Here is a 112258-nt window from a genome sequence, read left to right on the forward strand (position 1 = left end):
GACCGCGGCCAGCACCTCGCGCTCCCGGGCGGTGAGCGGCTGCAGCGCCTCGGACGACGGCGGCGGCGGGGTGACCGCGGTGACGGCGGCGCGCACCACCCCGCGGGTGACGGCGGGGGAGAGCACCGCCTCGCCGGCGGCCGCTGTCCGCACCCCCCGGCGCAGCTCGTCGGGCTCGGCGTCCTTCAGCAGGAACCCGCTCGCCCCGGCGCGCAGGGCGGAGAGCACCAGCTCCTCGTCGTCGAAGGTGGTCAGCGCGACCACGGCGACCGCCTCCAGCGCCGGGTCGGCGACGATCCGCCGGGTCGCCTCGATGCCGTCGACCACCGGCATCCGCAGGTCCATCAGCACCACGTCGACGTCCCGGGCCACCCGCAGCCGGTCCAGCGCCGCCCGGCCGTCGCCGGCCTCACCGACCACCTCGACGTCCTCCGCGCGGTCGAGCACCGCGCGGATGCCGGCCCGCACCAGCGGCTGGTCGTCGACCACCAGCACCCGGATCACCCCGGTGCACCGACCCGGTCGGCGGCGACCGGCAGCACCGCGCGCACCACGAAGCCGCCGCCGTCCCGGTCGCCCGCCGACAGCCGGCCGCCCAGCAGCGCCACCCGCTCCTGCATGCCCTGCAGCCCGTGCCCGGGGGTGCCGGTGCCGGCGTCCCCGGTGCCGTCGTCGGTGACGGTGACCACGAGGTCGCCCGGCCCGTGCTCGAGGGTGACCGTCGCCGACCGGGCGTGCGCGTGCCGGAGCACGTTGGTCAGCGACTCCTGCACGAGCCGGTGCACGGTGGCGCTGACCGCGGAGGGCAGCGGACGCTCCGGGCCGCGCACCTCGAGCCGCACGTCGAGCCCGGTCGACGCCGTCGACGCCACCAGGTCCGCGACGTCACCCAGCCCGGCCGCCGGGTCGGTGCTCGTCCCGGCGTCGCCGCGGAGCAGGCCGACCGTGCCGCCGAGGTCGTGCAGCACCTGCCGGCTCACCGTCCGGATCGTGTCCAGCGAGCGGCGGGTCGCCGCCGGGTCGTCGTCCAGCGACTCGGCGGCGACCGCCGCGTGCAGCGTCACGACGGCGACCGCGTGGCCCAGCAGGTCGTGCACGTCCCGGGCGATCCGCACCCGCTCGTCGGCGACCCGGCGCTGGGCCTCGGCGTCCCGCTCCTGCGCGGCGAGCCGGAGCCGGGCGTCGAGCTCGGCCTGCCAGCCCCGGCGGGAGCGGACGGCGTCCCCGAGGGCCAGCACCGCGGCCAGCAGGGCCAGCGAGATCGCGCCGTCGTAGCCGAGGACCAGCCCGGCCTTCTCGTTCTGGTGGTCGCTCATCAGCCGGAACACGGTCGACAGGGCCAGCCCGGTGCCGCCGATCCACGCGCCCAGCCGCACCCGCCCGGCCTCTGCGACGGTGAAGAACGCCGGCGCCAGCGGGAGCACCAGGCCGACCGCTGAGTAGCCGGTCGAGTAGTAGCCGAAGAGCAGCGCGATGCACAGCAGCAGCACCGGCACCGGCGCCCGCCGCGCGAACAGCATCGGCAGCCCGACGACGGCGACGAGGGCGAAGCCGAGCAGGTCGTTGGAGCGGGCCTCGGGTTCCAGGTGGCCGGCCAGCGCGGCCCAGGCCGGCAGCACCGACGCGAGCACCAGCACGACGTCGACACGCCCCGGGCGCCAGGTCATGCCCGGAGGCTAGGGGAGTCCACGGGTGCTGCGCGTCCGCGCTGCGCCGTATCCCGCGCCTCCTGCTACGTCCCGGAGCGCAGCGAGGTCGGGTCCCGGAGCGGACGACGTCCGGCTGCGGCGTTCCTAGCGTCAGCCGCGTCCGTCCGGCCGTCGTCAGGAGATCGTCGTGCTCGAGTCCCTCGCCCGCTCCTGCGTCCGCTCGCGGCGCCTCGTCGTCGCGCTGTGGCTGGTCTCGGTCGTCGCGCTGTCGGTGCTCGCCGGCGCGTTCGCCGGCCCGACCAGCGACGACTTCACCCTGCCCGGTGCCGAGAGCACCCGGGCCGCCGACCTGCTCGCCGACGCCGGCTTCGAGGCCCGCTCCGGCTACCAGGCCCAGGTCGTGCTGCACCGCCCCGACGGCATCGACGACCCGGCCGTGCGGGCCGCCGCCGACGACCTGGCCGCCGACATCACCGACCGGGTGCCCGGCGCGGAGGTGGTGAGCCCGTTCGACCCGGCCGGCGCACGGCAGGTGTCGGCCGACGGCACCATCGGCTACCTGCAGGTCGACCTCCCGCAGCGCACGGTCGAGGAGCTGGCGGAGGTCGGCGACACGATGGCGGCGCTGCGTGCGGACGTCGACGTCCCCGGGCTGCAGGTCGAGGTCGGCGGGCTGGTGCTCGACGAGGACGCCGCCGGGGGACCGCCGGCCGAGGTGATCGGGGTGCTGGCGGCCGGGCTGATCCTGTTCGTGGCGTTCGGGTCGCTGCTGGCGATGGCCCTGCCGCTGGTGGTGGGCGTGCTCGGTGCGCTGTGCGGGGTGGCCGCGATCGAGCTGGCCGCGCACGTGATCGACGTGCCGAGCTTCGCCGGGGCGGCCGCCGGGATGATCGCGATCGGCGTCGGCATCGACTACTCGCTGCTGCTGGTGACCCGGTACCGCGAGGCGCTGCGCGACGGGCTGCCGGTGGTCGACGCGGTCGTGCTGGCCCAGCGCACCGCCGGCCGGTCGGTGCTGTTCGCCGGCACCACCGTCGTCATCGCCTCGCTCGGGCTGGTGTTCATGGGGCTGACGCTCATCACCGGCGTCGCCATCGGCATCGCGGCGGCGGTGCTGGTCACCATGCTGGCCGCGGTCACCCTGCTGCCCGCGCTGCTCGGGTTCGCCGGCCCGCGGCTGGCGCGGGTGCGCGGGCGGCGCGGCCGCACCGACGGGACGGCGGCGGCGCGCTGGGCGCGGGCGGTGCAGCGTCGTCCGGTCGTGTGGCTGCTGACGTCGCTGGCGGCGCTGGTCCTGCTCGCCGTCCCGGTCGCCGACCTGCGGCTGGGCTTCAGCGACGCGGGCACGCTGAGCACCGACGACACCGCCCGCCGGGCCTACGACCTGCTCGGCGAGGGGTTCGGGGCGGGCGTGAACGGCCCGATGGTGGTCGCCGTCTCCGGCGCCGACGCGGCTTCGGTGGCCACCGGCCTGGCCGATGCCGTGGGCGCCGACCCGGGGGTCGCCTCGGTCGGCGCGCCGGTGGTGTCCCCGGACGGCGGGACGGCGCTGCTGCAGGTGGTCCCGTCGTCGGCGCCGCGCGACGAGGCGACCGCCGACCTGGTGCACCGGCTGCGCGACGACGTCGTCCCGGGCGTGGCGGGGGACGCCGAGGTGGCGATCGGCGGTGCCCAGCCGGCGGCGATCGACTTCGCCGACCACACCGCCGACCGGCTGCCGTTGTTCCTGGCCGTCGTCCTGGGGCTGTCGTTCGTGCTGCTGGTGCTGGTGTTCCGTGGGCTGCTCGTCGCGCTCAAGGCGGTGGTGGTCAACCTGCTGTCGCTGGGCGCGGCGTTCGGCGCGGTGGTCGCGGTCTTCCAGTGGGGCTGGGGCGCGGAGCTGCTCGGCGTCGAGGGCGAGGCGCCGGTGGAGGCGTGGGTGCCGATGATGCTGATCGCCATCGTGTTCGGGCTGTCGATGGACTACGAGGTGTTCCTGCTGTCCCGGATCCGCGAGGAGTACGACCGCAGCGGCGACAACGCGGCCGCGGTGACCGTCGGCCTGTCCCGGACGGCGCGGGTGATCACCGCGGCGGCGGCGATCATGGTGTGCGTCTTCGGCAGCTTCGTGTTCGGGTCCGCGCGGGAGCTGCAGCTGTTCGGCTTCGGGCTGGCGGTGGCGGTGCTGATCGACGCGACGCTGGTCCGACTGGTGCTGGTGCCCGCCGCGATGGAGCTGCTCGGCGCGGCGAACTGGTGGCTGCCCCGCCGGCTGGACCGGGCGCTGCCGCACCTCACCGTGGAGATGCCGGTGGAGGAGCGCGCCCGCGAGGACGCGCTCGTCCGGTGACCCGCTCCGCCGTCCCCGGCCGTGGTCAGTCGACCGCGGTGGGGGACGGCGGTGCGCTGCCGCCCTGGGGTGCGGCGGCGGTCATCAGCCGGGCGATCTGCTCGCGGTCGGCGGCCGACGGCAGCCCCCACGACGGGTCGTAGTCGTAGACCTCGGACAGCGGCCGCGACGCGGTGCGGCCGGTGAGGATCTCCACCGCGGAGGTGTCGATGAGCCCGGGGTGCTCCACGCCGCAGGCCTCGGCGACCTTGCGCAGGTCGCGGCGCAGCGTCTGCACGTAGGTGGCGGCCCGCACCGACTTGAGCGCCGGGTCGAGTCCGTGGGCCAGCCAGGCGTTCTGCGTGGCGACGCCGGTGGGGCAGGTGTCGGTGTGGCACTTCTGCGCCTGGATGCAGCCGATGGCCAGCATGGCCTCGCGGGCGACGTTGACCATGTCGCAGCCGAGGGCGAAGGCGACGATCGCGTTGTCGGGCAGGCCCAGCTTGCCGCCGCCGATGAAGGTCACCTGCTCGTGCAGCCCGGCCCGGGCGAAGGTCGAGTAGACCCGGGCGAAGCCGAGCTGGAAGGGCAGCGAGACCGAGTCGGTGAAGATCAGCGGGGCGGCGCCGGTGCCGCCCTCGCCGCCGTCGATGGTCACGAAGTCGACGCCGCGGCCGGTGGTCGCCATCAGCTCGGTGAGCTCGTGCCAGAAGCCCATGTCGCCCACCGCGGACTTCAGGCCGACCGGCAGCCCGGTCTCGGCGGCCAGCAGCTCCACCCAGTCCAGCAGGCTGTCCGGGTCGGAGAACTCGGCGTGCCGGGACGGGCTGATGCAGTCCACGCCCGCGGGCACCCCGCGGGCGGCGGCGATCTCCGCCGACACCTTGGCCGCCGGCAGCACACCGCCGAGGCCGGGCTTGGCGCCCTGGCTGAGCTTCACCTCCAGCGCCCGGACGGGGGCGGAGGCGACGAGGTCCTTGAGCCGGGCCAGGTCGAAGCGGCCGTGCTCGTCGCGGCAGCCGAAGTACGCCGTCCCGAGCTGGAAGACCAGCTCACCGCCGTGCCGGTGGTGGGTGGACAGGCCGCCCTCGCCGGTGTTCTGCAGGCAGCCGGCCAGCGCCGCACCGCGGTTGAGCGCCTCGATCGCGTTGCCGGACAGCGAGCCGAAGCTCATCGCAGAGATGTTGACCGCGGACTCCGGGCGGAACGCGTGCGCCCGGCCGCGGGCGGCGCCGAGCACCTTGGCGCTGGGGAGCGGCGCGTCGTGACCGGCCTGTGCGGTGCTGGTCGGGACGGCGCGGCCGAAGGTGCGGTGGTTGATGACCGGGTAGCCGGCGGTGAACTCGAGGTCGTTGTCGGTGCCGAAGCCGAAGTAGTTGTTCTCCTTCTTGGCCGAGGCGTACACCCAGCGCCGCTGGTCGCGGGTGAACGGCCGCTCCTCGTTGTTCCCCGCGACCAGGTACTGCCGCAGCTCGGGGCCGACGGCCTCCAGCAGGTAACGGGCCCGGCCGAGCACCGGGAAGTTGCGGAGCAGGGTGTGCTCGCGCTGCAGGAGGTCGCGGGCCGCGACGCCGGCGAGGGCGGAGAGTCCGGCTGCCGCTGCGCGGGTGGCCCAGGTCATGGACCACCATGACACCCGCCCGGCCGGTGTGGGGCGTCGAGGACCCCGGGTGGGTGCGGCTGCACCCACCCGGGGTCCCGATCACCGGCGGACCGGCCTCACTCGTAGAACAGCACTGCCAGGTCGCCGCCGGAGCTGGAGACCTCGCCCTCCATGCTGAAGCGGAAGTCGCTCTTGTACGGCTCGACCTCCACCTCCCCGCGCCAGTCGGTGTCGGTCATCGTGCCGGTCAGCACGGCCCGGCCGCGCGTCTCGGTGACGATGGCCAGGACCCCGTCGTACTGGTCGTACTCGAGCGAGAACTCCGGCGCGGTCGGGATGGCGATGGAGACGTCGCTCAGCGTGCCGTTGTAGCGCGACCAGGTGCTGAGGAACGGGCAGTTGTCCAGCGGCACCGTGGTGCTGGCCGCGCACTCGGCCAGCCGCTCCTCGACCGCCGCCCGGGCGCCGTCCAGGGCCTCCGGCTTCACCCGCGGGTCCAGCGAGGGCCCGGCGGACGTGCCGGAGCCGAGCACGAACGACGACGGGTCCGACGTCAGGAACGGGTGGTCGGCGGCGTGCACGCGGTAGCCGCCGGGGAGCGCCAGGTACGACTCGCCCGCCAGGTCGGCACCGGCGATCTGGGCACCCAGGCCGCTGTCGGAGTACAGCTCCACGGCGGACAGGCTCTCGGCGACCTCCCACTGGTGGAGGAGGCCGAACCGGTCGTCACCGCGGACCAGCGAGATGGAGTCCTCCACCTCCTGGCCGTCGACCGACCAGGTGACCTGCACCGAGGCGGACCCGCCGTACTCGGACACCTCGCCCACCTCGACGTCGCCGATGGCGGTGAAGTCGTCGCTGCCGAGCACGTCGTCGCTCAGCAGCAGCTGGCCGTCGACCTCCGGTGCGTCGGCGAGCTGCGCGAGGACGGCGGCCACGTCGGCGTCCGCCACCGCGTCGAGGTACTCCTCGGCCGCGGCCTGCGGGGTGAGGACGAAGGCGTTGACGGCGGCGACGGCGGCGGCACCGAGCGCACCGACCACCAGCACCAGGCCGGCGACCAGCGCACCCAGCCGGACGGCGGCCGAGCGGGTGCCGGCCGGCGCCGGGGCGGTCCCGGCCAGGGCGGCAACCCACTCCGGCGCGATCGCCCGACCGCCCAGCAGCCGGGTGACCCGCACGGGCAGCGACAGCGCGAGAGTGGGGCCTGAGCGGAGCGCCCAGACCGCGGCGGCGGCCCAGGCCGCGCCCAGCAGCGGTGCCCACAGCAGCGAGGGCCCCGCCGAGGCCGACGCGGACGCCGACGCCGAGGCGCCGATCACCTCGGCCGACCCCTCCGCCGAGCCGGCGACCGAGACCCGCACGAGCAGCGCGGCAGCCAGCCCGGCGGCCGCCCCGATCACCGCGGCGGCCTGCAGCGCAGCGGTGCCCGGCACGTTGCCGTGGCCGCGCACGGACCGCCGTACGGCCGTGCCGAGCGCGACCAGGACCGGCACCAGCAGCGCCAGCAGCCAGACCTTGGAGTCGAACAGCGTGACCTGGCCGCTGCCGCTGCCGCCGGCTGCGTCGTCGAGGAACTCGAGCAGCTCCGCGTCGCCCCGGCTCTCGGCCGAGAAGCCCATCGGCACGCCGAGCGCACCGAGAGCCACGACGAGGACGGCGTTGACGCCCAGCACGGCGAGCCCGGCCAGCGCCTGCCAGCGGTCGCCGTCCAGGTCGTCGGTGAGGTAGGCGCGGTGCAGGAAGGCGAGCACGACCGCGACGGCTGCCGCGCCTCCCAGGCCGAGGGCGAACGTGCGCAGCGTCCCGAGCACCGGCCCGAGGGTGGCGGTCCGCTCGGCCGTGGCCGTGGTCGGCAGCAGCGTGACGCCCGGGGCGGTCCGGGCGCGGGCCGCCGCGGCGACCAGCGAGACCAGGACCGTCGCGCCGAGGAAGGCACCCAGCGCACCGGCACCGACCTCGGCGCCGGCCCCGTCGAACGCGTCGGCGAGGTCGACGCCGTAGACGCTGCCGCTGCGGGCAAGCGCGACGACGACGGCCAGGCCGACACCGGCGACCAGGCCGGTCAGCACCGAGCGCACCAGCAGCTGCTGGCGACCGGTGGACGCCGAGATGCCCTCGGCCGCCGCGCTGGCCCGGGCCACGAGGGCCAGCGTCACGACGGTGACCACCAGCGGGAGGACCCGGACGCCGACCGACATGCCCGCCTGGACGACGTCGGCGTCCAGCGACCCGTCGACGACGGCGCGGCCACCCAGGGACAGGGCGAGCAGCAGGACAGCCGTGCGCAGCCAGTCGGCCAGGGAACCGCCGTGCCCGTCGGGCGCGGCGAACAGCGCGACGACCGCGACGACGACGGTGAGCCCGCCGAGCACGGGCAGCAGCGAGCGGCCGACGACGCGGAGCGCGCCGTTGACGTCGTCACCGGTCAGGCCGAAGGGGAGCTGCTGCGGTGGGGTGGCTGCTGCGGCAGCCGGTGGTGCGGGTGGCACCGGGGGGAGCGTGCCCTGCGGGGACACCCCCTGGTCGGGGGCCCAGACCGGGCCTTCCTGCTGCTGTGTCACTTCGTCCTCCGTGGCGTGCCGTGCGCTCCTCCTGAGCTGCACGTGACAGGGAGGCACTCGGCGTTGCCGCGGGGACGGTGGAGATCAACTGAGTGGTCGCCCACCCGAAGGGGTGGGCCTGTGGCCCCACGACGTTTCCGTGTGGCGGCTTTCCACGCCGTGAGAACGGTCCTCCCGCCTGGTGGAGCGGGGTGGTCACATGAACCCGGTGCGGGAGTCCGTGCCGTCCCTCGCTCCCGTGGAGGTCCCGATGACCGAGCAGACCGTCGCGACGACGATCGACACCGCAGCCGTGGACGCCGCGCTGCAGCAGTTCCGCGAGGTGCTCGCCTCCGACGGCTACCTGCTGCGCTGGACCGCCGCCGCGGCCGACCAGGTGGTCGTGCACGTCGAGGCCGGCCCGGACGCCTGCGCCGAGTGCCTGGTGCCGCTGCCGGTGATGCAGGCGATCATGAACGACGCCCTCGAGTCGACCCCGTACTCCGTCGACCACGTCGTGCTGCCGAACGGGAAGTGACGGCCGCTCCTCAGCGGCAGGATGGCTGGGTGACGGTCGGCCCCGGAACGGACCCGGACGAGCCGCGCGCGGCCCGCTCGGTGATCGACCGCACCCTGGCCGTGATCGGCACCTTCTCCGGTGGCCGGGTGCGCCAGTCGCTGTCGGACATCGCCCGGCGGGCCGACCTCCCGGTGTCGACGGCCTACCGGATCGTCGGCCGGCTCACCGAGTGGGGCGCCATCGAGCGCGACGCCGACGGCCTGTACCGGATCGGGCTGCGGCTGTGGGAGGTCGCCTCGCTGGCACCGCGGGCGATGGGGCTGCAACGGCTGGCCCGCCCGTACCTGCAGGACCTCTACGAGACGACGCACGGCACGGTGCAGCTGGCTATCCGCGAGGGCAGCGAGCTGGTGACCATCGAGCGGCTGGAGCACCCGCGGCATGCGCGGGCCCGGCCCCGGGTGGGCGGGCGGTACACCCTGCACGCCACCGCCATCGGGCTGGTCCTGCTCGCCTACGCCCCGGACGAGGTGCTGGAGGAGCTGCTCGCCACCCCACTGCGCCGGTACACCCCGCGCACCTTCGTCGACCGGGCCGACCTGGTGCCGGCGCTGGCTGAGGTGCGGGACCGCGGGTACGCCGTGAGCGACCGGCAGGTGGACGACGAGTACGTCGGGGTGGCTGCGCCGGTCTTCGGCCCGGACCGGTCGGTGGTGGCCGCGGTGTCGCTGGTGCTCCGGCACTCCGAGGCCTCGGTGCCGGCGATGGTGCACCCGGCGCGGGTGACGGCGATGGCCGTCTCCCGGGCCGTGCAGCAGGCCGGCGACGCGGCAGGCTCCGCCTCCTGGTCCTGAGGGACCCGTCGGCCGAAGAGGTCCCGCCGACAGTCGAGCCCTGCCCACTCCTGTGGGCAGGGCTCGACTGTGCTGGAGACCCCCGTGGCGTGACTGACAGTGGCCGCCGGCCGGGTCGGGTCGAGCTGGGTTCGCCTGATCGGGTGAACCTGCCCGTCCGGAGATCACAGTCTGTCCACACGAGGCCCCCACGGAACCGGTTCGTGCCCTTACAGTCACTGGACTCACAACGACCATGGGCTGCTCAACGGGGGTGTCGTGCCGGCTGGGAGCACTGCTGTCGACGTCGTCGACGGCGAGGTGCGGGAGCTCATCCGCCGCCGGGGGCTCGATCCGTTCACCGACCCGGCGCCGGTGCGGCTGCTCGTGCGCGACGTGGTGGCCGACTACTCCGAGCGGTCGCTGTCCTCGGCGCTGCCGCCGATCGGTGACGCCGACGGTGTGGTCCGCGACGTGCTGGACCGGGTGGCCGGCTACGGGCCGCTGCAGCGCTGGCTCGACGACCCCGAGGTCGAAGAGATCTGGGTCAACGAGCCGGGCCGGGTGTTCATCGCCCGCCGCGGTCGCAGCGAGCTGACCACGACCATCCTCGGCGCAGGCCAGCTGGCCGACCTGGTCGAGCGGATGCTGCGGACGTCGGGTCGCCGGATCGACATGTCGACACCCTTCGTCGACGCGATGCTGCCCGACGGTTCACGGCTGCACGTGGTCATCCCCGACGTCACCCGCCGGCACATGGCGGTCAACATCCGGAAGTTCGTGCTCTCCGCGCACAGCCTCGACGAGCTGGTGGCGCTGGGCACGCTGACGGCCCAGGTGGCCCGCTTCCTGGAGGCGTCGGTCGCCGCCGGGCTCAACATCCTCGTCTCCGGCGGCACCCAGGCCGGCAAGACCACGCTGCTGAACTGCCTGTGCGCCGCCATCCCGGCCCGGGAGCGGGTCGTCACCTGCGAAGAGGTCTTCGAGCTGCGGGTCCCGCTGCCCGACGTGGTGGCGATGCAGACCCGCCAGCCCAACCTGGAGGGCGCTGGGGAGATCCCGCTGCGCCGGCTGGTGAAGGAGGCGCTGCGGATGCGGCCCTCCCGGCTGGTGGTGGGGGAGGTGCGCCAGGAGGAGTGCCTCGACCTGCTCATCGCGCTCAACTCCGGGTTGCCCGGCATGTGCACCCTGCACGCCAACAGCGCGCGGGAGGCCGTGGTCAAGATGTGCACCCTGCCGTTGCTGGCGGGGGAGAACATCGGGCACGCCTTCGTCGTCCCGACGGTCGCCTCGAGCGTCGACCTCGTCGTCCACGTCGGCACGGAGCCCAGCGGTCAGCGCCGGCTGCGCGAGGTGGTCGCGCTGCCCGGTCGGGCCGAGGGCAGCGTGGTCGAGACCGCCGACGTCTTCACCACCCGGGACGGGGCGCTGGTCCGGGCCGACGGCTACCCGCCGCACGCCGACAGGTACGCCGCCCACGGCTTCGACCTGGCGGCGCTCCTCGGGGACCGGTCGTGACCGTCTCGGGCGGCTTCCTCGGGCTGCTGCTGGGGACCGGTCTGCTGCTCGTCTGGCGCAGCGGTCCCCGGGCGCCGGTGCGCCGGGCCGTCGCGCGGCCCGGCGGCCGCCAGCAGCTGCTCGCGGCTGCTGGGCTGACCGGCATCAACGGCGCCCAGCTGCTCGCGCTGCAGGTCGGGCTGGGCCTGGCCGCGACGGTGCTGGTGCTGCTCACCACCCGGACGGTGACGATCAGCCTGGTCTTCGGAGTGTTCGGTGCCGCCGTGCCGTACCTGCTGGTGCGCCGGCTGGCGGCCAAGCGTCGGGCGGACCTCCGCGAAGTGTGGCCCGAGGTCGTCGACAACCTCGCCTCCGCCGTCCGCGCCGGTCTGTCGCTGCCCGAGGCGCTGTCCGCGCTGTCGGTCCGCGGGCCGGAGGTGCTCCGTCCGGCGTTCGCCCGGTTCGCCGCGGACCACCGCAGCAGCGGTCGGTTCAGTGACTCACTCGACCGGCTCAAGGACGACCTGGCCGATCCGGTGGGCGACCGCATCGTGGAGACCCTCCGGGTCGCCCGCGAGGTCGGCGGCAGCGACCTCGGTCGGGTGCTCCGCACGCTCGCGGCGTTCCTCCGCGAGGACGCCCGGGCGCGGGCCGAGCTGGAGACCCGCCAGGGCTGGGTCGTCCAGGCGGCCCGGCTGGCCGTCGGCGCGCCGTGGGTCGTGCTGCTCCTGCTCGCCACCCAGGAGCAGACGCTCACCGCCTACGACAGCCCGGTCGGGACGGCGCTGCTGCTCGGTGGCGGTGCCGTCTGCGTGGTGGCCTACCGGCTGATGCTGCGGATCGGGCGGCTGCCCGCAGACGTCCGGGTGCTCCAGTGAGCGCGGGGCTGGTGGGCATGCTGCTCGGCCTCACCGCGGCGTCCGGGGTGCTGCTGGTCGTCGGCTTCGCCCCGCCGTTCCGGCAGGTGCGGCTGGTCGACCGGCTGGCCCCCTACGTCCACGACAGCCCGGCACCCTCCCGCCTGCTCGGCACGGTCACCCAGCCCGGCCTGCTGACCGCCGCCCGGCGGGTGTTCGGCCCGCTGCTCGCCGACGGTGCCCGGCACGTCGACCGGCTGCTCGGCGGGCGCGTGGCGGTGCGCCGCCGGCTCGACGCACTCGGCGGCGACACCACGGTCGAGGACTTCCGGGTCGAGCAGGTCGTTTGGGGCGGGGTGGGCCTGCTGGGCGCCGCCGCCCTCTCCGCCGTCGGGTCCGCGCTGGCCGGGTCGGTGAACGTGCTGTCCGTCGTGCTGCTGTGCGTGGCCGGCGGAGTCGGCGGTGTGCTCGGCCGCGACTGGTGGCTGACGCAGCAGGTGCAGCGTCGTGAGGAGCTGCTGCTGGCCGAGTTCCCGGCGATCGCCGAGCTGCTCGCGCTGGCCGTGACCGCGGGGGAGAGCCCGACCGCCGCCATCGCCCGGGTCACCCGGCTGTCCGGCGGCGAGCTGGCCGGTGAGCTCCGCGCCACGCTGGCCCGCGCCCGGGCCGGCGTCCCGCTGGTCGAGGCGTTGCAGCAGCTGGCCGACCGCACCTCGCTCGACGCGCTGGCCCGGTTCGTCGACGGCCTGGTCGTGGCGATCGAGCGCGGGACGCCGCTGGCCGAGGTGCTGCGGGCCCAGGCGGCCGACGTCCGGGAGGCCGGCAAGCGGCGGCTGCTCGAGGCCGGCGGGCGCAAGGAGATCGCCATGATGGTGCCGGTCGTCTTCCTGGTGCTCCCGGTCACCGTCCTGTTCGCCCTGTTCCCGGGGCTCATCAGCATCGTCTCGCTGGCGCAGTGACGCCGGTGACGTACCGAGGAGGACCACAGATGTACGCCTGGACCCTGGCCGCGCTCGCGGCGCTGGCCGACCGGCTGCGTGACGACGACCCCGAGCGGGGCGACGTGCCCGGTTGGGTGATGATCACCGTGATGACGGCGGCCCTGGTGCTGGCCATCCTGGTGCCCTTCCGCGCGGCGATCGTGGAGGCGGTGTCGAACGCCCTGGACTCCGTCACGAGTGCGCCCTGACGAAGGACCCCTCTGCCCCCCGCCCCTCGCAGGCTCCCGTCGGGCCCCTGCAGAGGGGCCACAGAGCGGAGGTCGGGAGCGGGGCAGCGCGGTCGTCGACTTCGTGCTGGTCGGCGTGCTGGTCGTCGCGCTGCTGCTGGCCGTGCTGCAGGTCGCGGTCTACGTGCACGTGCGCAACGTGGTGGTGGCCAGCGCCCAGGAGGGCGCCCGGTACGCGGCGAACGCCGATGTGCCCGCCGAGGCCGGCGCGGCCCGGACGCTGGAGGTCGTCGGCCAGGCCACCTCAGCCCGGACGGCGGCCGGCCTGAGCTGCACGTCGCAGCAGGAGACCGACGCGAGCGGGCTTTCGCTGGTCGTCGTCCGGTGCACCGGCGCGGTGCCGAGCCTGTTCGCCACCCTCGGCGCGCTGCTGCCGCTGGAGGCGACCGGCCGTGCGCTGGAGGAGGGGCCGTGAGGTGGCTGCGGGCGCGGCTCGCCGACGGGGACGACGAGGCCGGCTCGGCGATCGTCGAGTTCGTGTTCATCGCGCTGGTGGTGTTCCTGCCGCTGGTCTACGTCGTGGCCGGGTTCTCCGCCGTCCAGCGCGGGGTGTTCGCCTCGACCGAGGCCGCGCGGGAGGCCGGCCGGGCGATGGGCACCGCGCCCGACCCGGTCACCGGGCAGGCGCGGGCGGAGGCCGCGGTGGCGATCGCGGTGGCCGACCAGTCGGTCGAGGCCACCGACGTGGTGCTCGGCTACGCCCCGGTCGGTGCGGGCTGCGACGCCGCGGGCAGCTACGCGCCGACGCTGGCGCCGGGCGAGGAGTTCACCGTCTGCGTCACGGTGACCGTGCGCGTCCCGCTGCTGCCGGACTTCATCGACGCCAACACCGCGACGGGTGAGTTCGTCGTCGAACGCGACCGCTACGTCGACGGCTGACCGGGCCGGTCGAGAAGGGAGGCCGGAAGGACCCCCGGAGCCCATAATCGCGAGTAGCGTCCGCACCGGAGCCGAGCACGGGCACCGGTCCCGGCCGGTTCCGCAGGAGGCACGCCATGAGCACTCCGGCACGCACCGACCGCACGGCCACCGCCGCCGTCCCCGCCCCGCGGCAGGCCGCCGACCCGCCGGTCGACGAGGACCTCGACCACCGGTCCGGCAACCGGCAGACCGCGCCGAGCGAGCCGGTCGGGCTCTTCGGCCGGCACGCCTGGCTCACCCCCGCGCTCGGGGTGGCCTGCGTCCTCGCCGTCTTCGTGGCGATGATCCTGCTCACCTGGATCGCCGGCGGCGGGACGCCCTTCGACTGACCGGCGCCGCCGGCGTCACTGCACGGTGTCTCGGTTCTGCGCGTGCTCGCTGAGCTGGGGGAACTCCAGCACCTCCACCCGGCTCGCGTGCACCGCGGCGGTGGTGCGCGCCCAGCACAGCCGGCACAGGTGGTGCGGCGCCGGGGGCAGCAGCGGCCGCCCGCCCAGCTCGCGCACCTCCACCCAGCCGACGGCGGCCTCGTCGTCGGCCACCTCCGCGCACTCGTCGCAGCGGAACAGCACGCTCATCGGACCAGCCTCCCGGCCGGGGGACGTCGTCGTCCCCCAGGACACCAGGGTGCCCCTCCGACGCCGTCCGTGCACTCGGAGTCAGGCCAGCGGCAGCAGTTCCCGCAGCTCCGCCTCGAACCACTCGTCGTCCAGTTCCTCGACCTCGTGCAGCTCGAGCTCGGTGAGCAGGGCGAAGGCGTCCTCGATGTCCATGCCCCGAGCCTCGGGGCGTTCCCGCACGGCCGGCTGCAGCCAACCGCAAGACCTCCGCAAGGTCAGGCGCCGCGGTCCACCTGCGCGCGCACGACGCCGAGCAGCGCCGTCTGCAGCGTGGTGTCGGCGTGCTCGCCGCTCTCCAGCGCCTCCTGGGCGGGGCCGGGGAGGTCGCTCACCGCGATGTCGTCCAGCCAGACGGTCTCGCCGCCCACCTGCCGGCCCAGCCGCAGCGCACCCCCGTCCCGCTGCACCAGGTACTGCTCGCCACCGAGCTCGATCGTCGTCGATCCGTCCATGCCCGGCCCCTACCCGTGCCCGGCTCGCCTCCACACCTGGGCGGCCGACGTACGGTGGTCAGCGACCGCGGCGGAGCTCACCCGATACGGCGACCCGCCCCGGCCATGGGTACAGCACCGCACGCCGGTGCCCGATGACCCGAGGAGCGACGTCGAGCAGCCGGCGTCCGGACAGGACGACCGGGGAGGGCTCGCGTGCCGCGATCGGTGCCGACACCGCCGTTGCCCCTGGACATCAGCCACCGGGACGGCGCCGGCGCCACGCACGCCGACCTGGTCAGCGGCGTCCTCGACGCACTGCCCTCGCCGACCGTGCTCATCGACGCCGACGGCACGATGCTGCTGGTCAACTCGGCCTGGAACGTCGCCTGCGACCTCACCGCCGACGAGCGGCTGCGGGTGGGCGTGGGCGGCAACTACTTCGCGGTGATGCTCAGCCTCTCCGACGACCCGGTCGTCCACCAGCGCATCGCCGCGCTGCGCGAGCTGGCCGGCGGCCGCCGCCGCGCCGTCTCCGCCGACTTCGCGATGGCCACGGTCGCCGGCCGGCGCTGGTACCACCTGCAGGCCTCCCGCGCCGACCAGTCCGGCCGGGTCGTCGTCACCCACACCGACGTCACCTCCCGGGTCGAGGCCGAGCGCACCTCCGCCTGGCAGGCCCGGCACGACCACCTCACCGACCTGCCCAACCGGGCGCACCTGCACGACCTGATCGCCACCGAGCTCCGCCGTCCCGACCGGGGCGCGGTGACCGTGCTCTTCCTGGACGTCGACGGCTTCAAGGACGTCAACGACACCCTCGGCCACGAGGTCGGCGACCACCTGCTGCGCGAGCTGGCGCGGCGGCTGTCCAACCGCACCCGCGGCGAGGACACCGTCGGCCGGCTCGGGGGCGACGAGTTCGTCGTGCTCTGCCGGGACTGCGACGCCGACGGCGCCCTCGCGCTGGCCGACCGCTTCCACAGCACCTTCGACGACCCGTTCCGGCTCGGTGACCGGAGCACCCGGCTGACCGTGAGCATCGGCATCGCCACCGCGGCCCGGGACGACGACCACGTCCGGTCCACCGACCTGGTGCGCGACGCCGACCTGGCCATGTACGCCGCCAAGGCCGCCGGGCGGAACCGGGTGCGGGTGTTCAGCACCGAGCTGCGCTCGGCCGTCGAGCAGAAGGCGCTGGTCGCCGCCGAGCTGCAGGCCGCCATCGAGGGCGGCGAGCTGGTGCTGCACTACCAGCCGCTGCTGCAGCTGACCACCGGCGACGTCACCGGCGTCGAGGCGCTGGTCCGCTGGCAGCACCCCGAGCGCGGCCTGCTGCAGCCGTGCGACTTCATCCCGCTGGCCGAGCTGAACGGCATGGTCGTGCCGCTCACCCGGTGGGTGCTCGGCGAGGCCGCCCGGCAGACCGCCGCGTGGGAGCGGGCCGGCCTGCCGCTGGTCACCGGCGTCAACATCAGCGCCGCCCACTTCGGCACCGGCACGCTGGTCGCCGACGTCCACGACGCGCTCACCGCCGCCGGCCTGGCCCCCGAGCGGCTGGTGCTGGAGCTGACCGAGACCAGCGTCGCGGAGGACCCGCTGCGCGCGGCCGCCCAGTTCGCCCAGCTGCGCATCTCCGGCATCGAGGTAGCCATCGACGACTTCGGCAGCGGCTTCTCCTCGCTCAGCCAGCTGGTCTCCATCCCCGCCGGCGTGCTGAAGCTCGACCGCAGCCTCATCGCCGGCACCGAGACCCGGCGCAGCGAGTCCGCCGCCGCGATCGCCGCCGTGGTGGGCATGGCCAAGGCCTGCGGCATGCGCAGCCTGGCCGAGGGCGTGGAGACCGCCGACCAGCTCGCCCTCGTCCGCGAGCTGGGCTGCACCTTCGCCCAGGGCTACGTCATCGCCCGGCCGATGCCCGCGGCCGACGTGCCCGCCTTCCTCACCGCGCACCCCGGCCGCTGGCGGCCCGGCGCGACCCCGGTGCACCGCCCGTGACCCACCGGCCCGGTTTGCCCCGGCGGACCGGGCCGACCAGGCTGGCGGGGGTGCGCCTCCCTGACCTCCGGCCGCGCCGGGCCGTGCCGGCCGCGCTGCTCGCCGCCGTCCTCCTGCTGACCGGCTGCGGCGGTGGCTCGGCGGCGTCCGAGGCCGACGCCCCAGGGACCTCGACGTCCGCGCCCCGGTCGACCTCGGCGGCGCCGACGACCACCGCGCCGCCCACCCCCACCCAGCTGGTGCTGCCCACCGGCGGCACCCGGGTGTTCCCCGAGCACCGGCTGGTCGGCTTCTCCGGCGCGCCGGGCTCCGCCGCCCTCGGTCCGATGACCGGCGACCTGGCCGCGGCCACCCAGCGGCTGCGCGACCAGGCGGTGCCCTACGGCGCCGACCGCACCGTGCTGCCCACCTACGAGCTCATCGCCACCACCGCGCACCCGTTCCCCGGCCCCGCCGGCACCTTCTCCGGCCCGGCCGACGACGCCGTCGTCCAGCAGTACCTGGACGCCGCCCGCGCCGGCGGCGGCATCCTGCTGCTCGGCATCCAGCCCGGCAACCAGGACTTCCTGCCCGCCGTGCAGCACTACGAGCGGTGGCTCAAGGAGCCCGACGTCGGGGTGGCGCTGGACCCGGAGTGGGCGGTCGACCCCGGCCAGGTGCCCGGCGACGTCTTCGGCTCGACCACCGGCGCCGAGCTCGACAGCGTCTCGGCCTACCTGGACGGGCTGGTCACCACCCACCGGCTGCCGCAGAAGGTGATGCTCTACCACCAGCTGCACGCCCAGATCGTCACCGGCCAGGAGGTCCTGGTCGACCGCCCCGGCGTGGCGGTGGTCAAGAGCGTCGACGGCATCGGGGCGGCGGCGGACAAGGTGGCCACCTACCAGCGGGTGATGGAGGGGACGCCGCCGTTCGTGCACGCCGGGTTCAAGCTCTTCTACGAGGAGGACACCCGCTCCGGCCCGCTGATGGACCCCGCCGCGGTGCTCGCCCTCGTCCCCCAGCCGGAGTACGTGCTCTACGAGTGACGGGCCCGCGACGCCGGCTGGTGCACGCGATTACCCTCGACCGACGTGGCTGCTGACTTCTCCGTCGTCCTGGACGAGCTCGACACGACCCTGCGGTCGATCGAGGCCGTGATGCGGGTCGACGACCTGCGCCGCGAGGTCGCCGAGCTGGAGCAGAAGGCCGCGGCCCCCGACCTGTGGAACGACGTCGAGGCCGCCCAGGCGCTCACCTCCCGGCTGTCCTACCTGCAGGGCGACCTGCGCCGGGTCGAGGAGCTGCGCAGCCGGCTGGACGACGTCGGTCTGATGCACGAGATGGCCGCCGAGGAGGGCGACGAGGCCACCACCGCCGAGACCGAGCGCGAACTGGTGAGCATCCGCGCAGTGCTCGACGAGCTCGAGGTGCGCACCCTGCTCTCCGGTGAGTACGACGCCCGCGAGGCGTTGGTGACCATCCGCTCCGAGGCCGGGGGCGTGGACGCCGCCGACTTCGCCGAGATGCTGATGCGGATGTACCTGCGCTGGGCCGAGCGGCACAAGTACCCGACCGAGGTCTACGACGTCTCCTACGCCGAGGAGGCCGGGATCAAGTCGGCCACCTTCGCGGTCAAGCAGCCCTACGCCTACGGCACGCTCTCCGTCGAGCAGGGCACCCACCGGCTGGTGCGCATCTCGCCCTTCGACAACCAGGGCCGCCGGCAGACGTCGTTCGCCGGCGTCGAGGTGCTGCCCGTCGTCGAGCAGACCGACCACGTCGACATCCCGGAGAACGAGATCCGGGTCGACGTCTTCCGCTCCTCCGGCCCCGGTGGGCAGAGCGTCAACACCACCGACTCCGCCGTCCGGATGACCCACATCCCGACCGGCATCGTCGTCTCCTGCCAGAACGAGAAGTCGCAGATCCAGAACCGGGCCGCCGCGCTCCGGGTGCTGCAGGCCCGGCTGCTCGTCGTCCGGCAGGCCGAGCAGCGGGCCGAGATGGACGCGCTCAAGGGCGAGGGCAGCAGTTGGGGCAACCAGATGCGCTCCTACGTGCTGCACCCGTACCAGATGGTCAAGGACCTGCGCACCGAGCAGGAGTCGGGCAACCCGTCCAACGTGCTCGACGGCGACATCGACGCCTTCATCGAGGCCGGCATCCGCTGGCGCCGCCAGCAGGAGACCGCCGACAGCTCTTCCTGAGAGTTCCCGGCGCGCCCGGCCAGACAGGACATCGTCGGCGCCCGGACAGGTACCGTCGTCCCTCGTGATCGAATTGCAACACGTCACCAAGATCTACCCGACCAGTCCGCGGCCGGCCCTCGATGACGTCTCGATGCACATCGACAAGGGGGAGTTCGTCTTCCTCATCGGTTCCTCGGGTTCGGGCAAGTCGACCTTCCTGCGGCTGCTGCTGAAGGAGGACAGCCCCACCAAGGGCGTCATCAAGGTCAACGACAAGAACCTGAACACCATGAGCAAGTGGCAGGTGCCCAAGCTCCGCCGCACCATGGGCTGCGTCTTCCAGGACTTCCGGCTGCTGCGCAACAAGACGGTGGCCGAGAACGTCGCCTTCGCCCTCGAGGTGATCAACAAGCCGCAGCGGACGATCCGCCGCGTCGTGCCCGAGGTGCTGGAGATGGTCGGCCTGGACGGCAAGGAGGGCCGGCTGCCCGGCGAGCTCTCCGGTGGCGAGCAGCAGCGCGTGGCCATCGCCCGCGCGTTCGTCAACCGCCCGCTGGTGCTGCTCGCCGACGAGCCCACCGGCAACCTGGACCCGGAGACGAGCCAGGACATCATGCTGCTGCTGGAGCGGATCAACCGCACCGGCACGACCGTGGTCATGGCCACGCACGACTACCACATCGTCGACTCGATGCGGCGCCGCGTGATCGAGCTGAACGACGGCGTCCTCAGCCGTGACCAGAGCCGTGGCGTCTACGGGCTCGGCCGCTGAGATGTCGTCCGGCCGGCGGCTGCACGCCACGACTCTGAACACCACGACAGGGAACTGATGCGCGTCAACTTCGTCCTCTCCGAGGTGGCCGCCGGGCTGCGTCGGAACCTGACCATGACGGTCGCGATGATCCTCACCACCGGGATCTCGCTGGGCCTCATGGGCACCGGTCTGCTGATCGCCAACATGATCGGCGACATGCGGGAGATCTACTACGACAAGATCCAGGTCTCGATCTACCTCGCCGACGGGATCACCGACCCGCAGCGCGACGCGATCGCCGCCCAGCTCGACGCCTCGCCGGAGGTCAAGGACTACATCTACGAGTCAAAGGCCGACGCCTACGCCCGCTTCACCCAGCAGTTCCAGGAGCAGCCGGCGCTGATCGCGAACACCCCCGAGGACGCGCTGCCGGAGAGCTTCCGGGTGGAGCTGGTGAACGCCCAGCGCTACGAGGTGATCGCCGAGCAGTTCCCGAACGGGCAGAACGGCGTCGACGAGGTCCGCGACGAGGGCGACTTCCTCGACCGGCTGTTCAGCCTGCTCAACGGGGCGCGCAACGGCACGATCGCGGTGGCCGTCGTGCAGGCGCTGGCCGCGCTGCTGCTGATCTCCAACACGATCCAGCTCGCGGCCTTCAACAGACGCAACGAGACCAACATCATGCGGCTGGTCGGCGCCTCGCGCTGGTACACCCAGCTGCCGTTCATCCTCGAGGCGGCGCTGGCCGGCCTGATCGGTGCGCTGCTCGCCATCGGCGGGCTGGTGCTCACCAAGATCCTCTTCGTCGACAAGACGCTGGCCGGGCCGATCAAGTCCGGGATCATCCCGCCGGTCGACTGGAGCGCCATCGCGGCGATCTCCCCGATCATCGCCGCCGCCGGGGTCGGCCTGGCCGCCGTCGCGGCCTACGTGACCCTGCGCCTGTACGTCCGCCTGTAGCCGCCGTCGCCCCAGGGGCGCCCAGCTCTGCGATCTCGTGGTCTCTCGGCCGTGAGAGCGCCCCGGCCGGGGGCGGTCACCGGCATGGTCCACCACCGTTCGACGTCCCCAGGGCCCAGCGCCAGGCAGGGGTCCAGCCGGGTAGAGCCCTGCCCACACCTGTGGGCAGGGCTCTACCCGCGTCAGCACCTCCCAGGGGGAGCCGGGTCAGGCGGTGACGAGACGGTGCAGGCGACGGTCCCTGCGGTTCCGCGCCTTCGAGCCGACCGGGTCACCGCGCTCTGACAGCCCCGGGATCGCAGTTGTCACGGGCGGCTAACCTGGGGACATGCCGCGGGAACAGGGGCGCAAGTTCATCGCCCAGAACAAGAAGGCGCGGCACGACTACTCCATCCTCGACACCTACGAGGTGGGCCTGGTGCTCACCGGCACCGAGGTGAAGAGCCTGCGGGCCGGCCGCGCGTCGCTCGTCGACGGGTTCGCCACCGTCGACGACGGCGAGGTGTGGCTGCAGCACGTGCACATCCCGGAGTACACCGAGGGGACGTGGAACAACCACACCCCGCGGCGCAAGCGCAAGATCCTCATGCACCGCGCCGAGATCGAGAAGCTGATCGGCAAGACCAAGGAGGGCGGGCTGACGCTCGTCCCGCTGGACCTGTACTTCAAGGACGGCAAGGTCAAGGCCACCCTCGCGCTCGCCAAGGGCAAGAAGACCTACGACAAGCGGCAGGACCTCGCCGAGCGCGACTCGCGCCGCGAGATGGAACGCGCCTTCGGTCGCTACGTGAAGGGACGGCGCTGACCTGATGCGCGGCATCGCCTACGACCGGTTCGGTGACGAGTCGGTCCTGCAGTTGCGCGACGACCTGCCCGAGCCGCCCGTCGGTCCGGACGCCGTGCTGGTCCGGGTGCGCGCCGCCGGGGTCAACCCGGTCGACCTCACCATCCGGGCGGGCCACCTCGCCGGCGCCTTCCCGCACCACTTCCCGATCGTCCCGGGCTGGGACCTCGCCGGCGTCGTCGAGCAGGTCGGCCCCGCGGTGGTCGAGTTCGCCCCCGGCGACGAGGTGTTCGGTTACCTCCGCCGGGACGACGTCCAGTGGGGGACGACGGCCGAGCTGGTCCCGGCCCCGCAGCGGTGCATCGCGCACAAGCCCGAGTCGCTCGGGTTCACCGAGGCCGCCGCACTGCCGCTGGCCGGGCTGACCGCGTACCAGGCGCTCACCGAGGCGCTCGACGTCGGCGAGGGCGACCGGGTGCTGGTGCACCGGGCCTCCGGCGGGGTCGGCTTCTTCGCCGTCCAGATCGCCGCCGCGCTCGGGGCCCACGTCATCGGCACGGCCAGCCCGCGCAACCACGGCTTCCTGCGCGACGCCGGTGCCGCCGAGGTGCTCGACTACAGCGCCGGTCCGATCTCCGGGCAGCTGTCGGACAAGGTGGACGCGGTCCTCGACCTGGTCGGCGGTCCCGCGCTGGGCGACGCCCCCGACCAGGTGCGCGACCCGGCGCGGATCGCCAGCATCGTCGACCCGGTGGTCAAGGACCTGGGCGGCCGGTACGTGTTCGTCCGGCCCGACCAGCACGACCTCGAGGAGCTGGGCCGGATGGCCGACGCCGGTCAGCTGCGGGTGGCGATCGCCCGGGCGTTCCCGCTGGCGCAGACCGCCGACGCCCAGCGGCTGGTCGCCGAGGGCCACGTCCGCGGCAAGGTCGTCGTCACGCTGTGATCCAGCCGCCGGCGGGGGACGACGACGTCCCGCGGTACTGGCGGGAGCTCGGCCTGCCCGGTCTGGTCGACGTGCACGTGCACTTCCTGCCCGAGCGGGTGCAGGCGAAGGTGTGGCAGTACTTCGCCGACGCCGAGACCCACTACGGCGCCCCGTGGCCGGTCACCTACGCGCTGCCGGTGGACGAGCGCCTCGCCGTCCTGGCGCGGCTCGGCGTCCGGGCGTTCCCGACGCTCCCTTACCCGCACAAGCCGGGGATGGCCGGCTGGCTCAACGAGCAGGCGGCCGCCTTCGCCGGCGAGCACCCGCAGGTGCTGCAGTCGGCGACCTTCTACCCCGAGCCGGAGGCGTCCGGGTACGTCGAGGAGGCGCTGGACGCCGGGGCGCGGGTGTTCAAGGTGCACGTGCAGGTCGGCCGGTTCGACCCGCGCGACCCGCTGCTCGACCCGGTGTGGGCCCGGCTGGAGCGGACCGGGGCGCCGGTGGTCATCCACTGCGGGTCGGGTCCGCTGCGTGGCGACCACACCGGGCCGGCGCCGATGACCGGCCTGCTCGAGCGCTTCCCAAGGCTGCAGCTGGTGATCGCGCACCTGGGGATGCCGGAGTACGGCGCCTTCCTGGAGCTGGCGGAGCGGTACGAGCGGGTGCACCTGGACACCACGATGTTCGCCACCGACTTCACCGAGCGGCTGATGCCCTTCGACCGGTCGCTGCTGCCCCGGCTGGCCGCCCTGCGGGACAAGGTGCTGCTGGGCAGCGACTTCCCCGCCATCCCCTACCCCTACGCCCACCAGCTCGCCGCGCTGCACCGGCTGGACCTGGGGGAGGACTGGCTGCGGGCGGTGCTGTGGGACAACGGTGCCCGCCTGTTCGACGTCGGTCACTAGCCTGGGGCACCGTGATCACGCTCCCCGACGGTCTGACCGCCCGCCCGATCTCCCCGGACGACGTCCCGGCGCTGGCCGAGCTGCTGGCCGCGGCGGAGGCCGTCGACGACACCGGCGTCCACGAGTCGGTCGAGGACCTGCACGGGTGGTGGGTCAACGAGCTGGTCGACCTGGCGCGCGACAGCCAGGTGGTGCGCACCGCCGACGGCGAGGTCGTCGCCTTCGCCACCGCGATCGCGCCGCCCACCTTCCGGGACGCCTACGGCGTGCACCTGGAGGGCCGGGTGCACCCGCGGTGGCGCGGCCGCGGCATCGGCCGGGCGCTGCTGGCCTGGCAGCTCGAGCGCGGCACGCAGGTGCACGCCGAGCGGCACCCGGAGGCGCCGGCCCGGCTGACGGTCACCGCCTACACCTCGATGCCTGACCTCGCGGCGATGCTGCGCCGGGCCGGCCTGGTCGAGGCGCGCTGGTTCTTCCACATGACCCGGCCGCTCACCGACCTGCCCGAGCCGCGGGTGGTCGAGGGCGTGCAGCTGGTGCCGTTCAGCTGGGACCGGGACGACGAGGTGCGCCGCGCGCACAACGCCGCGTTCACCGAGCACTACGGGTCGAGCGAGCGCGACGAGACCTCGTGGCAGGTCATGTTCACCGGGCAGTCGCAGTTCCGCCCCGACCTCTCGGTGCTGGCCGTCGAGGACGGCGTCGTCCTCGCCTACGCGCTGTCCTACGTCTCGGAGGCGACCACCGCGGTGACGGGGGAGCGGGAGACCTACTTCGGCCAGATCGGCGTGCTGCCGGAGGCCCGCGGCCGGGGGCTGGCCAAGGCGGTCATCGTCGAGGCGCTGCGGGTGGCGGCGGCCGGCGACTGCCAGACCGCCGGCCTGCAGGTCGACAGCGGCAACGTCACCGGCGCCCTCGGGCTGTACGAGAGCCTCGGCTTCCGCACCTCCCGCACCGAGGTGTCGTGGTCCCGGCACCTGGACCCGCTGCGCTGAGACGCCGACGGCCGGCCCGGGGAGCCCGGACCGGCCGTCGCCGTGTCACGCAGGGGCAGAGATGGCCGTGTTCGCCCCCCGCAGGAGGGGTGAACACGGCCATCTTCGCAAGGGAGGGGAGGTCAGACGGCCATCGCGGTCTCGGCCGGCAGGTCGTCCTTCTTCGCCGAGATCAGCACCGCCGCGATCACCAGGGCGACGGCGAGGAACACCGCGCCCCAGAGGAACGCCACGTGGTATCCGTGCACGAACGCCTCACCGGGCGCCTCGCCGGGGTTGTCGGCCAGGTGACCGGTGACCGCCGAGGCGTAGAAGGTGCTCAGCAGGGCCAGGCCGAGGGAGCCGCCGACCTGCTGGGAGGTGTTCAGCACCGCCGAGGCGATGCCGGCGTCGTGCTCGCCGATGCCGACCAGCGCGGTGCTGGACGCCGGGACGAAGACCGCCGCCATGCCGAAGCTGATGGCGATCTCGGCGGGCAGCACCTCGGTGACGTAGGCGCTGGTCGACTCGATCTGGGTGAGCCACAGCATCCCGAGCACGCCCAGGGCCAGCCCGACCAGGATCAGCGGGCGCGGCCCGACGCGGGGCAGCAGCTGGGAGACGATGCCGGCGCCCAGGATGATCCCGCCGCTGAAGGGCAGGAACGCGAACCCGGACTCCAGCGGGCTGTAGCCCAGGGTCTGCTGGAAGTAGAAGGTCAGGAACAGGAAGATCGCGAAGATCCCCGCGCCGACCAACAGGAAGACCAGGTACGAGCCACCGCGGTTGCGGTCCAGGACGACGCGGAGCGGCAGCAGCGGGTGGCTGGCGCGGCGCTCGTAGAGCACGAACGACACCAGCAGCACGGCCGCGGCGGCGAGCAGGCCCAGGGTGACCGGGTCGGTCCAGCCCACGCCCTCCTCGGCGGCCTTGCTGAACCCGTAGACCAGGCTGACCAGGCCGAGGGTGGACAGCAGCGCCCCCGGGACGTCGTAGCGCCGGTCGCCGGTGGCCCGGCTCTCCTTCACCAGCACGACCGCGAACACCGCGGTGACGGCGGCGATCGGCACGTTGATGCCCAGCGTCCAGCGCCAGGACGCGTACTCGGTGAGCACGCCGCCGAGGATCAGGCCGATGGCCGCGCCGCCGCCGGAGATGGCACCGAAGACCGCGAAGGCCCGCGCCCGCTCCTTGGCGTCGGTGAAGGTGACGGCGAGCAGCGACAGCGCGGCCGGCGCGAGCAGCGCGGCGAAGGCGCCCTGCAGACCGCGGGCGGCGAACAGGAGCTCCTGGTTGGGCGCGATGCCGCCGAGGGCGGAGGCGCCGGCGAACCCGGCCAGGCCGACGAGGAAGGCGCGCTTGCGGCCGATGAAGTCCGCGATCCGGCCGCCGAGCAGGAGCAGGCCGCCGAAGGCGAGGGTGTAGGCGGTGACGACCCACTGGATGTTCGCGGCGCTGATGCCGAGGTCGGCCCCGGCGTCGGGCAGCGCGATGTTCACCACGGAGACGTCGAGCACGATCATCAGCTGGGCGATGGCGATGACCGCCAGCGCGGCCCAGCGGCGGGGGTCCGGGCCGGCGTCCGGAGCGGGTCTGCCCAGGTCGGGGAGCTCCGTCCCGGGTGGGGTGGTGAGGCTGTCTGCGGGCATGGCAGAGCCGTCCTTCCTGCGCGTCGCGCAGTGCGTGGGGGGTGGCGGGCGTGCGCCCAGGGACGGCCGGCGCCGGTGCGCGGTCGTCGTCCTGTGCGGGGAGGCCGGCGGCGGTGCCGGCCGATGAGGGTGGTGCGGGTCAGCCCACGGGCTGTGCGAGTCCTGCGCCGGCCCAGCGCAGGCAGGTCCGCACGGTGTCCCGCAGCGTGTCGACGGAGTCGTCCGGGTCCCAGGCCTCGACCGCGGTGATGAACGCGGCCATGGAGACGTTGAGCAGCAGCGTCGTCCTGAGGTCGTCGCCGTCGGGGAGGCGGCGGGCGATCCAGGCCCTCAGGTCGGGGGCGAAGCTGTCGCAGGTGCCCCGGGCCGACTGGATGAGCCCGGGGTGCTCCACGAGCAGCCGCTTCTGCACCGGCAACCACTCGGGCAGCAGCTCGGTGATGTCGAGGAACAGGTCGGTCAGTGCCTCCCACAGCGGCTGGTCGCTCGCCTCGGCATCGACCAGGGCGCGCCACTGCTGGAGTTCCTGCGGGTCGAACTCGAAGGCGACTGCTTCCTTGCTGGGGAAGTAGCTGAAGAACGTCGTGCGCGAGACACCGGCCTCCTTGGCGATGTCCTCGACGCTGACGGCGTCGTAGCCGCGCTCGCTGATCAGGCGCAGCGCGGTGGAGCGGATGGTGCGCCAGGCCTCGAGCTTCTTGCGCTCCCGATGCCCCATGACGACGTCGACCGGACAGCGCGGACTGCTCGCCGCCTTGACCGTCTTCCTCATCACGCCCCCACCGTAGGCCGAAACCTGAACTGAGTACAAGTATTTACTGCGTCAAGTTTTCTCGACGTTCACCCGGCGGCTACGGTCAGCGCCATGGTCAGCGTCGATCAGCCCAGTCTGGACCTGCGTCTCGTGGCCCGCACGCACAGGCGGCTGGAGCCGCTGCACTCCCAGGTCTACTTCGCCCCGGAGACCGGGGAGCGCCTCACCGCGGCCGGCCTGCGCCCCGGTCGGATGGGCTACTTCGCCGGCCGCGCGGCCCCGCTGGGGGCGGTCGGGCCCGGCGTCGTGACGGCGACCTTCTACAACTTCGCGCCGTCGGTGGTCGCCCGCCACCTGCCCCGCGCGTGGACCCTGGCCGACCCCGAGCAGGTGCTCGCCGCCCGGCACGACGCCGCGCGGGCCTCGCTCACCCGCCTGCTCGGCGACGACGTCCCGACCGCGGACGTCGCCGAGCTGGCCGAGCTGCTGCGCGAGGCGTGCGGCGCGCTGACCCCGGAGGGCCGGCCGCTGTACGCCGCGCACGCCGACCTGCCCTGGCCGGCCGACCCGGTGCTGCAGGTCTGGCACGGGGTCAGCCTGCTGCGCGAGCACCGCGGCGACGGGCACGTCGCCGTCCTGCTGCGGCACCGGCTGACCGGGCTCGAGGCGCTGGTCACCCACACCCTCACCGGCCGGGGCTTCACCCGGGAGACCGCCCAGCTGAGCCGCGGCTGGTCCGCGGCGGAGTGGGACGCGGCCGCCGGCGGGCTCGCCGACCGCGGCCTGGTCGCCGACGGCGCATTGACCCCGGCGGGCATCGCGCTCCGGGAGGCGCTGGAGCAGGAGACCGACGAGCTGTCCGCGGCGCCGTTCGCGCACCTGGGCACCGAGCGCACCGAGCGGGTCGGCGAGCTCGCCGCCGCGCTCACCGGCCGGGTGCTGGCCGCCGGCGCCTTCCCGGCCGGGGTCTTCGCCACCCGCTGACCCCGGCGCCGGACGGCGCGTCGGACCCGGTCGACGGCGGCTCCGCCGGTCCCTAGGGTCTGGTCCCACATCCAGCCGTGGAGGGACGATGACCACCACCGAGCGCGGTCCGCAGCAGCCCGAGCGGACGGACGTCGACGCGGCGTTCCTCGGCTCGGCGACCTACCGGAGCCTGGGGGAGCAGACCCTCAGCCCGGCCGAGGAGCGGTTCGAGAAGGGCCGCCGCACGATCGGCCTCTTCCTCGCCCCGCTCGTCACGCTGGTGGTGGCGCTGGTGCCGCTGGACCTGCCCCGGCAGCAGCACCTGCTGGCCGCGGTGCTGCTCGGCGTCATCGTGCTGTGGATCACCGAGCCGGTGCCGATCCCGATCGGCGGCCTTATCGGCATCGGGGCGATCGTCGTGCTCGGGGTCGTGCCGGCCGACGAGGCGGTGGCGCCGTTCGGCTCGACGACGGTGTTCACCTTCATCGGCGCCTTCATCCTGGCCCAGGCGATGCTCCGGCACGGGCTGGCCCGGCGGTTCGCCATGTTCGTGCTGTCGCTGCGCTGGGTCGGGACCTCGACCTACCGGGTGGTCATCGCGTTCGGCGCGATCACCGCGCTGCTGTCCGCCTTCGTGTCGAACACCGCGACGGTGGCGATGCTGCTGCCCACGGCGATCGGCATCCTCTCGGTGATCGCCAAGCTGCTGCAGAGCAAGGGCATGGTCGAGCAGGACTTCGACCCGCTGCGCCTGCGGGTGGGCGTGGCGCTGATGCTGATGCTGGCCTACGGCGCCAGCGTCGGCGGGCTGCTCACCCCGGTCGGCACGCCGCCGAACCTGATCGGCCGCGGCCTGATCGAGGAGGCCACCGGCGAGCGGATCAGCTTCCTGGACTGGATGCTGATGGCCGCCCCGATCTGCCTGCTGATGTTCTGCGCGCTGGCCTTCGTGCTGCTGCTGCTCAACCGCCCCGAGATCCGGCGGATCGAGGGCGTGAACGAGTACGTCCGCGCCGAGCGGGCCGAGCTAGGGCGGTTCTCGGTCGCCGAGCGCAACACCCTCATCGCGTTCGGCACCACCGTCTTCCTGTGGATCTTCCCCGGCCTCATCGCGCTGACCGCCGGCACCGAGTCCAGCGTCTACGAGACGGTCAGCGGCCGGCTGAACGAGGGCATCGTCGCCGTCCTCGGTGCCTCGCTGCTCTTCGTGCTCCCCACGAACTGGAAGGCCCGGGAGTTCACCCTGGTCTGGAGCGACGCTGCCAAGATCGACTGGGGCACCGTGGTGCTCTTCGGCACGGGCATCGTCTTCGGCTCGCTGCTCGACGACACCGGCCTGGCGCTGACCATCGGTGAGGGGTCCGCCGACCTGCTCGGGCTGACCAGCACGTTCGCCATCACGGTCTTCGCGGTGGTGCTGGCGATCATCATCTCCGAGACGACCAGCAACACGGCCTCGGCCGCCGTGGTGGTGCCGATCATCATCCCGGTGGCGCTGGCGGCCGGGGTGAACCCGTTCGTGCCCGCACTGGCGGCGACCTTCGCGGCGTCCTTCGGCTTCATGCTGCCGGTCTCGACGCCGCAGAACGCCATCGTCTACGGGTCCGGCGTCGTCCCGATCACCAAGATGATCCGCAGCGGGTTCTCCTTCGACGTCCTCGGGGCGCTGCTCATCGTGGTGGTGCTGCCGGTGATGATCGACCTCGTGCTGGGGACCCCGGGCGGCTGACCGGCACCGGGAGTTCACCACCCGGACGGGGAGTGGACGTACCGGTCCGCCGCGGCCCGTGTCACGATGGACGACGGCCCGCGCCCTCGCCGGGTACCCAGACGTCGGGAGGTGACCGGGCAGATGCGCACCGAGCCCCCCAGTCACAGTCCCGAGGTCCCCCCTCGCTGACGCCCCCGGTCCGCTCCTGAACCGGGGGAGCGCGCGTGCGGGGACCGCTCTGCTGCCCCGCTCCAGCGCCCTCCCGGGAGTCCGCCGTGACCGATCGTCGCCGTACCTCGCGCAGCGCACCGCGCGCCGCGCTGTCCACCCTCACCCGACGTACGCGCCCGGTCGCCGCGCCGCGCCCGCCGGAGCGCGCCGTCGCGGTGCCGGTCGAGCGGCCGTCCCGGGTCGTCGACAACGCCGTCTACGCCGCCGGACGGCGGATCGCCACCCCCGCCTCGCCGGCGGAGAGCCACGAGTGGCTGGACGACGGCTACGGCGACCGGATGGTCTGGCTGGGGCTGTACCGGCCCGACCCCGCCGAGCTGGGCGAGCTCGCCGAGCAGTACCGGCTGCCCGACCTCGCCGTCGAGGACGCGATCCAGGCCCACCAGCGGCCGAAGTTCGAGCGGTACGGCGACACGCTGTTCGTCGTCCTCAAGGCCGCCCGGTACCTCGACGCCAAGGAGGAGGTGGAGTTCGGCGAGCTGCACCTGTTCCTCGGCAAGGACTTCGCCATCACCGTCCGGCACAGCGAGTCGCCGGACCTGTCCCGGGTGCGCCGCCGGCTGGAGAGCTCCCCGGACCTGCTGGCCCGCGGCAGCGAGGCGGTGCTCTACGCGATCCTGGACGCCGTCGTCGACGGGTACGCCCCGGTCGTGGCCGGGCTGGAGAACGACATCGACGAGATCGAGGTCGAGGTCTTCAGCGGCGACCCGGGTGCCTCCCGGCGCATCTACGAGCTGTCCCAGGAGGTCGTGGACTTCCAGCGCGCCGCCCAGCCGCTGAACGGGATCCTCGCTGCGATCACCGCCGGCTTCGAGAAGTACGGCGTGGACGAGGAGCTGCGCAGCTACCTGCGCGACGTCGCCGACCACGTCACCCAGGTGGTCGAGCGGGTCGAGGGCTTCCGGCTGCAGCTGCGCGACATCCTCACCGTGAACGCGACGCTGGTCGCCCAGCGGCAGAACGAGGAGATCCGCGAGCTGACCGAGACCTCGCTCGCGCAGGGCGAGGAGGTCAAGAAGATCTCCGCGTGGGCGGCCATCCTGTTCGCCCCGACGCTGGTCGGCACCGTCTACGGGATGAACTTCACGCACATGCCCGAGCTCGACTGGCGGTTCGGCTACCCGATGGCCGTGGTGCTGATGGGCCTGGTCAGCGTGGTGCTGTACGCGGTGTTCAAGCGGCGCGACTGGATCTGAGCATGACCGACGTGCTGCGGGCGGCCCCACCGGAGACGCTGGTGTCCGAGGGCGTCGTCCTGCGGGCGATGACGGCGGCGGACTGGGCGCTGGAGCAGGCGCTGTCCGAGGACCCGACCGTCATCCGGTGGACGACGCACCCGCCGCACCTGACCGAGGAGGCCGCGCGGCAGCGGATGGCCGAGGTCGCCGAGCGGGCCCGGGCGCGGGTCGGCCAGCGCTACGCGGTCTGCTCGCCGGACGGCGAGGCGCTCGGGATGGCGGCGCTGACCGTGGAGCGCTCGCCGGAGCCGGCGGTCGGCTACGCGCTGCTGCCGGCCGGCCGCGGCCGGGGGATGGCCGTCGCGGCGGTGCGGCTGATGACCGACTGGCTGCTCTCCGTGGGGCACCCGTGCGTCCGGCTCGGCATGCTGCCGGACAACGAGGCCAGCGCCCGGGTCGCCGCCCGGGCCGGGTACGCCGACCTCGGCGTGACGACGGCGCCGCGGCCCGACGGCACCCTGTCGTCGGTGCGGTGGTGGGAGCGCCGGGCCTGACCCGCCCTCGCCTCACGCCGGTGCCACCGCGGTGAGCTGGGCGAGCAGGCCGGCCTGGTCGTCGTTGCGCCACCACTCCGCGATCCGGCCGTCGTCGAGCCGGTAGACGTCGGTCCCGCCCCAGCGGACGGGCCGGCCGGTGGCCGGGACGCCGGCGAGCTCGCCGGTGTGCACCCCGGTGGCGGTCCACCGCACGACCACCCGGTCGCCGGCGGCCACGACGTCGTCCACGGTGACGTGCAGGTCGCCGAGGACGGTGCGGAGGCCGCGGAACGCCGCGCGCAGCTCCTCGATGCCCACGGTTTCCGGGGAGTCGCCGGGGGTGGCGGCGTGCACCCGCACGTCGGCGTTCACGTGGTCGTCGAGGAGGTCGGCGCGGTGCGCGTTGACGCACGTGTCGACGAGGCGGCGGACGGCGGCGACGTTCTCCTCCGGTGTCATGGCCCGGACCTCCGCGGGACTCGTGGCCGCCGACGGGCGACCGGCACCGGAGATGGTCCGCCCGGCCCGTCGTGGAGCGGCCCGGCGTCGTCGCGGCCCGGACGGCGACACGGCGTGGCGGCACCGGGGGAACACGACCGGGCGGCGGCCCGTTACGCTCACTGCACAACTCAACAGGGGGGCGATTGGTCTCGACTGCGGTCGGGTGACCAGGGGAAGCGAGCCGAGGAAGGCAACGATGAGCTCGTTAACCACGCGTTGCAAAAAACACAAGCGCCGACTCCAGTCAGCGCGACTTCGCTCTCGCTGCCTAACAGCAGCTAGGCGAGTCTGTCAGCCCGGGTTCGTCATCGACCCGGATCCTGGCATCAGCTAGATGACTCACTGCACGTACCGGTCGCGGGTACGTGCGGGACACCAAACAGTGACTGGGCCCGTCACACCGACTTGTTCGTGGGATCGGTGGGGTCGAGCAGAGACAGAGCGGACTGCGCTCGGAGAAGCCCTGGTGATGCGTCGCAGGACGCGGGTTCGATTCCCGCCGCCTCCACCCCCCGGGTCCTGGTTGAACGCCGGGACCCTAGTTGGCGAAGAGCCGGGTGCCACCGCTGTCAGCGGTGGCACCCGGCTCTTCGTGTGTACGGGCCTGCGGAGGACGGTCCGCTTGGCCACCGAGGGGCCGTCCGCCTGGTGCCCTGCTCGCGTCCAGTCGTGCCACCCCGCGGAGGGCAGCAGCGAGGCGAGCTCCGATGGACGACAGACACCTCTTGATCACGAGTCGGCCGCTCAGCGCACCGGCTAGGGCAGCCAGCGGAGCAGCGCCTCCCGCACGTCGGCGTCGTAAAAGTACCCGGAGTGGCCGATGCCGGTGGTGACCGGCAGCTGCAGCGGGTCGGCGATGGGGAACAGCGACGAGCCGTTGGCGCTGAACGTGCCGGCCGTGGGAACGACGAGGTCGTTGGACCGGCCCCCGAACACCCGGTCGGCCAGTGCATCGGCGGCCCACGCCTTCAGGCCGGGCTGGACCGGTTCGAAGTCCGACGCCACGGCGAAATAGGTCGGCGCGTTCTCGACCGCGGCGTTCAGCCGTCGGAGCATCCAGCTGTCCGGCTCCATGGCCATGAGCCCAGGCAGGGCCTTGGCCACCCCCACGGCCAGCTCCTTCACCACCGCGACGAGCATCTCGAAGACGTCCAGCACGGCGATGTCCGGCAGCGCGCTGAGCAGGTTGGTGTACGCGTCGACGAGGTCTCCGAGATGGGTGGGCGAGGCCAGGTGCGTGCCGGCGTTCGGCGTGGCGGCGAGCACTGCGCGCCGGACGGAGACCGTCCGGTCCGCCGGACCGAGCGCACCCTCCGCCAGGCACCGGGTGACCAGCCCGCCGCGCGAGTGCGAGACGACGTCGACCTGCGCCTCGGTCCCCCTCGGCAGGTGGTCGAACAGCCACTCGATGTTGGCCACCGGGTCGGCGTGCAGGGTCGGGTGGTCGAAGGCGAGCACCCGGCCCTCGTAGCGGCGCGACAACTGCTCGAACGTCGACGGGCCGGTGCTGTCGTCGAGCAAGCCCGCGAAGGCCGACCGAGCCCGGCTGAAGGTGCCGTGAACGAGCAGCAGGGCGGGCGCTCCGAGCAGCTCGGCCAGCTGTTCCGCCGTGGCTTCGGGTGGGTCGGCGAGCGTGAGGTTCTCTGCGGTGGCGAGGAAGAGGCGGTAGGGCCGGTGGCGCTGCTCCCACCGCTCGACGAAGTGCTCGCCGACGCGGCCCACCGCCTCGTCCACCAACGGGAAGACCAGGATCCGCAGCACCGTCCGACCGAGGAACCCGAGTGGTCCGCGGGTGCTGCTGTCGCCGGCCGTGGACGTCTGCAGCACCCGGCGGGGCAGCTGGTAGACCACGGTGTCCCCGCCGCGACCGGCCGGCCCGGGCGCGGCCGCCGCGGGGACGTGCCAGGTGGACGTCCCCCAGGCGTCCTCGACCAGGGCCACCTGGGCCAGGCCCGTTCCGGCGGCCGGCGCGGTCAGCTCCACCGGGGCGTCGGCGCCGCGTCCCCCGCGGGCCCCGCCACCTCCCGCTGCCTCGCGCACGCCGGTCAGCACGGCGGTCTGGAACTCCGTGACGCCGTGGGCGTCGAGCGCCGCGCCCAGGGCGGCCGAGGGCAGGTCGGCCGACCCGCGCCCGCCAGGGACCCCGGGGACGGCCATCTCCGCGCTGCCGGAGAAGCCCGGCGTCCTGAGCACCAGCCGGCCGAGGGCCACCGGGGTGCCGCTGGGGTCCAGCTCAGGCATCGAGCGCCTCCCGCGCGAGCCGGGTCACCCCGAGCCGGGGGTGACCGAAGAAGAGGTAGGCGAGGTGGGTCTCCGGCACGTCGGTCCCTGGGCGCCCGTACTGGCGCTCGTCACGGAAGAAGTCGGCTGGTTGGACCCCGTCCTGGAAGACCGCCCGGTAGAACCGTGCGGCGATGTCGCGGGCGATGCGGTCGTCGACGGCCCACAGCGGCGCGATCACGGCGCATGCACCCGCGTCGAGGAAGGCGTCGGCCAGGCCCGCCACGTCACCGAGCATGGCGTCGCCGGCGCCGACCTGGCAGGCGTTGAGGAAGACCAGCGGTCCAGCCGCCAACTGCTCTCCCCGCACGAGCAGCGGATCGAGCATCTCGCCGTCGACGAGGACGAGGCCGTCCTCCTGGCCCGTCGGGTCGTACCGGCCGTGCACGGCGAAGTGGATGACATCGGCCGGCGGGAGCCCGCCCAGGCAGTCGAGGACCTCCTCGGTGCTGGCGTTCACGGGCACGCCGGCCCAGGCGCTCACCAGGTCCGCCGCTTCGGCCTCGGCCTCCTCGAGCCGCTGCCAGCCGGGCACCGCCTCGTAGGCACCGGAGACGACGGCCATCGCCTGGACGACGTGCGCGCTGGGCGGCGGGAAGCGCTTGCGCTCACTCAGCGTCCAGCGCCCCACCACCGCCTGGGCGCCGAGGAACTGCGGTCGCTGCGGGTCCCAGGCCTCGGGGAGCCAGACCAGCTCCCAGGGAACGTAGGCCTCCTGGGTGACGAGCAGGACGTGGGCAGGACGTCCTTGCTGCTCGGCGACTCCGGCGAGCGAGTCCAGGGCCGCGCGAACGGGTGCCGGCATCACGTCGGCGATCTGCTTGCCGACACCGGCGACGTAGCGCAGTGCCACCGCGCTGGCGCGGGGCTGGTCGAAGTACCGGATCACCCGCTTGAGGAAGTCCTGCGGACGGTCCCCCAGGGAACTGACCAACCGTTCCGGTGCGGGCCGAACGGCGGCGTGCGGCGAGGTCCAGGTCCACATCAGGCCGGTCTCCCCCGGCGCGTCGCCCCGGGCGATGACCAGGGTGAGGTCCGGGACGTCGTCGGTGGCGTCGACCGCGACGTCGGAACCGCTGGCGAGCGATCGGGCGACCACCGGCGTGCCAGCCGGCTCGACGACCACCGATCTGCTGGCGACGCCGAGGATCTGGCCGGCGAGCTTGTAGACCGCCAGGATCGAGCGGCCGGCCGCCAGGTCGCCGGTCAGCGCGCGGAGCCGGATCTCATGCTCGGGGAACGGCTGTCCCGGGATGACGACCAGCTCCAGCTCCGCCGAGCTGCCGGGCTCGAGGACGAACCCGTCGAAGAGCACGTGGACCGACAACGTGTACGGCGTTCGCAGCGTCTCGGAGGTCAACGTCAGCCGGTCACCGACGACTCCGTGCTGCCGCTGCCCGGACAGACCCACCCGCAAGGAGAACACCTGGTTGGCGGCCACCCGGTCGACGCACTCCAACCGGGCGAAAGGAGCCTCGTCCGGCGAGGCCGCGTCGGGCGAGACCTCGTCCGGCGAGACCTCGTCCGGCGGGCCGAGGAACGCGGGGAGGTCGGTCAGCGTGCTGTCGTCGGGCTCCAGCCGGCGCACCAGTTGTTCCTCGGGCACCGGCACGGCCATCGCCGGCGGCGGTAGCCAGACAGCCGGCTCCTCGTCCGACAAGGGCTTGCGATCCGGTCGCGGCTCCTGCGGAGAACGCAGCGGAGGCGGGACGGCTGGTGCGGCCGGCGGTCGAGAGGGCCGTGGCTGCGTTGGCCGGGCCGCCGGTGGACCAGCAGCAGGTGGAGGAACCCGCCGGTCGGCGCTCCCTCCCCACGTCGGTGGACCCGCCGGTCGATCGTCGGGCCGGTATCCGGGCGGGAAGGAGTGGCTGCCGGTGTGCTCCTCTCGGCGGCGGCGGGGCGCTCCCCGGGACGGCGGCACCTCCGTGTCGCGTCGCGACCTATATGACGCATCGCCGTAGGGGCGGCCCGGGTCCGTCTCGTCGCGACGTGCAGGCGCGTCGACACGACCGGGACGAGTCGGCCGGGCGGCGTCCTGCCCCCACTCCAGCGCACGAGCGAGGCGGCGGTGGAAGTCCTCGGTCAGGGCGCGATGGCTGAGCATGAGCTCCAACAGGCGGGCACCGCCGTCGTAGCCCTGTGCTGGGTGGTCTCCGAGCGCCTGCGCCAGGAGTGCGTAGGGCGACTCGCGGTGCGCGCGCCACCTCGACGGGTGGTCGGCGTGATCACGGACCATCTCGCCGGCGATCCGACGCAGCAGCCGCTCCAGGTCCACGCACCCACCCCCGCCGGCGCCCCGTTGCCCGAGCGAACCCTGGCACAGCCGGCACCGCCGGTCGAGGGGACAGCCATCCAGCTCGGACTGGACCAGGAGCGTGCGAGGGCCTGCTCGTCCTCCCTGCGTACGGCAAGGCGGTGCGGGCTCGGGATCGCTACCGACACAACGACGACCTGGTGCGGGCGAACGCCGTGCGCGGAGTGCCAGCTGGACCCGCTCCGGCTGGCAGTCCGCGCACGCCGTCGCGGCTGCGAGGAAGCGGTCGTCACATGTCGCGGTAGCGGACGGCGGCGGCCAGCAGCTCGGTGAGGGTGGACCGGGTGACCTGCTGCCCGGGTCCGTTCGGGGCGTCCGGCCCGGGGACGGCGTACGGCATGACGTAGGCCGCGGTGTCGCGCTGGAACCGCCAGCCCTCGGCGAGCGGGCCGACGTCGTGGGCGTCGTAGCCGATCGAGTCGAGGAACGCCGTCACGGTCTGCTTGGCCTGCTCGTCGTCCCCGGCGATCGGCAGGACCGACCGCTCCGGGTCACCCGCGGGCCGCTGCAGGACGCCGAGCTGGGCGACGTAGATGGAGTTGAACGCCTTCACCACGTGCGACTCCGGCAGGTGGGCCTGCAGCAGCTCGCCGGTCGTCGTCGACTCGTCGTCGAGCTCGGCGATGCGCCCGTCGCGGTCGGGGTAGTAGTTGTTCGTGTCGATGACGACCTTGCCGCGCAGCGGCTCGACCGGCACCTCCCGGTAGGCCTCGAGCGGCACGGTCACCACGACGAGGTCGCCGGCCGCGCCGGCCTCGGCGGCGGTGGCCGCCCGGGCGCGCGGGCCGAGCTGGGCGACGAGGTCGCCGAGGGTCTCGGGTCCGCGGCTGTTGCTGAGCACGACGTCGTGGCCGGCGTCGACCGCGAGCCGGGCGACGGTGCTGCCGATGTTGCCGCTGCCGATGAGTCCGATGGTGGTCATGCCGGGGGCAAGTGCCGCGCCGGGGCGGTCATTCCCCGGCGCGGCACCACCTCACAGCTCGGCGCGCAGCAGCTCCGCCGCCTGCGCGAGGGACCGCATCTTGCCCGCGGCCGACTCCCGCGGCAGGTACTTCAGCCCGCAGTCGCTGGACAGCACCAGCGTCTCGACGTCCACGTGGTCCAGTGCGCGGCGCACCCGGTCGGCGACGACCTCGGGGGTCTCCACCTCGGGCGTGGACAGGTCCAGCACGCCGAGCGCGACGCCCTTGCCGCGCAGCGGCGCCAGGGTCGCCGGGTCCAGTCCCGACTGCGCCGTCTCGATGGAGATGGCGGCGGCCGGCACGTCGGCCAGCTGCGGCAGCACCGAGTAGCCCTCGGGCCGGTCGGCCACCATCGCCGCGTAGCCGAAGCAGACGTGCACGTGCACCGGGCCGGGGGCGCCCTCCAGCGCGGCGGTGAGCACCTCGACCCCGTAGCGGCGGGCCACCTCGGGCCGGGCCTGCAGCCACGGCTCGTCCAGCTGCACGATGTCGGCGCCGGCGGCGAACAGGTCGGCGATCTCCGCCTTCACCACCTCGGCGTAGGCCAGCGCCAGCGCGCGGTCGTCGCCGTAGTGGTCGTCCTGCGCCTGCTGCGCCATGGTGAACGGCCCCGGCACGGTGATCTTCACAGCCCGGTCGGTCTGGGCGCGCAGGAAGCGGACGTCCTCGACCTGCACCGGCGCCGGACGCCGGATCTCGCCCACCACCCGGGGTGCGGGGATGTCGATGCCGGACCGGTTGCGCACCGAGCCGGGGTGGTCCAGGTCCAGCCCCTCCAGCGCGGTGGCGAAGTGGTTGGAGTACGACTCCCGCCGGATCTCGCCGTCGCCCACGATGTCCAGCCCGGCCCGCTCCTGCGCCCGGATGGTGGCCAGCGTGGCGTCGTCCTGCGCCTCCTGGAGGAACTCCGGGGGCACCCGCCACAGCTCCTTGGCCCGGACCCGCGGCGGGAACTGGTGCCCGAGCCGGTCCCGGTCGATGAGCCAGTCCGGCTGGGGGAGACTGCCGACGACGGTCGTGGGCAGCGGGGGGAGCGAGGGTGGCATCTGTTTCCTCCTGGGGACGCGATCGGCTCGATCCTCCTACCCGGCGTGCGACAGGGCCGACGCGGGCTCCGCGCGCAGCGCCCGCCGGGTGGGCAGCTCGGTGGTCAGGACGGCGATGGCCGCCACGACGAGCGCCGCGGCCGGCGCCAGCCAGACCGGCCCGGCCGGCCACGGCCGGCCCAGGAACCCGATGCCCAGCGCGAGCAGCGGGACGGCGGACAGCGCCAGCCCGGCGGCCAGCGAGACGCCGGTGAGGACCGCCGCCTCCCGCCGCATCATCGAGCGCACCTGCCGGGGCGTGCTGCCGGTCAGCCGCAGGACGGCGATCTCGCCCCGCCGCTGCGAGGTGACCGCCACCAGCTTGTTCACGATGCTCAGCAGCAGGTAGCCGACCAGCACCGAGACGGTGGCCAGGTTCAGCCACACCTCGCCCGGGGCGTCGGCCAGCGAGGTCTCCCGGGGCGCGGCGTCGCCGAGGGTCAGCCCGGGCCGGTCGGCGACCAGCGCGGCCAGCCCCTCGCGGGCCGCGGCGCTGCCGTCGGTGCGCACCAGCAGCTGCTGGGCGAGCCCGGCGGAGGTGTGCCCGGCGGCGAGGTCGGCGGCGAGCACCACCGGCCCGAACCCGAGGGTGCGGTCGTAGACGGCGACCACCCGGGCCTCGACCGGCGCGCCGTCGCCGAGCACCAGCTCGACGGACTCGCCGAGGCCGGCGTCGCGGGAGCGGGCCACGTCGCTGCCCACCGCGACGGTGGCGCCGGTGAGGTCGGCCAGGGCGCCGTCGCGGACGTCGAGGTCGAGCACCCGGGCCGCGGCGGGGTCGGCCACCAGCGCCGACCCGGACTCCACGGTCGGCTCGCCCAGCTCGGAGTACTCCCAGGCGACGGTGGTGGTGCCGGTCGGCACGGCCGCGGTGACGCCGGGCAGGTCGGCCACCTCGGCCGGCAGGTCACCGGGGACCCCGCCGAGCGCCCCGGCGCCGACGCTGTGCTGCGCGAGGGTGCCGGTCTGCAGGTCGCGGGCCCCGGCGCTGATCAGCGTGGTCGTGCTCAGCACGTAGGTGAGCGCGAAGACGACCACCATGGCCAGGCTCGACACCACGCCGGCGACCCGGGTGGTGTAGCCGCGCAGGTTGGCGACCGCCAGCCAGCTCGGCGCGGACAGCTGCGCCGGCAACCGGGGGGCGACGACGTCGCCGGCCCAGCGCAGCACGGCCGGCCCGGCCAGGGCCGCCCCGATGGCGCCGACCAGCCCGGCCAGCGGGACCAGCGCCGCACCCAGGTCGCTGCGGACGAACAGCGGGGTCGTGCCGAGCACGGTCGCGGCGACGACGAGCAGCCCACCGACCAGCGTGCGCACCCGGGAGGGGCTGCGCGGCTCGGTGCGCGACTCGGCGACCGCCTCGGTCGCCGGCAGCCGGGACGTCCGCCAGGAGGCGCCCAGGGCGGACACCCAGACGACGGCGGCCAGCAGCAGCACGGCGGCGAGCCCGGGCAGCGGGCTGACCGTGAGCGGCAGCGCGGCCGGCAGCATGCCGACGTCGACCAGCAGCCGGCGCATCTGCCCGGCGAGCAGGAAGCCGAGCGCGACCCCCGGGACCACGGCGAGCGCGGCGACCACCATCGCCTGGTCGGTGGCCAGCCGGCGGACCTGGCGCGGGGTGGCTCCCACCGCGCGCAGCAGCGCCAGCTCGCGGCGCTGGCCGGCGATGGAGACGCCGAGCGCGCCGGCCACCGCGAACCCGACGACGAGCAGCACGATCCCGCCCAGCGACCCGGACAGCAGCAGCAGGAGCGGCCGGGCCGCGGCGGCACCGGGTTCGCCGAGGTCGCCGCGGTCGTCGCCGGTGGCGACCACCAGCCCGCTGCCCGCCACCAGGTCGGCGGCGGCGTCGGCGACCCGGTCGGTGGCGCCGGGCTCGGTGCGCAGGCCGACCAGGTCGACCTGGCCGGCGGCCGCCGCCCCGGCCTGCGCCGCGAGGTCGGCCGCGGTGTCGTCGGCGAAGAAGACCCCGGGGGCGTCGACCAGGGCCGACACCGTCCAGGTGCCCGTCTCCCCGGCCGCCACCACGGTGACGTCGTCGCCGGTGGCGACGCCGGCGGCCGCGGCGAGGTCGCGGGACAGCGCCACCTCGGCCGGCCCCTCCGGCGGGGTGCCCTGGGTGCGGGCGTCGGTGGCCAGGCCGGTGGAGGACCAGCCGTGGCCGGCGGTCGCGGGGTCGGGCACCGGCACCACCGCGCCGGCGTCGTCCACGAGGGCGGCGGGGAAGCCGAGGTCGCCGACGGCGGCCGTGACGCCGGGCAGCGCGGCGAGCTCACCGACCAGCTCGGCCGGGACGCGGGACCGTTCGGGCAGCGCGACCGGCAGGTCCCCCGGCACGCCGAGGGTCTGGTCGGCGGCGACGACGACGTCGGCGGCGGCGAGCCGGCCGGCGGCCACGTGCGAGCGGAGCCCGGACTCGGTCAGCACGCCGGTGCCGGTGACCAGGGCGGCGCCGCCGAGCACGGCGCAGGCGACGGCGAGCAGCGCGACGAAGCGCGAGCGGACCATCCGGACGGCGAGGTGCAGCACGGCTCAGCCCTGCCCGAGGGTGACGAGGCGGTCGGCGAGCTGGGCGGCGGTGGGCCGGTCGACGGTGTCGACGACCCGGCCGTCGGCCATCACCACGGCCCGGTCGGCGTGCGCGGCGGCGCCGGGGTCGTGGGTCACCATCACCACGGTCTGGCCCAGCTCGTCGACGGACTCGCGCAGCAGCTCCAGGACGGCGCGCGCACTGCGCAGGTCCAGCGCGCCGGTCGGCTCGTCGGCGAAGACCACAGCGGGCCGGGCGACCAGCGCGCGGGCGATCGCGGCCCGCTGCTGCTGCCCGCCGGACAGCTCGGCCGGCCGGTGGTCCAGCCGGCCGGTCAGCCCGACCCGCTCGACCAGCTCCTGCAGCCAGGCCCGGTCGGGCGCCTGCCCGGCCAGCCGCAGCGGCAGCGTGATGTTGTCGGCGACGGTGAGGGAGGGCACCAGGTTGTAGGCCTGGAACACGAAGCCGATGCGCTCGCGGCGCAGCTCGGTGCGCCGGGTCTCGTCCAGCCCGGCGATCTCCCGGCCGTCGACCAGGATGCTGCCGGTGGTCGGGGTGTCCAGGCCGGCGGCGACGTGCATCAGGGTGCTCTTGCCCGACCCGGAGGGGCCCATGACGGCGAGGAAGGCGCCGGCCGGGACGGTCAGCGACACGGTGTCCAGCGCGCGGACGCCGCCGGGGTGCACCTTGCCCACCCCGGTCAGGACGATGGCCGGCGCGCGGTCGGTGGTCTGCGGGAGCGTGCCCGCCGCGACGCTCACCGCCGGTTCCGCAGCTGGGCGGCGGTCAGGGCGGCGATGCAGACGGCGGCGAGCAGACCGAGGCCGAGGTGCACCGCCAGCGGGGCGCCGGCGAGCGAGGCGACGGTGTTGCCCACCACGCAGACGACGAGCACCACCCAGCTGAGCGTGGGGAGGGATCGGGAGCGGGTGGAGGGCTGGGGCACGGGAGGGGCTCCTGGCGGTGGTCGGGTGGGACGACGTCCATCCTCGGGACGGCGGGACCCCGTTCCGAGCCCGTGACCTGCCCTCTTCGGGTACAGCAGGCTGTACTCCTGGGCCGTCGGGCTGTCCCTGCCTCGTCCCGCGACCTAGCGTCTGCAGCCGTGGCGCAGCAGCGGAGCGGGAGCAGGCGGGCGGGGCGGTCCCCGCTGGTCGCCGCCCTGGTCGCGCTCGAGCAGCTGCCCGGTGCGCTGGGCACCGCGCTGCTGGCCCTCGGGGTGCTCGTCTTCGGGCTGCTGGTCGCGGTCGCCTGCCTGGTCGGCGTCGGGCTGCTCGCCGCGCCGGCGGCCGTCCGGGGGCTGCACGCCGTCGCGGACCGGGAGCGCTCGCGGCTGGGCCGCTGGGGGCCGGAGGTCGTCTCGCCCGGGCCGCTCCCCGAGCGGCTCCGCGCGGCGGCGGCGGACCCGGCGACCCGGCGGGAGCTGCGCTGGCTGGTCGGTCACGGGACCGGCGGCCTGCTGCTCAGCGCGATCGTGGTGCTGCTGCCGATCTACGCCGTCCGCGACCTCAGCTTCCCGCTGTGGTGGTGGGCCGTGCCGCCCGGCGCGGCCAGCGACTCGCTCACCTTCTGGGACGTCCGGGAGTGGTCCGACGTCCCGCTGGTCGTCGGCCTCGGCCTCGCCTGGACGACGCTGAGCCTGCTGGTCACCCGCCCGGTCGCCGCGCTGCTGGCCGGCCGCGGCCGGCGGCTGCTGGACGCCGCCGACGTCGACCTGCCGCTGCGCATCGCCCAGCTGACCGCCACCCGGGCCGCCGCCCTGGACGCGCACGCCACCGAGCTGCGCCGGATCGAGCGGTCGCTGCACGACGGCACGCAGAACCGCCTGGTCGCCGTCACCGTGCTGCTGGGCGCCGCCCGCCGCGCGGTGCCGCGGGACCCGGCGGCGGCCGAGGAGATCCTGGAGCGGGCCCAGTCCGCGGCCGAGGACGCGCTGGCCGAGCTGCGCTCGGTGGCCCGCGGCATCCTGCCGCCGGTGCTCGCCGACCGCGGGCTGGCCGGCGCGCTCAGCGGCCTGGCGGCGACGTCGGCGGTGCCCTGCCAGGTCGCGGTCGACGTGCCGGTGCGGTGCGCGGCGTCGGTCGAGGCCACGGCGTACTTCCTGGTCGCCGAGGCGCTCACCAACGCCTCGCGGCACAGCGGCGCCACCCGGGTCGCCGTCGACGTCCGCTCCCGCGAGGGCCGGCTGGGCGTCCGGGTCACCGACGACGGCGCAGGCGGCGCGGTCGAGGGCGCCGGCTCCGGGCTCGTCGGCATCCGCCGCCGCGTCGAGGCCCACGACGGCACCCTGCAGCTGACCAGCCCGCCCGGCGGGCCCACCACCCTGACCGCGGAGCTGCCGTGCGGATCGTGATCGCCGAGGACGACCCGCTGCTGCGGGAGGGCCTCGCGCTGCTGCTGCGCGCCGAGCAGCTGGACGTCGTCGCCACCGCCGGCACCCCGGACGGGCTGCTGGCCGCGCTGGACGAGCACCTGCCCGACGTCGCGATCGTCGACGTCCGGATGCCGCCGACGCACACCGACGAGGGCATCGTGGCGGCCGTGGAGGCGCGGCGCCGCCGTCCGGAGCTGGCCGTGCTGGTGCTGTCGGCCTACGTCGAGCAGTCCTTCGCCACCGAGCTGCTCGCCGGCGGCGCCGCCCGGCTGGGCTACCTGCTCAAGGAGCGGGTCGGCCGGGTGGAGGAGTTCCTCGGGGCGCTGCACCGGGTGGCCGCGGGCGGGACGGCGATCGACCCGGAGGTGGTCGCGCAGCTGTTCGCCCGCACCCGCCCGGACAGCCGGCTGGACCGGCTCAGCCCGCGCGAGCGCGAGGTGCTCGCGCTGATGGCCGAGGGCCTGGGCAACACCGCGATCGGCGAGCGGCTGGTGGTCACCGACGGCGCGGTGCACAAGCACATCCGCAGCATCTTCGCCAAGCTCGACCTGCCGCCCGACGACCGCGCCGACCGCCGGGTCACCGCCGTCCTGCGCTACCTCGACGACGTCCGCCGCCGCTCGTGACGCGGGGTCCTCCCGCTAGGCGTCGCGCCGGCGGAGCACCCACCAGCCGGCCAGCACCGCGGCGAGCGCCCACAGCGCCAGCACGGCCAGCCCGGTCAGCGGCCCGAAGACGTCGACCGGCCGGGGGTGGAGGCGCACCGCGACCGCGCCGGCCCGGTCCGGCAGGAACACCGCCGCCCGCTGCAGCACCGGCACCAGCTCCAGCAGCGGTGAGACCAGGAAGAAGAACGGGATCAGCAGGGTCAGCGCACCGGCCTGGTCGCGCAGCACCATCGCCACGCCCGCGCAGAGGACCGCCAGCAGCGTCGGGTACAGCGTCGCCGCGACCGTCGAGCGGGTGAGGTCACCCACCGGCAGACCGGCCGGCCCGAGCACCGCCTGGGTGCCGACCACGCTGACCACCGCGGCCACCGCCGCGGCGGCGAACACCAGCCCCGCCACGACGACGACCTTGGCCAGCAGCAGGACGCCGCGGCGGGGGACCGCGAGCAGGGAGGTGTGCACCGTCGACCGGCTGTACTCGCCCGCGGTGAGCAGCACCGCCACCACGACCACCGCGACGTGGGCGAAGTTCAGGCCGTAGAAGGCGATCGTGCCGGCGTCGTAGCCGGGGCCGGCCGCCTCCTCCGCGCCCACGGCGGCGACCACGCCGATGCTGATGCCGGCGGCCGCGACCACGTAGGCCAGCAGCCCGGCGAGCACCGGGCGCAGCGAGGTCGCCTTGACCCACTCGGCGTGCACCGCCGCGATCACGTGTCCGCCCCCGCCGTCAGCTGCAGGAAGGCGTCCTCCAGCGACCGGCCCTCGTCGGCCAGCGAGAGCAGCGGCACCCCGTGCCGGGCGGCGAGCGCGCCGACGTCCTCCGCCCGGGCCCCGGAGACGCGCAGCGCGCCGTCCGGGTCGGTGGCCACCCCGGCCCCGGCCGCGGTCAGCAGTCCGCGGAGCCGGTCGCCCTGGTGGGTGCGCACCCGCACCGAGCGGGTGCCGTGCTCGGCGAGGAAGGCCGGCAGCGGGGTGTCGGCCAGCAGCCGGCCGCGGCCGATGACGAGCAGGTGGTCGGCGGTCCGGGCCACCTCGGCCATCAGGTGGCTGGAGACGACGACCGTGCGCCCCTCACCCGCCAGCCGCTGCAGCGACCCGCGCAGCCAGCGGATGCCCTCGGCGTCCAGGCCGTTGGTCGGCTCGTCCAGCAGCAGCACCGGCGGGTCGCCGAGCAGCGCGGCGGCGATGCCGAGCCGCTGCCGCATGCCCAGCGAGAAGCCCCCGACCCGCCGGCCGGCCGCCGGGCCGAGGTCGACCAGCGACAGCACCTCGGCCACCCGGCGCCGGGGGAGCCGGTTGCTGGCGGCCAGCCAGCGCAGGTGGTCCCGCGCGGTCCGGCCGGGGTGGGCGCCGCTGCTGTCGAGCAGCGCGCCCACCGCGCGCAGCGGCGCCGGCAGGTCGGCGTAGGAGGCGCCGTCGATGCGGGCGGTCCCGGTGGTGGGCCGGTCCAGCCCCAGCAGCATCCGCAGCGTGCTGGACTTGCCGGCGCCGTTCGGGCCCAGGAAGGCGGTGACCACCCCCGGGCGCACGTCGAAGGTCAGGTCGGCCACCGCCACCACGTCGCCGTACCGCTTGCCCAGCCCGCGCACCTCGATCACGTCCTGCTCCCGTCGTCCGGCATGCCACCACGCTGGCCGACGGGCGCGACCGGCACCTCCGTCGCGCGGTCCGACCACCTCCCTCTCGCGCGGGAGGCCACGGCGGACCCGGAGGCGGGATGCTGAGTGCGTGCGCAGGGTGCTCCGGCCGGTGACGAGCAGGACGACGTGGACGCGCGTGCTGCACCTGGCGGTGGGCCTGTGGGCGGCGGTCGCCTGCGCGATGGTCGCCCCGGGGCTGGAGGGCATGACGCCGCGGACGCTGCTCGGCCTGTACCTCGCCCCGCTGCCGCTGCTGGCCGTGCTCGCCGTCGTCCCGGCCGTCCGGCGCAGCGAGGGCGTGCAGGTGCGGGCGATGGTGCTGCCCGGCGACGACGACGTGACGGTGGAGGACTCCCGCACCTGGGCCGACCGCGGCCGGCTGCTGGTCTGGCTGTGCGTGCGCGTCTGGCTGGGGGTGCTCGCCGGGCAGCTCACCGCGCTGGCGGTCCGGCTCGCCCCGCAGGCCGGCCTGCCGGCGGCCGTCGTCCTCGGTGGGGCCCTGCTCTACGTGCTGGCCGCGCTCGGCGGGCTGCTCGCCGCCGCCGCCCGGCAGCTGCTGCACCCCTCGGCGGCGGAGCGGCTGGCGGCCCAGCAGCTGCGCACCGAGCGGCTGCTGCAGCGCACCCGGCTCGCCGGCGAGCTGCACGACTCGATCGGCCACGCCCTCACCGTCACGCTGCTGCAGGCCGGTGCCGCCCGCGAGCTCGCCGACCGCGACCCGGCGTTCGTCCGCGGCGCGCTGGCGGCCATCGAGGACACCACCCGGGCGGCCGCCGAGGACCTGGACCGGGTGCTCGGCTTGCTGCGCGGCTCGTCCCGCCCGCCGTCGGCCCCGACGCTGGCCGACGTCGACCGGCTGGTGCGCTCGGCCGAGGCGGCCGGTGCCCGGGTCGACCTGCAGGTGACCGGCGCGGTCGCGGCGCTGCCGGCGCCGCTGTCCCAGGAGGGCTACCGGATCCTCCAGGAGGCGCTCACCAACGCCCTCCGCCACGCGGGACCGGTGCCGGTGCGGCTGCGGGTCGACGTCGTCGGGCGGGAGCTCGCCCTCGAGGTGTGCAACCCGGTGCCGCCGGCGGCGCCGTCCGCCGCCGGCACCGGCAGCGGCGTCCGCGGGCTGCACGACCGGGCCGCCCTGCTCGGCGGGACGGCGGAGGCGGGCCGGTCCGCGGACGGGTGGCGGGTCGCCGTCCGGCTCCCGGTGCCGGCATGACCGTCCGGGTGCTGCTGGTCGACGACGAGGAGCTGGTGCGCAGCGGGCTGCGGGCAGTCCTGGGGTCGCGGGAGGACATCGAGGTCGTGGGCGAGGTCGCCGACGGTGCGGTGGTGGTGCCGGCGGTGGCCACGCTGCGGCCGGACGTCGTGGTGATGGACCTCCGGATGCCGCTGGTCGACGGGATCGCCGCCACCCGCGCGCTCCGCCGGCTGCCGGGGCAGGGCCCGCGGGTGCTGGTGCTGACCACCTTCGGCGACGACGGGAACGTGTACGCCGCGTTGCACGCCGGAGCCGACGGGTTCCTGCCCAAGCGGGCGCGCCCGGCCGAGATCGTCGACGCCGTCCGGGTGGTCGCGCGGGGGGAGAGCCTGCTGTTCCCCGCGGCGATCCGGGCGCTGGCCGGCCGGCAGGGCGGCAGCCGGGCGCTGCGGGTGGAGCTGACGGCGCGGGAGTCGGAGGTGCTGCTGCTGATGGCCCGCGGCCGGTCCAACGCCGAGATCGCCGCCGAGCTGTACCTGGGCCTGCAGACGGTGAAGACCCACGTCAGCAGCCTGCTGCGGAAGCTGTCGGCGCGGGACCGCACCCAGGCGGTCATCGCCGCCTACGAGTCCGGTCTGGTGCCGCTGGCGTAGGCCGGCCCCGGTCCGCGCCCGCGGACCGGGGCCGCTGCGGCGGTCAGCCGCAGAGCACCGCGTCCACGGTGGCCTCGACGGCCTCGGCCCGCTCGGTGGTGGTGGGCAGCGCGGTCACCGCGAGCACCACCCCCTCACCGCCGGGCAGCACCGCGCCGCGCGTCTCGGTGCCGGGGATGTCCCCGCCGTGGGTCCACGCGGTGCCGCCGCAGCTGAGCGTGAAGGTCTGCAGCCCCAGGCCGTAGGACTCGTCGCCGCGCACGGTCGCGCCGGGCGCCGGCACGGTGGTCTGCATCTCGGCCAGCATCGCCGGGCTCAGCAGCTCGCCGTCGACCAGCGCGGTGAAGAAGTCGAGCAGGTCGTCCGGGGTGGAGACCAGCTGGCCGGCGGCCCAGCCGAAGGAGGGGTCCTGGGTGGTGACGTCGGTCCAGGCGACGTCGGGCGCGGTCGCGAAGTAGCCCTGCGGGTGCTCACCGCGCAGCTCCTGCTCGCCCTCCAGCGGCCAGTAGGTGTCGTCCAGCCCCAGCGGCTCGATCACCCGGTCGGTGATGACCTCGCCGATCGGCCGGCCGGTGACCTCCTGGACCAGCAGCCCGGCGAGCACGTAGTTGGTGTTGCTGTACTCCCAGCCGTCCCCGGGGGCGAACAGGGCGGGCTGGGCGAGGGCGACGTCGAGCAGCTGGTGCGGCTCGACGTAGCGGTGCTGCACGGCGAGGTAGTCGGCGACCAGGACGTGGTCGTAGTCGGGCAGCCCGCTGGTGTGCTGCAGGAGCTGGCGCACGGTGATGGCGGCGCCGTCGCCGCCCGGACCGCGGACCAGGCCGGGCAGGTACTGCTCGATCGGCGCCTCGAGGTCGACCAGCCCCTCGTCGACCAGCTGGAGCACGACGGCGGCGGTGAAGGTCTTGGTGTTGCTGGCGATGCGCACCTGGCCGTCGACCGGCACCGGGGCGCCGGTGGTGAGGTCGCCGACGCCGGCGGTGAGGTCGTGCTCGGCGCCGTCCTCGTCGCGGACCGCGGCGAGCGCGCCGGGGAAGCCGCCGCCGGTGACCAGGGCGTCCAGCTGCTGCTGCACGGCCGGGTCCGGTGCGGTGCCGGCCGGGCTGCCGGCGGTGGCCGGGCTGAGCACGCCACCGACCCCCAGACCGGCGACGGCGGTGGCGGCGACGAGCAGCGTGGCCCAGGTGCGGCGGGCGACGGGCTGGGTGGCGGGCTCGGTGGCGGGCTGGGTCACGGGGACTCCTCCGGGACGGCGGTGGTGCGGACACCTCGAGCCTGTCCCGGGCGGGCCGGGTGATCGATCCTGCTGGCCGGACGGTCGAGGTGGTGCAGGCTGTACGACCCGCCGGGTAGGAAGGGCACATGGAGCACCGACACCTCGGCCGCAGCGGCCTCAAGATCAGCGAGCTCACCTACGGCAACTGGATCACCCACGGCGGCCAGGTGGAGGCCGACGCGGCGACCGCCTGCGTGCGCGCCGCGCTCGACGCCGGGATCACCACCTTCGACACCGCCGACGGGTACGCCGAGGGGCGGGCCGAGCAGGTGCTGGGCAAGGCGCTGGCCGGCGAGCGGCGCGGCGGCATCGAGATCTTCACGAAGGTGTACTGGCCGACGGGGCCCGGTGTGAACGACCGGGGGCTGTCCAGCAAGCACGTCCGGGAGTCGATCGAGGGCTCGCTGCGCCGGCTGGGCGTCGACTACGTCGACCTCTACCAGGCCCACCGCTACGACTACGAGACCCCGCTCGAGGAGACGATGGAGGCCTTCGCCGGCATCGTCCGCGCCGGGCAGGCCCTCTACATCGGGGTGTCGGAGTGGCGCGCCGAGGAGATCCGCGCCGCCAAGGTGCTGGCCGACGAGCTGCGGGTGCCGCTGGTGTCCAACCAGCCGCAGTACTCCGCGCTCTACCGGGTCCCCGAGGCGGAGGTCATCCCGACCTGCCGCGAGCTGGGGATCAGCCAGGTCGTCTTCTCCCCGGTCGCCCAGGGGGTGCTCACCGGCAAGTACCGGCCCGGGCAGCCGGTGCCGGAGGGGTCGCGGGCCACCGACACCAAGGGCGGCGGCGCGGACTTCATCTCCCGGTGGATGAAGGACGACGTGCTGGAGCGGGTGCAGCAGCTGCAGCCGATCGCCGCCGACCTGGGGCTGTCGATGGCCGCCCTGGCGCTCGCCTGGGTGCTGCAGGAGGAGAACGTGGCCGCGGCGATCATCGGCGCCAGCCGGCCCGAGCAGGTCGCGGACAACGCCGCGGCCTCCGGCGTCCGGCTCGATGACGACGTCAAGGCGCGGATCGACGAGGTGCTGGCCCCGGTCGCGCTGACCGACCCGGCGCTGACCCGGAGCCCGGACCCGCGCCCCTGACCGGCGGGCACGGACCGGACGGGCGAGCGCCGGGCGGGCGCGGACCGGCGGTCAGCGCGGTCGCGGGCGGGGCCGCTCCGGCGGCTGCGGCTGCGGCTGCGGGGCGGTCGCCGGTCCGTGCCCCGGTCGGCGGCCGGCCAGGTGCCCCGGGTGCCCCGGCTGGCCCGGGGGCTGGCCGCCGACCGCGTGCGCGGACCGCTGGGCCGGGGTGATCCGGGGCAGCTCGCTGGTCAGCCAGCGCACCGGACGGCGCTGCGCCGGCCGTCGTGCCGCCAGGAAGTCCAGCGCGATCGCCGCCGTCCAGGACTGGTCCCGGCTGCCCAGCGTCTGGCCGGTCACCGGCTGGTAGTACTCGGCGAAGTCGCAGTCGACGAGCTGGGACAGGCCGGCCAGCCGCAGCTGGTTGGCCGCCTCCTGCTCGCCGGAGCGGTTGAGCGCCCAGGCCATCAGCCAGTTGAGCACCGGCCACTGCGGGCCGCGCCAGTAGGTCTGCTCGCGGAACGCCGGCGAGGCCGGGGAGACCGAGGGAACCACCGGCCAGCGCAGCCGGGAGTGCCCGCACCAGCGGGGCCCGAGCAGCAGGTCGCGCTGCCGGCGGGTGAGCGCGTCGTCCCCGCCGCACAGCAGCGGCGCGAAACCGGCCGCGCTCTCCACGTCCAGCCACGCCCCCGTCCGCAGGTCCAGGTCGCGGGCCAGCCCGGTGTCCGGGTTCACCGAGCGCAGCACGCCGGTGCGGAAGCGCCGGGCGATCGCCCGGGACTGCTCCACCCCGCCCGCGGCGCCGCCGCCGATGCCGAGCTCCTCGCCCATGTCGGCGAGCAGGTCGCTGGCCGCGGCGAGCAGCGCCGACACCAGCACGTCGCCCATCACGAAGTCGCCGGTGGCCCGGTACACCGCGTCGTCGTAGCGGGCCCGGACCTTCTGCTCCAGCAGCCACAGGTACTTGGCGTACTCGGCGTCGGTGGGGCGCTGCGAGGGGTCGGCGACGTGCGCCAGGTCGGCCCGGACGAACGGCGGCATGTCCGGCTGCGGGTGCACCCCGGCGTAGGCGGCGTCCCAGCGCGGGGAGTCGTCCATGCCGGACTCCCAGCCGTGGTGGATCTCCACCAGGCCGTAGCTGTCGGGGTCGCGGGCGGTGGCCAGGTACTGGTGCCAGGCCAGCCACTGGTCGAAGGTCTCCCGCACGAACTCCTCGGCCAGCTCCTGGTCGGCCCCGCCCCGGCGCCGGGCGTCGTGCAGGATCCGGGACAGCGCGATGACGTGGATCGGCGGCTGGCAGATGCCCGAGGTCTGCACGCCGGCCGGGCGCGCGGCGGCGACCTGGGTGCGCCAGCGCTCCGGTCCGGGGAAGTAGTCGCTGGGCTGGTGGAACAGGATGTGCGGGATCATCCCGGTCGCCCACTGCCCGGACAGCAGGCTGCGCAGCTCGCCGAGCGCGCGCGGCACCGACACGGTGGCGATGCCGAGCGCGACGAAGCCGGCGTCCCAGCTCCACATGTGCGGGTAGAGGGTCGGCGAGGCGACGGTGAAGGCGCCCCGGTCGTTGGCGCGCAGCACGTAGCCGGCCCGGCCGGACATCAGGCCGATCTCCACCGCGCTGGGCTGGGACACCGTCATCGGGTCGCTCCTCTCGCCGTCCTGCGAGCATCCTCACCCGCGCGGGGCCGCGAGCGGCGTCCGTTCACCCGAACGTCACAGGCCGGTCGTTGACGCCACCCCGACGGGCCGTCACCGCGCGGCGGGCACCTCGTCGGGCCGGCCGCTGCCGCCCCGCCACCACGGCGCCTGGGCCAGCGCGTACAGCGCGACGCCGACCAGCAGCATCAGGCCCGAGCGCAGCCAGGTGGCGCCCTCCTGCTGCCACAGCAGCAGCAGGCACGAGCCGATCGCCAGCACCGGGACGACGACCGGCGCGGTGAAGTGGTCGGCGTCCACCCGGTCCCGGCGCAGCACCAGCACCGCGACGTTCGTGCTCAGGAAGACCAGCAGCAGCAGGAGCACGACGATGTTGGCCAGGTCGCCGAGGTCGCCGACGAGGGTGAGCGCCATGGCGACCGCGGTGGTCAGCACGATCGCCACCCACGGCGTGCGCCGGCCCGGCAGCACGGCGCCCAGCGCCGGCGGCAGCAGCCGCTGCTCGGCCAGCCCGAACACCATCCGGCTGGCCATGATCATGGTGAGCAGCGCGCCGTTGGCCACGGCGACCAGCGCGACGGCGCTGAACAGCTGGTCGGGCACCCCGATGCCGGTGGCCTGCACGACCGCCAGCAGCGGCCCTGAGGACGCGGACAGCTCGTCGGCGGGCAGCACGACCGAGGCGACCAGCCCGACCGCCACGTAGACGACGCCGGCGGTCAGCAGCGCGCCGAACAGCGCCCGCGGGTACACCCGGCGGACGTCCTGGACCTCCTCGGCGACGTTCGCCGACGTCTCGAACCCGACGAAGGAGTAGTAGGCGAGGAGCGCGGCGGCCAGCACCGCGGAGCCGGCCGACACCCCCTCGGGGAACTCGACCACCCGGCCGGGGTCGCCGTCGCCGCGGCCGAGGACGATCGCGCCGAGGACGACGACGAGCACCAGCCCGGACACCTCGACGACCGTCATCACCACGTTCGCCCGGACGGACTCCTTGATCCCGCGGGCGTTGACCAGCGCGACGACCAGCAGGAACACCAGCGCGGCCGGGACGGCCGGCACGTCGAGGAACACCGACAGGTAGTCACCGGCGAAGGCCAGCGCCAGCCCGGCCGCGCTGGTGACGCCGGCGGCGAGCATGCAGAAGCCGACCAGGAACGACACGACCGGCCGGCCGAAGGCCCGCTCGGCGAAGACCGCCGACCCCCCGGCCCGCGGGTACTTGGTGACCAGCTCCGCGTAGGAGGCGGCGGTCAGCAGCGACAGCCCGAGGGCGACCAGCATCGGCACCCAGATGGCGCCGCCCGCCTCACCGGCGATCTCGCCGACGAGGGCGTAGATGCCCGCGCCGAGGACGTCGCCGAGGATGAAGACGAACAGCAGGCGGCCGCTGACCGCTCGCCGCAGTGCGGTCTCCTCCCCGTCGGCCGGGACGGTCTGCTGCTGGTCGCGCTGGTCCACCGGGCGAGTCTCGGTGGGGCGCCGGGCACCGGCAACCGGAGCGTCCCCGTCCGGGTGACCGGCGCCCGACCGGCCCGGGGGTCAGTTCAGGGTGGCGTCGTGCGCCCGGTGGGCCTTGACGACGACGAGCACGTCACCGCTCTGCAGGGTGCCGATCAGCGGGTCGTCGAAGCGGAGCTCGCGGCCGCCGCGCTGCACCGAGAGCACCACGTCGCGCAGCTGGCGGGGGCCCAGGCCCACCTCGGACTGGGAGACCGTGCGCTGCTGCAGGTCCAGCCCGCGCCCGGAGGTCAGCAGGTCCTCCACCACGTGCACCACGCCCGGCTGGTCCGGGGACAGCCCGAGCAGCCGCCCGGACGTGGCCGAGGTGGTGATGACCGAGTCGGCGCCGGACTGCCGCAGCAGGCTGGCGTTCTCCTCCTCGCGGACGCTGGCGGTGATCGGCACGCTGGGGTTGAGCTGCCGCACGGTCAGCACGATGAGCACCGCGGCGTCGTCCCGGTTGGCGGCGACGATCACCGCCCTGGCCTTCTCCACCGACGTCCGGCGGAGCACCTCGGTGCGCCCGGCGTCGCCGAGCACGCCGGTGAGGCCGGCCGAGGTGGCCTCCTCGATGGCCCGCGGGTCGGGGTCGACGACCACGATGTGGTCGGGGGCGGTACCGGTGCTGAGCAGGGCGCGGATGGCGCTGCGGCCCTTCGTCCCGTAACCGCACACGACGACGTGCTGGCGCACGCGAGACCTCCAGCGTCGGACCCGGAACTCCTCCCGCGAGCGCGCGGTCAGCGCCTCGAGGGTGGTGCCGATGAGGATGAGCAGGAACGCGATCCGCAGGGGCGTGATCACGAGGATGTTGACCAGCCGGGCACCCGGTTCGACCGGGGTGATGTCGCCGTAGCCGGTGGTGGAGAGCGTGACGGTGGCGTAGTACGTGGCGTCCAGGACGCTGATCTCGCCGCCGTTGTTGTCGACGTACCCGTTGCGGTCGAAGTAGACGATGGCCACCGTCGCGATCAGCACGACCGAGGCGATGACCACCCGCTTCCACACCTGGCGGGCCGGTGACTCCTCGGTGTGCGCGAGGTGGACGCCGCTGTGGTCGTCGCTCAGCACGCCGGCAGCTCCTCGGTCACGGGCGGACGATAGCCGCCGCGGTGCTCGGACCGCGTCCTGCCGCGCTCACCGCCGGCGGACCAGCAGCGGCTGCGCCACCTCGGCCACCACGCCGGCCGGGTCGGAGAGCACGCCGGAGCACAGCCCGAGGCCGTCGTCGGACAGCAGGGTGCGGCAGTCCAGGTGCACCCACCCACCGGCCGGCTCGCGCAGCAGCGTGGTGGTCATGCCCGGGGGGATCGACAGCCACCCGGTCAGGTCCAGCTCGGCGGAGATGCCGTTGGCGGCGTCCGCGGCCACCAGCACCCGGGCCAGCGGGGTGAGCGGCTCGCCGGCGACCAGCGGCACCCGCACCCGGGTCCACACCGCCGCCGGGCCGGGCCGGTCGGGGGAGCCGGACGTGTACCGCCAGTCCAGCGCCCGGCCGTAGCCCCAGTCGCCCAGGTGCGGCAGCAGCAGCGTCGGGGCGGCGCCCTCCTCGGGCAGCGGCGGCGGGACGACGACCGGCGTGGTCGCCGGCGGGGTGGGACCGGTCGCCAGGTGCCAGACCCGGGCCACCGCGACGGCCCGCCCGTCCACGCTCATCCGCGCCTCGGTCAGCGCGACCCGCCGCCCCGGCCGGACGGGGGAGACCTCGACGGTCAGCTCACGGCGGGGCACGGCGCCGAGGAAGTCCACCGACACCCGGCCGGCGCGCTGCCCCGGTCCGGCGGCCGCACCGGCCAGGTGCGCCAGCAGTGCCGACGGCGGTCCGCCGTGCTGGGAGTCGGTGTCCCACGGGCTCTCGGTGGCCCGGGTGGGGGCGTAGCGGCCCTCGCCCAGCGGGAGGTAGAAGGCCTCGGCGATCTCGCTCACGCGTGCATCGTCGCCGGTCGACCCGCCGGTGGCGCACGTCACCCCCCGGAGGAGCACCGCGGGTGTGCGTCAGGATGGCCCGATGAGCGAGCAGCGCACGGCCCTGGTGCTGGGCGGCGGGGGCATCACCGGGATCGCCTGGGAGATCGGCGTCATCGCCGGACTGCTCGACGCCGGCGTCGACCTGACCGGCGCCGACCTCGTCGTCGGCACCTCGGCCGGGTCGGTGGTCGGCGCCCAGCTGCGCAGCGGCGCCCCGGTGGAGGAGCTGTTCGGCAGCCAGCTGGAGCCGCCGGCCAGCGAGCGGGTCGCGCGTCTCGGCCGGGGGACGCTGGCCCGCTACGGCCTCGCGATTCTGCTGGCCCGCCGGGACGACGTCGCCTTCCGCCGCCGGGTGGGCCGGCTGGCGCGCACCGCCGCCGACACCGGCCGCACCCCGAGCGAGCAGGAGCGCCGGGAGGTGATCGGCTCCCGGCTGCGCAGCCACGAGTGGTCCGACCGGCCGCTGGTGCTCACCGCGGTCGACGCGGAGAGCGGTGAGTTCACCACCTTCACCCGCGCGTCCGGCGTCGAGCTGGCCGCCGCGGTCGCCGCGAGCTGCGCCGTCCCCGGGGTCTACCCGCCGGTGACGATCGACGGACGCCGGTACATGGACGGCGGCATGCGCTCGCCCGCGAACGCCGACCTGGCCGCCGCTTACGACCGGATCGTCGTCATCGCCCCGCTGCCCCGCGGTGCCGGGCCGATGGCCAGCGTCGACGCGCAGGTGACCGGGCTGGTCAGCCGGGTCGCCGTCGTCGCGCCCGACCAGGCGAGCCTGACCGCGATCGGCCGGAACGTGCTGGACCCGGCGGCCCGGGAGCCCTCCGCGCGGGCCGGCCGGGCGCAGGCGGCGTCGGTCGCCGACCGGGTGCGCGAGGTCTGGCACGGCTGACCCCGCACGCTCGAGCCCTGCCCACAGCGGTGGGCAGGGCTCGAGCACCGGCGGACCACCCGACCGGCACTCCACCCGACCGGCACCCCACCCGACCGGCACCCCACCCGACGAGGAGAGGACGCGCGATGACGGACCCGGTGCTCACCGAGGTGACCGACGGGGTCGGGGTGCTCACCCTGAACCGGCCGGCGGCCAGGAACGCCGTCGACCTGGCGACCACCACGGCGCTGGCCGCGGCGCTGGACGAGTTCGAGGCGCGGGACGACGTCGCCGTGCTGGTGCTCACCGGCGCCGGCGGCACGTTCTGCGCCGGCATGGACCTCAAGGCCTTCTCCCGGGGCGAGCGGCCGAGCCTGCCGGGCCGCGGCTTCGCCGGGCTGACCGAGGCGCCGCCGGCGAAGCCGCTGATCGCCGCGGTGGAGGGCTGGGCGCTGGCCGGCGGCTGCGAGCTGGCGCTGTCCGCGGACCTGGTCGTGGCCGCCCGGGACGCGCGGTTCGGCATCCCGGAGGTGAAGCGCGGCCTGGTCGCCGCCGGGGGAGGGGTGCTGCGGCTGGCCAAGACGCTGCCCTACCAGCGGGCGATGGAGATGGCACTCACCGGCGACCCGCTGCCCGCCGAGGAGGCCCACCGGTTCGGGCTGGTCAACGTGCTCACCGAGCCCGGCGGGGCGTTGGCCGGCGCCCTCGACCTGGCCGCCCGGATCACCGTGAACGGACCGCTGGCGGTGCGGGTCAGCAAGCACCTGGTCGCCGGTTCGGTGGCCTGGACCGACCGCGCGGCGCTGGACGCCCAGCGGGAGCTGGTCGGGCAGGTGCTCGCCTCGGCCGACGCCCAGGAGGGCGCCCTGGCCTTCGCCGAGAAGCGCGCCCCCGTCTGGCGCGGGGAGTGACCGCCGACGACGACATGGGTGGGGACACCCCGGGGTGAGGGCACGCTCACCGACTGTTCGGTTCCTGGACACCCCACGGCGCCCGGCCGGGGGCTGGGATCAGGGGGTGGGCCGACGGCGACGGTCGCCGCCCGAGCCCGGGGGAGCTCCCGATGAGGCGCATGTCCTGGTTGTCCGCCGCCGTGCTGACGGCCCTGCTGGCCACCTTGCTGGCCCTGGTCGTCGTCCCGAGCTCCAGCGCCACGCCACCGGGCACGCCCGACCCCGGGGCGGACGCAGCTGAGGACCTCCTGGTCATCGGCCACCGCGGGGCCTCCGGCTACCGGCCCGAGCACACCCTGGCCTCCTACGAGCTCGCCGCCCGGATGGGCGCCGACTACGTCGAGTGCGACGCCGTCAGCACCGCCGACGGGGTGCTGGTCTGCCGGCACGAGAACGAGATCTCCGGGACCACCGACGTCGCCGACCGCCCCGAGTTCGCCGACCGGCGGACCACCAGGACGGTGGACGGCGTCGAGCTGACCGGCTGGTTCACCGAGGACTTCACGCTGGACGAGCTGCGCACCCTGCGCGCGGTCGAGCGGCTGCCCGAGGTGCGGGAGGAGAACACCCTCTACGACGGGCTGTTCGCGGTGCCCACCCTGGACGAGTTCTTCGAGCTGCGGGCGGACCTGAGCGACGAGCTGGGGCGCGAGGTCGGTGCCTACGTCGAGACCAAGCACCCGACCTACTTCGACGGCATCGGGCTCTCCCTCGAGGAGCCGCTGGTGGCCGACCTGCGCGAGGCCCACCTCGACCGGCACGGCGCACCGGTGTTCCTGCAGTCGTTCGAGACGGCCAACCTGCGGGAGCTGGACGACGCGGGCGTCCGGGTGCCGCTGGTGCAGCTGCTCTCGGCCACCGGCGCCCCGGCCGACCTGGTCGCCGCCGGCGACCCGCGCACCTACGCGGACCTGTCCACCGCGGCCGGGCTGGCCGGCATCGCCGAGTACGCCGACGGCGTGGGCCCGGAGAAGGCGCAGGTCATCCCGCTGGCGGCCGACGGGACGCTGGGGGAGCCGACGTCCTTCGTGGCCGACGCGCACGCGGTCGACCTGCTGGTGCACCCGTACACGTTCCGCAACGAGAACAGCTTCCTGCCCGCCGACCTGGACGAGGGGCCCGACCCGGCGGCGTACGGCGACGCGATCGAGGAGCAGCTGCGCTTCTGGGCGGCCGGCGTCGACGGGCTGTTCACCGACAACCCGGACACCGGCGTGCTGACCCGCGCGCTGTTCCTGGAGGCCGAGCAGCCCGCAGCCTGACCCCGCGTGCGGCACCCCGTCCGGGTGGGGACGGGATGCCGGGACGTCAGGGCTGGTCGTTCAGGTGGCGCAGCAGCGTCTCGCCGACGTCGCGCAGGGCGGCGACCTGGGTGGGCGACAGCTGGTCGAACAGGTGGGTGCGGACGCTCTCCACGTGCACCGGGGCGGCCTGCTCCAGCGCGGCGAAGCCCTCGTCGGTCAGCACGGCGAGCTGGCCGCGCCCGTCCTCGGCGCAGACCTGCCGGCGCACCCAGCCGCGCTCCTCCAGCCGGGAGACGGCGTGCGAGAGCCGGCTGCGGGAGGACAGGCACCGGTCGGCCAGCTCGCTCATCCGCAGCTGCCGGCCCTCGGTCTCCGACAGCTGGACGAGGATCTCGTAGTAGGCGTGGGAGATGCCGGTCTGCTGGACCAGGTCGCTGTTGAGCCGGTCCTCCAGCAGCATCCAGCTGTACAGCCAGGCGCGCCACGCCTGCTGCTCGCCGGTGTCGAGCCAGCGGGGGGCGTCGTGCACCCTGGTCCCGGCAGCCGGGGCAGCGCCCGCCGTCCGCACCGCGGGGGACACGTCAGTCGTCATGCTGCGAGGGTACTAGCGGAATACTCAAGTCTTCAACTACGCTACGGTCCGGCGTAAGCAGTCAAACGCTCAACCACTTGGAGTCAGCATGACCACCAGCACCCAGATCCCCGGTTACGTCGTCGGCACGTGGGACATCGACGCCACGCACTCGACGGTCGGTTTCAGCGTCCGCCACATGATGGTCAGCAAGGTGCGTGGCTACTTCCGCTCCTTCTCCGGCGAGATCGTCACCGCCGCCGACCCGTCGCAGTCCACCGTGCACGCCACCGTCGACATGGACTCGATCGACACCCGGCAGGAGCAGCGGGACGCGCACATCAAGTCCGCTGACTTCTTCGACGTCGGCAACCACACCGTCATGGAGTTCCGCTCGACCGCCGTGCGCAACCACGGCGAGGACTGGGTCGTCGAGGGCGACCTGTCCATCAAGGGCATCACCAAGCCCGTCACCCTGACCCTGGAGCTCAACGGCTTCGGCCCGGACGCCTACGGCGGCACGCGCGCCGGCTTCTCCGGCAAGACCGAGATCTCCCGCAAGGAGTTCGGCGTCGACATCGACATGCCGATGGACGGCGGCGGCGTCGTCGTCGGCGACAAGATCTCCGTCGAGCTCGAGATCGAGGCCGTGCTCCGCACCGCCTGAGGAAGGACCCCGCTGCCCCCCCCACGCCTCGCGAGCTCGACGCGGGGCCCTGCAGCGGGGCCGTTCCAGCACCGCACGAGGGCCCCGGCGCACCGCGCCGGGGCCCTCGGCGTGTCCGGGACTGCCAGGCAACCCACAGGTCGGCCGGGGAACCGCAGGGGGCCGCCGCGCGACAGAACGGTCATGACGTCGCTCCGGCCCTGGGCCGCCACCGGCGCCCGGCTGCTGCTGGGCGCCGTGCTGGTCGTCGCCGGCGCGCTGAAGCTGCCCGACCCCGCGGCCGCCGAGCGGGCGGTGCGCGCCTACCGGCTGCTGCCCGAGGCGCTGGTCGGCCCCACGGCCTTCGGCCTGCCGGTGCTGGAGATCGCCGTCGGACTGGCCCTGCTCGCCGGCGTGTTCGTCCGGACGGCGGCGCTGGCGGCGGCCGCGCTGATGGTCGTGTTCCTGCTCGGGGTGGGCTCGGCCTGGGCGCGCGGGCTGCAGATCGACTGCGGCTGCTTCGGCGGTGGCGGCGAGGTCGCGGCGGGGGAGACCGGCTACCCCGGCGAGGTCGCCCGGGACGCCGCCCTGCTGCTCGTCGCACTGGCGCTGGCCCGGTGGCCCGCGTCCCGGCTCGCGCTCGGCGGGCACTCGGAGAGGGAGTTCGCAGATGTCCGGTGAGTCCAAGCGAGCGGCCGCCCGTCAGCGGATCGCCGAGAAGCGCGCCGCGGAGGCCGCCGCCCGGGCCGCCGCCGAGCGCCGGCGCCGCACCGTCGTCGGCGGGGTGACCGCGGCCCTCGTCCTGGTGCTGGTCCTGGTCGTGGTGGTCGTGGTGCAGACCCGGCGCACGTCGACGGCCCTCGACGCCGCCGCACCGGCCGGCACGGTAGCCGGCGGCACGGCCTTCGCGGTCGGCGAGGCAGACGCACCGGTCACGCTCACCGTCTACACCGACTACCAGTGCCCGGTCTGCCAGCGGTTCGAGGAGACCAACGGCGACACCCTGGACCAGCTGGTCGCCGACGGGCAGGTCCTCCTCGAGCAGCGACCGATCGCGATCCTGGACCGGTTCTCCACCACCGACTACTCCACCCGGGCGCTCAACGCCGCCGCGGTGGTCGCCGACCAGGCCGGGACCGGGGCCTTCGACCAGTTCTCCGACCTGCTGTTCGCCGACCAGCCCGCGGAGGGCGGCGCCGGGCTGTCCGACGACCAGCTGGTCGGGTACGCCGCGCAGGCCGGGGCCACCGGCGAGGCGGTCGAGCAGGGCATCCGCGACCTGCGGTTCGAGGACTGGACCGCCCAGGTCACCGAGGCGGCCAGCCGGGCCGGCGTCACCGGCACCCCGACGGTGCTCGTCGACGGGGAGCCGCTCGACAACGGCAGCCAGCTGACCCCCGAGGGCATCACCGCGGCCGTCGAGGCCGCCGCCCGCGGCTGAGCCGGCTGGGACACTGGTGGACATGTCGACCTCCACCCTCGCCCGCGTGCAGACCCGCTTCCCGTCCGCCGTGGCCGTCGCCGTCGGGCTGGCGGCCGGCTTCGGCGTCGCGCAGGGCACCGGCGTCCGGGCGCTGGGCGGGCTGGTGTTCGCCGCGGGCGGGCTGGCCGCCGGGTGGCTTTGGTACCGCCGCCGCGGCCCTGCCGTCGCCGCCGTCCTCGCCGCCGTCTACGTGGCCGCCTTCGTGCTCGCGCACGTGCTCGCCCTCGGCGTCGGCTGGCCGTCGTGGCTGGCCGTCGGGGTGGTCACGGCCGCGGCCGCCGTGCTGTCCTGGGTCGTCGCGGACCGGACGGCGTCCTGAGGCCTCGGTCCAGAGGCTCGTCCCGAGCCTGCGAGGGACGAGGGGGACCGAGGTCCTCCGAGAGTGGGGGACGGGTCACAACGGGACCGAGGACGCCCCGGCGTCCCGTACCCTGGGCGGGAAGGTCTCGGCCCGCGCGGTCGTTGACCCAGTGTCGCGCGCCGCAGCGCGCAGACCCCACGCGATCTCCTGAGGTGCCTCTCCGCATGCCCACCCGCAACGACCTGCGCAACGTGGCGATCATCGCCCACGTCGACCACGGCAAGACCACCCTGGTCGACGCCCTGCTCCGGCAGGCCGGTGCCCTCGGGCGCTCCAAGGGCGAGGGCACCGACAACGACTCGACGCAGGACCGGGTCATGGACTCCGGCGAGCTCGAGCGCGAGCGCGGGATCACGATCCTCGCCAAGAACACCGCGATCCACCTGCACGACGAGGACGGCAACCCCGTCATCGTGAACATCGTCGACACCCCGGGCCACGCCGACTTCGGTGGCGAGGTGGAGCGCGCGCTGTCCATGGTCGACGGCGTCTGCCTGCTCGTCGACGCCTCCGAGGGCCCGCTGCCGCAGACCCGCTTCGTGCTGCGCAAGGCGCTGGCCAAGGGGATGCCGGTCATCCTCGCGGTCAACAAGACCGACCGGCACGACGCCCGCATCGAGGAGGTCGTCGACGAGACCTACGAGCTCTTCCTCGAGCTGCTCGAGGACGCCGGCCTGCCCGCCGAGACCCTCGAGTTCCCGATCGTCTACTGCAACGGCCGCACCGGCCAGGCCTCGCTGAACAAGCCGGAGAACGGCACCGTCCCGGACAGCCCCGACCTCGGCCCGCTGGTCAAGACGCTGCTGGACACCGTGCCGGCGCCGGTCTACGACGCCGAGGAGCCGCTGCGCGCGCAGGTCACCAACCTCGACGCCTCGCCCTACCTCGGCCGGCTCGCGCTGCTGCGCATCCACTCCGGTGAGATGAAGAACGGCCAGCAGGTCGCCTGGTGCAAGGCCGACGGCACGATCCAGCGGGTCAAGCTCACCGAACTGCTCGTCACTGAGGGCCTCACCCGCACCTCGGCCGAGAGCGCGGGCCCCGGCGACCTGGTCGCCGTCGCCGGCATCCCGGACATCGGCATCGGGGACACCCTCGCCGACCCGAACGACCCGCGGCCGCTGCCGGCGATCACGGTCGACGAGCCGTCGATCTCGATCACCATCGGCATCAACACCAGCCCGCTGTCGGGCAAGTCGGGCAAGAAGCTCACCGCCCGGCTGATCAAGAACCGGCTGGACCAGGAGCTCGTCGGCAACGTCTCGGTGCGCATGCTGCCCACCGAGCGCCCCGACACCTGGGAGATGCAGGGCCGCGGTGAGCTCGCGCTCGCCATCCTGGTGGAGCAGCTCCGCCGCGAGGACTTCGAGCTCACCGTCGGCCGCCCGCAGGTCGTCACCAAGGAGATCGACGGCAAGCTGCACGAGCCGGTCGAGCGGGTCACGATCGACACCCCGGGCGAGTACGTCGGCACGCTGACCCAGGCGCTGGCCGTCCGGCGCGGGCGGATCGAGAACCTGGTGCACCACGACACCGGCTGGGCGCGGATGGAGTACATCGTCCCCTCGCGCGGCCTGATCGGCTTCCGCACCGAGTTCCTCACCGAGACCCGCGGCACCGGCGTGCTGAACCACAACCTCGAGGGCTACGAGCCGTGGCTGGGCGACATGCGCGCCCGCCCGACCGGCTCGCTGGTGGCCGACCGCAGCGGCGTCGCCACCACCTACTCGATGTTCTCGCTGCAGGAGCGCGGCCAGATGATGGTCGAGCCCGGCACCGAGGTCTACGAGGGCATGATCGTCGGTGAGAACTCCCGTCCGGACGACATGGACGTGAACATCACCAAGGAGAAGAAGCTCACCAACATGCGCAAGTCCACCTCCGAGGAGCTGGAGCGGCTCATCCCGCCGCGGACCCTCAACCTGGAGCAGGCGCTGGAGTTCTGCGCCGAGGACGAGTGCGTGGAGGTCACCCCCGGCTTCGTACGGGTGCGGAAGGTCGAGCTGGACCAGACCATCCGCGGCCGCTCCCGCAACCGGAAGCCCAAGCCCTGACGCCGCGCCCCTGCCGGGGCGCTGCCGCCGAACGCCGTCGTCCCACCCCGGGACGGCGGCGTTCGCCGTTCCCGGGCGCCGACCGGTCGATCATCGGCGTCCGCCCGGCCGGGACGGCGTGTCGGCCGCCGGATGCCGATGATCACGCTAATTCGGCGGGACCGATGTGGTGAGAGTTGTCGGTCGGTCACGGTCGGTGAGGACCGGCCGGGGCGGTGCGACAGCGGCGCCGCACCCCCTCGTGGCGCACCGGGGTGTCGCGCACCGGCTCGTACGTTCCGGTCGGGAGAGGTGGGCGCGGCTGGGGAAGGCCGCGCGCGCCTGGGGGAGTGAGTGCGAGAGGTGGTCGGGGAACCGATGACGGTGCAGCGGGCTGCGGGTTTCCGGAACGGCATCGACGTGCGGGTGCGGCTGCGCTCCGGTGCGCCGGCGCTGGACGTCGCGTTCGACGGCGCGTGGTGGCCGCGCAGCCGTGACCTGGGCGCCGAGCTGCCCGAGCTGGTCGCCGCGCTGGCCAAGCTCGGCGTGCGGGTCGAGCGGTTCACCTACCCGGTCGACGCCTGGGAGCACGAGGTGCAGCGCAAGGTGGTCGTCGGTGGGCGGACCGTGCGCACCGGGGCGTTCCGCAGCATGGACCAGCAGCTGGTCTCGCTGGTGGCCGACGACGGCCGGCGGATCGACCTGGTGGTGGTGCCGCCGGAGGCCGACGCGCTGACCGGGGTGCGCGCCCTGCGGCTCGCCGGGCTGCGCGAGGACTCCAGCAGCCCCCAGCGGGTGCTGGCCGCCGCCGGCTCCCGGCCCCGGCCCGAGGTCGTCCCGATCACCGGCGTCCGCGCCGGCTGACGACGCCCGCCCGGGGCCGGCCCGGCGTCCGGGCCGGCCCCGGCGGGACGTCGGCAGGTCAGCGGCGGCGGGCCCGGACGACCTCGTCGGCGGAGTGGCCGTGGCCGTGCTCGTCGTCCGCGCGCGGCCGCAGCTCGGCCACGACGACCTCCCACTCGGCCGGGTCGAGGTCGGCCACCACCTCGGTGGCGCGGGCGAAGCGGTCGGCGCCCCACCGGGCCGCCCGCTCCTCGTCGTAGGGGTGCCCCACCCAGAGCAGCGTGCCCCCCGGGGCGACGGCCGAGGCCAGCCGCGCCACGACGCGGCTCCGCTGGTCACCCGTGGGGTGCAGGAAGTGGGCGGTGACCAGGTCGTAGGCGGCCGCCGGTGGCTGCCAGCCGTCGACGTCGCCGCGCACCCACTCCACCCGTTCGGCCAGCCCGGCGGCGGCGGCGTGCTCCGCAGCGCGGGCCAGCGCGACCTCGGACCAGTCCAGTCCGGTCACCTGCCAGCCGCGGCCGGCCAGCCACAGCACGTCGCCGCCCTCGCCGCAGCCCACGTCCAGCGCCCGGCCCGGCGGGAGGTCGGCCGCCTCCGCCGTCAGCGGCGGGTTGGCCCGGCCGCTCCACAGCGCCGGGGCGTCCCGGTAGCGCTCCTCCCAGGAGGCGAGGTCGTGGCCGTTCGACGCCGGCTGGTGCTCGTGGTCGCTCACGGTGCCCTCCTCAGATCCCGTGGCGCCGGTCGCCCAGCACCATGTCGCACAGCTCGCGCTCGGTCCTCGCCGAGAACACCGCGCGGGCGGCGACCGCCCGGCGGGTGTCCTCGGTGATCAGGTCGGCGTTGATCATGGCACCGGCGTTCAGCCCCGCGGCGGCCGAGCTGATCACCTGGGCGCGCAGGTCGGTGACGTTGCCGGCCACCCACACGCCGGGGACGGCGGTGGCGCCGGAGGGGTCCGCGGGCACGGCGCTGCCGACCACGTGGCCGGCCATCTCCTGGTCCACGGCCGCGACGCCGAGGGACTCCAGCACGGCGGACCGGGCGGTGAACCGGGGCGCGACGACGACGGCCGCCCGGGGGACCACCTGCCCGGAGGCCAGCCGCACGCCGGACAGCTGCTCGCCGGCGGACTCCACGGCGACCACCTCACCGGTGACCACCGCGATCCCACGGGCCGCCAGCTGCTCCCACTCGTCGTCCGACGGCTCGGGGCCGGTGTGCAGGAAGAGGGTGACGTCGGCGCTCCACTGCCGCCACATCAGCGCCTGGTGGGCGCCGAACGGGCCGGTGGAGAGGACGCCGATCGGCTGGTCGCGCACCTCCCAGCCGTGGCAGTACGGGCAGTGCAGGACGCCGCGGCCCCACTGCTCGCGCAGCCCGCGCACCGTCGGCAGCTCGTCGACCAGCCCGGTGGTGACCAGCAGCCGGCGGGCCTGCACCGACCGGCCGTCGGCCAGGTCGACCACGAACCCGTCGGGCACCGGCCGGGCGGCCACCGCCTCGCCGGGCTCGACCTCGGCGCCGTACCCGGTGACCTCCGCGCGGCCGATGGCCGCCAGCTCGGCCGGCGGGGTGCCCTCCCGGCCCAGGTAGTTGTGCACGTGGCCGGCGGGTGCGTTGCGCGGTGCCCCGCTGTCGACCACCAGCACCGACCGGCGTGCCCGGGACAGCGTCAGTGCCCCGCTCAGCCCGGCGGCGCCCCCGCCGATGACCACGACGTCGTACTGCTGCTCCATGGCTGCTCCTCGGTTCGTCCGGCCGGTCGCCGGGTGGCGACCGCCGTGCACCGAGACTGCAGCCATGGAGCAGCCGATGACAAACATCCTTGCCAGACTGGCAAAGGTGGCCGAGACCGTCAGTCCTTCGGGGCGCTCGGCCGGCCGGCCCGGACCTCCTCGCGGAGCAGCGGGGCGACCGCGTTGGCCGGTTCGGGCTGCTGGGCTCCGGCGGCCGGGGCCTCGCTCCGCTCCACGGCGCGCTCGCGGCGGTGCTCGCGGACCGACCAGGCCACCGCGGCGGCCCAGACCAGGTAGATGACCGCGTAGACGGCGTACCGGACGCCGGCCGGGGCGCCGATCCAGTCGCTCTTCAGCAGGCTGGTCGCGTTGGTCAGCACGATCATCCCGCCCACACCGGCACCGAGCAGTCGCGGCGGGACGAAGCGGACCAGCCAGGCGGCCACCGGCGCTGCGATGAGCCCGCCGGCGAGCAGTCCGGCGACCCAGACCAGGTTGATGCCCTGGTTCCCGAGGGCGAACAGGAAGCCGAGGCTGGCGGCGACCGAGACCAGGAACTCGGACGTGTCGACCGAGCCGATCGTCTTCCGCGGGGACATCCGGCCGCTGGCCAGGATGGCCGGGGTGCTGACCGGGCCCCAGCCCCCGCCACCGGTGGCGTCGATGAAACCGGCCGTGAGGCCCAGCGGGGCGAGGAACCGCTTGCGCATCGGCTTGCCGAGCTGGCGCTTGTCGATGCCGCGCAGGGTGAACCGGGCGAGCAGGTAGACGCCGAGGCCCAGCAGGATCAACGACATCACCGGGGCGGCGACCTCGGTGGAGAGCTTCGACAGCACGGTGGCGCCGGCGAAGGCGCCGATGGCGCCCGGGACGCCGATCTTGGCGACGACCTTCCAGTCGACGTTGCCGAAGCGCCAGTGCGACAGCCCCGAGGCCAGGTTGGTGCCGATCTCGGCCAGGTGGACGGTGGCCGAAGCGGCGGCCGGGTTGGTGCCGATGGCCAGCAGCAGCGTGGTGGAGGTGACGCCGTAGCCCATGCCCAGGCTGCCGTCGACGAGCTGGGCGCCGAGGCCGGCCAGGGCGAGCAGGATCAAGGTCTTCACGTGGATGTGCTCCGGAGTTCGAGGGGGCGGGCGCGCGAGGGCGCAGCAGACCGCGGGGAACTGGGGCGCCGGACGGCGCGCGGGGAGTTCAGCAGCCGCGACAGGCGGCGGTGCTGACCCGGAGCAGGTCGACGTGCAGGCGGCTCACCAGGAGGTCGCCGGGGAGCGCGGCAGTCGTCGACACGGGTCCATGTCTACCATCCCGGTAGGGATTGTGGGCAACCGGGCCGGGATGTGCCCCACCTCTCGCTCAGCGGGCCGAGTCGGCCTTGAGCGTGTCCCGGCCGATGGTCCACCAGGCGAGGCCCCCGCCGGCGGCCATCAGCACCGCACACACCACCATCGCCGTCCGGAAGCCGTCGCTGAAGGTGGCCGGCTCGGTGTAGTCGTCCCCGGAGAGCCCGACGACGACCGGCAGCGCCGCCACCGCCAGCAGCTGGGCGGCCCGGGCCACGGCGTTGTTGACCCCGCTGGCCACCCCGGCCAGGTGGTCCGGGGCGGCGTCCAGCACGGTCGCGGTGAGCGGGGCGACCAGCAGCGCGAGGCCGACCCCGCTGACCAGCGACCCGGGCAGCACGTCGACCCAGTAGGAGCTGCCCGCCCCGACCCGGGTGAGCCACAGCACGCCGGCGGCGGCCACCAGCGGCCCCAGCGTCATCGGCAGCCGGGCGCCGACCCGCTGCGCGAAGGCGCCGGCCCGGGCCGACAGCAGGCTGAGCACCACGATCGAGGGGATCATCGCCGCCCCGGCCGCCGTGGCGCTGTAACCGAGCACGGTCTGCAGCTGGAGCACCAGGAAGAAGGAGAAGCCGCCGAGGGCGCCGTAGACGGCGAAGGTGCTCAGGTTGGCCCCGGTGAACTCCCGGTCGGCGAACACCCCGGTCGGCAGCATCGGCTCCCGGGCCCGGCGCTCGCGGACGACGAAGGCCACCCCGGCCAGCACGCCGACGATCGCCGCGACCCACACCTGCGGCCGGCCGGGTCCGTCGCCGGCGGAGATCAGCGCGTAGGTGACCCCGGCCAGGGCGAGCGCGCCCCATACCGCGCCGGGGGCGTCGAACCGGCCGGTGCGGTGCGGGTCCCGGCTCTCCGGCACGTGCCGGACGGCGACCAGCACCACGACGACGGCGAGCGGTGCGTTGACCAGGAACACCCAGCGCCAGCTCACCGCGTCGACCAGGAACCCGCCGAGGAAGGGGCCGACCAGCCCGGCCACCCCGCCGAAGGCCGACCAGGCACCGATCGCCCGCGGCCGGTCGGCGTGCGGGAAGGAGGACTGGATGATCGCCAGGCTGCCCGGGGTGAGCAGCGCCCCGCCGATGCCCTGCAGCACCCGCATCGCCACCAACTGGCCGGTGGTCTGGGCCAGCCCGCAGCCCAGCGAGGCGGCGGCGAACCACACGGTGCCGACGACGAACACCCGGCGCCGGCCGTACCGGTCGCCCAGCGCGCCGCCGAGCAGGATCAGCGAGGCCAGCGCGAGGGTGTAGCCGCTGAGGGTCCACTGCAGGCCGGCCAGCCCGGCGCCCAGGTCGCGGCCGATGGCCGGCAGCGCGACGTTGACCGCGCTGGCGTCCAGCATCGCCATGCCGGAGGCGAGCACCGTCGCCAGCAGCACCCACCGCCCGGGGGCGGTGCCGAGCCGCACGGGTTCGACGGCGACCGGGCCGACCGGGTCGGGCTCCGTCCCCTCGGTCGGGGACGCGGTCATGTGTCCTTCCTAGCCCACGATCGCGTTCGTGACGAAGAACGTGAGCGCGGCCACCATCCCCGCGGCCGGCAGCGTCACGACCCAGGCGACCACGATGTTGCCGGCCACGCCCCAGCGCACGGCCGACAGCCGCCGGGTGGCGCCGACGCCCATGATCGACGTCGTCGTGATGTGGGTGGTCGACACCGGCACGGCGAAGACCGTCGCGGTGGTGACCATGACGCTGGAGGCCACCGTCTGGGCGGCGAAGCCACCGGCCGGGGTGAGCTGGATGATCCGGCGGCCCAGCGTGCGCATGATCCGGAAACCGCCGGCGTAGGTGCCCGCGCTGATCGCCAGGGCGGCGGCGAGGATGACCCAGAACGGGACCTCGAAGGTGTCGATCTCCCCGGCCGTGACCAGCGCGAGGGTGATGATCCCCATCGTCTTCTGCGCGTCCTGCATGCCGTGCCCGAGCGCCATGGTCGCCGAGCTGACGATCTGGGCGTAGCGGAAGCCGCGGTTGGCCTTGTGCGCGTTGGCCCGCCGGAAGCTCCACAGCACCGCGAGCATGAACAGGTAGCCCAGCCCGAAGCCGATGAGCGGGGCGAGCACCATCGGGATGACGACCTTGTCCAGGATCCCCATCCACTGCACCGAGTGGGCGGCGGCGAGCGCGGCGCCCACCAGCCCGCCGATCAGCGCGTGCGAGGACGACGAGGGCAGCCCGAAGTACCAGGTGATGAGGTTCCACACGATCGCGCCGATGAGCGCGGAGAAGACCAGTTGCAGGCCCTCGCCGCCGGTCGGGGTGTCGATGATCCCGGCGCCGACGGTCTTGGCCACGCTCGTGGAGATCAGCGCGCCGACCAGGTTCATCACCGCGGCCAGGGCCAGCGCGGCCCGCGGGGTGAGGGCCTTGGTCGAGACGGCGACCGCGATCGAGTTGGCCGCGTCGTGGAAGCCGTTGGTGTAGTCGAACGCCAGGGCGACGACGACGATGACGATGAGTGCCAGGAAGAGCCCGTCCATGCGCGGGTCAGGACTCCTTGACGGCGATCGTCTCGACGACGTTCGCGACGTGCTCGAAGGCGTCGGCGGCCTCCTCGAGCTGGTCGGCGACCTCCTTCAGCTTGAGGATCTCCAGGGCGTCGAACTCCCCGGAGTACAGCCGGGACAGCAGCCGGCGGTAGAGCTTGTCCGCCTCGTTCTCCAGCCGGTTGACCTCGATCCAGTAGTCGGCGAGGTCCTTCATCGAGCGCAGCCGCGGCATCGACTCGGCGGTGACCTGGGCGCAGCGCTGCAGCAGCGCCACCTGCTGGCCCATCTCCGCCGGCAGCGTGCCGAGCTTGGTCAGCACCACCAGGTCCGCGGCCGCCTCGATGGCGTCCATCACGTCGTCCAGGTCGCTGGCCAGGTTGTAGATGTCCTCCCGGTCGAACGGGGTGACGAAGCTGGAGTTCACCTGCCGGAAGATCGCGTGCGTCGCCTGGTCGCACTTGTGCTCCAGGTCGCGCAGCCGGCTGCCCAGCTCCTCGCGGCGGGTGTGCTCGTGCACGAACTCGCTCAGGACGTCGGTGGCCTCGACCAGGTTCTCCGCCGAGGCGGTGAACATGTCGTAGAAGCTCGAGTCCTTGGGTGTGAGGCGGAAGGCCACGCGGTGCTCCGGAGGTGATGGCGGCTGAGGTGGCCGTCCACCCGCTCGGGCAGGCGACCCCGGGGAGCATAGGTCTCCCTGCGTTCACCGTCCGTTCACCCGTGCGTTGCGATCGCCGGGAACTGGACGGACCCCGCCGACGACTGTTCTCCCGTGCAGCACCCCGACCGGCAGCAGGCCCGCGCGTGAGGCGGTCCCTCGGCACCGTCCTCCTGCTGTTCGTGCTGCTCGGGGCGGGTCTGCTGCTCGACGTGGGCACCGCCCGCCCGGCGTCCGCGCACGCGAGCGTGGTCACCAGCACCCCCGCGGACGGCGCCCGGCTGGACACCGCCCCCGACGTGGTCACCCTCGAGTTCGACGAGCCGGTCTCGCTGGGCGCCGGGTACGCCCGGGTGCTCGACGGCGACGGCGAGCGGGTCGACACCGGGGCGGCCGAGGTGCGGGGCGACGTGGTCACCGTGCCGCTGGAGCCCGACCTGCCCGAGGCCGGCTACGTCGTCACCTACCGGGTCGGTTCGGCCGACTCGCACCCGGTGTCCGGGGCCTTCTCCTTCGTCGTCGGCGACGGCGAGCTGGTGCCCGCCGGGTCGGTCGGCACCGGCGACGACGGCGACCCGGTCGTGGGCACGCTGCTCCCGCTGGCCCGCTGGGTCGGCTACGCCGGGCTGGCGCTGGGCGTCGGCGTCCCGCTGGCGCTGGCCACCTGCTGGCCCGGGGGCTGGGCGTCGCCCCGGCTGCGCCGCGCGGCGCTCGGCGGACTGGTCGCGGTCGCCGCCGGTGCGGGGCTGCTCCTGCTCCTGCAGGGCCCCTACGCTGCCGCGGCCGGGCTGGGCTCGGTCACCGACCCCGACCTGCTCGGCGCCACCCTCGGCTCCGGCTACGGCCGCACGCTGCTGGTCCGGGCCGGCCTGGCGCTGGTGCTGGCCGCCGTCCTGGCCCGGAGCTGGCGGCGCGGGCGCGCCCCCGGGCCCGGCGTGCAGGTGGGCGCCGGGGCGGTCGCGGTGGCGCTGGTGGTGGCGGTCGCCGCCGTCGGGCACCCCGTCGCCGGCTCCCTCCCGGTGCTGGCCGTGGCGGTGGCCGCCGTGCACGTCGCCGCGATGAGCGGCTGGCTCGGCGGCCTGACCGTGCTGTTCGCCGGCCTGCTCCGGGGGACGACGCCGCGCGCCGAGCTGGACGCCGCCCTGCCGCGCTGGTCCCGGTTGGCCGGGGGGTTCATCGGCGCGCTGGTGGTCAGCGGGGTGCTGCAGGCGGTGCGCGAGGTCGGCTCCTTCTCCGGTCTGGTGTCCACCACCTACGGCTGGGTGCTGGTCGGCAAGCTCGCCCTGGTGCTGCTGGTGCTGGTCGCCGCGCTGGTGGGCCGGGACTGGGTGCACCAGCGCATCGGCGGCGGCCGCCGGCCGGGCGGGTCCCGCCGCCGCGTGGTGGCCCAGGCGTTCGCCGCCGGTGCGGCGGAGGAGCCGCCGGCGCAGCTGGGGGTGTTCCGCCGCGCGGTGCTGGTCGAGCTGGCCGGCGCGGTCGTCGTCCTGGTGCTGTCGGCGGTGCTGGTCAGCCAGGTGCCGGCCCAGGCGTCGATGGCCACCCCGGTCGACGTCACCGTCCCGCTCCGGTCGGCGGCCGGCACGGAGGGCACCGGGAGCGTCCAGCTCACCGTCGACCCGGCCCGGCCGGGCGCCACCACCGTGCACGTGTACCTGCTCGACGCCGAGGACCGGTTGGTCCAGCCGCGCCAGATCGCGGTGACCCTGACCGAGCTCGCCCAGCAGATCGGCCCGCTCGACCTCGACCTCGCCCCTGCCGGCCCCGGCCACTACGTCGCCGAGCCGTCCTTCCCGTCCGCCGGCAGCTGGACGCTGACCGTGAACGTGCGGCTCGACGAGTTCACCGCCGTCACCGCCAGCACCGTCTTCCCGGTGCGCTGACCCCTGCGCACCCCACCTCGATCCAGGAGAACGATGAACCCGGCCCGTCCTGCCCGCCCCGCCTCCCGCCTCGCGGTCGTGCTGCTCACGCTCACCGGGCTGCTCGTCGCCGGCACCGGCGTCGCCTCGGCCCACGTGCGGGCGTCGTCGTCCGACGCGTCGCCGGGCGGGTACGGCAAGGTCACCTTCCGGGTGCCGAACGAGAGCGACACCGCGAGCACGGTCGCGCTGCGCATCCAGCTGCCCACGGACACGCCGCTGGCCTCGGTGCAGGTGCAGCCGGTGGCCGGCTGGACCGCCGAGCTCACCACCACCCCGCTCGACCCGCCGGTGACCACCGACCACGGGGACACCCTCGACGAGGCCGTCTCCGTGGTCGAGTTCCGGGCCGACGCGGGCGGCGGCATCGCGCCGGGCCAGTTCCAGGAGTTCGCGCTGTCCGGCGGGCCGTTCCCGGAGGCCGACGCGCTGTCCTTCCCGACCGTGCAGACCTACAGCGACGGTGCGGAGTCCGCCTGGATCGAGCCGACGGTCGACGGGCAGCCGGAGCCGGAGAGCCCGGCCCCGGTCCTGATGCTCACCTCCGGCGCGGCCGAGCCGGCGGCGGTCGACGAGGCGTCGTCCGCCACCGACGACGGCGGCAGCGACGGCACGGCGACGGTCGCGCTGGTGCTCGCCGTCCTCGGGCTGCTCGCCGGCCTTTCCGGTCTCCTCCTCGGCCTGGCCGCGCGCCGACGTACCGTGTCCTCGTGAGTGCTGCCTCCCGTACCGCCCGGACCGGACTGCCCGCGCTCGGGCTGGTGGCCGGTCTGCTGCTCGCCGGCTGCGGGGGTGACGCCGACGCCGCCGCCGAGGAGCACGACCACTCCGGCGGCGGCGTGGCCAGCCTGGAGACCACCGACGGCGGCGTCTACGAGGGCCTGGAGCTGCCCGAGCCGTTCCTGAAGCCGGAGTTCACCCTCACCGACACCTCGGGCGCGGAGTACGACTTCGGCGCGCGCACCGGCGCCGGTCCGACGCTGCTGTTCTTCGGCTACACGAACTGCCCCGACGTCTGCCCGACCACGATGGCCGAGATCGGGGTGGCGCTGGGCACCGTCGACCCCGCCCTGGCCGCCGAGACCTCCGTGGTCTTCGTCACCACCGACCCGGCCCGGGACACCCCCGAGGTGCTGGGCGAGTACCTGGGCCGGTTCGACGCCGGCCTGCCCACCCGGTTCGTCGGGCTCACCGGCGACCAGGCGCAGGTCGAGCAGGCGCAGTTGGCCGCCGGCGTGCCGCTGGCCCAGGACGACGGGCAGAGCCACTCGACGTACCTGCTGCTCTACGGCACCGACGGCGAGGCCGACGTCCTCTTCGACGCGGAGAACAGCCCCAGCGACATCGCCCACGACCTGGCGCTGGTCGCCGCCGAGTGACCCGGTCGGGCCCCGCGGCCCGCCGGTGAAGGTGTCGACATGTCGCCTCGTCGACACCGGCTCCGAGGTGACCGGGAGCATCAGCGCGGCGTGTCCTGACGAACACGCCGGGTAGCGAATTACAAGACTGTCATTCAGTGTTTCGATACCTGCCGAGCTCCGGAACGGGGACGCCGGACGCGATCGAGGGGCAGGCACTGTGGGTTCGAGGAACACCGGCACGATCGTCCGAGAGCACCGGACCGCGGTCGAGCCCCTGTCCTCGGGCGAGGTCCCCGTACCCGCCGCCACCCTCGCCGCCGCGTCGACGCGGGCCCGTCGCCGTCGTCCGGTCGTCGCCCGGCGTCGTCCCGCGGCCCTGCTCGCCGCGCTGGTCGCCGGCGGCCTGGCCGCTGGGCTGATCGGCACCCAGGCGCTCCCGTCGGCCGGCGCCGACGACACCCTCGCCGTGGCCGACCTGCTCGGTTCCGACCCCGAGGGCCTGCTGGAGATCGAGCCGCTCAGCCCGCACGAGGCGATCACCGAGGTCGAGGCCCGGGCCCGCCTCGAGGAGGTCGCCGCCAGCCGCGCCGAGCGCGCCGCCGAGGAGCAGGCGGCCGCCGAGGCCGCGGCCGAGGCCGCCCGGCCCGAGGTCGTGGCCCCGGTGGACTCCTCCCGGATGACGACGTGCTTCTGCATGCGCTGGGGGACGATGCACTGGGGCATCGACCTCGCCGCGCCCATGCTCACCCCCGAGTACTCGGTCGAGGACGGCGTGGTGCTGCGCGCCGGTGCGGCCAGCGGCTACGGCCTGGCCGTCTACATCCTGGGCGTGAGCGGCGACGTCACCGTGTACGGGCACATGGAGAAGATCCTGGTCGGCGCCGGTGACGTGGTCAGCGCCGGGGACCGGATCGCGCTGCTGGGCAGCCGTGGCCAGTCGACCGGCCCGCACCTGCACTTCGAGGTGCACCGCGGCGGCATGGAGGGCAAACGCGTCGACCCGGTGGCCTGGCTCCGGGACCGCGGCGTCGAGCTCTGACCGTCAGACGTCCCGCGTCGCGGCGGCGACCAGGGTGGGCAGCACCAGCCCGACGTGGAACGGCAGCAGGACGGCGGCGGTGAGCACGCCGGTGTCGGGCGCGGCCCAGCCGGCCACCAGCCAGAGGGCGACCGCGGCGAGCTCCAGGGTGAGCAGCCCGAAGCCGAGCCGGTAGGCGCGGGCGTACGCCTCGCCGCGCAGCTGCCACTGGCGCTCGTCCAGCGCCTCCGCGGGCAGCTCCTCGATGCCGCGGGTGCTCGCCTTGAGCGCGCCCAGGCAGAGCACGAACGCCACCACGACCAGCGTCAGCCCGATGGCGGCGGCGACCGGAGCGGTGTCGACCAGCACGAACAGCGCCGCCTCGACCACGAGCAGCCCGCACAGGGCGGCCGCCAGCAGCCGTCGGGCGCGGGTCGTGCGGAGGGACTCGAAGCGCGGGTCGTCGAGGCGCTCGGCTCGTCGCTGGACGCGGGTGGGGGTGCTCATCGGACCTCCTGGGTGCCGTAGACCTGCTCGGACAGGGTGCGGAACGGGGTGAGCGAGAAGACCGCCTCCACCGGGAGGGCGAAGACGGCGGCCAGGCGCAGGGCGAGGGTGGCGCTGGGGCTGTACTCGCCCCGCTCCAGGTAGCCGATGGTCTGGTAGTGCACGCCGACGGCGTCGGCCAGCTCCTGGCGGGACAACCCCCGCTCGGTGCGCAGCACGGTCAGCCGGTTGAACAGCTCCGGCTCATCGGAGCGCTTGCGCGGTGCCATGTAGCAAAAGTACTACAGACAACCGTGGACGAGCTACTTCAGGCGCGCCGTCGAGTGCGGTTTCGCGCGTCTATGCGCGCCGGGCGGCGGGAGGGTCCGGGACGAAGCGGTAGCCCATCCCGGGCTCGGTGTGCAGGTACCGCGGGTGCGCCGGGTCCGGCTCCAGCTTGCGGCGCAGCTGCGCCAGGTAGACCCGCAGGTAGTTGGTCTCCCGCTCGTAGGCCGGCCCCCACACCGACTGCAGCAGCTCCCGCTGGCCGACCAGCCGGCCCGGCGCCCGCACCAGCTCCGACAGCAGCGCCCACTCGGTCGGGGTCAGCCGCACCGGGACGCCGTCCACCGTCACCTGCCGGGCGGCCAGGTCGACGGTGAAGTGGTCGGTGACCACCTGCGCGGTACCGGTCTCGGGGCTGCCGCGGCGCACCGCCGCGCGGAGCCGGGCGAGCAGCTCGGCCATGTCGAAGGGCTTGGTCACGTAGTCGTCGGCGCCGGCGTCCAGCGCGGCGACCTTGTCCCGGCTGTCGGCCCGCGCCGACAGGACCAGCACCGGGCCGGTGAACCAGGGGCGCAGCCCGGCGAGCACCTCGGTGCCGTCCAGGTCGGGCAGCCCCAGGTCCAGCACGACGACGTCCGGGTGCGCCGCGGCGGCCTCGCGCAGCGCCGTCGTCCCGTCGGGTGCGGTGACCACCTCGTGCCCGGCGGCGCGCAGGCTGATCCGGAGGGCACGGAGCAGCTGCGGGTCGTCGTCGACGACGAGGACGCGGCTCACCGGGCGGCCGGGGCGGGCGCCGGGACGGCGACCGCAGGCAGCGAGACGACCATGGTCAGGCCACCGCCGGGGGTGTCCTCGGCGGTCAGCGTGCCGCCCATCGCCTCGGTGAGCCCGCGGGCGACGGCCAGTCCGAGCCCGACGCCCTGCCCGGCCGGGGCGTCCCCGAGCCGTTGGAAGGGGGCGAACACCCGCTCCCGGTCGGCGGGGCGCACGCCCGGGCCGCGGTCGACCACCCGCAGCTCGACCCGCCCGGCGGCCGCGCCGGCCCGCAGGTCGACCGGGCCGGTGGCCGCGTGCCGGGTGGCGTTGTCGGCGAGGTTGGCCACCACCCGTTCCAGCAGCCCCGGGTCGGCGAGCACCGGCGGCAGGTCGTCGGGGGCGTGCACGGCCACCCGGGCGCGCTGCGGCTCCTCCAGCCAGCTGAGCGCGGCCGCCGTCACCGCGGCCAGGTCGGCCGGGGTGACCACCGGGCTCAGCGCGCCGGACTGCAGCCGGCTCATGTCCAGCAGGTTGTCGACCAGGCCGGTGAGCCGGTCGGCGGACTCGTCCACGGTCGCCACCAGCTCGTCCCGGTCCTCGTCGGTCAGCGCCAGCTCGGGGGAGCGCAGCGCCGAGGACGCGGCCTTGATCCCGGCCAGCGGGGTGCGCAGGTCGTGGCTGACCGCGGCCAGCAGGGCGGTGCGCATGCTGTTGCCGGCGGCGAGCCGGTCGGCCTCGGCGGCCTGCGCCGACAGTCGGCCCTGCTGGAGCGCGACGGCGGCCTGCTCCGCGACGGCCACCAGCACCCGGCGCTCGCCGGCGGCCAGCGCGCGGCCGCACAGCCGCAGGCTCAGCGTGTCGGTGATCGGCACCTCGTCGGCCTCGCCGGCCGGGTCCCCGCAGGAGCCGACGGTCCGCCGGCCGTCCGCGGTGCGCTCGACCATCGCCACCGACCGCAGCCCGAAGGCCTCGCGGACCTGCTCCAGCAGGCTGGGCAGCTCCCGGTCGCCGGCCAGCACCGAGCGGGACAGCGACGCGAGCATCGCCGTCTCGGCGGCCGACCGGGCCGCGGCGGTGGCCCGGCGGGCCGAGCGGTCGACCACGGTGGCGACGGCGACGGCCACCACCAGGTAGCCGCCGAGCGCGACCACGTCGTCCACCCGGCCGACGGTGAGCCGGCCGGTGGGCTGGGTGAAGAACCAGTTCTCCGCCAGCCCGCCCACGACCGCGGCCAGCACGGCCGGCAGCAGCCCGCCGACGAGCGCCACGGCGACGACCAGCAGCAGGAAGACCAGCAGCACGCTGGCCAGCGAGAGCGCGGCGTCGGCGGCCAGGCAGACCAGGGTCGCCACCGGGACGCCGGCCAGCGCCAGCGCGACGCCCAGCCGGCGCCGGCGGGCGGTGAGCGCACCGGTCAGCGGCGGCAGCCGCCAGCCGCGCGGCCCGGCCGAGGAGTGGGTGACCAGGTGGACGTCTATCTCGCCGGCCCGGGCCACCACCTCCCCGCCGATCCCGCCGCGGAGGGCGCGGGCCGGCCGGGAGCGCCGGCTGGTGCCCAGCACCAGCTGCGTCGCGTCGGCGCCGCGGGCGAAGTCCAGCAGCGTCCCGGCGACGTCGTCCCCGACCACCTGGTGGTAGCTGCCGCCCAGGCTCTCCACGAGCGCGCGCTGGTCGCGCAGCGCGGCGGGGGAGGCGCCGGCCAGCCCGTCGGGGCTGAGCACGTGCACGGCCAGCAGCGCGCCGTTCCCGGTGCGCCGGGCGACCCGGGCGGCGCGCCGGACGAGCGTCTCGCCCTCCGGCCCGCCGGTGAGCGCCACGACGACCCGCTCGCGGGCCTCCCAGACGGAGTCGATGGCGTGGTCGGACCGGTAGCGGCGCAGCCCCTCGTCGACCCGGTCGGCCAGCCAGAGCAGCGCCAGCTCGCGCAGCGCGGTCAGGTTGCCGACCCGGAAGTAGTTGCCCATCGCGGCGTCCACCCGCTCGGCGGGGTACACGTTGCCGTGCGCCATCCGTCGGCGCAGCGCCTCGGGGGACATGTCGACCAGCTCGACCTGGTCGGCGCGGCGCACCACCTCGTCGGGCACCGTCTCCTGCTGCTCGACGCCGGTGATCTGCTCGACCACGTCGGTGAGGCTCTCCAGGTGCTGCACGTTGACGGTGGTCAGCACGGTGATCCCGGCGGCCAGCAGCGCCTCGACGTCCTGCCAGCGCTTGGCGTGCCGGGAGCCGGGAGCGTTGGTGTGCGCCAGCTCGTCGACGACCACCACCTCGGGACGGCGGGCCAGCACCCCGGCCACGTCGAGCTCGGGCAGGGCGACGCCGCGGTAGGTCACCTCGGCGCGCGGCAGCACCTCGAGCCCGGCGAGCGCGGCGGCGGTGCGCGGTCGGCCGTGCGTCTCGACCAGCCCGACGACGACGTCCTGACCGCGCTCGGCCCGCCGGTGGGCCTCACCGAGCACGGCGACGGTCTTCCCGACGCCGGGGGCGGCGCCCAGGTAGATGCGCAGCGCGCCGCGGGCCATGCCCCCATGATCGTCCTGCACCGGCGCGGCCGGCCGCCGTCCGGCGTCAGGATCGCGTCAAGACCACCCAGGAGGGTGCCCCGGCACTGCGGTCGCCGGCTGCCATGATCGCGCCGTGAGCCGCGCCAGCGAGGACTCCAACCGCCGGATGCTGCGCGCCCGGGACGCGATGGACCGCAGCTACGCGCAGCCGCTCGACGTCCCCACCCTGGCGGCGATCGCGCACGTGTCGCCGGCGCACTTCATCCGCACCTTCAAGGCCACCTTCGGCGAGACGCCGCACCGCTACCTGCAGCGCCGGCGGGTGGAACGGGCGATGGTGCTGCTGCGGAGCACCGAGCAGTCGGTCACCGACGTCTGCATGGCGGTGGGCTTCAGCAGTCTGGGCACGTTCAGCCGGGTGTTCGCCGACGTGGTGGGGGAGCCGCCGAGCGTCCACCGGCGGCGCGGCCCGCTGGCGCCGGTGCCCAGCTGCTTCGGGATGCGCTGGCTGCGACCGTCCGACAGCGCACTTTCGGAGAAGCCCGGCGGAGCTGCCCGCCCCTAGCGTCCTCCCCATGTTGAACACGATCTCGATCACCTCCCTGTACGTGCTCGACCAGGACGAGGCCCTCGACTTCTACGTGGGCAAGCTCGGCTTCCAGGTCCAGACCGACCAGCAGTTCGGGCCGATGCGCTTCCTCACCGTGGCGTTGCCCAGCGACCCGGGGCACGCCGTCCTGCTGGAGCGGCCCGCGCCGCCGTCGGTCAGCCCGGAGATCGCCGAGCAGGTGCGCGACGTCGTCACCAAGGGCGCCGGCGGCGGGCACCTCTTCTTCACCACCGACGACGCGCACAAGACCCACGCGACGTTGCGGGAGCGGGGTGTCGACGTGCCCGAGGAGCCCGTCGAGCAGCCCTACGGCATCGACTTCGGCTTCCGCGACCCGTTCGGCAACTCGATCCGGGTCGCCCAGATGACGCCGCCGCCGTCGTCCTGACGGGTCAGCCGGTGTGCGCGGCGTGGGCGTGCCGCCAGTGCCGGACCAGCAGGGCGGCACCCACCACCCCGAGGACGACGGCCGGCGCCCAGCTCGCGTCGTCGGCGACCTGCTGGCCCAGCGCCCGGGCCAGCAGGACGACGGTGGTGGCCCACGCCGTGCCGCTGACGGCGAGGACCGGCGCGGCGACGGCGAAGGGCACCCCGGCGCCGCCGGCCACCCGCGGCACCAGCGTGCGGGTGACCGCGGCCCAGTGCCCGACCGCCAGCACCGCCGCGGCCCCGACCGGTCCCTGGGTGGCCAGCCACTCCCGCGCCCGGCGCACGGCCGGGTCGACGCGGGCACGCAGCAGGCCGTGCCCGCCGCTGGGCGCCCGCCGGTCGTGCCCCCGGCGCCAGCCGGCGAGCGCACCCAGCACGCTGGCGGACGCGGCGACGGCGAACGGCACCGCGGCGGGGGTGTCCGACGCCGCCGACCACACCCCGAGGGCGACCAGCAGCGTCGACCCCGGCAGCACGACGCCGAGCACGACGCCGCTCTCCAGGGCCAGCACCACCGCGGCGACGGCGAGCACCAGCCCCGCCGGCCAGCTGCCGACGGCGTCCAGCACCGCGTTCACCACCGCTGCCGCCTCGTCGTCCCCACGTCCCTCCTGACCTGCGCCGCGGACCGGACTGATCGGTCCTCGGCCCGAGCCTGTCGTCGTCCGGCGGTGCCGACCATCGGGGAACGCCCTGAGCCGACCCGGAGATCCCGTCGTCAGGAGCGCGTCAAGGTCGGCACCGCGCACCGTCAAGAGCCCGTCAAGACCGGCGGCGGGGGCCTGCACCGCTCCTAGCGTCGCCGCTCGGACGTGGACGACGACAGGTCGTCCGCCGGGACGGGACGAAGGTGCTCGAGACGTGACCGACGTGGTCTACCTGCTCCTCACGCTGGCGGTCTTCGGACTGCTGGCCCTCGGCGTGCGCGGGGTGGAGCGGCTGTGAGCGCTGCCGAGGGCTGGGTCGGTCTGGCGGTGGCCGTGGCGCTGGTGCTCTACCTGCTGGCCTCGCTGCTGTTCCCGGAGCGGTTCTGATGAGCAGCACCGCAGCCGGCTGGCTGCAGGTCGCGCTGCTGGTGGCCGCGCTGGCCGCCGTGCACCGCCCGCTGGGCGACTGGCTGGCCCGGGTGTTCAGCGCGGAGCGGCACTGGCGGGCCGAGCGGCTGGTCTACCGGGCCGTGGGGGTGGACGCCGACAGCGAGCAGCGCTGGCCCACCTACCTGCGGAGCGTGCTGGCGTTCTCGCTGGTGTCGGTGCTGTTCCTCTACCTGCTGCAGCGGGTGCAGCAGTGGCTGCCGCTGGGCAACGGGAGGCCCGCGGTCGAGCCGGGTCCGGCGTGGAACACCGCGGTCAGCTTCGTGACCAACACGAACTGGCAGGGGTACGCGGGCGAGTCGACGATGGGCCACCTGGTGCAGATGGCCGGGCTGGCGGTGCAGAACTTCCTGTCCGCCGCAGTGGGGCTGGCGGTCGCCGTCGCGCTGGTCCGCGGCTTCGCCCGCACGCGCACCGACCGGCTCGGCAACGCGTGGGTCGACGTCACCCGGGCGGTGACCCGCGTCCTGCTCCCGCTGGCCGTGCTCAGCGCCGTCGTGCTGGTGCTCGGCGGGGTGGTGCAGACACTGTCCGCGGGCACCGACGCGACCACGCTGGCCGGCGGCACGCAGTTCCTGCCCGGCGGCCCGGTCGCCTCGCAGGAGGCGGTCAAGCAGCTCGGCACCAACGGCGGCGGCTTCTTCAACGCCAACTCCGCGCACCCCTTCGAGGGCCCGAGCGCCTGGGTCTCGCTGTTCCAGGTCCTCCTGATGCTGGTCATCCCGTTCTCGCTGCCGCGCGCGTTCGGCCGGCTGGTCGGCGACCGGCGCCAGGGGTACGCGGTCGTCGGTGTGATGGCCACGCTGGCCGCGGCGTCGCTGGCGCTGACCAGCTGGGCGCAGGCCCGGGCCGGGGGAGCGGCGCTGCAGCTCGCCGGGGCGGCGACCGAGGGCCAGGAGGTGCGCTTCGGTGGGCCGCTCTCGGCGCTGTTCGGGACGGCGACGACGCTCACCTCGACCGGCGCGGTGAACGCGATGCACGACAGCTTCACGCCGGCCGGCGGCCTGCTGACCATGGCGAACATGATGCTGGGCGAGGTCGCGCCCGGCGGGGTCGGCAGCGGGCTCTACGGGATGCTCGTGCTCGCCGTCGTCGCGGTGTTCGTCGCCGGGCTGATGGTGGGGCGCACCCCGGAGTACCTGGGCAAGAAGCTCGGCCGCCGCGAGATGACGCTCGCCTCGCTGTACGTGCTGACCACCCCCGCGGTCGTGCTCGCCGGCACCGCACTGGCGATGAGCGTCGACGCCGGGCGCAGCTCGATGCTCGCCGAGGGCCCGCACGGCCTGTCCGAGGTGCTCTACGCGTTCACCTCGGCCGGCAACAACAACGGCTCGGCCTTCGCCGGGCTGAACGCGAACACCCCGTTCTGGAACACCGCCCTCGGGCTGGCGATGGCGTTCGGCCGGTTCCTGCCGGTCGTGCTGGTGCTCGCGCTCGCCGGCCGGCTCGCCGCCCAGGGCCGCACCCCGGCGACCGCCGGGACCCTGCCCACCCACCGGCCGCTGTTCGTCGGGCTGCTCACCGCCGTCGTGCTGGTGGTCGTCGGCCTCACCTACCTCCCCGCGCTCTCGCTGGGGCCGATCGCAGAAGGACTGTCATGACCGCGGTGCTCGACCGCCCACCCGTCCCGTCGGACCCCCCGCCCACCGCCCGGCGTGCCGCGGTCGACTGGGGCCCGGCCCTGGCCGGCGCGGTGCGCAAGCTCGACCCGCGGGGGCTGGTGCGCCAGCCCGTGGTCTTCGTGGTGTGGGTCGGCTCGGTGCTGTCCACCGTGCTCGCCGCGCTCGACCCGTCGGTGTTCGGCTGGCTGATCGCGGTGTGGCTGTGGCTGACCGTGCTGTTCGCCAACGTCGCCGAGGCGGTCGCCGAAGGACGCGGCAAGGCCCAGGCGGCCACCCTCCGCCAGGCCCGGACGACGACGGTCGCCGTCCGGCCCGACGGGTCGGAGGTGTCCGCGGCCGACCTGCAGCCGGGGGACACGGTGGTCGTGGTCGCCGGCCAGGTCGTGCCCGGCGACGGCGACGTCGTCGAGGGCATCGCCAGCGTCGACGAGTCCGCGATCACCGGCGAGTCCGCGCCGGTGATCCGCGAGTCCGGGGGCGACCGGTCGGCGGTCACCGGCGGGACGACGGTGCTCAGCGACCGGATCGTCGTCCGGATCACCAGCCGGCCGGGGGAGACCTTCGTGGACCGGATGATCGCGCTGGTCGAGGGCGCCGCGCGGCAGCGGACGCCGAACGAGGTGGCGCTGAACATCCTGCTCAGCTCGCTGACCATCGTCTTCCTGCTGGCCGTGGTCACGCTGCAGCCGATCGCCGTCCAGGCCGGGGCCGGGCAGTCGACGACCGTGCTGATCGCCCTGGTGGTCTGCCTGATCTCGACGACGATCGGCGCGCTGCTGTCGGCCATCGGCATCGCCGGGATGGACCGGCTGGTGCAGCGCAACGTGCTGGCGATGAGCGGCCGCGCGGTGGAGGCGGCCGGCGACGTGGACACCCTGCTGTTGGACAAGACCGGCACGATCACCCTCGGCAACCGGCAGGCGGCGGCGTTCATCGGCGTCGGCGGGACCTCCGACGCCGAGGTCGCCGACGCCGCGCAGCTCGCGTCGCTGGCCGACGGGACGCCGGAGGGGCGCAGCGTCGTGGTGCTCGCCAGGACGGCGTACGGGCTGCCCGAGCGGTCCGTGGCCGACGCGGTGCCGGTGCCGTTCACCGCGCAGACCCGGATGAGCGGGGTCGACCTGCCCGACGGGCGCCGGCTGCGCAAGGGTGCCGCCGGGGCGGTGCAGGCGTGGGTGCGCTCGCTGGACGGCGCGGTGCCCCGGGACGTCGCCGAGGTCGTCGACGGGATCGCAGGCTCGGGCGGGACGCCGCTGCTGCTGGCGTCCGCCGACGCGGCCGGTGCCCGGGTGCTGGGCGTCGTGCACCTCAAGGACGTCGTCAAGCCGGGGATGGCCGAGCGGTTCGCCGAGCTGCGCCGGATGGGGATCCGCACGGTGATGGTCACCGGCGACAACGAGCGGACGGCGCGGGCGATCGCCGCCGAGGCCGGCATCGACGACGTCCTGGCCGAGGCGACGCCGGAGGACAAGCTGGCGCTGATCCAGCGCGAGCAGGCCGGCGGCCGGCTGGTGGCGATGACCGGTGACGGCACCAACGACGCCCCGGCGCTGGCGCAGGCCGACGTCGGGGTGGCGATGAACACCGGGACGTCGGCGGCGAAGGAGGCCGGCAACATGGTCGACCTCGACTCGGACCCGACGAAGCTGATCGAGATCGTGGCGATCGGCAAGCAGCTGCTCATCACCCGCGGGTCTCTGACCACGTTCTCCATCGCCAACGACCTGGCGAAGTACTTCGCGATCCTGCCGGCGATGTTCGCCGGCGCGTTCCCGGGGCTCGACCGGCTCAACGTGATGCGGCTGGCGTCGCCGGAGTCGGCGATCCTGTCCGCCGTCGTGTTCAACGCGCTGGTGATCGTGGCGCTGGTGCCGCTGGCCCTGCGCGGGGTGCGCTACCGCCCGTCGTCGGCGTCGGCGATGTTGCGCCGCAACCTGCTGGTCTACGGCCTCGGCGGCGTCGCGCTGCCGTTCGCCGGGATCAAGCTCATCGACCTGCTCGTCTCCCTCCTCCCCGGGATCGCGTGATGCCTGCTCTCCGTTCCGGCCGCCAGCTGCTGGCCGCCGTCCGGTTCCTGCTCGTGGCCACCGTCGTGCTGGGGATGGTGTACCCGCTGGCGATCACGCTGTTCGCGCAGCTGGTGCCCGGTCGCGCCGGGGGCTCGCTGGTGTCGCGGGACGGCGAGGTCGTGGGTTCCTCCCTGGTCGGGCAGGCGTTCGTGTCCGGGTCGGGTGAGCCGCTGCCGCAGTACTTCCAGTCGCGGCCGTCGGCGTCGGACTACGACGGGGCGGCGTCCGGGGGGTCGAACCTGGGGCCGAACGCGCCGGAGCTGGTCGCCGCGGTCGAGGAGCGCCGGGCTGCGGTCGCTGCTCTGGAGGGTGTGCCCGGGTCGGAGGTGCCGGCGGACGCGGTGACGGCGTCGGCGTCCGGGCTGGACCCGGGCATCTCGGTCGCCTACGCCGCGCTGCAGGTCGACCGGGTGGCGGCGGACCGCGGGGTGCCTGCCGCGGACGTCGAGGTGCTGGTCGCGGAGGCGACGCACGGGCGGGACCTGGGCTTCATCGGGGCGCCGTGGGTGGACGTGCTGGAGCTGAACCTGGCGCTGGACCGCGAGCTGCGCTGAGGCGTGGCCGTCCCCGGAGGACCCGGGGACGGCCACTCCGGTCAGCGGGCGGGGTAGGTGCGGGGGAGCTTGTAGCCGTTGCGTGCCACGACCTCGCGCAGCAGGTCGGGACGGTCGGTGATCATCCCGTCGACCCCGAGGTCGATGAGGTACTGCATGGTGGCGGGGTCGTCGACGGTCCACGGGATGACGTCCATCCCCACGGCGTGTGCGTCGTCCACCATCTGCTGGGTGACGTAGGGGCGGAAGCCCGGGTCGTCGATGCTGCCGCTCTGCGGGTCGCCCTGCACGGGGGAGATGGCGTCCGCGCCGAAGGAGTGCGCCGCGGCGACCAGGTCACCGCCGAAGTCGTCGATGTCGATGCCGCCCAGCCACGGCGAGGCGCCGGGCAGGCCGGCCTGGAGGAACTGCTGGCCGTTGGTCAGGGCGACGATCGGCAGTCCCGGCTCGACCTCGCGCATCCGCATGAGCGCACCCCAGTCGAAGGACTGGATGCTGACCTGGTGGAGCAGTCCGGCGTCGCGCACCTCGCGGGCGACCACCTGCACGAACTGCTCGCGCGGTGCCGTCTGGTCCGGGGCGCCGGCCTCGACCTTGGTCTCGATGTTCAGCCAGACCCGGTGGGCGCGGCGCTCGTCGACCAGGTCGAGCACCTCGGACAGCAGGGGCATCTGCGCGCCCGGCGCGGCCTGCTGCTCGGGGAACTGCGGCAGCGTGAGGCTGCCGCAGTCGAGGGTGCGGACCTGGGCCAGGGTGAGGTCCTTGATGTAGCGGACGCCCGGCACGTAGGGGAACTCCGGGTCGCCGGGGAAGGCCGGGGCGGTGTCCTGGCACTTGGCGGGGTTGATGTCCCGGTCGTGGGTGACGACGGCGTGCCCGTCCTCGGTGATCTGGACGTCGAGCTCGAGGGTGCTGACGCCGAGGTCGAGGGCGCGGCTGAAGCCGGCGAGGGTGCTCTCCACGGTGAGGCCGACGCCACCGCGGTGGGCCTGGACGTCGAAGGACCGTGGGCTGTTGCTCCCGGGGCGGTCGGCCGCGGCGGCCACTCCAGCTCCGGCCGGCAGCAGGGCCGCGGCGACGGTGGCGATCAGGACGGTACGGAGTCGGCGCATGCAGGACGCTCCCGAGGTGGGCGGACGCCGGTGGGCTCCGGCCCGTCCACGCTGCGCAGCCCGCATGGCGGCCGGGTGCCCGGTGTGCGAACGGGGACCGGCGGCTCCCCGACAGTCGGGTGTCGACGAGGCAACAGGCCGCCCTCGCGGACCAACCCCCCGGAGCAGGGACCCGTCGCGGCCCATGTATCGTTCTCCCCGGCTCGGACGCACCAGACCGGGTCGGTACGGGGCTGTGGCGCAGCTGGTAGCGCACCACACTGGCAGTGTGGGGGTCAGGGGTTCGAGTCCCCTCAGCTCCACCCTCGTGAGCAGGCCGTCCTCCCGCCGGGAGGGCGGCCTGACTCGTCTCTGGTTGCAGGTGGCGTGACTCCATCGGGCAGCAGCAGCGTGCTCATCGGGTCGGCAGCCGCCCATGCCAGGGCCGGCATCACGGGGCTGTGGACGTCCTTCGTGGGGCGCATCGGGCTGTGCCGCGCAGCCCCATGACCACCCGTGGGTGGACGTCCTCGCCCAGCAGTTGCGTCGCGGCGCTGTGCCGGCCGTCGTGCAGGCGCACGTGCCGGACGCCGGCGACCGCCAGCGGCCGGCTCCCGTCGTCGTGGTGGGTCTTCTTGCCGATCGGCCGCCCGTTGGCTGAGCCGGGACCAGGTCTCCCTCGTGCCACTCCGAGCCGGCCACCATGCGCTCGCCGAACTGAGCGGCTCTCTGCGCCGCCTGCGCGGTCAGCCGCTCCCGGGGGGCCGCCGCTCGCCCAGCCGGCGGATGCCGCATCATGGCCCCGTTCAGGTTGCGCGCGACGTCCCGCGCACTCGCCAGACGCAGGGCTCGGGGGAACCACGTGGGCGTGGATGCTGTCGGCCGCGCCCGTGAGGGGGAGTTCGCCGCGATCTTCGCGGCGCTGCCCACGGCCTACCTGGTGATGTCCCCGGACCTGACGATCGTGGACGCGAACCCGGCGTACCTGCAACTGCTCGGCCGCGCACGCGCGGAGCTGATCGGCCGGTACGTCTTCGACGCCTTCCCGCCCTCACCGGAGGCCCTGGACGCCGACGGCGTCAACCCGCTGCAGACCTCCTTCGAGCGCGCCCGCGACACCGGTGCACCTGACCACATGCCGCTGTTCCGGTACGAGGTGCTCGACCAGGGGACGGGCCGCCCCGTCCCGCGCGCCTGGTCTCTGATCAGCGCGCCTGTCGTCGACGAGGCCGGTCGTACCCGGCTGGTGCTGCAACGGGTGGAGGACGTCTCGGAGTACCTCGCCGAACGGGAGCGGCTCGCCGAGAGCCGGGAGGACGGCAGCTGGGCCCGGCTCGACGGGCTCGAGGCCGACCTCTTCGCACGCACCCAGGAGCTCCGAGCGGTGCTCGCGTCCCGGGAGGCGGCGACCCGCCGGCTGGCCGCCATGGCCCAGGTGGTGCTCCAGCTGACAGACGCCGAGACCGTCGTGGACGTCACGACCATCCTCGCGGAGGCCGGCCTGGCGGCCATCGGCGCGGACGGCGGCGCGATCGCACTCCGCGACGACGACCGCGGCGTCGTCCACCTGACCATGACCCCGTCCCTGGGGTCGGGGGCGCAACGGCGGTTCGGCACCATCGACCTGGACAGCCGACTGCCCGCCGCGTGGACGGCACGCACCGGGCAGACCGTGGTCTACGAGAGCCAGGCCGAGGCCGAGGCCTGGTCACCGGAGATGCGGGAGGCCTTCGAGCAGTCCGGGCAGAGGTCCTGGATCAGCGTCCCGCTGTCCGCGGGGGGCCGACTGCTGGGTTCCCTGCTGGCCGGCTGGACGGTGGAGCGGACCATCTCCCGCGACGAGGTCGATCTGGTGCAGGCCTTCGCCGCCCAGTCCGCGCAGGCCCTGGACCGGTTGCAGGCACTGACCCGGGAACGCCGAACCGCGGCGCGCAGTCGGCAGCTGGCCGAAGAACTGCAGCGGAGCATGCTGACCGAGCCGTTCCAGCCCACGCACTGCCAGATCGCGGTCCGGTACCTGCCCGCCACGGGCGCTGCCCAGGTGGGCGGCGACTGGTACGACGCCTTCCTGCAGGCCGACGGGGCCGTCAACCTGGTCATCGGTGACGTCGTCGGCCACGACACCAGTGCCGCGGCGACCATGGGGCAGCTGCGCAGCCTGCTGCGTGGCATCGCCGTGGCGGGCGGCTCGAACCCGGCGCACGTGCTCGACACCCTGGACAGCGGGATCGTCCAGTTGGGACTGCACACCTACGCCACCGTCGGCATGGGCCGGCTGGAGCGGACCATCGAGGACATGGCCCGGGGGACCGGCCGCCTCCGGTGGGCCAGCGCTGGGCACCCCGCACCGGTCGTCCTCGACGCGGACGGCGGGCTCGTCGACGTCCCGGAGACCTCCGGCCGGCTGATGCTCGGCGTGGACGCCGCCAGCACCCGTGGGCACGTCGCCGTCGAGCTGCCTCCCTGCGCGACGGTGCTGCTGTACACCGACGGTCTGGTCGAGCGGTCCGGCAGCGACCTGGACGCCGGTGTCGGTCGGCTGCACCGGCTGGGCGCCGAGCTGGTGCACCTGCCGCTCGAGGAGTTCTGCGACCAGGTCCTCGAACAGCTGGTCGAGGGGCACCCCGCCGATGACGTCGCCCTCGTCGCCGTCCGCCTGCACCGTCCACGGTCCGCGGGAGCCGGTCCTGACCACCTGCCGGACAGCACCGCCGTCGCCGAGTGGGAGCGCTGACCCACCGGTGACCGTGGCCGTGGACACTCGACCGCGCCGGCGTCCCGCCGCAGGTCCGGAAGGGAGGCGACCGTGAGCGGCCCCACGACGACCCCGGCGGAGTACGCCGAGGCCTACGCGTCCTGGCATGACGACAACCCCGTGCCCGCAGCGGCCGAGACCCGGCTCCTGGTGCAGCTGGAGTCGCTCCGCGGCCTGAGCCTCGTGCGCCGTCAGGCACAGCACTTCCTGCTGTCCTCGCTGGGGGCGGGGGAGCGCGTGGACGTGGCCCCGGCGGTCGAGGACTCAGTCGAGCGGGCGGTCCTGGTGATCGACGAACTGACGTCCAACGCGCTGCGCCACGGCTCGCCACCCGCGAGCCTGCACATCGGTGACGACGACGGACGGTGGATCGTCATCGTCACCGACGGCGCTCCCGGAGTGGCGCCCACGCCGGCCAGGGACCGCCCCGCCGGGCAGGGTGGCTACGGCCTCTACGTGGTCGCCGACCTCACCGCCGAGCACGGTGTCCACTACGAGCATGACCGAAAGCTCGTCTGGGCGTGCCTCATCAAGCCCACCTGACCTCGAGCCGTGACATCCGGCGGTCGTCCCGCGCCCAGCAGCGAGGCGAGGCGGCCGGCCAGGGTGGTGTCCCACTGCCGCCGATGAACAGGAGGTGCCCGGCTACATCTCCAGGCCCTCCTCGTCGCCGGTGAGCCATTCGAGGAAGACGATGCTGGCGTCGTCCTGGAGCTGGTCGGCCTGGTGTGCCAGCACGTTGCGCATCAAGCGCCGCATGGTCTCCGGGGCGGGGTCACCGGCGGCGGTGGCGGTGGTGACGAAGTCGGCCAGTCGCTGCTCGCCGAAGAACTCCCCGTCGGGGGAGCGGGCCTCGGTGATCCCGTCGGTGTGGAGCAGGACGCGGTCGCCTGGCTCGAGCCGGGTCTCGCAGCAGGTCGCCTTGCGGTCCTGCAGGCCCAGCGGGCGGTCCGGTGGGCAGTGCGGCGGTTGGACCAGCGCGCCAGCGCGCAGGATGAGCGGCGAGGGATGGCCGGCGTTGACCCAGCGCAGCCGGCCGGTGTCGAGGTCCAGGCGGGCCAGCACTGCGGTGGCGAACTGGGAGCCGGTGAAGTGGGTGGCGATGACGTCGTTCACGGCCTGCGCGATGTCGGGCAGGTCCAGCATGTCCCGGCGGGCGTGCCGGTAGGTCCCGACCGCTGCGCTGGCCAGGAACGCAGCGGGAAGGCCGTGACCGACGGAGTCGAGGACCAGCAGGTCGGCGTGGTCGCCGGTGACGGCGTAGTCGAAGGTGTCCCCGCCGATGTCGTAGGCCGGCTCGAGCGCGCCGGTGATCACGACCCGGTGGGTACCGAAGCTCAGGGGTGGCAGCAGCTCCCACTGGATCTCCGCCGCGAGGCTGAGCGTCTTGCGCCGTCGAACCCGGGTGAAGGCGTCGCTGTACGCGTCGTTGACCACCACCAGTTCGGCAACCAGGGACGCGAAGATGCGTGCGTCGTCCTCCACGGCAGGAGTCGGCGCGGAGGCGAAGACCATCTCCACGACACCGAGGCGCTCCACACCGTTCAGCAGGGGGATCCACAGTCGGTGCGATGCCTCGCGGACAGCGCTGCGGAGGACCTCGACACGGCGGAACGCCCGTCCGGCCATGGTGCCCTCGATGGCCAGCTCCTGGCGCTCGGGCACCCCCGGGCCTGGCAGGGGGAGGAGGGTGGCCTGCTCGTAGTCGGCCAGGTAGAGCACTGTCTCGCGGGCACCCAGGAGCCCGGCGTGGGTCTGGACCGTGGCCGGCAGCTGGTCCGCGGTGAGCAGGTGCGAGGCACGCAGCAGCGAGCGCAGCGGGTCGGTGCTGGTCGGGTCAGCCGGAGCGTCGGTCACGCGGCACCTTCTCACGCCCCCGCAGGACCGTGCTGATGACCGCAACTGACCGACCGGATGGCCGACCAGGAGCCACCTGACCCACGACATCGCCGAGGCTCCCCTCGGCCGAGGTCGGGGATCACCCACCGGGTGGGGGTTGATGCGGGTGGGCACCGGGCATGACGGATGCGCCCGGTGAGCACAGCCGGGTCGTGCGGTGACACCGGTGCTCTCGCTGCAACCGGGCACCCGACGAGCTGTGTCTGGAGTCCTGGTGGGCACGGCTGAGCGCTTCACGATCGCCCTGGCGGCGTCCGCTGTCGACCTACCCGGTCCAGAGCTCGTGCCGGAGCGACTGGCCAGAGCCGCGGCCGCCGTCCTGCCCGTCGACGGCGCAGGCATCAGCTTGTTCTTCGCCTCCGACCGGAGGCTGCCGCTGGGAGCCAGCGACGCGCAGTCGGCGGAGGCGGAACGCCTGCAGTTCACGGTGGGCGAAGGGCCATGCCTGTCCGCCCATGCGTCGGGTCGGGCCATCGTCGCTGACGAGGCCATGATCGCGTCTCGCTGGCCGGCCTTCTACGACGGCCTCGTGGCCCGCACGTCCGTCCGCGACGTCATCGCCCTGCCGCTGGACGACGATCGTCACGGCTTCGGTGCGTTGGACCTCTACCTGGTCCCGCCGGCCGACGCCAGATCAGTCACCCTCTCCGACGCGCTCACCGTGGCACGTGCGGTGGTCGAGACCTTCCGGGCGACCGGTCGACAGGCCCCCATCAGAGCGGACGGACCGGCGTGGCTCGATGCGCCGGCCGCCGAGCGCCGTTCCCTGGTCTGGCAGGCCATGGGGTTCGTCAACTCCGGTCTCGGCGTGACCAGCCAGGACACCTTGGCGTTGCTGCGTGCGTACGCCTACGGCGAGGAGACGGACCTCGACGAACTCGCAGCCCGGCTGCTCGACCGCGACGTGCCCCTGGAGGTGCTGGCGCTGGACGCCGACCCGTCGCGCTAGGGCCTGTGCCATCCCCGCCGCGACCGACGGCATCGACACCTCGGGCACGGCAGGGACGGCGGTGGCGTGGCCTCGCGCAGCAGCCGGCGTCGCGGGGGCTGAGGCCGCCTGCGAGAGCCGTCAGTCCGTCACGAGCGGCTGGGCGGCAGGACCAGTTCTCCGGTTGTCACCAGCTGGTCGGCGACAGCGCGGAGTCTCCGGTTGCTGGCCATGGAGGCCTGGGCCAGGAGCTTGAAGGCCTCGTCGGCAGTCAGCTGGTACCGCTCGATGAGGATGCCCTTGGCCTGGTCGATGACTGCTCTGGACTCGAGAGCGACCTGCAGGTCGTCGGCTTGCTCGCGTGCGCTCTGATAGGCGTTGACGTTCGCGGTGGCGACCCCGGCGAAGCGGGCGAACCGGTGCGCGATGCGGCGGCTGTCCTCGTGGAATGCGGAGGGTCCGCGTGCGTAGATGTTCAGCCCCGCCCCCATGGCAGAGGGACTGCCGAGAGGTAGCGACAGGGAGCTGAGACTGCCCCGGTCGACGGCGTTCCTCATGTAGTCCGACCAGCGCGCCTCTGTCCGGGCGTCCTCGACCTCGACCGTCTGCCCCATGCTGGCGGCGTGCAGGCAGGGGCCGTAGCCGCGGCCGTACTGGCTCTCGTCGAGGTCCAGTGCCAGCTGGCCGGTGTAGACCATGGTGGTGGCCTTGTCCGCCACCAGCACGCTGACCGATGCCTCGATGGTCCCGGGCATGACCTGCTTGGTGAGATCGGCGACGGTCTGCAACACCGAGTGCACCGAGTGCTCAGACACCGCGACGGTACCGAGCTGTTCGAAGGCGGTGGCCTCATCGACAGCAGGCGTGTGGTCCTCGGGACTCATACCGTGGGCTCCGGTCAGGGTCGCCGGGGGGCAGGGCGCGTCCTCGGGGTGGAGCCCCCGGAGTCGACCGGGAGGACTCACACGTGCGTGCGCCGCTGTCTGACGCACCGTCGGCGACGGGGAACTCCCCGGGACCTCCTCGTGGAGACCCTGCTCGTGCTCGGCGTGTCCGAGCGGGTCTCGACGCCCTGGATGCGGCAGGCGGCGCCTCGCGCCCCGTCCCGGGACAGGCGACCGTTGCGGGGAGTGTCCTGGGGCGGACGGCACGGGGCAGCAGCCGGCGACCTGCCCGAGTCGTTCCCGGGCGGCGGTCAGGCCTGGTGGACCGTGGTGACCCGGTACACGCCCGGCACCGAGTCGGTCATGTCGATGAACCGTGCCTCGTCCGCCAGCACCTTAGGGTTGGCGCCGACCATCACCGCCCGGTAGGCCTCCGGGTCGGCGAAGTACGCCATCGCGAAACCCTCGTACTCGTGCCGGCCCAGGCCCGCGCTCCGGGCGGCGAAGGAGCTCGCCTTGGGGTCGGCGTGGAACTGGCGGTAGCCGCTGCCGCGGGCGTCCGCGCCCGGCTTGACCAGCCAGCCGTGCTCGTCGAGCCAGTGCCGGTGGTGGGCGTCCCAGCTCATGGTGAGCGGACGGCTGATGACCACCAGGGTCACCACGTCGGTCTCCCGCGGCGTGAACGGGTAGACCGTGCCGACCTGGGCGAAAGAGTCGGCCGCGTCCAGCCGGTCACCGAGCCGCCCCGCCAGGCCGGCGAAGACGTCCACCAGCTCGGCCAGGGGCGCGTCGTCCCAGCCGGCCTCGATCTCGGCGTCGAACGGCCGCCCGCCCATGGCGAGGGCGTGCGAGCTGCCGTCGGCCACGCCGTCGAGGAGCCGCAGGACGCGGACCCGTGCACCCGGTCGCCCGGACAACAGCTCCCACACCCGGCGGCTCTCCGCCTCGAGCGCGGCGTCCAGCTCGTCGCGGCCGCGCGACCCGCTGCGCAGCAGCAGCGACACCATCCGCATCACGGCGGTCCTCCTCGAACCCGGGACGGGAGCTCCGGCCGCGGTGCAGTGCGGAAGATGCCCGCCGCCGCCAGGAGGTGTCAAGCACTCGCCGCGGGCGGCCGCCGTCCGGGGCATGGCAGGGTCGGGGCTCCACGACGAGAGGGGCACGCTGTGGCGGTGGCCACCGCCGACCTGCGGATCACGCGGGTCGTGCTGCGGGAGTTCGGCTGGACGCTGCCCGGGCTGGGGCTGGACCGCAGCGGCTACGAGCCGGTGTACGACCCGGCCAGCACCGCGCGGCTCACCGGCTACGTGCTGCAGATCGAGAGCGCGGCCGGGGTCACCGGCGAGTACGCCTGGTCGATGGGCAGCAACGCCGTCCCCGCTGCCCAGATCAAGATCGCCGCGCGGCACCTCATCGGCCGGGACGCCCTGCAGCGCGAGCGGATCTGGAACGAGCTCAAGCGGCACTTCCGCAAGCACGACCGGGTCGGGCTCGGCCCGATCGACATCGCGCTGTGGGACCTCGCCGGCAAGGCCTTCGGTGCGCCGGTCCACCAGCTGCTCGGCGGGTACCGCACCCGGCTGCCGGCGTACGCCTCCACCTACTTCGGCGACGAGAACGGCGGCCTCTCCTCGCCCGCGGCCTACGCGGACTTCGCCGTCCGCTGCCGCGAGCTCGGGTACCGGGGCTTCAAGGTGCACGGCTGGGGCGGTCCGGTGGCGCGCGAGGTGGCCACCGTGCTGGCCACCCGCGAGGCCGTCGGACCGGGGATGGCGTTGATGGTCGACCCCGCCTGCGGCTACGAGACCTTCGCCGACGCGCTCGCCGTCGGCCGCGCGTGCGACGAGGCCGGCTGCTTCTGGTACGAGGACCCCTACGCCGACGGGGGCATCTCCGCGTTCGGCCACCGCAAGCTGCGCGAGCTCATCCGCACGCCGCTGCTGCTGGGGGAGCACGTCCGGGGCTTCGAGGCGCACGTGGACCAGGTGCTCGCCGGCGGGACGGACTTCGTCCGCGCCGACCCCGACCTCGACGGCGGCATCACCGGGGTCATGAAGATCGCGCACGCGGCCGAGGGCCTGGGGCTGGACGTCGAGCTGCACGGGCCGGGGCCGGCGCACCGGCAGTGCATGGCCGCGATCCGGAACACCAACTTCTACGAGCTGGGGCTCGTGGCGCCGGGGATCACCGACAAGAGCCGGCACTACCAGGTGCAGGGCCCCGGCTACTCCGACGACCTGGACGCCGTCGACGCCGAGGGCTGCGTGCCGGTGCCCGACGGCCCCGGGCTGGGCGTCACGCTGCTCGAGGACTGGTTGGCCCCGCGGGTCACCGCCACCCTCGCCGTCGACTGACCGCGGCGGGCGTCAGGCCGGGGCCCAGACGAACCCCTCGGCGTGCGCGTCCAGCGTGCCCACCGAGGGCAGCGGGAAGTGCCCGGTGCACAGCAGCAGCTGCTCGCGCTGCGCCTCGTTCAGCACGCGGCGCCGGCTGGCCACCGACTGCGCGGGGTCGACGTCCATCAGCATGGTCAGGTCGGGGTGGCGCAGCTGGACCGGGGAGTGGACCAGGTCGCCGGTGACCAGCGCCCCGCGGTCGGTCCCGTCCACCCGGACGACGACGTGCCCCGGCGTGTGCCCGGGCGTGTGCACCAGCCGGACGCCGTCGTCGAGCTGGTGGTCCGCGGCCACCACCTCGGCCTGCCCGGCGGCCAGCACGGGCAGCACGCTGTCGGCGACGACCGCGCTCGGCGTCCCCGCGTGCACCGCCTGCCAGTGCGCCAGCTCGTCGGCGACGAAGAGGTGGCGGGCGTTCGGGAACGTCGGCACCCACCGCCCGCCGGCCAGCGTGGTGTTCCACCCGACGTGGTCGCCGTGCAGGTGGGTGTTGACCACGACGTCGACGTCGGCGGGCGTCAGCCCCAGCCGCGCCAGCCCGCCGGCGTAGCTGGTCAGCTGCAGCCGGTCCCACGGCGGGAGGTGCGGGTAGGACCGGTGGTTGCCCACGCAGGTGTCGACCACCACGGTCAGCCGCGGGGTGCGCACGACGTAGGACTGCACCGCCAGCACGAGCTCGCCGGAGGGGTCCAACGAGCCCTCGGCCAGCGCCGCCGGCCGGACGTCGTCGAGCACCTCGTCGGTCAGCCCCGGGAAGAAGGACTGCGCGTCGAAGATCGGCAGCTGCTGCTCGACCACCCGCTCGACGACGACCCCGCCGAGGTCGATCGCACCGGGGCTCGCCGGGTGGGCGTCCGCCCCGGTCGCGCCGCGGTCGGCCGGGTGGGGAGGTGTGTCCATGCCGGGTGCCCCCGTGCTCGTCGTCGGGACGGGGGCCCAGTCTGACCGCCGGCCCGCACCAGCCGAGGGCCCGGGTGACGGTGACCACCCGGGCGACCATCCCGGGCATCGAGTGGCAGGAGGCGTTCGCTCCTGGCCGAGCGCTTCCCGGACACCCCGGCGGACGGGGCGGTCGCGCGTGGTGACCTCAGGCCGGTCGGCCGTACACCTCCAGCAGGCGCAACCAGATCTCGCTGATCGTCGGGTACGCCGGAACCGCGTGCCAGAGCCGGTCGATCGGCACCTCGCCGACGATCGCGATCGTCGCCGAGTGGAGCAGCTCGGCGACGTCCTGACCCACGAACGTCGCACCGACGACGACGCCGCGGTCCTCGTCGACGACCAGCTTGGCCCGGCCGGTGTAGCCGTCGGCGTGCAGCGAGGCGCCGGCGACCGCACCGAGGTCGTACTCGACGGCCCGCACCGCGAGCCCGGCGTCGCGCGCGCGGGACTCGGAGAGGCCGACGCTGGCGACCTCCGGGTCGGAGAAGACCACGTGCGGCACCGCCACGTGGTCGGCGGTGGCGGCGTGCCGGCCCCACGGCCGGTCGTCCACGGGTGCTCCGCTGAGCCGCGCCGCGATGGCCTCGCCCGCGGCGCGTGCCTGGTACTTGCCCTGGTGGGTCAGCATCGCCCGGCCGTTGACGTCGCCCACGGCGTACAGCCAGTCCGTGCCGTCGACGAGCATCGTCTCGTCGACGGTCAGCCGGGTGGGCAGCCCGATCGTCTCCAGCCCCAGGTCGTCGGTGTTCGGACGACGCCCGGTGGACACCAGCAGCTCCTCGGCCCGCACCTCCGTGCCGTCCGCCAGGGCGACGCTGACGATCCCGTCGGTGCCCCGGGAGACGTGGGTGGGGGTGACGCCCAGCCGCACGTCCACGTCCTCGGCGGCGAGGGCCGCGGCCAGGTGCTCCCCGACGAACGGCTCCTCCTGCTCCAGCAACCGGCCGCGGGACACCACCGTCACCCGCGAGCCGAGGGACGCGAAGGCGAAGGCCAGCTCGATGCCGGCGACCCCGCCGCCGATGACGACCAGCCGCGGGGGCACGTGGTCGGCGGCGGTCGCCTCCCGGGTGCCCCAGGGCGCGGCCTCGGCCAGCCCGGGGATCGCGGGGAGGACCGGGACGGAGCCCGTCGCCAGCGCGACGGCCCGTGCTGAGTAGAGCCGGTCCGCGACCTGCACCGTGCCGGGGCCGGCGAGGCGAGCCCGACCGCGGATCAGCTCGATGTCCGCGGACCCCAGCCAGTCGACCTGGCCGTCGTCGGCCCAGTGTGAGGTGAAGGACGAGCGCCGGGCCAGCACCGCGGCGGCGTCGACGGCGCCGGTCACCGCCTCGCGGGCCCCGGCGAGACGACGCGCCGCCCGGAGCGCGTGGCCGCTGCGCAGCAGTGCCTTCGAGGGCATGCACGCCCAGTACGAGCACTCACCGCCCACGAGCTCGGCCTCGACGACCGCCGTCCGCAGCCCGCGCCTCGTCGCGGAGTCGGCGACGTTCTCACCGACCGGGCCGCCGCCCACGACGATCAGGTCGTGGTCGTACTGCTCGGCGGCGCTCATCGCGCGGCCTGCCGCAGGACGGCGCGCAGCCGCACAGCGGAGACCAGGAAGAAGACGCCGCCGAGGACGGCGTAGCCACCCGCACCGGCCATGCTCGTCGGGTCCTGCGACGACTGCACCAGGAACCCGACGCCGGCCACGACGGAGATGGCGCCGCTCAGGACCTGCGGCAGCTGACCGCCGGAGCTGCGGCGCAGCAGGGCGGTGACGAGCTGGGTGACGCCGGAGGCGGCAGCCCAGGCCCCCCAGATCCCGAGCGCGGTGGCGATGGAGTCGGTCCCGGCCCAGCCGAGGGCGATCGCGACGGCGACGCTGACGACCACGTTGGCCCACTCGGTCACCCGCAGGCCGGGGCTGCGGCCCTCGGAGCGCAGCTGCCAGAGGACGGCAGCCGCGTCGACCAGCGGGTAGACCACGAGCAGGAGGGCCAGCAGTGGTCCGGTGTCGGGCGAGCTGACGAGCAGCACCGCTGCCCAGACGACGGCGAACGCGGCGCGGAGGAGGTAGAGGCGGCGCAGCGTCTCGCTGGACGTCGAGTCGGTGCGCAGGGCGGGCGTGGTCATGGCCGTTCCTCCTGAGGTCGGGGGGAGCGTCACGCGACGGTGGCGGTGATCGAGACGGGCACGTTGCCGCGGGTGGCCGCCGAGTAGGGGCACACCTCGTGGGCGGCGGCGGCGAGGCTCTCCGCGGTGGCGAGGTCGGCGCCGCCGCCGACGTGGACGCGCAGCGCGACGTCCAGGGCGAAGCCCCCGGTCCCGCTCGGGACGATCGAGACCTCGGCGACGACGGTGGAGTCCACCAGCCGCACCCTGCGCTGCGAGGCGACGAGCTTGAGCGCGGAGTGGAAGCACGAGGCCCAGCCGGCCGCGAACAGCTGCTCGGGGTTGGTCGCCCCGCCCCGGCCGCCCATGGACTCGGGCACCGCGAGGGTCACGTCGAGCAGGCCGTCGTCGGTCACCGCGCGGCCTCCCGCGCGGCCGTCGCCGGTGGACGTCGCGACAGCGGTGTACAGGGGGGTGGTCATGGCAGCTCCTCAGTCGGTGTCGATGTAGAGTTACTAGTACGTCTACATGAAAGACCATAGACTCCCGCCAGTGCCGTGACAAGCAGCGGGACCGGAGCGGAGGAGAGCGACATGCAGGCCGACACCGCCGGACCGGCGACGCGGACCACCTCGGGGTCGACAACGCGAGCGCGGATCCTGGCTGCGGCGAACGAGCTGTTCTACGCGCAGGGCATCCGCGCGACGAGCGCGGACCGGGTCATCGAGCAGGTCGGCATCACGAAGGTCACCTTCTACCGGCACTTCCGGACCAAGAACGAGCTCGTCGTCGCGTACCTGGAGGAGCAGGCCGCGGGGGAGCGGGAGTGGATCGAAGGCGTGCGACGTGCCGGTGACCCTGTGGCGGCGCTGCGCGAGCTCGCCGCCGGCATCGGCGCCGCGAGCTGCCGGCCCGGCTTCCGCGGCTGCCCGTTCATCAACGCGGCGGCGGAGTTCCCCGACCCCCAGGACCCGGTCCGGGTCACCGTCGCGGCGCACCGCGCGTGGACGCTCGCTGCCTTCGCCGGGATCGCCGCGGACGCGGGGGTGGACGACGTCGACTCCACCGCCAGGCAGCTGATGCTCCTGCGGGACGGCGCGATGGTGAACGGCTACCTGGCCGACCCGTCGTCGGTGGCGGGGTCCCTCGGCGCCGCGTTCACCTCGATCCTCACGGCAGCCTCCCCGGCGCACCGGTAGCCGGCGCGGTCGCGCGCGACGTCATCGGACCGCTGCACGCGCGACCTGTGCGCCACCCGCCAGCACGCCGAGCCCCAGCGCCAATGACGACGAGGGCAGCACCAGGCCGATCAGCAGCCCGGCCTCCGCCATCAGCAGCACCACGACCAGCACCGTCGCCGCGGCAGGGGGCACGTCGGCCGCCCAGGTGGTCACCCGGTCGGCCTGGGCAGGGTCGCGGTGTACACCACGGCCGGGGGCAGGTTCGGCCACACGGTCGGCGACACGTCGACCCGGCCGAAGAACCGCTGCAGCTCCCGGTGTTGCCGCCGTCCCGGTGGCGCCCACCGGCTCCAGCTGTAGGTGAACTGGGTGTACGCACCCGTCGGGGCGAGGTGGCCGGCGATGGTGGAGACCAGCTCGGTGCCGGCCCGGCCGGCGAACGCCTGCCACGGGAGGCCGCTGACCACCAGGTCGACCGCGGGCAGGCCGCGCTGCGCCAGCGCCCGGGCGAGGCCGGAGGCCGGCCCGCGGAGGAGGTCGATCCCCGGGAACCGGCTGGACAGGTGGTCGGCCATCGCCCCGTTCAGCTCGAGCCCGAGGTACCGCATCCCGGGCACGGCCTCCCGCAGCGCCGCGGTGAAGGACCCGGTGCCCGGTCCCAGCTCCACCACGACCGGCAGGTCCGCCGTCCTCGCCGGACCCAGCAGCGGCGCGATCATGCGCCGCGCCAGGGCCGACGAGCTCGGCACCACCGACGCCGTCCGCAGGGGCGCGCGGACGAACTCCCGGACGAAGACGCGGGTCCCACCGGCAGGCGTGGGCACCGGCGGTCGACCGGTCACGGGGCCGTTGCCTCGCTCTTCCCGCACGCCGCCGTCAGATCCGGTCACGGACGATGTCGAGCACCGGCTGCCCGGCCCCGGCGTCCGCGCCGCCGTGGGGGAACGACACCCCGGCCAGCTGCTCCGACACCTCCCAGATGCGCTGCGCGTCCTCGGTGCTCCGCAGCCGCTGGTAGAGCGCCTGCTCGGCGGGCGACCCGCTCATGTGCTGGAAACGGCGCGGACCGTAGTACCGGCCACCGCCGGCGTCGGGAGAGGTCGCGGCGAGCAGGGCGGGCAGGGCCGCGGTCTCCGGCGTCCCCGCGATGCCCCACCGCGAGAGGCGCCGGATCAGCCGGATCTCGCGCGACTCCCCGGTCCGGCCGATCTCCGGCCGCGGGGCGAGCAGGTTCGTGGGCGCGATCCCGGGGTGCGAGATGTTGCTCGTGATGCCCCAGCCGGCGTCCTGGCTGCGGCGGTCCAGCTCCAGCGCGAACAGGCCGACGGCGATCTTCGACGAGCTGTAGGCGCGCATCGGGTCGTAGGTCCGCTCCCACTGCAGGTCGTCCCAGTGGACCGCGTTGCGGTTCGCGGCGACGCTCAGCTGCGTCGTCACCCGCGCCCGGCCGGCCCGCAGCAACGGCAGCAGCCCGGCGACCAGCGCGACGTGGCCGAGGTGGTTGGTGCCGAACTGCAGCTCGAACCCGTCGGCCGTCGTCCGCCGCTCCGGCGGCGTCATGACGCCGGCGTTGGCCACCAGGACGTCGACCGGCCGGCCCTCGTCGACCAGCGCGCCGGCGAACGCGGCGACCGAGTCGAGCGAGGACAGGTCCAGCTCGTGCAGGGTGATGTCCGCCCGGGGGATGCGCGCCCGGACCTCGGCGGTCGCCGCCTCGCCCTTGCCGCGGTTGCGGACCGGGAGCACCAGGTCGGCCCCGGCGGCCACCAGGCGGCGGGCGATGACCAGGCCGATGCCGTCGCTGCCGCCGGTGAGCACGGCGCGCTTCCCCGACAGGTCGGGGACGGTGATGTCGATCGTGTTCGCCATGGCTGGGCTCCTGAGTTCGAGAGAGTGCGCTGACCGCGCCGTGCCCTCACCCTCGCCGGGTCCTCCCGCCGGTGGCAGGGCCTGCCGATCCCCCCGTCCGGCTGCCCGAGAGGGGGATCGGCAGGCCGTGGCTCCACCTCCGGGGCGTCGGTAGACACAGCACCGCCGAGCCCGACAGGGCCGGTGGACCGCACACCGAGAGGACCGCACATGGCCATCGATCGAGCGGGCTTGGCCGAGTTCCTGAGGGGCCGCCGGGAATCGCTGCAGCCCGAGGACGTCGGCGTCCCCCGCGGGCCGCGCCGCCGGACGGCGGGCCTGCGACGGGAGGAGGTCGCCTCCCTCTGCCACATGTCGGCCGACTACTACACCCGCCTGGAGCGGGAGCGCGGCCCGCAGCCGTCAGCGCAGATGATCGCCTCGATCGCCCAGGGGCTGCACCTGTCCCTCGACGAGCGCGACCACCTGTACCGGCTCGCCGGGCACCAGCCGCCACCGCGCGGGACCAGCAGCGAGCACATCAGCCCCGGCCTGCTGCGGATCTTCGACCGCCTCGGCGACACCCCCGCCGAGATCGTCACCGAGGTCGGCGAGACCCTGCGGCAGACCCCGCCCGGGATCGCACTCGTCGGCGACGCGATGCGGTACACCGGGCCGGCGCGCAGCCGGGGCTACCGCTGGTTCACCGACCCGGCGGCCCGCGCGCTGTACGTGCCGGAGGACCACGCGCACATGTCGCGCACCTACGCCGCCGGGCTCCGCGCCCTGGTCACGATGCGCGGACCCGGCTCGAAGGCGGCACACCTGGCCGATCTCCTCCTGGAGCGCAGCGGGGAGTTCCGTTCCCTCTGGGAGGTGCACGAGGTCGGCATCCACCTCGACGAGGTCAAGCGCTACCAGCACCCGGAGGTCGGCCGGCTGGAGCTGAACTGCCAGACGCTCGTCGACCCGCACCAGGCGCACCGCCTGATGGTCTACACCGCCGCGCCCGGCACGGAGAGCCACGAGAAGCTCCAGGTGCTCGCGGTCATCGGCACCCAGTCCCTCTCCCTCACGCCGTCCGGCGCCGACGTCGGGGGCGGGTCATGACCCGGTTCCTGCACCGCCTCGGCCGCGGCACCGCGGCGCACCCGTGGCGCACGCTCGCGGCCTGGCTGCTCGTCGCCGTCGCGGCCACGTTGACCGCCGGCGCGCTCGGCGGCACGCCCCAGGACGACTTCGACGTCGAGGGCGCTCCCGCGCTCGCCGGCATCGAGTCCCTGCGCGAGCACTTCCCCGGGTCGGGCGCGGCCGGGAGCTCCGCCCAGGTCGTCGTGCACGACCCGGACGGCGACCCGGTGGGCGACACCGACATCGCCGAGCTGACCGCCCGGCTCGGCGAGGTCGACCACGTCACCTCCGTCGCGCCGCCGCGCTTCTCCGCGGACCGGGACACCGCGCTGCTGGCCGTCGTCTTCGACGTGCCGGTCACCCACCCCGACCTGGCGGGTGGCGCCGGCGTCGAGGCGCTGGAGACCGCGGTGACCGGAGCGGGAGAGGCCCTCCAGGTCGAGCTCGGCGGCCAGCTGCCGAACACCTCGCCCGAGGCGGTGCAGGGCACCGGGGAGGTCGTCGGTGTCGTCGTGGCCCTCGTGGTCATGGTCCTGGTGCTGGGCACGGTCGTGGCCGCCGGGCTGCCGCTGCTGGTGGCCCTCGCCGGACTCGGCGTCTCGGCCGCCGGGGTCACCCTGCTCGCTGCCGTGACCGACGTCAGCACCACGGCACCGACCGTCGCGGTGATGGTGGGCCTCGGGGTCGGCATCGACTACGCGCTGCTCCTCGTCTCCCGTCACCTCGAGCACCTGCGCGCCGGCGTGCCGGTCGTCGAGGCCGCGGCGCGGGCGACCGCCACCGCGGGTCGCTCGGTGGTGTTCGCGGCGGCGATCGTGCTGGTGTCGCTGATGGGGCTGCCGCTGGCCGGCGTGCCCATCTACTCCTCCTACGGCTTCGCGACGGGCATCTCGGTGGTGGCCGTCGCCGCGGCCGCCCTGACGCTGGTCCCGGCGTCCTGCGGGCTCCTCGGCCGCCGGCTGCTGCCCCGGCGGGAGCGACGCGGCCTCCCGCCCCGGCGGCCGCGACCGGCGCGGGCTCCCGTGTCCGCGCGGTGGGCGGCCGCCGTGGCCCGCCACCCGGTGCCGTGGGCGCTGGCCGCCTTCGCCCTCATCGGTGGGCTCGCCGCTCCTGCCCTCGACCTGCGGACGTTCCCGCGGGACGTGTCCAACAACGCCGCCGACAGCACGACCCGGCAGGCCTACGACCTCATCGCCGCCGAGTTCGGGGCGGGCGCGAACGGCCCGCTCACCGTGGTGGTCGACCGAGCCGCCGTCGGTGACGCCGGCGTCGCCGCGGCCGCGGACCAGCTGCGGGCCGTCGACGACGTGGTCGCAGTCGCCGGGCCGGTGGTCTCACCCGACGGGCAGGTGGCGGTCTTCGAGGCCCAGCCGGCGTTCGGGCCGGCCGACGAGCGGACCCCCGCGCTCCTGGAGCAGGTCCGCGCCGACCTGGACGGCGTGGAGGTCACCGGCAGCACCGCCATGTTCACCGACATCTCCGTGCTGTTGTCGGACCGGCTGTGGCTGGTCGTCGGCTTCGTCGTCGCGCTGTCGATGGTGCTGCTGGCCGCCATGTTCCGCTCCGTGGTGGTGCCGGTGAAGGCGGCGCTGCTCAACCTGCTGTCCATCGGCGCTGCGTACGGCGTGGTCACCGCGGTGTTCCAGTGGGGCTGGGGCACCGACCTGGTGGGGCTCGACCACCCGATGCCGGTGTCCAGCTGGCTGCCCATCCTGATGTTCGCCATCCTGTTCGGCCTGTCGATGGACTACGAGGTGTTCCTGCTGTCCCGGATCCGGGAGCACTGGCTGCGCAGCGGTGATGCACGAGCCAGCGTCGTGCAGGGCGTGGCCGGGACGGGGCGGGTCATCTCGACCGCCGCCGCCGTCATGGTGGTCGTGTTCCTCGGGTTCGCCACCGAGACCGACCTGGTCGTCCGGCAGCTGGGCCTCGGGATGGCCGTCGCGGTGCTGCTCGACGCCACCGTCGTCCGCATGGTGCTCGTGCCCGCCACGATGACCCTGCTGGGCCGACGCAGCTGGTGGCTGCCCGGCTGGCTCGACCGGCTGCTGCCCAGCATCGACGCCGAGGCGCCGGCCGACGGGCGTGCGGACGGGCCTGGCGCCACGGTGCCCGGCCCCCGGCAGGAGGAGCGCACGGAGGTGCCCGCCTGAGCCGACCAGAGCACGACCCGCCGGGCACACCCGGCGGCCGAGGACCCGGCAGCCGAGGCTGCCGGGTCGTCCGGCGTCCGACCACCGACCTCAGCCGCTGGTGGGGCACTGCAGGTTGATCGGGTTGCCGTCCGGGTCGCGCACGTGGGCCACGCGCATGCCCCACGGCATGTCGGTCGGACCCCCGGTGACCGAGCCACCGTGCGAGCGCACGGGCTCCAGGAGCGCATCGACGTCGGCGACGTCGATGCCCAGCAGGGTGCGGTTGCCGGCGGGTGGCTCGGCTTCCCGGATCAGACCCAGCGCCGAGTCACCGATCCGGACACTCAGGAAGAACGGCGGGTCGCCGGCGTCCTCCGGCGAGGTCCGCTCGACCACCTGCGCGCCCAGCGCGTCGACGTAGAAGTCCCTCAGCCGTTCCGGGTCGGCGGTGAGCAGCATCGGCAGGATCGTGGGCACGGGAACTCCACCGGTTCGGTCGTCTCGCAGCACTGACTCGTGGATGACGCGGAAGTCATCGTCCCGGCGGACGGTCGTCGTCGGGAGGAGGCGCACGCCGCACGGTGGTCCGGCCGGGGACACGCAGACGCCCCGGCCCGCACGAGGCGGACCGGGGCGTCGGCGAGGTGGGTCAGCGCAGGTCGAAGCGGTCCAGCTCCATGACCTTCACCCAGGCGGCGGCGAAGTCCTGGGCGAACTCCTCCTGCATGTCGTCGCCCGAGTAGACCTCGACGATGCCGCGCAGGATGGAGTTGGAGTTGAGCACCAGGTCGACCGCGGTGGCCGTGCGGACGACGTTCCCGTCGGCGTCCAGGCCCTCGTAGACGTCCTCGTCGTCCACCGAGGTGCGCCACTGGACGCCGAGGTCCAGCAGGTTGCGGAAGAAGTCCTGCGACAGGACGCCCGGCCGGTCGGTGAACACGCCGTGCTGCACACCGCCGGTGTTCGCCCCGAGCACCCGCAGGCCGCCGAGGAGCACCACCATCTCCTTCGCGGTCAGCTCGAGCATGTACGCGCGGTCGATCAGCAGCGTCTCCGGCTGGAGCTTGCTGCCCGGCTGCAGGTAGTTGCGGAAGCCGTCGGCCCGCGGCTCGAGCCAGCGGAAGTTCTCGACGTCCGTCTGCTCCTGGCTCGCGTCCGTGCGACCGGGGGAGAACGGCACGGTGAGCTGCACACCGGCGTCGGCCGCGGCCTTCTCCACCGCTGCGGTGCCACCGAGCACGATCAGGTCGGCCAGCGAGACCCGCTTGCCGGTCTGCTGCTCGAAGTCGCTCTTCACCTGCTCCAGCACCGGCAGCACGTCGGTGACGCCCTGGTTGGCGGCCCAGCCGAGCTGCGGCTGCAGGCGGAGCCGCGCGCCGTTGGCCCCACCGCGCTTGTCGGTGCCGCGGTAGGACGCCGCCGCCGACCAGGAGGTGTGCACCAGCTGCGACACGGTCAGCCCCGAGGCGAGCAGGCGCGCCTTGAGGTCGGCGATCTCCGCCTCGCCCACGAGCTCGTGGTCGACGGCCGGCACCGGGTCCTGCCAGATGAGCTCCTCGGCCGGCACGTCCGGGCCGACGTAGCGGCTCTTCGGGCCCATGTCGCGGTGCAGCAGCTTGAACCAGGCGCGGGCGTACTGGTCGGCGAAGTACTCCGGGTCGGCGTAGAACCGCTCGGAGATCTCGCGGAACCCCGGGTCGGCCATGAGGGCCAGGTCGGTGGTCGCCATCATCGGGGCGTTCTTCTTGCCCTCGATGTGCGCGTCCGGCACGAGCTCCTGCGCCTCGGGGTCCTTCGGCTTCCACTGCTTGGCGCCGGCCGGGCTCTCGGTGAGCTCCCAGTCGTAGCTGAACAGCATCTCGAAGTAGGTGTTGTCCCACGTCGTCGGCGTCGGCGTCCAGGCGCCCTCGAGGCCGCTGGTGATGGTGTCGGCGCCTTTGCCGGTGCCGTACTGGCTGACCCAGCCGATGCCGTTGCCGTGCACCGGGCAGCCCTCGGGCTCGGGGCCGACCAGCTCGGGGTTGCCCGCGCCGTGGGTCTTGCCGAAGGTGTGGCCGCCGGCGATCAGCGCGACGGTCTCCTCGTCGTTCATGCCCATCCGGCTGAAGGTGACGCGGATGTCGTGCGCGGACGCCAGCGGGTCCGGCCGGCCCTGCGGGCCCTCCGGGTTGACGTAGATCAGGCCCATGGTGACGGCGGCGAGGTGGCCGTCCTCCAGGTCCAGCGGGGCGTCGTCGGCGTAGCGCTCGTCGCCGAGCCAGGTGTCCTCCGGCCCCCAGAACACCTCACCGGGCTGCCAGGTGTCGGCGCGGCCGAAGGCGAACCCGAAGGTCTTCAGGCCCATGTCGTCGTGCGCGACGTTGCCGGCGAGCACCAGCAGGTCGGCCCAGGAGAGCTTGCGGCCGTACTTCTGCTTGACCGGCAGCAGCAGCCGACGGGCCTTGTCCAGGTTGGCGTTGTCCGGCCAGCTGTTCAGCGGGGCGAAGCGCTGCCCGCCCTCGCCACCGCCACCGCGGCCGTCGGCGATGCGGTAGGTGCCCGCGGCGTGCCAGGACATCCGGATGAAGAGCGGGCCGTAGTGGCCCCAGTCCGCCGGCCACCAGTCCTGCGAGGTGCGCATGACCTCGACGACGTCGCGCTTGACCGCCTCGACGTCCAGCGTGGCCACCGCGGCCTTGTAGTCGAAGTCCACGCCGAGCGGGTCGGAGTCCTTGGAGGTCTTGTTCAGCACCTGGACGTCGACCTGGTTGGGCCACCAGTCGCGGGTGGTGCGGGGGCGCCCGTTGGTGACCGGCTGCGGCGCCTTGATCGCCGGGTTCTCGCTCTCGCTGGTGCTCTCCGACTGGGCCTTGGCGACCTCGGTCTTGTCGTAGTCGGCCGTGCTGACCTGGGACTTGTCGTACTCGGTCACGTGGTGCCTCTCTCTGCGGGACGGTCGGTGGCGGACGGGGTGGCCGGTGCGGTGGCGCAGGAGAGGCACCGGCCCCAGTAGATGACCTCGGCCTCGTCGACGACGAAGCCGGCCGGGGCGTCACCGGACGGCGTCAGGCACGGCGCCGCGCCGGTGGCGCAGTCGACGTCGCTGATCGCGCCGCAGGACCGGCAGACCAGGTGGTGGTGGTTGTCGCCGACCCGCGCCTCGTACCGGGCGACCGAACCCTGCGGCTGGATGCGCCGCACGAGACCGGTGTCGGTGAGCACCCGCAGGACGTCGTAGACCGCCTGGTGCGACACCGCGTCCAGGCGGGTGCGTGCGGCGGTGATGAGGGCGTCGGTGTCCAGGTGGGGGTGGGCGTGGACGGCGTCCAGGACCGCGAGGCGCGGCTGCGTGACCCGCAGGCCGGCGGCGCGCAGGTCGCGTTCGAGGTCCGCGCGGTCGGTCACGAGGAGGATCCTCGCCCGCTTCCTGGACCGGGTCAAGAAACGCCGTGCGTCACTCCGAGCGGGCGGTCGCCGGGTCGGACGCCTGGCCACCACGGTGCCCCGACCGAGGACCGGCCGCAGCAGCCCCGGCGATCGTCGAGAGCAGCGCCAGCGACTCGGCCGACCGGGAACCCGGCTCCGCCTGGTACACCACCAGCACCTGGTCGTCGGCGTCCGCGACGGCGAACTTGTCGTAGCGCAGCTCCAGGTCACCGACCTGCGGGTGCTGCACCCGGTACACGCCCCCGCCGGGATGCCGGCGCACGTCGTGGCGGGCCCAGAGCCGCCGGAACAGGTCGCTGCGCACCGACAGGTCGCCGACCAGCTCGGCCAGCCGCGGATCGTCGACGTCCGGTCCGGCTGCGCTCCGCAGCACGGCGACCAGGTCGGCGGCGGTCGCCTCCAGCTCGGCCGGGGAGCCGGAGGTGCCCGGCTCCAGCAGCACGGTCCGCAGCAGGTTGGTGCCCGGGGTGAACAGCGGCGACAGCGCCACGGCCAACCGGTTGGCCGCCAGCACGTCGAGGTGGCGGCCCTGCACGAATGCGGGCGTGTGGTCCCACGACGCGATCAGCTGGGTGACGCTCGGTCGCACCCGCTCGGCACGGCGCTGCGCGCGCCGGCGGCGGGGTGCCGGGTCCGCCAGGTCGTGCAGGTGCCCGGTCGACGCGCCGTCCAGGCCCAGCGCCCGCGCCACCGCGTCGAGCACCTGCGCCGAAGGACGCCGGTCGCGCCCCTGCTCCAAGCGCGTGTAGTACTCGGTGCTCACCCCGGCCAGCATCGCCAGCTCGTCACGGCGCAGCCCGGGCACGCGGCGGTGGTTGGTCACCGCGATCCCGACGTCCTGCGGGCGCACCTGCTCGCGCCGGGCACGCAGGTACTCACCGAGCAGGTTCTCCGCCACGCCCGAACGGTAGGTCCCCGCGCCACTTCCCTGGCTGTCCCTGCCGGCACCCCCCTCACCGGGGGCCTGGTTGCCGGCGCACCGCCTCCCGACGCTGGGCGCATGACACGAACCTGGCTCGTCACCGGGGTGAGCAGCGGCTTCGGCCGCCAGCTCGCCGAGCAGCTCCTCGCCCGCGGCGACCGCGTCGTCGGCACCGTCCGGCGGTCCGACGCGGTCGCCGACCTCGTCGGCACCCACCCCGGCACCTTCGCCGTCCAGCACCTCGACCTCACCGACACCGACCGCATCCGCCCGGTCGTGGACGACGCGCAGGCCCGCTTCGGCCGGCTCGACGTCGTCGTCAGCAACGCCGGGTACGGGTTGTTCGGCGCGGCCGAGGAGCTCACCGACGAGCAGGTCCGCCACCAGCTCGACACCAACCTGCTCGGCTCCGTCCAGCTCATCCGCGCCGCGCTCCCGCACCTGCGTGCCGCCGGCGGCGGGCGGGTCCTCCAGCTGTCGTCGATGGCCGGCCAGGCCGCGTGGCCGGGCTCCTCGCTGTACAACGCCTCGAAGTGGGGCATCGAGGGCTTCTGCGAGGCACTGGCCCCGGAGGTGGCGCCGTTCGGCATCGGCGTCACCATCGTCGAGCCCGGTGGCGCGCGCACCGACTTCGGCGCCGGCGGACTGCGGTTCGCCGAGCCGCTCGACGCCTACGACGTCTCGCCGGCCGCGGCGGTGCGCGCCTTCCGGGACGGCGGGCCGCCCGGTGTCGTCGGGGACCCGGCCCGGATGGCCGCCGCGATGATCGACAGCGTGGACCGGGACCCCGCGCCGCTCCGGCTCGTGCTCGGCAGTGACTCGTGGGCCGGGATGACCGCGGCACTCGAGGCCCGGCTGGACGCCGTCCGCGCGCAGCGGGACACCGCCGCCGCCACCGACTCGTGACGGGCGCGGGGCGCCCCGGCGGGGGCCGCCCCGCGCAGGTCACCAACCGACGGCGCCGTGCCGGTCGGTGAAGGTGCCGGTCGGGCCGTCCGCGCCGATGGACGCCATCGCGACGATCGCGTCGGTGCCCTCGGTGACGGTCTGCGGGCCGGAGTGGCCGTTGAAGTCGGTCGCCGTGTAGCCCGGGTCGACCGTGTTGACCCGCAGCTCGGGGAGGAACTGGGCGTAGACCGAGGTGATCATGTTGACCGCCGCCTTGCTGGCCGAGTAGCCGAGCGTCGGCAGCGAGTGCTCGATGCGCGACTCGTCGGACCGCACGGTGAACGAGCCGAGCCCGCTGGTCACGTTCACCACCACCGGCGCCGCCGACTCGCGCAGCAGCGGCAGGAACGCGTGCGTCGTCCGGACGACGCCGACCGTGTTCGTGTCCAGGACGGCCAGCACCGACGGCCCGTCGAACTCGTCGACGGCGGCGAACGGCCCGGAGATGCCGGCGTTGTTGACCAGCACGTCCAGCCCGCCGAAGCGCTCGCGCACCTCCTCCGCCGCCGTGGCGACCGAGTCGTCGGAGGTCACGTCGATCGCCACCCATTCCACACCGAGCTCCTCGGCCGCCTGCCGTCCGCGCTCCGCGTCGCGGGCGCCGATGACCACCCGGTGGCCGGCGTCCTTCAGCCGCCGCGCCGTCTCGTAGCCGAGGCTCTTGTTGCCGCCCGTGATCAACGTCGTCGTCATGGACCCGACGATGCCGCGGTCGGAGCGGACGTCGATGGTCCCCTGCGACCGTATGACCGCCAGTACCACCCAGCCCGCCGGCGATGGACGACGATGGGCGCATGGCCGACCGAGGTGACTTCGCAGCGCTGCTGCGCGCGTGGCGGGAGCGGCTGCAGCCCGCCGCGGTGGGGTTCCCCGTCGGGAACCGCCGCACCAGCGGACTCCGGCGGGAGGAGGTCGCGCTGCTGGCCGGCGTCTCGGTCGACTACCTCGTCCGCCTGGAGCAGGGGCGTGCGGAGCGCCCCTCGGCGCAGGTCGTCACCTCGCTGGCCCGGGTGCTGCAGCTCTCCGACCTCGAACGCGACCAGTTGCACCTCGCCGCCGGCCTGCCCGTCCCGCTGCCCAGCGCCGTGCCCACGCACATCCCGGCCAGCGTGCAACGGCTCCTGGCCCGGCTCCCGGACGTCGCGGTCGGCGTCTGGACCGCGCACTGGACGCTGCTCACCGCCAATGCGGCGTGGACCGCGCTGCTCGGGCCGATGCGGCCGGGCTCGAACCTGGTCCTCGCGCAGTTCGCCGGTGCGGCGCCGGAGGTGGTGTGGGACCCCGCGGACCACGAGCGGCACGAGCGGGCGCTGGTGTCCGACCTGCGGACGGCGCTGATCCGCTACCCGGACGACCCGGCCGTCCGGGCGGTGCTCGCCGAGCTGCAGGCGTACCCGCGCTTCGCGCAGCTCTGGGCCGAGGGCACCGTCGTCGAGCACCGGTTCCAGTCGAAGACCTTCGTGCACCCGCTCGTCGGCGAGGTGACCCTCGACTGCGACGTCCTCACCGCGATTGGCACCGACCTCCGCATCGTCGCCTACACCGCGGAGCCGGGCACCGAGGACGCCTCCCGGTTCGACCTGGTCCGCACCCTCGGGCTGGCCGGGGTCGCGCCGGACTAGGGCTCGTCAGCCGGCGGCGGGCGTGGGCTCGGCCGGCTCCGCAGGCTCGCCACCTCGGGGTCGGCCGCGTTTCCGCAGCCCGGAAGAGGTGCTGGCCTCCTCCCGGCCTGGCGGCCCAGGATCAGGGCCACGCAGGCCGGATCGGTCTGCCTCAGCCCCTCGCGGGCCAGCTCCGGAGGTCGTCCTTGTCCGCCAGCCACTCGACGGGAGCCCGCCTCGCCGCGGACGTCGTCGTGGACGTGCTCGGTGGACGGCCGTGCCGGGGCCACCGCGGGCAGTCGGGTGCGGTAGCCGTACCCGAGGCGTACGGCGCAGCCGTACGCCAGGTGGCTCCCCGCCACTGAGTGCCCGGGTCCGCTGACGGACCCGGAGCAGGAGCCCCTCGCCGCTCGCGAGGGTGAGTGCTCCACCCGACCGCGTGGTCGCGCTCTGCGCCACGCCGTCGCCCTCCCCTGAGCCGCCGCCGGCGCACCCGCGCCCGCGGTGTCGTCCGCACGTCCCCCTGTCTCGACGAGGAGATCAGTCATGCGCACCCAGGTCGCGATCATCGGCGCCGGACCGGCCGGTCTGATGCTGTCCCACCTGCTCCACCTCCGCGGCATCGACTCCGTCGTGGTCGACGTGCGCACCCGTGAGGAGATCGAGGCGACGATCAAGGCCGGGGTGCTCGAGCAGTCGACGGTCGACCTGTTGCAGCAGACCGGGGTGGGGGAGCGGCTGGGCAGGGAGGGTGCCCCGCACGACCGGATCAACTTCGCCTTCGGCGGCGAGCTGCGGCAGGTCGACATGGCGGAGCTGACCGGCGGCCGCAGGGTGACCGTCTACGCCCAGCACGAGGTGCTCAAGGACCTCATCGCCCGCCGGCTGGCCGACGGCGGGGACCTCCGCTTCGGGATCAGCGGCACCACGGTGGCCGACGTCGACACCGACCGGCC

General features: G+C 74.5%; 110 protein-coding genes, 1 tRNA gene and 1 other RNA gene (2 of these 112 only partly in view). 60 read left to right on the forward strand and 52 right to left on the reverse strand.

All coding sequences use genetic code 11. From position 1 onward, the window contains the following. On the reverse strand, positions 1-504 hold the 5' portion of the coding sequence (locus tag HL054_RS01490) for a response regulator (protein WP_369136916.1). The gene continues 159 nt to the left of window position 1, outside the view; 504 of the gene's 663 nt are visible here — the first part of the coding sequence; its start codon is at positions 502-504; its stop codon lies off the left edge, out of view. Beyond that, positions 501-1667 carry a sensor histidine kinase gene (locus HL054_RS01495; RefSeq protein ID WP_369136917.1) on the reverse strand — a complete coding sequence of 389 codons (1167 nt, stop codon included), beginning with the start codon at positions 1665-1667 and terminating at the stop codon, positions 501-503. Before HL054_RS01495 ends, HL054_RS01490 begins: the two co-directional genes overlap by 4 nt. A 169-nt stretch (positions 1668-1836) precedes the next feature. On the opposite strand from HL054_RS01495, the gene HL054_RS01500 reads away from it, so the two are divergent. Beyond that, the gene (locus HL054_RS01500) at positions 1837-3978 is read left to right on the forward strand and encodes an MMPL family transporter (protein ID WP_369136918.1); all 2142 of its coding nucleotides are present in this window, start codon (positions 1837-1839) and stop codon (positions 3976-3978) included. 25 nt (positions 3979-4003) lie between these two features. Here HL054_RS01500 and HL054_RS01505 read toward each other — a convergent pair whose 3' ends face one another. Next, complete coding sequence (locus HL054_RS01505) at positions 4004-5578, reverse strand: glutamate synthase-related protein (protein WP_369136919.1); 1575 nt, start codon at positions 5576-5578, stop codon at positions 4004-4006. Between the two features lie 98 nt (positions 5579-5676). After that, positions 5677-8052 (reverse strand): hypothetical protein, encoded by a 2376-nt coding sequence (locus HL054_RS01510; protein ID WP_369136920.1) that lies wholly within the window; start codon positions 8050-8052, stop codon positions 5677-5679. A gap of 322 nt (positions 8053-8374) precedes the next feature. Between HL054_RS01510 and HL054_RS01515 the strand changes: the two genes are divergently transcribed. The 9 genes from HL054_RS01515 to HL054_RS01555 all read left to right on the forward strand — a co-directional run bounded on the left by HL054_RS01515 (position 8375) and on the right by HL054_RS01555 (position 14288). Then, a complete protein-coding gene (locus HL054_RS01515; protein ID WP_369136921.1) occupies positions 8375-8641 on the forward strand; it encodes a hypothetical protein in 267 nt (88 codons plus the stop codon). A gap of 29 nt (positions 8642-8670) precedes the next feature. Further along, positions 8671-9477, forward strand: a complete 807-nt coding sequence (locus HL054_RS01520; RefSeq protein WP_369136922.1) for an IclR family transcriptional regulator — start codon at positions 8671-8673, stop codon at positions 9475-9477. 258 nt (positions 9478-9735) lie between these two features. After that, entirely contained in the window at positions 9736-10974 is a 1239-nt protein-coding gene (locus HL054_RS01525; RefSeq protein ID WP_369136923.1) for a CpaF family protein, read from the forward strand. After that, a complete protein-coding gene (locus HL054_RS01530) occupies positions 10971-11831 on the forward strand; it encodes a type II secretion system F family protein (protein ID WP_369136924.1) in 861 nt (286 codons plus the stop codon). The genes HL054_RS01525 and HL054_RS01530 overlap by 4 nt, the downstream gene beginning before the upstream one ends. Beyond that, positions 11828-12769 carry a type II secretion system F family protein gene (locus tag HL054_RS01535; RefSeq protein WP_369136925.1) on the forward strand — a complete coding sequence of 314 codons (942 nt, stop codon included), beginning with the start codon at positions 11828-11830 and terminating at the stop codon, positions 12767-12769. The genes HL054_RS01530 and HL054_RS01535 overlap by 4 nt, the downstream gene beginning before the upstream one ends. A 29-nt stretch (positions 12770-12798) precedes the next feature. Next, positions 12799-12999, forward strand: a complete 201-nt coding sequence (locus tag HL054_RS01540; protein ID WP_369136926.1) for a hypothetical protein — start codon at positions 12799-12801, stop codon at positions 12997-12999. Further along, entirely contained in the window at positions 12989-13453 is a 465-nt protein-coding gene (locus HL054_RS01545; RefSeq protein WP_369136927.1) for a TadE/TadG family type IV pilus assembly protein, read from the forward strand. Before HL054_RS01540 ends, HL054_RS01545 begins: the two co-directional genes overlap by 11 nt. Then, complete coding sequence (locus HL054_RS01550) at positions 13450-13917, forward strand: hypothetical protein (protein ID WP_369136928.1); 468 nt, start codon at positions 13450-13452, stop codon at positions 13915-13917. Before HL054_RS01545 ends, HL054_RS01550 begins: the two co-directional genes overlap by 4 nt. Before the next feature lie 116 nt (positions 13918-14033). Next, entirely contained in the window at positions 14034-14288 is a 255-nt protein-coding gene (locus HL054_RS01555) for a hypothetical protein (RefSeq protein WP_369136929.1), read from the forward strand. A 15-nt stretch (positions 14289-14303) separates the two neighbouring features. Here HL054_RS01555 and HL054_RS01560 read toward each other — a convergent pair whose 3' ends face one another. Both HL054_RS01560 and HL054_RS01565 read right to left on the reverse strand, forming a co-directional pair. After that, complete coding sequence (locus HL054_RS01560; RefSeq protein ID WP_369136930.1) at positions 14304-14537, reverse strand: hypothetical protein; 234 nt, start codon at positions 14535-14537, stop codon at positions 14304-14306. A gap of 257 nt (positions 14538-14794) precedes the next feature. Beyond that, positions 14795-15031: a hypothetical protein gene (locus HL054_RS01565; RefSeq protein ID WP_369136931.1), complete on the reverse strand. Its 237-nt coding sequence runs from the start codon at positions 15029-15031 to the stop codon at positions 14795-14797. Positions 15032-15226: 195 nt separating this feature from the next. On the opposite strand from HL054_RS01565, the gene HL054_RS01570 reads away from it, so the two are divergent. The 9 genes from HL054_RS01570 to HL054_RS01610 all read left to right on the forward strand — a co-directional run bounded on the left by HL054_RS01570 (position 15227) and on the right by HL054_RS01610 (position 24505). After that, positions 15227-17008 (forward strand): putative bifunctional diguanylate cyclase/phosphodiesterase, encoded by a 1782-nt coding sequence (locus tag HL054_RS01570; protein ID WP_369136932.1) that lies wholly within the window; start codon positions 15227-15229, stop codon positions 17006-17008. Between the two features lie 50 nt (positions 17009-17058). Next, complete coding sequence (locus tag HL054_RS01575) at positions 17059-18036, forward strand: hypothetical protein (RefSeq protein WP_369136933.1); 978 nt, start codon at positions 17059-17061, stop codon at positions 18034-18036. 45 nt (positions 18037-18081) lie between these two features. After that, entirely contained in the window at positions 18082-19197 is a 1116-nt protein-coding gene (prfB, locus tag HL054_RS01580) for a peptide chain release factor 2 (RefSeq protein WP_369136934.1), read from the forward strand. 64 nt (positions 19198-19261) lie between these two features. Continuing rightward, positions 19262-19951, forward strand: coding sequence for a cell division ATP-binding protein FtsE (gene ftsE, locus HL054_RS01585; RefSeq protein WP_369136935.1), 690 nt, complete (start codon positions 19262-19264; stop codon positions 19949-19951). A gap of 57 nt (positions 19952-20008) precedes the next feature. Further along, positions 20009-20893, forward strand: a complete 885-nt coding sequence (gene ftsX, locus HL054_RS01590) for a permease-like cell division protein FtsX (RefSeq protein WP_369136936.1) — start codon at positions 20009-20011, stop codon at positions 20891-20893. A gap of 328 nt (positions 20894-21221) precedes the next feature. After that, entirely contained in the window at positions 21222-21698 is a 477-nt protein-coding gene (gene smpB / locus HL054_RS01595; protein ID WP_110550925.1) for an SsrA-binding protein SmpB, read from the forward strand. Positions 21699-21702: 4 nt separating this feature from the next. Then, positions 21703-22623 carry an NADP-dependent oxidoreductase gene (locus tag HL054_RS01600; RefSeq protein ID WP_369136937.1) on the forward strand — a complete coding sequence of 307 codons (921 nt, stop codon included), beginning with the start codon at positions 21703-21705 and terminating at the stop codon, positions 22621-22623. Next, complete coding sequence (locus HL054_RS01605; protein ID WP_369136938.1) at positions 22620-23510, forward strand: amidohydrolase family protein; 891 nt, start codon at positions 22620-22622, stop codon at positions 23508-23510. Before HL054_RS01600 ends, HL054_RS01605 begins: the two co-directional genes overlap by 4 nt. 11 nt (positions 23511-23521) lie before the next feature. After that, a complete protein-coding gene (locus HL054_RS01610) occupies positions 23522-24505 on the forward strand; it encodes a GNAT family N-acetyltransferase (protein ID WP_369136939.1) in 984 nt (327 codons plus the stop codon). A gap of 122 nt (positions 24506-24627) precedes the next feature. On the opposite strand, the gene HL054_RS01615 is transcribed toward HL054_RS01610, so the two are convergent. Beyond that, on the reverse strand, positions 24628-26133 hold the full coding sequence (locus HL054_RS01615) for an MFS transporter (protein WP_369136940.1): 1506 nt from the start codon (positions 26131-26133) through the stop codon (positions 24628-24630). A gap of 139 nt (positions 26134-26272) precedes the next feature. After that, positions 26273-26905 carry a TetR family transcriptional regulator gene (locus tag HL054_RS01620; RefSeq protein ID WP_369137961.1) on the reverse strand — a complete coding sequence of 211 codons (633 nt, stop codon included), beginning with the start codon at positions 26903-26905 and terminating at the stop codon, positions 26273-26275. Positions 26906-26998: 93 nt separating this feature from the next. On the opposite strand from HL054_RS01620, the gene HL054_RS01625 reads away from it, so the two are divergent. The 4 genes from HL054_RS01625 (at position 26999) to HL054_RS01640 (ending at position 31527) form a co-directional block, all read left to right on the forward strand. Next, complete coding sequence (locus tag HL054_RS01625) at positions 26999-27871, forward strand: SCO6745 family protein (protein ID WP_369136941.1); 873 nt, start codon at positions 26999-27001, stop codon at positions 27869-27871. Positions 27872-27959: 88 nt separating this feature from the next. Continuing rightward, the gene (locus HL054_RS01630; RefSeq protein WP_369136942.1) at positions 27960-29582 is read left to right on the forward strand and encodes an SLC13 family permease; all 1623 of its coding nucleotides are present in this window, start codon (positions 27960-27962) and stop codon (positions 29580-29582) included. A gap of 257 nt (positions 29583-29839) precedes the next feature. Next, positions 29840-30991, forward strand: a complete 1152-nt coding sequence (locus HL054_RS01635) for a magnesium and cobalt transport protein CorA (protein WP_369136943.1) — start codon at positions 29840-29842, stop codon at positions 30989-30991. 2 nt (positions 30992-30993) lie between these two features. Next, complete coding sequence (locus HL054_RS01640) at positions 30994-31527, forward strand: GNAT family N-acetyltransferase (protein WP_369136944.1); 534 nt, start codon at positions 30994-30996, stop codon at positions 31525-31527. 12 nt (positions 31528-31539) lie between these two features. Here the strand turns inward: HL054_RS01640 and HL054_RS01645 are convergent, their stop codons facing one another. Then, complete coding sequence (locus HL054_RS01645) at positions 31540-31968, reverse strand: ester cyclase (protein WP_369136945.1); 429 nt, start codon at positions 31966-31968, stop codon at positions 31540-31542. A gap of 177 nt (positions 31969-32145) precedes the next feature. Here HL054_RS01645 and ssrA point away from each other — a divergent pair. Continuing rightward, positions 32146-32521, forward strand: a transfer-messenger RNA (tmRNA) gene (ssrA, locus tag HL054_RS01650). 245 nt (positions 32522-32766) lie between these two features. On the opposite strand, the gene HL054_RS01655 is transcribed toward ssrA, so the two are convergent. From HL054_RS01655 to HL054_RS01685, 7 genes are all read right to left on the reverse strand, one after another. Further along, a complete protein-coding gene (locus HL054_RS01655) occupies positions 32767-34251 on the reverse strand; it encodes an esterase/lipase family protein (protein WP_369136946.1) in 1485 nt (494 codons plus the stop codon). Continuing rightward, complete coding sequence (locus tag HL054_RS01660) at positions 34244-35908, reverse strand: CHAT domain-containing protein (protein ID WP_369136947.1); 1665 nt, start codon at positions 35906-35908, stop codon at positions 34244-34246. Before HL054_RS01660 ends, HL054_RS01655 begins: the two co-directional genes overlap by 8 nt. A gap of 925 nt (positions 35909-36833) precedes the next feature. Next, positions 36834-37526 carry an NADPH-dependent F420 reductase gene (locus tag HL054_RS01665; protein ID WP_369136948.1) on the reverse strand — a complete coding sequence of 231 codons (693 nt, stop codon included), beginning with the start codon at positions 37524-37526 and terminating at the stop codon, positions 36834-36836. A 51-nt stretch (positions 37527-37577) separates the two neighbouring features. Next, positions 37578-38612: a 5-methyltetrahydropteroyltriglutamate--homocysteine methyltransferase gene (locus HL054_RS01670; RefSeq protein WP_369136949.1), complete on the reverse strand. Its 1035-nt coding sequence runs from the start codon at positions 38610-38612 to the stop codon at positions 37578-37580. 36 nt (positions 38613-38648) lie between these two features. Beyond that, entirely contained in the window at positions 38649-41180 is a 2532-nt protein-coding gene (locus HL054_RS01675; protein ID WP_369136950.1) for an FtsX-like permease family protein, read from the reverse strand. Positions 41181-41183: 3 nt separating this feature from the next. Then, positions 41184-41942, reverse strand: coding sequence for an ABC transporter ATP-binding protein (locus tag HL054_RS01680; protein ID WP_440347909.1), 759 nt, complete (start codon positions 41940-41942; stop codon positions 41184-41186). After that, on the reverse strand, positions 41939-42127 hold the full coding sequence (locus tag HL054_RS01685; protein WP_369136951.1) for a hypothetical protein: 189 nt from the start codon (positions 42125-42127) through the stop codon (positions 41939-41941). Before HL054_RS01685 ends, HL054_RS01680 begins: the two co-directional genes overlap by 4 nt. Before the next feature lie 159 nt (positions 42128-42286). Here HL054_RS01685 and HL054_RS01690 point away from each other — a divergent pair, with 159 nt between their 5' ends. Both HL054_RS01690 and HL054_RS01695 read left to right on the forward strand, forming a co-directional pair. Then, a complete protein-coding gene (locus HL054_RS01690; RefSeq protein ID WP_369136952.1) occupies positions 42287-43534 on the forward strand; it encodes a sensor histidine kinase in 1248 nt (415 codons plus the stop codon). Next, positions 43522-44181, forward strand: a complete 660-nt coding sequence (locus tag HL054_RS01695; RefSeq protein WP_369136953.1) for a response regulator — start codon at positions 43522-43524, stop codon at positions 44179-44181. The genes HL054_RS01690 and HL054_RS01695 overlap by 13 nt, the downstream gene beginning before the upstream one ends. 15 nt (positions 44182-44196) lie before the next feature. On the opposite strand, the gene HL054_RS01700 is transcribed toward HL054_RS01695, so the two are convergent. Together HL054_RS01700 and HL054_RS01705 are read right to left on the reverse strand one after the other, a co-directional pair. Next, positions 44197-44934 (reverse strand): ABC transporter permease, encoded by a 738-nt coding sequence (locus tag HL054_RS01700; RefSeq protein WP_369136954.1) that lies wholly within the window; start codon positions 44932-44934, stop codon positions 44197-44199. Further along, positions 44931-45821, reverse strand: coding sequence for an ABC transporter ATP-binding protein (locus HL054_RS01705; RefSeq protein WP_369136955.1), 891 nt, complete (start codon positions 45819-45821; stop codon positions 44931-44933). The genes HL054_RS01700 and HL054_RS01705 overlap by 4 nt, the downstream gene beginning before the upstream one ends. 130 nt (positions 45822-45951) lie before the next feature. On the opposite strand from HL054_RS01705, the gene HL054_RS01710 reads away from it, so the two are divergent. Both HL054_RS01710 and HL054_RS01715 read left to right on the forward strand, forming a co-directional pair. Continuing rightward, positions 45952-47073, forward strand: coding sequence for a sensor histidine kinase (locus HL054_RS01710; protein WP_369136956.1), 1122 nt, complete (start codon positions 45952-45954; stop codon positions 47071-47073). Next, positions 47070-47708, forward strand: a complete 639-nt coding sequence (locus HL054_RS01715) for a response regulator (RefSeq protein WP_369136957.1) — start codon at positions 47070-47072, stop codon at positions 47706-47708. The genes HL054_RS01710 and HL054_RS01715 overlap by 4 nt, the downstream gene beginning before the upstream one ends. 43 nt (positions 47709-47751) lie before the next feature. Here HL054_RS01715 and HL054_RS01720 read toward each other — a convergent pair whose 3' ends face one another. Further along, entirely contained in the window at positions 47752-48942 is a 1191-nt protein-coding gene (locus tag HL054_RS01720) for a serine hydrolase domain-containing protein (protein ID WP_369136958.1), read from the reverse strand. Between the two features lie 128 nt (positions 48943-49070). Here HL054_RS01720 and HL054_RS01725 point away from each other — a divergent pair, with 128 nt between their 5' ends. Continuing rightward, positions 49071-50072 (forward strand): aldo/keto reductase family protein, encoded by a 1002-nt coding sequence (locus HL054_RS01725; RefSeq protein WP_369136959.1) that lies wholly within the window; start codon positions 49071-49073, stop codon positions 50070-50072. A 51-nt stretch (positions 50073-50123) separates the two neighbouring features. Here HL054_RS01725 and ggh read toward each other — a convergent pair whose 3' ends face one another. The 4 genes from ggh to HL054_RS01745 all read right to left on the reverse strand — a co-directional run bounded on the left by ggh (position 50124) and on the right by HL054_RS01745 (position 55136). Then, positions 50124-51689: a glucosylglycerate hydrolase gene (gene ggh / locus HL054_RS01730; protein WP_369136960.1), complete on the reverse strand. Its 1566-nt coding sequence runs from the start codon at positions 51687-51689 to the stop codon at positions 50124-50126. Positions 51690-51800: 111 nt separating this feature from the next. Next, positions 51801-53168 (reverse strand): APC family permease, encoded by a 1368-nt coding sequence (locus HL054_RS01735; protein ID WP_369136961.1) that lies wholly within the window; start codon positions 53166-53168, stop codon positions 51801-51803. An 81-nt stretch (positions 53169-53249) separates the two neighbouring features. Continuing rightward, a complete protein-coding gene (locus HL054_RS01740) occupies positions 53250-54281 on the reverse strand; it encodes a potassium channel family protein (RefSeq protein WP_369136962.1) in 1032 nt (343 codons plus the stop codon). Between the two features lie 66 nt (positions 54282-54347). Next, complete coding sequence (locus HL054_RS01745; protein WP_369136963.1) at positions 54348-55136, reverse strand: thioesterase family protein; 789 nt, start codon at positions 55134-55136, stop codon at positions 54348-54350. Positions 55137-55218: 82 nt separating this feature from the next. Between HL054_RS01745 and HL054_RS01750 the strand changes: the two genes are divergently transcribed. The 3 genes from HL054_RS01750 to HL054_RS01760 all read left to right on the forward strand — a co-directional run bounded on the left by HL054_RS01750 (position 55219) and on the right by HL054_RS01760 (position 58267). Next, positions 55219-56070 (forward strand): patatin-like phospholipase family protein, encoded by an 852-nt coding sequence (locus tag HL054_RS01750; protein WP_369136964.1) that lies wholly within the window; start codon positions 55219-55221, stop codon positions 56068-56070. A gap of 128 nt (positions 56071-56198) precedes the next feature. Further along, positions 56199-56963, forward strand: coding sequence for a crotonase/enoyl-CoA hydratase family protein (locus HL054_RS01755; RefSeq protein WP_369136965.1), 765 nt, complete (start codon positions 56199-56201; stop codon positions 56961-56963). A 152-nt stretch (positions 56964-57115) separates the two neighbouring features. Next, a complete protein-coding gene (locus HL054_RS01760; protein WP_369136966.1) occupies positions 57116-58267 on the forward strand; it encodes a glycerophosphodiester phosphodiesterase in 1152 nt (383 codons plus the stop codon). A 46-nt stretch (positions 58268-58313) separates the two neighbouring features. Here HL054_RS01760 and HL054_RS01765 read toward each other — a convergent pair whose 3' ends face one another. Next, entirely contained in the window at positions 58314-58841 is a 528-nt protein-coding gene (locus tag HL054_RS01765; protein WP_369136967.1) for a MarR family winged helix-turn-helix transcriptional regulator, read from the reverse strand. 88 nt (positions 58842-58929) lie between these two features. Between HL054_RS01765 and HL054_RS01770 the strand changes: the two genes are divergently transcribed. From HL054_RS01770 to HL054_RS01795, 6 genes are all read left to right on the forward strand, one after another. Beyond that, positions 58930-59487, forward strand: a complete 558-nt coding sequence (locus HL054_RS01770) for a YceI family protein (protein WP_369136968.1) — start codon at positions 58930-58932, stop codon at positions 59485-59487. A 183-nt stretch (positions 59488-59670) separates the two neighbouring features. Then, positions 59671-60147 carry a MauE/DoxX family redox-associated membrane protein gene (locus HL054_RS01775; protein WP_369136969.1) on the forward strand — a complete coding sequence of 159 codons (477 nt, stop codon included), beginning with the start codon at positions 59671-59673 and terminating at the stop codon, positions 60145-60147. Continuing rightward, positions 60137-60907, forward strand: coding sequence for a DsbA family protein (locus HL054_RS01780; RefSeq protein WP_369136970.1), 771 nt, complete (start codon positions 60137-60139; stop codon positions 60905-60907). The genes HL054_RS01775 and HL054_RS01780 overlap by 11 nt, the downstream gene beginning before the upstream one ends. A 22-nt stretch (positions 60908-60929) precedes the next feature. Beyond that, entirely contained in the window at positions 60930-61268 is a 339-nt protein-coding gene (locus HL054_RS01785; RefSeq protein ID WP_369136971.1) for a hypothetical protein, read from the forward strand. A 206-nt stretch (positions 61269-61474) separates the two neighbouring features. Continuing rightward, positions 61475-63364: a translational GTPase TypA gene (typA, locus tag HL054_RS01790; RefSeq protein WP_369136972.1), complete on the forward strand. Its 1890-nt coding sequence runs from the start codon at positions 61475-61477 to the stop codon at positions 63362-63364. A 357-nt stretch (positions 63365-63721) separates the two neighbouring features. After that, complete coding sequence (locus tag HL054_RS01795) at positions 63722-64207, forward strand: DUF5994 family protein (RefSeq protein ID WP_369136973.1); 486 nt, start codon at positions 63722-63724, stop codon at positions 64205-64207. Positions 64208-64265: 58 nt separating this feature from the next. Here the strand turns inward: HL054_RS01795 and HL054_RS01800 are convergent, their stop codons facing one another. The 7 genes from HL054_RS01800 to HL054_RS01830 all read right to left on the reverse strand — a co-directional run bounded on the left by HL054_RS01800 (position 64266) and on the right by HL054_RS01830 (position 70372). Then, entirely contained in the window at positions 64266-64898 is a 633-nt protein-coding gene (locus tag HL054_RS01800) for a class I SAM-dependent methyltransferase (protein WP_369136974.1), read from the reverse strand. Positions 64899-64908: 10 nt separating this feature from the next. Then, complete coding sequence (locus HL054_RS01805; protein ID WP_369136975.1) at positions 64909-65922, reverse strand: NAD(P)/FAD-dependent oxidoreductase; 1014 nt, start codon at positions 65920-65922, stop codon at positions 64909-64911. A gap of 119 nt (positions 65923-66041) precedes the next feature. Further along, on the reverse strand, positions 66042-67025 hold the full coding sequence (locus HL054_RS01810; protein WP_369136976.1) for a sulfite exporter TauE/SafE family protein: 984 nt from the start codon (positions 67023-67025) through the stop codon (positions 66042-66044). Between the two features lie 88 nt (positions 67026-67113). Beyond that, complete coding sequence (locus HL054_RS01815) at positions 67114-67209, reverse strand: putative leader peptide (RefSeq protein WP_369136977.1); 96 nt, start codon at positions 67207-67209, stop codon at positions 67114-67116. A gap of 66 nt (positions 67210-67275) precedes the next feature. Then, entirely contained in the window at positions 67276-68736 is a 1461-nt protein-coding gene (locus tag HL054_RS01820) for an MFS transporter (protein WP_369136978.1), read from the reverse strand. A gap of 9 nt (positions 68737-68745) precedes the next feature. Continuing rightward, on the reverse strand, positions 68746-69747 hold the full coding sequence (locus HL054_RS01825) for an inorganic phosphate transporter (RefSeq protein ID WP_369136979.1): 1002 nt from the start codon (positions 69745-69747) through the stop codon (positions 68746-68748). 7 nt (positions 69748-69754) lie between these two features. Then, positions 69755-70372 carry a DUF47 domain-containing protein gene (locus tag HL054_RS01830; RefSeq protein WP_369136980.1) on the reverse strand — a complete coding sequence of 206 codons (618 nt, stop codon included), beginning with the start codon at positions 70370-70372 and terminating at the stop codon, positions 69755-69757. A gap of 185 nt (positions 70373-70557) precedes the next feature. Between HL054_RS01830 and HL054_RS01835 the strand changes: the two genes are divergently transcribed. The 4 genes from HL054_RS01835 (at position 70558) to HL054_RS01850 (ending at position 74730) form a co-directional block, all read left to right on the forward strand. After that, positions 70558-72291 carry a copper resistance CopC/CopD family protein gene (locus HL054_RS01835; RefSeq protein WP_369136981.1) on the forward strand — a complete coding sequence of 578 codons (1734 nt, stop codon included), beginning with the start codon at positions 70558-70560 and terminating at the stop codon, positions 72289-72291. Positions 72292-72324: 33 nt separating this feature from the next. Next, the gene (locus HL054_RS01840) at positions 72325-73044 is read left to right on the forward strand and encodes a YcnI family protein (RefSeq protein WP_369136982.1); all 720 of its coding nucleotides are present in this window, start codon (positions 72325-72327) and stop codon (positions 73042-73044) included. Continuing rightward, the gene (locus HL054_RS01845) at positions 73041-73709 is read left to right on the forward strand and encodes an SCO family protein (RefSeq protein WP_369136983.1); all 669 of its coding nucleotides are present in this window, start codon (positions 73041-73043) and stop codon (positions 73707-73709) included. Before HL054_RS01840 ends, HL054_RS01845 begins: the two co-directional genes overlap by 4 nt. Before the next feature lie 199 nt (positions 73710-73908). Next, a complete protein-coding gene (locus HL054_RS01850) occupies positions 73909-74730 on the forward strand; it encodes a M23 family metallopeptidase (RefSeq protein WP_369136984.1) in 822 nt (273 codons plus the stop codon). Between the two features lie 3 nt (positions 74731-74733). On the opposite strand, the gene HL054_RS01855 is transcribed toward HL054_RS01850, so the two are convergent. The 4 genes from HL054_RS01855 to HL054_RS01870 form a co-directional block, all read right to left on the reverse strand. Beyond that, positions 74734-75216, reverse strand: coding sequence for a hypothetical protein (locus HL054_RS01855; protein ID WP_369136985.1), 483 nt, complete (start codon positions 75214-75216; stop codon positions 74734-74736). Next, a complete protein-coding gene (locus tag HL054_RS01860; RefSeq protein WP_369136986.1) occupies positions 75213-75485 on the reverse strand; it encodes a helix-turn-helix transcriptional regulator in 273 nt (90 codons plus the stop codon). The genes HL054_RS01855 and HL054_RS01860 overlap by 4 nt, the downstream gene beginning before the upstream one ends. A gap of 70 nt (positions 75486-75555) precedes the next feature. Next, positions 75556-76254 (reverse strand): response regulator, encoded by a 699-nt coding sequence (locus tag HL054_RS01865; RefSeq protein WP_369136987.1) that lies wholly within the window; start codon positions 76252-76254, stop codon positions 75556-75558. Continuing rightward, positions 76251-78758, reverse strand: coding sequence for a sensor histidine kinase (locus HL054_RS01870; protein WP_369136988.1), 2508 nt, complete (start codon positions 78756-78758; stop codon positions 76251-76253). The genes HL054_RS01865 and HL054_RS01870 overlap by 4 nt, the downstream gene beginning before the upstream one ends. Before the next feature lie 115 nt (positions 78759-78873). On the opposite strand from HL054_RS01870, the gene HL054_RS01875 reads away from it, so the two are divergent. Next, a complete protein-coding gene (locus tag HL054_RS01875) occupies positions 78874-79305 on the forward strand; it encodes a helix-turn-helix domain-containing protein (protein ID WP_369136989.1) in 432 nt (143 codons plus the stop codon). 10 nt (positions 79306-79315) lie between these two features. After that, positions 79316-79738: a VOC family protein gene (locus HL054_RS01880; protein ID WP_369136990.1), complete on the forward strand. Its 423-nt coding sequence runs from the start codon at positions 79316-79318 to the stop codon at positions 79736-79738. Between the two features lie 4 nt (positions 79739-79742). On the opposite strand, the gene HL054_RS01885 is transcribed toward HL054_RS01880, so the two are convergent. Beyond that, positions 79743-80360, reverse strand: a complete 618-nt coding sequence (locus HL054_RS01885) for a DedA family protein (protein ID WP_369136991.1) — start codon at positions 80358-80360, stop codon at positions 79743-79745. A gap of 360 nt (positions 80361-80720) precedes the next feature. Between HL054_RS01885 and kdpF the strand changes: the two genes are divergently transcribed. The 4 genes from kdpF to kdpC are packed head-to-tail and all read left to right on the forward strand — an operon-like array spanning position 80721 to position 85118. Continuing rightward, the gene (gene kdpF, locus HL054_RS01890; protein ID WP_369136992.1) at positions 80721-80813 is read left to right on the forward strand and encodes a K(+)-transporting ATPase subunit F; all 93 of its coding nucleotides are present in this window, start codon (positions 80721-80723) and stop codon (positions 80811-80813) included. Beyond that, positions 80813-82474 carry a potassium-transporting ATPase subunit KdpA gene (gene kdpA / locus HL054_RS01895; RefSeq protein ID WP_369136993.1) on the forward strand — a complete coding sequence of 554 codons (1662 nt, stop codon included), beginning with the start codon at positions 80813-80815 and terminating at the stop codon, positions 82472-82474. The genes kdpF and kdpA overlap by 1 nt, the downstream gene beginning before the upstream one ends. Further along, positions 82471-84522 carry a potassium-transporting ATPase subunit KdpB gene (kdpB, locus tag HL054_RS01900; protein ID WP_369136994.1) on the forward strand — a complete coding sequence of 684 codons (2052 nt, stop codon included), beginning with the start codon at positions 82471-82473 and terminating at the stop codon, positions 84520-84522. The genes kdpA and kdpB overlap by 4 nt, the downstream gene beginning before the upstream one ends. Next, entirely contained in the window at positions 84522-85118 is a 597-nt protein-coding gene (gene kdpC, locus HL054_RS01905; protein ID WP_369136995.1) for a potassium-transporting ATPase subunit KdpC, read from the forward strand. The genes kdpB and kdpC overlap by 1 nt, the downstream gene beginning before the upstream one ends. Before the next feature lie 41 nt (positions 85119-85159). Here the strand turns inward: kdpC and HL054_RS01910 are convergent, their stop codons facing one another. Further along, positions 85160-86230 carry a glycerophosphodiester phosphodiesterase family protein gene (locus HL054_RS01910; RefSeq protein ID WP_369136996.1) on the reverse strand — a complete coding sequence of 357 codons (1071 nt, stop codon included), beginning with the start codon at positions 86228-86230 and terminating at the stop codon, positions 85160-85162. 229 nt (positions 86231-86459) lie between these two features. On the opposite strand from HL054_RS01910, the gene HL054_RS01915 reads away from it, so the two are divergent. The 4 genes from HL054_RS01915 (at position 86460) to HL054_RS01930 (ending at position 89507) form a co-directional block, all read left to right on the forward strand. Beyond that, a tRNA-Ala gene (locus tag HL054_RS01915) sits at positions 86460-86532 on the forward strand. 197 nt (positions 86533-86729) lie between these two features. Beyond that, positions 86730-86870: a hypothetical protein gene (locus HL054_RS01920; RefSeq protein WP_369136997.1), complete on the forward strand. Its 141-nt coding sequence runs from the start codon at positions 86730-86732 to the stop codon at positions 86868-86870. Between the two features lie 201 nt (positions 86871-87071). Next, entirely contained in the window at positions 87072-88943 is a 1872-nt protein-coding gene (locus HL054_RS01925; RefSeq protein ID WP_369136998.1) for a SpoIIE family protein phosphatase, read from the forward strand. A gap of 72 nt (positions 88944-89015) precedes the next feature. Beyond that, positions 89016-89507 (forward strand): ATP-binding protein, encoded by a 492-nt coding sequence (locus HL054_RS01930; protein ID WP_369136999.1) that lies wholly within the window; start codon positions 89016-89018, stop codon positions 89505-89507. 102 nt (positions 89508-89609) lie between these two features. On the opposite strand, the gene HL054_RS01935 is transcribed toward HL054_RS01930, so the two are convergent. Next, positions 89610-90821 carry a PP2C family protein-serine/threonine phosphatase gene (locus HL054_RS01935; protein ID WP_369137000.1) on the reverse strand — a complete coding sequence of 404 codons (1212 nt, stop codon included), beginning with the start codon at positions 90819-90821 and terminating at the stop codon, positions 89610-89612. A 256-nt stretch (positions 90822-91077) separates the two neighbouring features. Between HL054_RS01935 and HL054_RS01940 the strand changes: the two genes are divergently transcribed. Continuing rightward, positions 91078-91812 carry a GAF domain-containing protein gene (locus tag HL054_RS01940; protein ID WP_369137001.1) on the forward strand — a complete coding sequence of 245 codons (735 nt, stop codon included), beginning with the start codon at positions 91078-91080 and terminating at the stop codon, positions 91810-91812. Positions 91813-91940: 128 nt separating this feature from the next. Here the strand turns inward: HL054_RS01940 and HL054_RS01945 are convergent, their stop codons facing one another. Together HL054_RS01945 and HL054_RS01950 are read right to left on the reverse strand one after the other, a co-directional pair. Beyond that, on the reverse strand, positions 91941-92675 hold the full coding sequence (locus HL054_RS01945) for an ANTAR domain-containing response regulator (protein ID WP_369137002.1): 735 nt from the start codon (positions 92673-92675) through the stop codon (positions 91941-91943). Between the two features lie 311 nt (positions 92676-92986). Beyond that, positions 92987-93688, reverse strand: a complete 702-nt coding sequence (locus HL054_RS01950) for an EthD domain-containing protein (protein WP_369137964.1) — start codon at positions 93686-93688, stop codon at positions 92987-92989. 159 nt (positions 93689-93847) lie between these two features. On the opposite strand from HL054_RS01950, the gene HL054_RS01955 reads away from it, so the two are divergent. Then, positions 93848-95029: an enolase C-terminal domain-like protein gene (locus HL054_RS01955; protein ID WP_369137003.1), complete on the forward strand. Its 1182-nt coding sequence runs from the start codon at positions 93848-93850 to the stop codon at positions 95027-95029. Between the two features lie 12 nt (positions 95030-95041). On the opposite strand, the gene HL054_RS01960 is transcribed toward HL054_RS01955, so the two are convergent. The 4 genes from HL054_RS01960 to HL054_RS01975 form a co-directional block, all read right to left on the reverse strand. After that, positions 95042-95971, reverse strand: coding sequence for an MBL fold metallo-hydrolase (locus HL054_RS01960; RefSeq protein ID WP_369137004.1), 930 nt, complete (start codon positions 95969-95971; stop codon positions 95042-95044). Between the two features lie 187 nt (positions 95972-96158). Further along, positions 96159-97568, reverse strand: a complete 1410-nt coding sequence (locus HL054_RS01965; protein WP_369137005.1) for a dihydrolipoyl dehydrogenase family protein — start codon at positions 97566-97568, stop codon at positions 96159-96161. Next, positions 97565-98131: a hypothetical protein gene (locus tag HL054_RS01970; protein ID WP_369137006.1), complete on the reverse strand. Its 567-nt coding sequence runs from the start codon at positions 98129-98131 to the stop codon at positions 97565-97567. Before HL054_RS01970 ends, HL054_RS01965 begins: the two co-directional genes overlap by 4 nt. Before the next feature lie 29 nt (positions 98132-98160). Continuing rightward, complete coding sequence (locus tag HL054_RS01975) at positions 98161-98592, reverse strand: Ohr family peroxiredoxin (protein ID WP_369137007.1); 432 nt, start codon at positions 98590-98592, stop codon at positions 98161-98163. A 111-nt stretch (positions 98593-98703) separates the two neighbouring features. Between HL054_RS01975 and HL054_RS01980 the strand changes: the two genes are divergently transcribed. Then, a complete protein-coding gene (locus tag HL054_RS01980) occupies positions 98704-99309 on the forward strand; it encodes a TetR/AcrR family transcriptional regulator (protein WP_369137008.1) in 606 nt (201 codons plus the stop codon). Positions 99310-99330: 21 nt separating this feature from the next. Here HL054_RS01980 and HL054_RS01985 read toward each other — a convergent pair whose 3' ends face one another. The 3 genes from HL054_RS01985 to HL054_RS01995 are packed head-to-tail and all read right to left on the reverse strand — an operon-like array spanning position 99331 to position 101160. Continuing rightward, complete coding sequence (locus HL054_RS01985) at positions 99331-99504, reverse strand: hypothetical protein (RefSeq protein WP_369137009.1); 174 nt, start codon at positions 99502-99504, stop codon at positions 99331-99333. Beyond that, positions 99501-100115 carry a class I SAM-dependent methyltransferase gene (locus HL054_RS01990; protein ID WP_369137010.1) on the reverse strand — a complete coding sequence of 205 codons (615 nt, stop codon included), beginning with the start codon at positions 100113-100115 and terminating at the stop codon, positions 99501-99503. Before HL054_RS01990 ends, HL054_RS01985 begins: the two co-directional genes overlap by 4 nt. A gap of 52 nt (positions 100116-100167) precedes the next feature. Beyond that, on the reverse strand, positions 100168-101160 hold the full coding sequence (locus tag HL054_RS01995; RefSeq protein ID WP_369137011.1) for an SDR family oxidoreductase: 993 nt from the start codon (positions 101158-101160) through the stop codon (positions 100168-100170). A 210-nt stretch (positions 101161-101370) separates the two neighbouring features. On the opposite strand from HL054_RS01995, the gene HL054_RS02000 reads away from it, so the two are divergent. Both HL054_RS02000 and HL054_RS02005 read left to right on the forward strand, forming a co-directional pair. Then, on the forward strand, positions 101371-102249 hold the full coding sequence (locus tag HL054_RS02000) for a helix-turn-helix transcriptional regulator (protein ID WP_369137012.1): 879 nt from the start codon (positions 101371-101373) through the stop codon (positions 102247-102249). Next, entirely contained in the window at positions 102246-104423 is a 2178-nt protein-coding gene (locus HL054_RS02005) for an MMPL family transporter (protein WP_369137013.1), read from the forward strand. The genes HL054_RS02000 and HL054_RS02005 overlap by 4 nt, the downstream gene beginning before the upstream one ends. Positions 104424-104513: 90 nt before the next feature. Here the strand turns inward: HL054_RS02005 and HL054_RS02010 are convergent, their stop codons facing one another. The 4 genes from HL054_RS02010 to HL054_RS02025 all read right to left on the reverse strand — a co-directional run bounded on the left by HL054_RS02010 (position 104514) and on the right by HL054_RS02025 (position 108729). Beyond that, positions 104514-104882, reverse strand: a complete 369-nt coding sequence (locus tag HL054_RS02010) for a VOC family protein (RefSeq protein ID WP_369137014.1) — start codon at positions 104880-104882, stop codon at positions 104514-104516. A 172-nt stretch (positions 104883-105054) separates the two neighbouring features. Beyond that, the gene (gene katG / locus HL054_RS02015) at positions 105055-107316 is read right to left on the reverse strand and encodes a catalase/peroxidase HPI (RefSeq protein ID WP_369137015.1); all 2262 of its coding nucleotides are present in this window, start codon (positions 107314-107316) and stop codon (positions 105055-105057) included. Next, a complete protein-coding gene (locus tag HL054_RS02020) occupies positions 107313-107789 on the reverse strand; it encodes a Fur family transcriptional regulator (RefSeq protein ID WP_369137016.1) in 477 nt (158 codons plus the stop codon). The genes katG and HL054_RS02020 overlap by 4 nt, the downstream gene beginning before the upstream one ends. A 49-nt stretch (positions 107790-107838) precedes the next feature. Further along, positions 107839-108729, reverse strand: a complete 891-nt coding sequence (locus tag HL054_RS02025) for a helix-turn-helix domain-containing protein (protein WP_369137017.1) — start codon at positions 108727-108729, stop codon at positions 107839-107841. A 102-nt stretch (positions 108730-108831) separates the two neighbouring features. On the opposite strand from HL054_RS02025, the gene HL054_RS02030 reads away from it, so the two are divergent. Next, complete coding sequence (locus tag HL054_RS02030) at positions 108832-109659, forward strand: SDR family oxidoreductase (RefSeq protein ID WP_369137018.1); 828 nt, start codon at positions 108832-108834, stop codon at positions 109657-109659. Between the two features lie 39 nt (positions 109660-109698). Here the strand turns inward: HL054_RS02030 and HL054_RS02035 are convergent, their stop codons facing one another. Then, complete coding sequence (locus HL054_RS02035) at positions 109699-110394, reverse strand: SDR family NAD(P)-dependent oxidoreductase (RefSeq protein WP_369137019.1); 696 nt, start codon at positions 110392-110394, stop codon at positions 109699-109701. Between the two features lie 101 nt (positions 110395-110495). Between HL054_RS02035 and HL054_RS02040 the strand changes: the two genes are divergently transcribed. After that, the gene (locus HL054_RS02040; protein WP_369137020.1) at positions 110496-111323 is read left to right on the forward strand and encodes a helix-turn-helix transcriptional regulator; all 828 of its coding nucleotides are present in this window, start codon (positions 110496-110498) and stop codon (positions 111321-111323) included. A 525-nt stretch (positions 111324-111848) separates the two neighbouring features. Next, on the forward strand, positions 111849-112258 hold the 5' end (the start) of the coding sequence (locus HL054_RS02045) for a 4-hydroxybenzoate 3-monooxygenase (protein WP_369137021.1). The gene runs 775 nt beyond the window's last position; only the first 410 of its 1185 coding nucleotides appear in the window; it begins with the start codon at positions 111849-111851; the stop codon falls past the right edge of the window.

The sequence above is a fragment of the Modestobacter versicolor genome (assembly GCF_041028285.1).
GTDB lineage: Bacteria > Actinomycetota > Actinomycetes > Mycobacteriales > Geodermatophilaceae > Modestobacter > Modestobacter versicolor_A.

What these genes read in the sequence shown, in the direction of transcription:
- HL054_RS01755 (WP_369136965.1), top strand. Translation starts at nt 56,199, where the DNA reads ATGACGGACCCGGTGCTCACCGAGGTGACCGACGGGGTCGGGGTGCTC.
- HL054_RS01975 (WP_369137007.1), bottom strand. Translation starts at nt 98,592, where the DNA reads ATGACCACCCCCCTGTACACCGCTGTCGCGACGTCCACCGGCGACGGC.
- HL054_RS01515 (WP_369136921.1), top strand. Translation starts at nt 8,375, where the DNA reads ATGACCGAGCAGACCGTCGCGACGACGATCGACACCGCAGCCGTGGAC.
- HL054_RS01780 (WP_369136970.1), top strand. Translation starts at nt 60,137, where the DNA reads ATGTCCGGTGAGTCCAAGCGAGCGGCCGCCCGTCAGCGGATCGCCGAG.
- HL054_RS01750 (WP_369136964.1), top strand. Translation starts at nt 55,219, where the DNA reads ATGAGCGAGCAGCGCACGGCCCTGGTGCTGGGCGGCGGGGGCATCACC.
- HL054_RS01540 (WP_369136926.1), top strand. Translation starts at nt 12,799, where the DNA reads ATGTACGCCTGGACCCTGGCCGCGCTCGCGGCGCTGGCCGACCGGCTG.
- HL054_RS01765 (WP_369136967.1), bottom strand. Translation starts at nt 58,841, where the DNA reads ATGACGACTGACGTGTCCCCCGCGGTGCGGACGGCGGGCGCTGCCCCG.
- HL054_RS01840 (WP_369136982.1), top strand. Translation starts at nt 72,325, where the DNA reads ATGAACCCGGCCCGTCCTGCCCGCCCCGCCTCCCGCCTCGCGGTCGTG.
- HL054_RS01625 (WP_369136941.1), top strand. Translation starts at nt 26,999, where the DNA reads ATGGTCAGCGTCGATCAGCCCAGTCTGGACCTGCGTCTCGTGGCCCGC.
- HL054_RS01910 (WP_369136996.1), bottom strand. Translation starts at nt 86,230, where the DNA reads ATGCGCCGACTCCGTACCGTCCTGATCGCCACCGTCGCCGCGGCCCTG.
- HL054_RS01600 (WP_369136937.1), top strand. Translation starts at nt 21,703, where the DNA reads ATGCGCGGCATCGCCTACGACCGGTTCGGTGACGAGTCGGTCCTGCAG.
- HL054_RS01880 (WP_369136990.1), top strand. Translation starts at nt 79,316, where the DNA reads ATGTTGAACACGATCTCGATCACCTCCCTGTACGTGCTCGACCAGGAC.
- HL054_RS01965 (WP_369137005.1), bottom strand. Translation starts at nt 97,568, where the DNA reads ATGAGCGCCGCCGAGCAGTACGACCACGACCTGATCGTCGTGGGCGGC.
- HL054_RS01980 (WP_369137008.1), top strand. Translation starts at nt 98,704, where the DNA reads ATGCAGGCCGACACCGCCGGACCGGCGACGCGGACCACCTCGGGGTCG.
- HL054_RS01555 (WP_369136929.1), top strand. Translation starts at nt 14,034, where the DNA reads ATGAGCACTCCGGCACGCACCGACCGCACGGCCACCGCCGCCGTCCCC.
- HL054_RS01945 (WP_369137002.1), bottom strand. Translation starts at nt 92,675, where the DNA reads ATGAGTCCCGAGGACCACACGCCTGCTGTCGATGAGGCCACCGCCTTC.
- HL054_RS01715 (WP_369136957.1), top strand. Translation starts at nt 47,070, where the DNA reads ATGACCGTCCGGGTGCTGCTGGTCGACGACGAGGAGCTGGTGCGCAGC.
- HL054_RS01660 (WP_369136947.1), bottom strand. Translation starts at nt 35,908, where the DNA reads ATGGCCGTGCCGGTGCCCGAGGAACAACTGGTGCGCCGGCTGGAGCCC.
- HL054_RS02035 (WP_369137019.1), bottom strand. Translation starts at nt 110,394, where the DNA reads ATGACGACGACGTTGATCACGGGCGGCAACAAGAGCCTCGGCTACGAG.
- HL054_RS02030 (WP_369137018.1), top strand. Translation starts at nt 108,832, where the DNA reads ATGACACGAACCTGGCTCGTCACCGGGGTGAGCAGCGGCTTCGGCCGC.
- HL054_RS01970 (WP_369137006.1), bottom strand. Translation starts at nt 98,131, where the DNA reads ATGACCACGCCCGCCCTGCGCACCGACTCGACGTCCAGCGAGACGCTG.
- HL054_RS01770 (WP_369136968.1), top strand. Translation starts at nt 58,930, where the DNA reads ATGACCACCAGCACCCAGATCCCCGGTTACGTCGTCGGCACGTGGGAC.
- ggh (WP_369136960.1), bottom strand. Translation starts at nt 51,689, where the DNA reads ATGACGGTGTCCCAGCCCAGCGCGGTGGAGATCGGCCTGATGTCCGGC.
- HL054_RS01655 (WP_369136946.1), bottom strand. Translation starts at nt 34,251, where the DNA reads ATGCCTGAGCTGGACCCCAGCGGCACCCCGGTGGCCCTCGGCCGGCTG.
- HL054_RS01615 (WP_369136940.1), bottom strand. Translation starts at nt 26,133, where the DNA reads ATGCCCGCAGACAGCCTCACCACCCCACCCGGGACGGAGCTCCCCGAC.
- HL054_RS01795 (WP_369136973.1), top strand. Translation starts at nt 63,722, where the DNA reads ATGACGGTGCAGCGGGCTGCGGGTTTCCGGAACGGCATCGACGTGCGG.
- HL054_RS01995 (WP_369137011.1), bottom strand. Translation starts at nt 101,160, where the DNA reads ATGGCGAACACGATCGACATCACCGTCCCCGACCTGTCGGGGAAGCGC.
- HL054_RS01560 (WP_369136930.1), bottom strand. Translation starts at nt 14,537, where the DNA reads ATGAGCGTGCTGTTCCGCTGCGACGAGTGCGCGGAGGTGGCCGACGAC.
- HL054_RS01630 (WP_369136942.1), top strand. Translation starts at nt 27,960, where the DNA reads ATGACCACCACCGAGCGCGGTCCGCAGCAGCCCGAGCGGACGGACGTC.
- HL054_RS01825 (WP_369136979.1), bottom strand. Translation starts at nt 69,747, where the DNA reads ATGGACGGGCTCTTCCTGGCACTCATCGTCATCGTCGTCGTCGCCCTG.
- HL054_RS01665 (WP_369136948.1), bottom strand. Translation starts at nt 37,526, where the DNA reads ATGACCACCATCGGACTCATCGGCAGCGGCAACATCGGCAGCACCGTC.
- HL054_RS01645 (WP_369136945.1), bottom strand. Translation starts at nt 31,968, where the DNA reads ATGACACCGGAGGAGAACGTCGCCGCCGTCCGCCGCCTCGTCGACACG.
- HL054_RS01960 (WP_369137004.1), bottom strand. Translation starts at nt 95,971, where the DNA reads ATGGACACACCTCCCCACCCGGCCGACCGCGGCGCGACCGGGGCGGAC.
- smpB (WP_110550925.1), top strand. Translation starts at nt 21,222, where the DNA reads ATGCCGCGGGAACAGGGGCGCAAGTTCATCGCCCAGAACAAGAAGGCG.
- HL054_RS01775 (WP_369136969.1), top strand. Translation starts at nt 59,671, where the DNA reads ATGACGTCGCTCCGGCCCTGGGCCGCCACCGGCGCCCGGCTGCTGCTG.
- kdpA (WP_369136993.1), top strand. Translation starts at nt 80,813, where the DNA reads ATGAGCAGCACCGCAGCCGGCTGGCTGCAGGTCGCGCTGCTGGTGGCC.
- HL054_RS02000 (WP_369137012.1), top strand. Translation starts at nt 101,371, where the DNA reads ATGGCCATCGATCGAGCGGGCTTGGCCGAGTTCCTGAGGGGCCGCCGG.
- HL054_RS01870 (WP_369136988.1), bottom strand. Translation starts at nt 78,758, where the DNA reads ATGGCCCGCGGCGCGCTGCGCATCTACCTGGGCGCCGCCCCCGGCGTC.
- HL054_RS01760 (WP_369136966.1), top strand. Translation starts at nt 57,116, where the DNA reads ATGAGGCGCATGTCCTGGTTGTCCGCCGCCGTGCTGACGGCCCTGCTG.
- typA (WP_369136972.1), top strand. Translation starts at nt 61,475, where the DNA reads ATGCCCACCCGCAACGACCTGCGCAACGTGGCGATCATCGCCCACGTC.
- HL054_RS01495 (WP_369136917.1), bottom strand. Translation starts at nt 1,667, where the DNA reads ATGACCTGGCGCCCGGGGCGTGTCGACGTCGTGCTGGTGCTCGCGTCG.
- HL054_RS01725 (WP_369136959.1), top strand. Translation starts at nt 49,071, where the DNA reads ATGGAGCACCGACACCTCGGCCGCAGCGGCCTCAAGATCAGCGAGCTC.
- HL054_RS01805 (WP_369136975.1), bottom strand. Translation starts at nt 65,922, where the DNA reads ATGGAGCAGCAGTACGACGTCGTGGTCATCGGCGGGGGCGCCGCCGGG.
- HL054_RS01670 (WP_369136949.1), bottom strand. Translation starts at nt 38,612, where the DNA reads ATGCCACCCTCGCTCCCCCCGCTGCCCACGACCGTCGTCGGCAGTCTC.
- HL054_RS02005 (WP_369137013.1), top strand. Translation starts at nt 102,246, where the DNA reads ATGACCCGGTTCCTGCACCGCCTCGGCCGCGGCACCGCGGCGCACCCG.
- HL054_RS01820 (WP_369136978.1), bottom strand. Translation starts at nt 68,736, where the DNA reads ATGACCGCGTCCCCGACCGAGGGGACGGAGCCCGACCCGGTCGGCCCG.
- HL054_RS01505 (WP_369136919.1), bottom strand. Translation starts at nt 5,578, where the DNA reads ATGACCTGGGCCACCCGCGCAGCGGCAGCCGGACTCTCCGCCCTCGCC.
- HL054_RS01640 (WP_369136944.1), top strand. Translation starts at nt 30,994, where the DNA reads ATGACCGACGTGCTGCGGGCGGCCCCACCGGAGACGCTGGTGTCCGAG.
- HL054_RS01950 (WP_369137964.1), bottom strand. Translation starts at nt 93,688, where the DNA reads ATGCGGATGGTGTCGCTGCTGCTGCGCAGCGGGTCGCGCGGCCGCGAC.
- HL054_RS01860 (WP_369136986.1), bottom strand. Translation starts at nt 75,485, where the DNA reads ATGGCACCGCGCAAGCGCTCCGATGAGCCGGAGCTGTTCAACCGGCTG.
- HL054_RS01785 (WP_369136971.1), top strand. Translation starts at nt 60,930, where the DNA reads ATGTCGACCTCCACCCTCGCCCGCGTGCAGACCCGCTTCCCGTCCGCC.
- kdpC (WP_369136995.1), top strand. Translation starts at nt 84,522, where the DNA reads ATGCCTGCTCTCCGTTCCGGCCGCCAGCTGCTGGCCGCCGTCCGGTTC.
- HL054_RS01620 (WP_369137961.1), bottom strand. Translation starts at nt 26,905, where the DNA reads ATGAGGAAGACGGTCAAGGCGGCGAGCAGTCCGCGCTGTCCGGTCGAC.
- HL054_RS02040 (WP_369137020.1), top strand. Translation starts at nt 110,496, where the DNA reads ATGGCCGACCGAGGTGACTTCGCAGCGCTGCTGCGCGCGTGGCGGGAG.
- HL054_RS01855 (WP_369136985.1), bottom strand. Translation starts at nt 75,216, where the DNA reads ATGAGCACCCCCACCCGCGTCCAGCGACGAGCCGAGCGCCTCGACGAC.
- ftsX (WP_369136936.1), top strand. Translation starts at nt 20,009, where the DNA reads ATGCGCGTCAACTTCGTCCTCTCCGAGGTGGCCGCCGGGCTGCGTCGG.
- kdpB (WP_369136994.1), top strand. Translation starts at nt 82,471, where the DNA reads ATGACCGCGGTGCTCGACCGCCCACCCGTCCCGTCGGACCCCCCGCCC.
- HL054_RS01565 (WP_369136931.1), bottom strand. Translation starts at nt 15,031, where the DNA reads ATGGACGGATCGACGACGATCGAGCTCGGTGGCGAGCAGTACCTGGTG.